Annotated in this window: 92 protein-coding genes and 1 pseudogene (2 of these 93 running past the window's edge); 37 read left to right on the top strand and 56 right to left on the bottom strand. The window is 37.1% G+C overall.

Translation table 11 applies throughout. The features are described from left to right. From LF887_RS16885 to mdlD, 5 genes are all read right to left on the bottom strand, one after another. On the bottom strand, positions 1-449 hold the 5' portion of the coding sequence (locus tag LF887_RS16885) for a T9SS type A sorting domain-containing protein (protein ID WP_236855426.1). Its footprint begins 1,171 nt before the window's first position; only the first 449 of its 1,620 coding nucleotides appear in the window; it begins with the start codon at positions 447-449; its stop codon lies off the left edge, out of view. Between the two features lie 548 nt (positions 450-997). After that, complete coding sequence (locus tag LF887_RS16880) at positions 998-2,041, bottom strand: anhydro-N-acetylmuramic acid kinase (protein ID WP_236855425.1); 1,044 nt, start codon at positions 2,039-2,041, stop codon at positions 998-1,000. 10 nt (positions 2,042-2,051) lie between these two features. Continuing rightward, a complete protein-coding gene (lptC, locus tag LF887_RS16875) occupies positions 2,052-2,642 on the bottom strand; it encodes an LPS export ABC transporter periplasmic protein LptC (protein ID WP_236855424.1) in 591 nt (196 codons plus the stop codon). A gap of 1 nt (position 2,643) precedes the next feature. Continuing rightward, positions 2,644-3,930, bottom strand: a complete 1,287-nt coding sequence (locus tag LF887_RS16870; RefSeq protein WP_236855423.1) for a hypothetical protein — start codon at positions 3,928-3,930, stop codon at positions 2,644-2,646. A gap of 196 nt (positions 3,931-4,126) precedes the next feature. Further along, a complete protein-coding gene (gene mdlD, locus LF887_RS16865; protein WP_236855422.1) occupies positions 4,127-5,446 on the bottom strand; it encodes an NAD(P)-dependent benzaldehyde dehydrogenase MdlD in 1,320 nt (439 codons plus the stop codon). A 253-nt stretch (positions 5,447-5,699) separates the two neighbouring features. On the opposite strand from mdlD, the gene LF887_RS16860 reads away from it, so the two are divergent. Beyond that, entirely contained in the window at positions 5,700-6,818 is a 1,119-nt protein-coding gene (locus LF887_RS16860; RefSeq protein ID WP_236855421.1) for an ATP-binding protein, read from the top strand. A 48-nt stretch (positions 6,819-6,866) separates the two neighbouring features. On the opposite strand, the gene LF887_RS16855 is transcribed toward LF887_RS16860, so the two are convergent. Further along, positions 6,867-7,097, bottom strand: a complete 231-nt coding sequence (locus LF887_RS16855) for a hypothetical protein (protein ID WP_236855420.1) — start codon at positions 7,095-7,097, stop codon at positions 6,867-6,869. 229 nt (positions 7,098-7,326) lie between these two features. On the opposite strand from LF887_RS16855, the gene LF887_RS16850 reads away from it, so the two are divergent. The 5 genes from LF887_RS16850 to LF887_RS16830 all read left to right on the top strand — a co-directional run bounded on the left by LF887_RS16850 (position 7,327) and on the right by LF887_RS16830 (position 13,136). Then, on the top strand, positions 7,327-7,965 hold the full coding sequence (locus tag LF887_RS16850; RefSeq protein WP_236855419.1) for a TetR/AcrR family transcriptional regulator: 639 nt from the start codon (positions 7,327-7,329) through the stop codon (positions 7,963-7,965). Continuing rightward, positions 7,949-9,265: a TolC family protein gene (locus LF887_RS16845; RefSeq protein ID WP_236855418.1), complete on the top strand. Its 1,317-nt coding sequence runs from the start codon at positions 7,949-7,951 to the stop codon at positions 9,263-9,265. The genes LF887_RS16850 and LF887_RS16845 overlap by 17 nt, the downstream gene beginning before the upstream one ends. Positions 9,266-9,285: 20 nt before the next feature. Further along, positions 9,286-10,389 (top strand): HlyD family secretion protein, encoded by a 1,104-nt coding sequence (locus LF887_RS16840; protein ID WP_236855417.1) that lies wholly within the window; start codon positions 9,286-9,288, stop codon positions 10,387-10,389. A gap of 158 nt (positions 10,390-10,547) precedes the next feature. After that, complete coding sequence (locus tag LF887_RS16835; protein WP_236855416.1) at positions 10,548-12,125, top strand: DHA2 family efflux MFS transporter permease subunit; 1,578 nt, start codon at positions 10,548-10,550, stop codon at positions 12,123-12,125. A gap of 414 nt (positions 12,126-12,539) precedes the next feature. After that, complete coding sequence (locus LF887_RS16830) at positions 12,540-13,136, top strand: hypothetical protein (RefSeq protein WP_236855415.1); 597 nt, start codon at positions 12,540-12,542, stop codon at positions 13,134-13,136. 235 nt (positions 13,137-13,371) lie between these two features. Here the strand turns inward: LF887_RS16830 and LF887_RS16825 are convergent, their stop codons facing one another. The 3 genes from LF887_RS16825 to LF887_RS16815 are packed head-to-tail and all read right to left on the bottom strand — an operon-like array spanning position 13,372 to position 15,744. Continuing rightward, a complete protein-coding gene (locus LF887_RS16825) occupies positions 13,372-14,382 on the bottom strand; it encodes a TQO small subunit DoxD (protein ID WP_236855414.1) in 1,011 nt (336 codons plus the stop codon). A 52-nt stretch (positions 14,383-14,434) separates the two neighbouring features. Next, the gene (locus LF887_RS16820; protein WP_236855413.1) at positions 14,435-14,791 is read right to left on the bottom strand and encodes a hypothetical protein; all 357 of its coding nucleotides are present in this window, start codon (positions 14,789-14,791) and stop codon (positions 14,435-14,437) included. Between the two features lie 38 nt (positions 14,792-14,829). After that, positions 14,830-15,744, bottom strand: coding sequence for an alpha/beta hydrolase (locus LF887_RS16815; protein WP_236855412.1), 915 nt, complete (start codon positions 15,742-15,744; stop codon positions 14,830-14,832). Positions 15,745-15,910: 166 nt separating this feature from the next. Between LF887_RS16815 and LF887_RS16810 the strand changes: the two genes are divergently transcribed. Further along, positions 15,911-16,231, top strand: coding sequence for a MazG-like protein (locus LF887_RS16810; protein ID WP_236855411.1), 321 nt, complete (start codon positions 15,911-15,913; stop codon positions 16,229-16,231). Further along, positions 16,228-16,788 carry a DNA-3-methyladenine glycosylase I gene (locus LF887_RS16805; RefSeq protein WP_236855410.1) on the top strand — a complete coding sequence of 187 codons (561 nt, stop codon included), beginning with the start codon at positions 16,228-16,230 and terminating at the stop codon, positions 16,786-16,788. The genes LF887_RS16810 and LF887_RS16805 overlap by 4 nt, the downstream gene beginning before the upstream one ends. 74 nt (positions 16,789-16,862) lie before the next feature. On the opposite strand, the gene LF887_RS16800 is transcribed toward LF887_RS16805, so the two are convergent. After that, the gene (locus LF887_RS16800) at positions 16,863-17,264 is read right to left on the bottom strand and encodes a winged helix-turn-helix transcriptional regulator (RefSeq protein ID WP_236855409.1); all 402 of its coding nucleotides are present in this window, start codon (positions 17,262-17,264) and stop codon (positions 16,863-16,865) included. 91 nt (positions 17,265-17,355) lie between these two features. On the opposite strand from LF887_RS16800, the gene LF887_RS16795 reads away from it, so the two are divergent. Then, positions 17,356-17,886, top strand: a complete 531-nt coding sequence (locus LF887_RS16795; RefSeq protein ID WP_236855408.1) for an NAD(P)H-dependent oxidoreductase — start codon at positions 17,356-17,358, stop codon at positions 17,884-17,886. 74 nt (positions 17,887-17,960) lie between these two features. Here LF887_RS16795 and LF887_RS16790 read toward each other — a convergent pair whose 3' ends face one another. The 4 genes from LF887_RS16790 to LF887_RS16775 form a co-directional block, all read right to left on the bottom strand. Continuing rightward, positions 17,961-18,467, bottom strand: a complete 507-nt coding sequence (locus LF887_RS16790) for a DUF2199 domain-containing protein (RefSeq protein WP_236855407.1) — start codon at positions 18,465-18,467, stop codon at positions 17,961-17,963. 9 nt (positions 18,468-18,476) lie between these two features. Then, positions 18,477-19,946, bottom strand: a complete 1,470-nt coding sequence (locus LF887_RS16785) for an FAD-binding oxidoreductase (protein ID WP_236855406.1) — start codon at positions 19,944-19,946, stop codon at positions 18,477-18,479. A gap of 33 nt (positions 19,947-19,979) precedes the next feature. Further along, on the bottom strand, positions 19,980-21,566 hold the full coding sequence (locus LF887_RS16780; RefSeq protein WP_236855405.1) for a patatin-like phospholipase family protein: 1,587 nt from the start codon (positions 21,564-21,566) through the stop codon (positions 19,980-19,982). Positions 21,567-21,628: 62 nt separating this feature from the next. Beyond that, positions 21,629-22,528, bottom strand: a complete 900-nt coding sequence (locus LF887_RS16775; RefSeq protein ID WP_236855404.1) for a CorA family divalent cation transporter — start codon at positions 22,526-22,528, stop codon at positions 21,629-21,631. Between the two features lie 73 nt (positions 22,529-22,601). On the opposite strand from LF887_RS16775, the gene LF887_RS16770 reads away from it, so the two are divergent. Next, complete coding sequence (locus LF887_RS16770; RefSeq protein WP_236855403.1) at positions 22,602-23,624, top strand: 3-oxoacyl-ACP synthase III family protein; 1,023 nt, start codon at positions 22,602-22,604, stop codon at positions 23,622-23,624. A 129-nt stretch (positions 23,625-23,753) separates the two neighbouring features. On the opposite strand, the gene LF887_RS16765 is transcribed toward LF887_RS16770, so the two are convergent. Continuing rightward, the gene (locus LF887_RS16765; RefSeq protein ID WP_236855402.1) at positions 23,754-24,914 is read right to left on the bottom strand and encodes a thioredoxin family protein; all 1,161 of its coding nucleotides are present in this window, start codon (positions 24,912-24,914) and stop codon (positions 23,754-23,756) included. A 301-nt stretch (positions 24,915-25,215) separates the two neighbouring features. Between LF887_RS16765 and LF887_RS16760 the strand changes: the two genes are divergently transcribed. Continuing rightward, entirely contained in the window at positions 25,216-26,841 is a 1,626-nt protein-coding gene (locus LF887_RS16760; protein ID WP_236855401.1) for an AraC family transcriptional regulator, read from the top strand. A gap of 380 nt (positions 26,842-27,221) precedes the next feature. Here the strand turns inward: LF887_RS16760 and LF887_RS16755 are convergent, their stop codons facing one another. Both LF887_RS16755 and pruA read right to left on the bottom strand, forming a co-directional pair. After that, positions 27,222-27,431: a hypothetical protein gene (locus LF887_RS16755; RefSeq protein WP_236855400.1), complete on the bottom strand. Its 210-nt coding sequence runs from the start codon at positions 27,429-27,431 to the stop codon at positions 27,222-27,224. 259 nt (positions 27,432-27,690) lie between these two features. Continuing rightward, a complete protein-coding gene (pruA, locus tag LF887_RS16750) occupies positions 27,691-29,316 on the bottom strand; it encodes an L-glutamate gamma-semialdehyde dehydrogenase (RefSeq protein ID WP_236855399.1) in 1,626 nt (541 codons plus the stop codon). A 411-nt stretch (positions 29,317-29,727) separates the two neighbouring features. Between pruA and LF887_RS16745 the strand changes: the two genes are divergently transcribed. The 13 genes from LF887_RS16745 to LF887_RS16685 all read left to right on the top strand — a co-directional run bounded on the left by LF887_RS16745 (position 29,728) and on the right by LF887_RS16685 (position 41,564). Then, the gene (locus tag LF887_RS16745; protein ID WP_236855398.1) at positions 29,728-30,093 is read left to right on the top strand and encodes a hypothetical protein; all 366 of its coding nucleotides are present in this window, start codon (positions 29,728-29,730) and stop codon (positions 30,091-30,093) included. Positions 30,094-30,248: 155 nt separating this feature from the next. Next, the gene (gene ureA, locus LF887_RS16740) at positions 30,249-30,551 is read left to right on the top strand and encodes an urease subunit gamma (RefSeq protein WP_089737134.1); all 303 of its coding nucleotides are present in this window, start codon (positions 30,249-30,251) and stop codon (positions 30,549-30,551) included. A 14-nt stretch (positions 30,552-30,565) separates the two neighbouring features. Beyond that, a complete protein-coding gene (gene ureB / locus LF887_RS16735) occupies positions 30,566-30,934 on the top strand; it encodes an urease subunit beta (protein ID WP_236855397.1) in 369 nt (122 codons plus the stop codon). A 1-nt stretch (position 30,935) separates the two neighbouring features. Next, positions 30,936-32,657, top strand: a complete 1,722-nt coding sequence (ureC, locus tag LF887_RS16730; RefSeq protein WP_236855396.1) for an urease subunit alpha — start codon at positions 30,936-30,938, stop codon at positions 32,655-32,657. Positions 32,658-32,775: 118 nt separating this feature from the next. Beyond that, positions 32,776-33,423: a hypothetical protein gene (locus tag LF887_RS16725; protein ID WP_236855395.1), complete on the top strand. Its 648-nt coding sequence runs from the start codon at positions 32,776-32,778 to the stop codon at positions 33,421-33,423. Continuing rightward, entirely contained in the window at positions 33,413-33,922 is a 510-nt protein-coding gene (ureE, locus tag LF887_RS16720; RefSeq protein ID WP_236855394.1) for an urease accessory protein UreE, read from the top strand. The genes LF887_RS16725 and ureE overlap by 11 nt, the downstream gene beginning before the upstream one ends. 1 nt (position 33,923) lies before the next feature. Then, positions 33,924-34,613 carry an urease accessory protein UreF gene (locus LF887_RS16715; protein ID WP_236855393.1) on the top strand — a complete coding sequence of 230 codons (690 nt, stop codon included), beginning with the start codon at positions 33,924-33,926 and terminating at the stop codon, positions 34,611-34,613. Positions 34,614-34,753: 140 nt separating this feature from the next. Further along, on the top strand, positions 34,754-35,392 hold the full coding sequence (ureG, locus tag LF887_RS16710; protein ID WP_236855392.1) for an urease accessory protein UreG: 639 nt from the start codon (positions 34,754-34,756) through the stop codon (positions 35,390-35,392). Then, positions 35,393-36,181: an urease accessory protein UreD gene (locus tag LF887_RS16705; protein WP_236855391.1), complete on the top strand. Its 789-nt coding sequence runs from the start codon at positions 35,393-35,395 to the stop codon at positions 36,179-36,181. It abuts the gene before it with no gap. A 103-nt stretch (positions 36,182-36,284) separates the two neighbouring features. Next, on the top strand, positions 36,285-36,986 hold the full coding sequence (locus LF887_RS16700; protein ID WP_236855390.1) for a hypothetical protein: 702 nt from the start codon (positions 36,285-36,287) through the stop codon (positions 36,984-36,986). Positions 36,987-37,173: 187 nt separating this feature from the next. Continuing rightward, positions 37,174-38,064 (top strand): urea transporter, encoded by an 891-nt coding sequence (locus tag LF887_RS16695; protein WP_236855389.1) that lies wholly within the window; start codon positions 37,174-37,176, stop codon positions 38,062-38,064. Positions 38,065-38,213: 149 nt separating this feature from the next. Continuing rightward, entirely contained in the window at positions 38,214-40,460 is a 2,247-nt protein-coding gene (locus LF887_RS16690) for a TonB-dependent receptor (RefSeq protein ID WP_236855388.1), read from the top strand. Between the two features lie 216 nt (positions 40,461-40,676). Next, positions 40,677-41,564, top strand: coding sequence for a helix-turn-helix domain-containing protein (locus tag LF887_RS16685; RefSeq protein ID WP_236855387.1), 888 nt, complete (start codon positions 40,677-40,679; stop codon positions 41,562-41,564). 148 nt (positions 41,565-41,712) lie between these two features. On the opposite strand, the gene LF887_RS16680 is transcribed toward LF887_RS16685, so the two are convergent. The 3 genes from LF887_RS16680 to LF887_RS16670 are packed head-to-tail and all read right to left on the bottom strand — an operon-like array spanning position 41,713 to position 43,457. Next, positions 41,713-42,819 (bottom strand): DNA topoisomerase IB, encoded by a 1,107-nt coding sequence (locus LF887_RS16680; protein WP_236855386.1) that lies wholly within the window; start codon positions 42,817-42,819, stop codon positions 41,713-41,715. 9 nt (positions 42,820-42,828) lie between these two features. Beyond that, complete coding sequence (locus LF887_RS16675) at positions 42,829-42,996, bottom strand: phosphatidate cytidylyltransferase (RefSeq protein ID WP_236855385.1); 168 nt, start codon at positions 42,994-42,996, stop codon at positions 42,829-42,831. A 23-nt stretch (positions 42,997-43,019) separates the two neighbouring features. Further along, positions 43,020-43,457, bottom strand: coding sequence for a DUF6526 family protein (locus LF887_RS16670; protein WP_236855384.1), 438 nt, complete (start codon positions 43,455-43,457; stop codon positions 43,020-43,022). A 402-nt stretch (positions 43,458-43,859) separates the two neighbouring features. On the opposite strand from LF887_RS16670, the gene LF887_RS16665 reads away from it, so the two are divergent. From LF887_RS16665 to LF887_RS16650, 4 genes are all read left to right on the top strand, one after another. Next, positions 43,860-45,629, top strand: a complete 1,770-nt coding sequence (locus LF887_RS16665) for an aminopeptidase P family protein (protein WP_236855383.1) — start codon at positions 43,860-43,862, stop codon at positions 45,627-45,629. Positions 45,630-45,896: 267 nt separating this feature from the next. Continuing rightward, positions 45,897-46,463 carry a Crp/Fnr family transcriptional regulator gene (locus tag LF887_RS16660; RefSeq protein ID WP_236855382.1) on the top strand — a complete coding sequence of 189 codons (567 nt, stop codon included), beginning with the start codon at positions 45,897-45,899 and terminating at the stop codon, positions 46,461-46,463. A 236-nt stretch (positions 46,464-46,699) separates the two neighbouring features. Next, positions 46,700-47,725, top strand: a complete 1,026-nt coding sequence (locus tag LF887_RS16655) for an NAD-dependent epimerase/dehydratase family protein (protein WP_236855381.1) — start codon at positions 46,700-46,702, stop codon at positions 47,723-47,725. Beyond that, positions 47,722-48,300, top strand: coding sequence for an NAD(P)H-dependent oxidoreductase (locus LF887_RS16650; protein ID WP_236855380.1), 579 nt, complete (start codon positions 47,722-47,724; stop codon positions 48,298-48,300). The genes LF887_RS16655 and LF887_RS16650 overlap by 4 nt, the downstream gene beginning before the upstream one ends. An 80-nt stretch (positions 48,301-48,380) precedes the next feature. On the opposite strand, the gene LF887_RS16645 is transcribed toward LF887_RS16650, so the two are convergent. The 9 genes from LF887_RS16645 to LF887_RS16605 all read right to left on the bottom strand — a co-directional run bounded on the left by LF887_RS16645 (position 48,381) and on the right by LF887_RS16605 (position 57,039). Next, complete coding sequence (locus LF887_RS16645) at positions 48,381-49,403, bottom strand: TerC/Alx family metal homeostasis membrane protein (RefSeq protein WP_236855379.1); 1,023 nt, start codon at positions 49,401-49,403, stop codon at positions 48,381-48,383. 8 nt (positions 49,404-49,411) lie between these two features. Next, entirely contained in the window at positions 49,412-50,923 is a 1,512-nt protein-coding gene (locus LF887_RS16640) for a helix-hairpin-helix domain-containing protein (protein ID WP_236855378.1), read from the bottom strand. A 1-nt stretch (position 50,924) separates the two neighbouring features. Further along, on the bottom strand, positions 50,925-52,403 hold the full coding sequence (locus LF887_RS16635; protein ID WP_236855377.1) for a protein phosphatase 2C domain-containing protein: 1,479 nt from the start codon (positions 52,401-52,403) through the stop codon (positions 50,925-50,927). 94 nt (positions 52,404-52,497) lie between these two features. Continuing rightward, complete coding sequence (locus LF887_RS16630; RefSeq protein ID WP_236855376.1) at positions 52,498-53,136, bottom strand: vWA domain-containing protein; 639 nt, start codon at positions 53,134-53,136, stop codon at positions 52,498-52,500. Position 53,137: 1 nt separating this feature from the next. Next, on the bottom strand, positions 53,138-53,776 hold the full coding sequence (locus LF887_RS16625) for a vWA domain-containing protein (protein WP_236855375.1): 639 nt from the start codon (positions 53,774-53,776) through the stop codon (positions 53,138-53,140). Positions 53,777-53,813: 37 nt separating this feature from the next. Continuing rightward, positions 53,814-54,473 (bottom strand): TerD family protein, encoded by a 660-nt coding sequence (locus tag LF887_RS16620; protein WP_236855374.1) that lies wholly within the window; start codon positions 54,471-54,473, stop codon positions 53,814-53,816. A gap of 8 nt (positions 54,474-54,481) precedes the next feature. Next, complete coding sequence (locus LF887_RS16615) at positions 54,482-55,057, bottom strand: TerD family protein (RefSeq protein WP_236855373.1); 576 nt, start codon at positions 55,055-55,057, stop codon at positions 54,482-54,484. A gap of 305 nt (positions 55,058-55,362) precedes the next feature. Beyond that, on the bottom strand, positions 55,363-56,085 hold the full coding sequence (locus LF887_RS16610) for a siderophore-interacting protein (RefSeq protein ID WP_236855372.1): 723 nt from the start codon (positions 56,083-56,085) through the stop codon (positions 55,363-55,365). An 87-nt stretch (positions 56,086-56,172) separates the two neighbouring features. Beyond that, on the bottom strand, positions 56,173-57,039 hold the full coding sequence (locus LF887_RS16605; protein WP_236855371.1) for a helix-turn-helix domain-containing protein: 867 nt from the start codon (positions 57,037-57,039) through the stop codon (positions 56,173-56,175). Positions 57,040-57,522: 483 nt separating this feature from the next. Here LF887_RS16605 and LF887_RS16600 point away from each other — a divergent pair, with 483 nt between their 5' ends. Beyond that, positions 57,523-58,098: a helix-turn-helix domain-containing protein gene (locus tag LF887_RS16600; protein ID WP_236855370.1), complete on the top strand. Its 576-nt coding sequence runs from the start codon at positions 57,523-57,525 to the stop codon at positions 58,096-58,098. Positions 58,099-58,185: 87 nt separating this feature from the next. Further along, the gene (locus LF887_RS16595; RefSeq protein WP_236855369.1) at positions 58,186-59,673 is read left to right on the top strand and encodes a class A beta-lactamase-related serine hydrolase; all 1,488 of its coding nucleotides are present in this window, start codon (positions 58,186-58,188) and stop codon (positions 59,671-59,673) included. Positions 59,674-59,857: 184 nt separating this feature from the next. Here LF887_RS16595 and LF887_RS16590 read toward each other — a convergent pair whose 3' ends face one another. Continuing rightward, on the bottom strand, positions 59,858-60,403 hold the full coding sequence (locus LF887_RS16590; RefSeq protein ID WP_236855368.1) for a hypothetical protein: 546 nt from the start codon (positions 60,401-60,403) through the stop codon (positions 59,858-59,860). A gap of 110 nt (positions 60,404-60,513) precedes the next feature. Here LF887_RS16590 and LF887_RS16585 point away from each other — a divergent pair, with 110 nt between their 5' ends. Further along, positions 60,514-60,954 (top strand): hypothetical protein, encoded by a 441-nt coding sequence (locus LF887_RS16585; protein WP_236855367.1) that lies wholly within the window; start codon positions 60,514-60,516, stop codon positions 60,952-60,954. A 32-nt stretch (positions 60,955-60,986) separates the two neighbouring features. Here the strand turns inward: LF887_RS16585 and LF887_RS16580 are convergent, their stop codons facing one another. The 7 genes from LF887_RS16580 to LF887_RS16550 form a co-directional block, all read right to left on the bottom strand. Further along, a complete protein-coding gene (locus LF887_RS16580) occupies positions 60,987-62,552 on the bottom strand; it encodes an ABC transporter permease/substrate-binding protein (protein ID WP_236855366.1) in 1,566 nt (521 codons plus the stop codon). Further along, positions 62,549-63,469: an ABC transporter ATP-binding protein gene (locus tag LF887_RS16575; RefSeq protein WP_236855365.1), complete on the bottom strand. Its 921-nt coding sequence runs from the start codon at positions 63,467-63,469 to the stop codon at positions 62,549-62,551. The genes LF887_RS16580 and LF887_RS16575 overlap by 4 nt, the downstream gene beginning before the upstream one ends. 9 nt (positions 63,470-63,478) lie before the next feature. Continuing rightward, on the bottom strand, positions 63,479-64,651 hold the full coding sequence (gene egtB / locus LF887_RS16570) for an ergothioneine biosynthesis protein EgtB (RefSeq protein WP_236855364.1): 1,173 nt from the start codon (positions 64,649-64,651) through the stop codon (positions 63,479-63,481). A 79-nt stretch (positions 64,652-64,730) separates the two neighbouring features. Next, on the bottom strand, positions 64,731-65,714 hold the full coding sequence (gene egtD, locus LF887_RS16565; protein ID WP_236855363.1) for an L-histidine N(alpha)-methyltransferase: 984 nt from the start codon (positions 65,712-65,714) through the stop codon (positions 64,731-64,733). Between the two features lie 316 nt (positions 65,715-66,030). Next, entirely contained in the window at positions 66,031-67,221 is a 1,191-nt protein-coding gene (locus LF887_RS16560; RefSeq protein WP_236855362.1) for an FAD-dependent oxidoreductase, read from the bottom strand. 85 nt (positions 67,222-67,306) lie between these two features. Next, positions 67,307-68,155: an AraC family transcriptional regulator gene (locus LF887_RS16555; protein WP_236855361.1), complete on the bottom strand. Its 849-nt coding sequence runs from the start codon at positions 68,153-68,155 to the stop codon at positions 67,307-67,309. A gap of 92 nt (positions 68,156-68,247) precedes the next feature. Next, positions 68,248-69,381, bottom strand: a complete 1,134-nt coding sequence (locus LF887_RS16550; RefSeq protein WP_236855360.1) for a 1-acyl-sn-glycerol-3-phosphate acyltransferase — start codon at positions 69,379-69,381, stop codon at positions 68,248-68,250. A gap of 346 nt (positions 69,382-69,727) precedes the next feature. On the opposite strand from LF887_RS16550, the gene LF887_RS16545 reads away from it, so the two are divergent. From LF887_RS16545 to LF887_RS16535, 3 genes are all read left to right on the top strand, one after another. Continuing rightward, a complete protein-coding gene (locus LF887_RS16545) occupies positions 69,728-72,199 on the top strand; it encodes a TonB-dependent receptor (RefSeq protein ID WP_236855359.1) in 2,472 nt (823 codons plus the stop codon). Positions 72,200-72,331: 132 nt separating this feature from the next. Next, on the top strand, positions 72,332-73,363 hold the full coding sequence (locus tag LF887_RS16540) for an HNH endonuclease domain-containing protein (protein ID WP_236855358.1): 1,032 nt from the start codon (positions 72,332-72,334) through the stop codon (positions 73,361-73,363). After that, positions 73,363-73,728, top strand: a complete 366-nt coding sequence (locus LF887_RS16535; protein WP_236855357.1) for an HIT family protein — start codon at positions 73,363-73,365, stop codon at positions 73,726-73,728. Before LF887_RS16540 ends, LF887_RS16535 begins: the two co-directional genes overlap by 1 nt. A 171-nt stretch (positions 73,729-73,899) precedes the next feature. Here the strand turns inward: LF887_RS16535 and LF887_RS16530 are convergent, their stop codons facing one another. From LF887_RS16530 to LF887_RS16520, 3 genes are all read right to left on the bottom strand, one after another. Beyond that, entirely contained in the window at positions 73,900-75,366 is a 1,467-nt protein-coding gene (locus LF887_RS16530) for an McrC family protein (RefSeq protein ID WP_236855356.1), read from the bottom strand. Further along, a complete protein-coding gene (locus LF887_RS16525) occupies positions 75,366-78,104 on the bottom strand; it encodes an AAA family ATPase (RefSeq protein ID WP_236855355.1) in 2,739 nt (912 codons plus the stop codon). Before LF887_RS16525 ends, LF887_RS16530 begins: the two co-directional genes overlap by 1 nt. Positions 78,105-78,665: 561 nt before the next feature. Further along, positions 78,666-79,178, bottom strand: a complete 513-nt coding sequence (locus LF887_RS16520; protein WP_236855354.1) for a hypothetical protein — start codon at positions 79,176-79,178, stop codon at positions 78,666-78,668. Between the two features lie 298 nt (positions 79,179-79,476). Between LF887_RS16520 and LF887_RS16515 the strand changes: the two genes are divergently transcribed. Beyond that, the gene (locus LF887_RS16515; protein WP_236855353.1) at positions 79,477-79,887 is read left to right on the top strand and encodes a helix-turn-helix domain-containing protein; all 411 of its coding nucleotides are present in this window, start codon (positions 79,477-79,479) and stop codon (positions 79,885-79,887) included. A gap of 164 nt (positions 79,888-80,051) precedes the next feature. Here the strand turns inward: LF887_RS16515 and LF887_RS16510 are convergent, their stop codons facing one another. The 16 genes and pseudogenes from LF887_RS16510 to LF887_RS16440 all read right to left on the bottom strand — a co-directional run bounded on the left by LF887_RS16510 (position 80,052) and on the right by LF887_RS16440 (position 108,370). Then, entirely contained in the window at positions 80,052-80,735 is a 684-nt protein-coding gene (locus LF887_RS16510) for a hypothetical protein (protein ID WP_236855352.1), read from the bottom strand. Positions 80,736-80,737: 2 nt separating this feature from the next. After that, complete coding sequence (locus tag LF887_RS16505) at positions 80,738-81,850, bottom strand: AAA family ATPase (protein WP_410681171.1); 1,113 nt, start codon at positions 81,848-81,850, stop codon at positions 80,738-80,740. A 123-nt stretch (positions 81,851-81,973) separates the two neighbouring features. Next, positions 81,974-82,252, bottom strand: a pseudogene (locus LF887_RS24455) (AAA family ATPase); the annotation flags it as partial. Between the two features lie 15 nt (positions 82,253-82,267). Beyond that, entirely contained in the window at positions 82,268-82,726 is a 459-nt protein-coding gene (locus LF887_RS16500) for a hypothetical protein (protein ID WP_236855350.1), read from the bottom strand. Beyond that, a complete protein-coding gene (locus LF887_RS16495) occupies positions 82,726-84,114 on the bottom strand; it encodes a restriction endonuclease subunit S (RefSeq protein ID WP_236855349.1) in 1,389 nt (462 codons plus the stop codon). Before LF887_RS16495 ends, LF887_RS16500 begins: the two co-directional genes overlap by 1 nt. Then, positions 84,114-86,453 (bottom strand): N-6 DNA methylase, encoded by a 2,340-nt coding sequence (locus tag LF887_RS16490; RefSeq protein ID WP_236855348.1) that lies wholly within the window; start codon positions 86,451-86,453, stop codon positions 84,114-84,116. Before LF887_RS16490 ends, LF887_RS16495 begins: the two co-directional genes overlap by 1 nt. 312 nt (positions 86,454-86,765) lie before the next feature. Further along, on the bottom strand, positions 86,766-87,302 hold the full coding sequence (locus LF887_RS16485; RefSeq protein WP_236855347.1) for a hypothetical protein: 537 nt from the start codon (positions 87,300-87,302) through the stop codon (positions 86,766-86,768). Further along, the gene (locus tag LF887_RS16480; protein ID WP_236855346.1) at positions 87,299-88,549 is read right to left on the bottom strand and encodes a condensation domain-containing protein; all 1,251 of its coding nucleotides are present in this window, start codon (positions 88,547-88,549) and stop codon (positions 87,299-87,301) included. The genes LF887_RS16485 and LF887_RS16480 overlap by 4 nt, the downstream gene beginning before the upstream one ends. Continuing rightward, positions 88,546-89,817, bottom strand: a complete 1,272-nt coding sequence (locus LF887_RS16475) for a condensation domain-containing protein (RefSeq protein WP_236855345.1) — start codon at positions 89,815-89,817, stop codon at positions 88,546-88,548. Before LF887_RS16475 ends, LF887_RS16480 begins: the two co-directional genes overlap by 4 nt. Before the next feature lie 104 nt (positions 89,818-89,921). After that, complete coding sequence (locus LF887_RS16470) at positions 89,922-92,324, bottom strand: glycosyltransferase (protein WP_236855344.1); 2,403 nt, start codon at positions 92,322-92,324, stop codon at positions 89,922-89,924. Continuing rightward, positions 92,317-93,099 (bottom strand): alpha/beta fold hydrolase, encoded by a 783-nt coding sequence (locus LF887_RS16465; RefSeq protein WP_236855343.1) that lies wholly within the window; start codon positions 93,097-93,099, stop codon positions 92,317-92,319. Before LF887_RS16465 ends, LF887_RS16470 begins: the two co-directional genes overlap by 8 nt. Then, positions 93,090-93,389: an acyl carrier protein gene (locus LF887_RS16460; RefSeq protein WP_002977699.1), complete on the bottom strand. Its 300-nt coding sequence runs from the start codon at positions 93,387-93,389 to the stop codon at positions 93,090-93,092. Before LF887_RS16460 ends, LF887_RS16465 begins: the two co-directional genes overlap by 10 nt. Beyond that, positions 93,377-97,633, bottom strand: coding sequence for a type I polyketide synthase (locus LF887_RS16455; RefSeq protein ID WP_236855342.1), 4,257 nt, complete (start codon positions 97,631-97,633; stop codon positions 93,377-93,379). Before LF887_RS16455 ends, LF887_RS16460 begins: the two co-directional genes overlap by 13 nt. A gap of 19 nt (positions 97,634-97,652) precedes the next feature. Further along, entirely contained in the window at positions 97,653-104,594 is a 6,942-nt protein-coding gene (locus tag LF887_RS16450; RefSeq protein WP_410681169.1) for an SDR family NAD(P)-dependent oxidoreductase, read from the bottom strand. Between the two features lie 1,324 nt (positions 104,595-105,918). Then, positions 105,919-106,932, bottom strand: a complete 1,014-nt coding sequence (gene glsA / locus LF887_RS16445) for a glutaminase A (RefSeq protein ID WP_236855340.1) — start codon at positions 106,930-106,932, stop codon at positions 105,919-105,921. A gap of 223 nt (positions 106,933-107,155) precedes the next feature. Further along, complete coding sequence (locus tag LF887_RS16440; RefSeq protein ID WP_236855339.1) at positions 107,156-108,370, bottom strand: BamA/TamA family outer membrane protein; 1,215 nt, start codon at positions 108,368-108,370, stop codon at positions 107,156-107,158. 619 nt (positions 108,371-108,989) lie between these two features. Here LF887_RS16440 and LF887_RS16435 point away from each other — a divergent pair. Both LF887_RS16435 and LF887_RS16430 read left to right on the top strand, forming a co-directional pair. Beyond that, positions 108,990-113,861 carry a PKD domain-containing protein gene (locus tag LF887_RS16435; protein WP_236855338.1) on the top strand — a complete coding sequence of 1,624 codons (4,872 nt, stop codon included), beginning with the start codon at positions 108,990-108,992 and terminating at the stop codon, positions 113,859-113,861. 71 nt (positions 113,862-113,932) lie between these two features. Continuing rightward, positions 113,933-115,343 carry the 5' portion of a T9SS type A sorting domain-containing protein gene (locus LF887_RS16430; protein WP_236855337.1) on the top strand. It continues 455 nt past the right edge of the window, so the window shows 1,411 of its 1,866 coding nt (coding positions 1-1,411); it begins with the start codon at positions 113,933-113,935; the stop codon falls past the right edge of the window.

Below are 115,343 nucleotides of genomic sequence, written 5' to 3'. Positions count from 1 at the left end.
GTACCTAATGTTTTCTGCCAAATCTCGTCTCCAAATTCATTGATTCTGATTAACCAAATGTCTGAATTTCCTTTAGAATCTTCTTTTTTGTCAAGACCTTTTCCTGAATGCGAAGTCCCTGTGACAACGAATCCTCCTTCCTGCGTAGCGACTGTTGCAGACAGATAATCATGATTGGTTCCGGAGAAATATTTCTCCCACACCCCTTCTCCATTCTGATTTAATTTGACTAATCTAAAATCGTAACCATTATTTTGTTTGCCGCCTGAAGCCTGAAGCTTATTGCTTTGAATAGAACTTCCGCTGATCAGATACTGACCGTCAATGGTAGTAGTCACCTGGCTCAGAAAATCCTGCGTTGAGGATTTTATATTTTTCTGCCATAAAATTTCCTGGGCTGATCCCAGAATACTGCATAAGGTAAATGCACCGAGGTAGATTTTTTTCATTCCCGTGTTATTTTTTGAGTTAGTAATTAGTTAATAAAATTATGCAGATTTAACATTTTTTTAATATATTTTAAGATCATATTAATGGGATTTAATGTGAATTTTATCACCAGACTGGATATTATATTTTCACCAATCGCTGATCTTTGATGTACAAATCTATGACTGTAAAGCGACAAATTACGTCGTTTTATAATGAAATAGGCAGCATCAATTTGTTAATTCTTAAAGACAAAATTACATATCTAATCACTTAATGTAGAATTAAATTGCATTAATTTTATTTAAATGCCCTTTTCGTAAGATTGGAGTAAAATTGGTTGATAAAATAAACCGAAAGAAGAAAATTATAATAATAAAATAATATTTTTCTTCTTGTTAACCATTTGGTAATTAGCTGAATGAGGTGTTTTAGCTATACGGTTGTTGATTTTTGTGAGATCAGTTGTAAAAGGTATAGAAGTATCATACCTTGCTCGGATTTTATAGCTGAAGTACTGGATATTTTTTTATGGAAACTAATAAACGAAATACATTGAAGAGTTCATCTAAGCGATTACACCGGAACAATGATCAGTTATACTTCCTGTTGCTGAAGATAGAACATTGATCTCATTATTCATCTTTAAAACCCCCATGAAAGCAAAAATCAAAGCTTCTTTGTGGTCAATGATCTCTTTTTCGGGAAGGATCACTTCAGCTTTTGTTTTTGTTCTTATTTTTTCAATCAGAAAAGAGTTGTAAGCGCCTCCTCCGGTGATCAGGATGTCTTTTATATTATTTTTATTAATGACATTCGAAATCTGCTGTGCAGCATGTTCTGTAAAAGTAGCGAGCGCATCTGTAGTTTCTGTATCCTTGAGTATTGGATAAATATATTGATGACACCATTCTGCTCCCAAAGATTTTGGGTGAGACTGTTTATAGAAATCTAATGAATCCATTTGGTTAAGCACCTCTTTATCTACTTTTCCCTTTCTTGCCAGCTCTCCATTTTCGTCAAAACTTTTACCCAGCTGTTGTGCGAATTCATTCAGTACAATATTGACAGGAGCTATGTCAAAGGCAATTCTTTTACCATTGGATGACAAAGAAATATTAGAAAATCCTCCCAAATTAAGGCATGCAGAATATTCGGAAAAGAGTAATTCATCACCTATAGGAACCAATGGAGCTCCATTTCCTCTCATAAGGACATCCTGACTTCTGAAATCATAGATAACGGGGAGATTGGTCTCTAGTTTTATGGCCCGTCCATCTCCAACCTGCAGTGTGAATTTTCTTTGAGGCTGATGGAAAACCGTATGGCCATGAGATGCTATTACATCAATATTTTCAAGCTTATATTTTCTGATAAATTCTTTAACCTGCTGGCCAAGATAGAATCCATAGTCTGAATTCAGTTCCAATAAATCATCTGCTGAAAGATCAATAGCAGTACGGAGTCTGTTTTCCCAATCAGGAGAATAGGGAAGGGTTTCTGCTTTTAGAATCTGAAAAGTCCATTGTTTCTGTTTTTCAAATTCAGCCAGGCAGATATCCAAACCGTCCAGACTTGTTCCGGACATCAATCCAATAGCCAGCGATTTCATTATAACAGATTTATTTTTTATTTTCGGAAATTCTTTTTGAACTGAAATCTCCTGAATTATTATAAAAGGTGTATTCAGAAAAATCATCCTTGGCAGTCATACCACTGGCGCCTACCAGCGTAGAGCCATCTTCCATAGTAACATAAACCGTATCCTTGGTATAGATTCTTTTTTTTCTCTGATCCCAATAAATACTCTGCATAGCAAATTTCTGACCCTCATTTGTAGTGATCCTAACATTGCCTTTAGCTTCATAAAATTGCTTATAGTCAAAAAATTTAGCATATTTAGCTTTAATCGTTCCCGGAATTTTGGGCTTTTTCTTATCAAAAAACTCAATGTCAATTCCTTTTCTGGCCACAGTATAAGGACTGTCGATCAACTCATATTTTTCTATAATGGGAGCTTTTGCCTTTAATATCACAAACCCGGAATCACGTTGTACAATATTGGCATTATTGATCACCTGTGATGGAAAGTTTTTACTCTGATTACCTTTGTTTTTCGTAAGGTCTTCTTCACAGGATGTCAATATAAAAAATATAGCACAACTAAAAAGGCATGCTATATTTTTATATGATATTTTTTTTGAAAAATTCATTCTAGTTATAAAGACTCTTTCTGAACCATTTATCAGCAAAATTGAATCCGATTTTCAGGTTGATATAATTCTGGTTGATCAGGTTATCACTAAGCGTTCCTCTTTTACCGATTTCTAATCCTAATTCAAGCCCGCTCATTCTTGTAATACTGCTGTTTTTGAATGGAAGCATTACTCCGGCAGTGATACCGAATTTATTGATACTGTTACCATCTAGTTTAAGATTTCCTCTTTCATAGAAAGCTCCATATCTGTAGATTACTCTTGAGAAGTAGTTTCTGAAGTTATTGTAGTTAGGAAGGTACCATCCACCGGCAGAAACTCTGTAAGTATCCTGAAAATCAAAAGATTTACCGAAATAGGCGATATCTTCTCCTTTTTTATAATCAAGCTGTCCTGATAAGAACCAATGGTTTTCACTTCCATATCCTACCCCTAAAGAAGCTTGAAACGGAATAAGATTTTTAGAACTTACACTTTGTTGATCCAAGATACTTTCATCCATTTTAGTACCGGCTTTTGCATCTGCATACCTGTATGTACTGTTGGTATAATCAGTAGTTGTATTACTAGTATTTCCAAAAGTAGCTGTAGCACCTATGGTCAGTTTTTTATCAGTACGTGTATTTATAGTCTGATAACTTGTACCTAATGTAAAGTTAAAGTTTCTGATTCTGTTTGTCGTTTGATATCCATTCACATATTCACTCCCATATGCAGTAAACTCATTAAGATCACTAAGATCACCAAAATAGAGATTCGCTTTTGCTCCTACCGAGAATTCCTGATTGATCTTATAAGCAACAGCCACCTGTGCAATGTTTACAGTACCGCTTCCTTTAAAGCTGTTTTGAGAAAGAGGACTTCCCTCTGCCGTTGTTTGTTGAGTTACAATATCATAACTTTTAGAACTGTAAGGCTGATAAGAAATTCCCATTTTCACTTTTGAAGAGATAGGAAATGCCAGAGATATATTGGAAAGATACGTAGAATGCTTTGTAGATTTCGTATCGTTGAAATTCGATTTGAAATAATTGTTTTCATTGGTAGCTTCCAGTTTGATACTCGTAAGTTCAAAATTGGCATTGTTTGCCGGGTTGGCAAAATTGAAACTACTGGTAAAATCACTTATAAAAGCAGTTGATATACCTCCCATGGAAGCAGTTTCGATCGTATTATCATATTTTACATCTCCAATTCCATATGCTGCATAAGGAGAGTTGCTTAGACTCTGTGCATTCAGGAAGTATCCAGCTGATATGAATGATACTACAAAGATTTTTTTCATTCTTTATTTTTAAAACAATGCGCAAATATCTTAAATATTAATGAATTGTAAAAATTATATGTGGTTAAAGTTTGTTAAGGGCCGTTCTTTAAACGAAAAATGCAATTTTTCACCCATTAGAATATCAATTTTATTATATAAAAAAAGACTGTCTACGGCATAGAACAGTCTTTTTGATAAAGGCAGACGCCCATTATTATTTTACCTGAAGTACAGAACGGCTGTGGCTGAAACTTTCAAAACTGAATTTTCCATGATATTTCCCCATTCCCGAAGTTCCTACTCCTCCAAAAGGTAGAAAATGTGAACCTACATGAATGATTGTACTATTGATTTCAGCATCTCCGCTTGTAGTATGGTTTAAAACCTGATCAGCAAATTCCTGATTTTCTGTAAAAACATACAGTGCTAATGGTTTTGGACGGTTATTGATCTCTTCCAAAGCTTCATCAATATCATCAAATGTCATAATAGGGAGGATGGGCCCGAAAATTTCCTGCTGCATAACCTGATCATCCCAGGTTACATTATCCATTAAAGTAGCCTCGAAATGTCGGGTCTCAAGATCATATCCCCCTCCATAAACTACTTTTTCAGGGGCTGCTTCCAGATAACCTGCAAGGTGTTTAATCTGGTTCTGACTTACAATTTTTCCGATTTTTCCTAAAGACTGCCCCTCATAAATAGTATTTAAATGAGCTTTAAACTTCTCAATGAAAGCATCTTTTATAGATTCGTGAATGTAAAGATAGTCAGGAGCAACACACGTTTGTCCGCAATTGATCCATTTTCCGTAGGATATTCTTTCCACAGCCTTATCCAGGTCTGCATCTTTATGAACAATTGTCGGGGATTTACCTCCCAGTTCTAAAGTCAGAGGAATCAGTTGCTCAGCAGCAGCTTTCATGACAATCTTTCCAACATTTGGGCTTCCTGTAAAGAAAATATAATCAAAGGGAAGGCTCAGTAATAATGTGTTTTCCTCAATCGCTCCCTGAATGACTGCTACATAAGACTCGTCAAAAGACCCTTTTACAATATTTTCAAGAACTTTGGCCACATGAGGGGTATTTTCGGATGGTTTTATGATGGCTGTATTTCCGGCAATCAAAGCTCCGATAAGGGGACTGAAGGTCAGCTGAACGGGATAGTTGAAGGGACCAATAATATAATTGACTCCATAAGGCTGATAAGTCACCCTGCTCACAACTTCAGCTCCAGATGGATGTGGTTTTGAAGGTACAGGAGTAGGCTTTGCCCATTCATCAATGTTTTCCAGCAAATAATCCAGTTCACTGATGACAATCTGGATTTCCACGTACTCTGCCTCTTTTCTGCTTTTCCCCAAATCAATAGATAAGGCTTCACAAAGATCATCCGTATGAGCTAAAAAAACTTCACGAAACTTTCTTAGGGCTGCCTTACGGAATTCAATATCTTTTGTCTGATTGGTTTTGAAAAAAGCTTTCTGCTGCTGGAATATTCCTTTTATTTTATGCTCTAATTCTTTGTCCATTTGTTTATTGATTTTAAAATTTGAAACTTGATGAAATTCTAACGGTAATTTACGCTTAAATTTTCTATCACAAATTTATTGTTTAAAATTAAATTGTGTAAAATTTAATTTTACATTTTATTCTAATAAGATTATTAATATTTTCTATAATATAAAAGGTATTGCAATGTCTGGGAAAGTGGAATATGCAGTTTTATGCATTTTAACCAGACTTAATTTTATAAATTGAAATAAGATTTTTTATCTTTGAAGCATGAATTGGGAGAATATCGCAGGACAGAATAATCTAAAGAAACTTCTTAGAGAAAGCATTGCTGAAAACAGAGTGAGCCATGCCCAGCTTTTCGTAGGAAAAGAAGGATATGGAACATTACCTATGGTTTTGGCTTATGCAAAGGAGATTTTCAGAAAGGAAAATGAACATGCTGCTGCGAAGGTGGAGCATCTTAATCACTTGGACCTGCATTTCAGCTTTCCCGTTTTTACAGACCATAAAAATTCTTTAAGCAAAAATAAATTTGATGAATTCAGAGACATGATCATGGAGTCTCCTTATGCGAGCTATGATGACTGGGCGGCTTTTCTGGAATCTGAAAATAAGCAGCTCTTTATTTCTGCCGATGAGATTGATGATCAGAACCAGAAGTTTTCATTAAAAAGTTTTGAGGGAGGAACTAAGATTCTCATTGTCTGGAGAGCAGATAAAATGAATATTTCAGCCTCAAATAAGTTTTTGAAATTTCTGGAGGAACCACCTGCAAAGACAGTTATTCTCCTTACAGCTGAAAGTACAAATGATATACTTCCTACCATTCTTTCCAGAACACAGGTAGTGGAAGTTCCGAGAATTGATGACGAAGACCTTGAAAAGTATCTCAAACAAAGTCATTCTGTTGCCGAAGAAAAAGTCAGAGAGATTGTGCATGAAGCTCAGGGAAACCTGAATGATGCACTGAAACTACTGAACTCAGGAGACAAAACCAGTGAGTTTGAGCAGTTATTTGTGCAATGGGTTAGAGATGCATTTATGGTAAAGAAGAAGCCTGCCTACCTTAAAAGTATTATTTTTTGGGCAAGGGAAATAGCAGGATGGAACCGGGAAAAACAGAAAAACTTTTTGAACTATTGTTCTGAGATTTTCAGATTGGCACTCCTTCAAAATTATCAGTCGGAAAACCTGGTATACAAAAAGATTGATGTCAACGGATTCAACTGGAGTGGGTTTTCAAAATTTATCAGTGGGGCCAATATTGAAAGCATTCTGGAAGAAATCAATAGTGCTGATCTGCACTTAACAAGAAATGGAAATCCTAAAATTGTATGGACAGACCTTGGGATAAAATTATCAAGACATATTCATAAAAATACATAAAACAAAACTCCGGTCAGACGATCGGAGTTTTATTTTTTATTTCGGCTGTTAAGCTGTCTTTTTTACTTTTGCCGCTTTTTTATCTTTTTCAGGAGCATTTTCAGCTGTTTTCGACTTCATATTACAGTCTTTATGCTGTGACTGAGCACTTGCCTTTTTATCTTTTACAGCACATTCTTTTTTGTCTTTGCCGGCACAGCAGCCTCCTTCTTTAGGCTTCTCCTGAGCATACCCGAATGCAAATAAACCTACAGCTAAAATTGAGATTATTTTTTTCATAATTTTAATTCTTTAACAGTGACTCAATATAATGCTTTTTGATTTATTAACGAAAATTTAAAAAAACATTAAAATAGCTAATGTTTTTTTTCGTAAATTCATATTTGATTGTACTATCGTTACCAGCTTATAGAAAGCGTCTCTTATTTACCATAAATTAAATCTATATTAAAAAACCAATCAATCGTTTGATTTGAATGAAAACTTGTGTAAATTTGCGCCCTGAAAAATGAGTAATGACATGATTTCAAAAGAAGAAAATATATTATTCGCCGCCGAAAAGCTTTTTGCTGAAAAGGGGTTCGAAGGAACTTCTACCCGGGAAATAGCCAAGGCAGCACATGTAAATATTTCTATGATCTCGTATTATTTCGGTTCTAAAGAAAAACTTTATGAGAAACTAGTGGAGTACAGAATGAATGAAGGACAGTTTTTTTCAAAAGATATTTTAGAAAGAACTGATATGAACGAATGGCAAAAGATGGAAAGGGTAATAGATCAGTTTTCTCACAAGATAAGAACTCAAAAATGTTTTTACAGGATTATGCAGAGAGAACAGCTGCACACTAAAAATCCTCAGATTGTAGAGTTTTTGAAGCAGACCAAAATGGGATTTCTTTCTATGTATTCGCAAATATTGGAAAGTGGTCTCAAAAATGGAGTTTTCACGAAAAATCCTCCCATTTATCTGCTTCATTCAACGGTGAGCGGAACTTTATTTTATGCATTCAACGCTAAAGAGATGTATAAAGAATTCCTTAATGATACTGAAGAAGAGAGCGTTTTTGACGAGACATACTATACAGAACTTAATAAACATATAAAATATTTACTAAAAGACCTTTTAGGTTATGAAGAGAATAAATAACTCAGTGATTGCATTATCACTATTCGTAGGAATAGCAAATGCAAATGCTCAGGAGAAAAAGACACTTTCTCTTGATGAAGCTGTGCAGCTGGGAATCCAGAACAGCAAGAATCTTAAGATCGACGCGGCCAAGATCGAAGAGGCTACGGCTGATCTTCTGGAAGCCAAAAACAAACAGCTTCCGGAATTGAAAGTCTCTGGGAGCTATATGTATCTTCCCATAAAACCAAATGTTGATATCAAACTCGCAGGACTTTCCGGGGGAGCAGGAGGTCCGGATATTCATCAGGTAGCTTATGGTTCGGCGAACCTTAGCGTTCCGATTTATAGTGGTGGAAGAATCAAATATGGTATTCAGTCTGCTAAATATTTAGTGGAAGCTTCAAAATTGAGTACGGAAAACGATAAAGTAGCTATAGCTTATAACGTTGCCCAGGCTTATAATAATCTGTTTAAAGCCAATCAGTCTATCAAAGTTTTTGAAGAAAATCTGTCAGCTTCTCAAAAAAGGGATGAAACATTTCTGAAAATGGAAAATAATGGATTGATCGCAAGAAATGACAGATTAAAGGCCAACCTTCAGACCTCGAATATTGAACTTCAGTTACTGGAAGCTAAAAACAACTATAATATCGCCAATATCAATATGGACTTATTATTAGGGCTGCCTGAAACTACAGAACTGGAAGTTGATCAGAATTATATTGAAGAAGGTTCAGACGTAAAACCTGTAAGCTTTTATGTGAACGAGGCCAGAGAAAATCGTAAGGATTTACAGGCCCTAGTTCAGCAAAGAAAAGCTGCAGAATTGGGAACAAAAGCAGCAAAAGCAGAAAATCTTCCCTCAATAGCTTTTACCGGAGGATATGTAGCAGCAGACATTCCTAAATTTCTTACTGTTTACAACGCTGTGAATTTAGGAGTAGGTATTTCTTACAACTTATCCAATATCTGGAAAGAAAACTCATCATTGAGACAATCACAGGCCAGAGAAAAACAATTGGCAGCTACAGATGAATTGCTGAATGATAACATTAAACTGGATGTCAACAGAGAATATCAGAATACAGATTACTCCAGAAAGAGAATTTCTGTTTTTGAAAAGACAGCGGAGCAGGCTAATGAAAATTTCAGAATTACAAAAAACAAATACGACAATGGTCTTGCTACCATGACAGAATTATTGGATGCAGACGCAGCTCAGATTGCAGCAAATGTTGGTGTGATTAATGCAAAGGCAGATGCTGCATTGGCCTACAGAAAATTATTACAGACAACAGGAACTTTAACATTTAAATAAACTTAAGAACGATACCAACAATGGAAAACAATAATACACAAGCGGCTGAACCTAAAAAGAAAAAAAGTTTAGTCTTTCCAATAATTTTGGCGGTTGTTTTAATCGGTGGAGGAATCTACGGTTATAGAGCTTACTCTTACGGACAATATCACGAAGAGACTGATGATGCTCAAATCGCTTCAAATATGTCACCTGTTATTTCTAAAATTTCAGGATATATAACTCAGGTTAAAGTAAAAGACAATCAGTTTGTGAAGAAAGGAGATACTTTGGTTGTTTTAGATAACAGAGACCAGAAAATGGCACTTGAACAAGCTCAGGCAGCTTTGTCTACAGCTAAAAGTAATATTTCAAATGCAGAGGCTTCTACCACTGCTACTTCAAAAAATATAAGCTCTTCTGAGGCTGCGGTAGTAACTGCCAACGCTCAAATAGAGGCTGCAAAAGTAAATGTCTGGAAAACAACTCAGGATTTAAAAAGATATGCAAACCTTGTGAAAGACCACTCTATTACAGAACAGCAATATGAGCAGGCTTTAGCGGCAAAACAAACAGCTGACAAGCAATTACAGGTTTTAGTTGACCAAAGAAATCAAATTGCTCAGCAAACTACTATTGCATCATCTCAAACAGCTGCAAGCTCTCAGCAAATCAGTGTTGCAGGTTCTGTAGCTAAGCAAAGAGAAGTAGATGTAGAAAATGCTAAATTGAATTTATCATATACTGTAATATTGGCATCTGAAGACGGATTCGTTGGGAAAGTTCCTATCCAGGCCGGACAATATTTACAAGCTGGATCACAGTTGTTTTCTTTAGTTAAGGACGACCAGAAATGGGTAGTTGCTAACTTTAAAGAAACTCAGGTTCATAAAATGGTAGAAGGACAAAAAGTGAAAATTGAAATTGATGCATTCCCTGATAAAGAATTTGAAGGAGTAGTAAGTTCGTTTTCTCCGGCTACAGGTTCTACATTCTCTATTCTTCCTCCGGATAACGCGAGTGGTAACTTTGTAAAAGTAGTTCAGAGACTTCCTGTAAAAATAGATTTTGTAAACCTTGATAAAGATATTGCAAAAAAACTGAGAACAGGAATGAACGTGAAGGCAGAGGTTGCTTTGAAATAGTATTCATGTATTGGCGTAATATGTATTCAAGAATGATTTAAGTAATCTGGTAACTCTTTCAAAGAAATTGGTTTTATCAGAATTTAAATTATTGATACATTTTACATTACATTGTACATTTTACAAAATTTTTACATCAATACATTGTACAAAAAATTATGCAAGATTCATTAGTAGAATATGGAGCCCGAAGAGTGATCATCACGATCACAGCGATTCTTTGTGCTCTGCTGGAAATTGTGGATTCCACGATTGTGAACGTTGCCCTGAACGAGATGAAGGGGAATCTGGGCTCTACACTTTCCGAAGTGGGATGGGTAATTACGGCTTATGCCATTGGTAACGTAATTATAGTACCAATGACGAGCTGGCTTTCCCAGCAGTTTGGGCGTAGAAATTACTTTGCAGCTTCTATTATCATTTTTACTGTATTTTCATTCTTATGTGGTAACGCAGATAATATTTGGGAACTGGTATTTTTCAGATTATGCCAGGGAATTGGAGGGGGAGCCTTATTGGTAACTTCGCAAACAATCATTACAGAATCCTATCCGATTGAAAAAAGAAGTATGGCCCAGGCGATTTATGGTTTGGGAGTAATTATCGGCCCTACTTTAGGTCCGCCTCTTGGAGGGTATATTGTCGATAATTATAGCTGGCCATATATTTTCTATATTAATATTCCAATCGGGATTGCAGCGACTTTGATGACACTACAGTTTATAAAAAGTCCAAAATATGCTGAAAAACGTAAGGTATCAGATGTAGACTGGTTAGGAATTGCTTTATTGGCAATTACGGTGGGATCATTACAGTTTATTCTGGAAAGAGGACATGAAGAAGACTGGTTTGCCAGTGGAATGATTGTGACATTTACAGTAGCAGCAGTATTAGGATTTATATTATTTCTCTGGAGGGAGCTTACATTCAAGTACCCTATTGTAGAGCTGAGGGTTTTAAAGAACGGAAATTTACGGATCGGAACCGCAATGTCCTTTGTATTAGGATTTGGTCTGTATGGGTCTACATTTATAGTTCCTTTATATACCCAGAGTATTTTGGGATGGACAGCTTTGGAATCAGGAGCATTGATGATTCCAGCTGCGTTGACAACCGCCTTTATGATGCCTATTATTGGTAAGCTCCTTTCCAAAGGAGTGAAACAGCAGATTTTGGTTTCTTTAGGACTGTTTACATTCTTTGTTTATAGTTTCTGGGGATATAAAATTCTGACTCCGGATACCAGTAAAGAGGCCTTTTTCTGGATGTTGATGGTAAGAGGAGCCGGATTAGGATTGCTGTTTATTCCAATCACATCCTTATCGCTAAGCACCTTGAAAGGTCAGGAAATTGGCCAGGGAGCCGCATTTACGGGAATGATGAGACAGTTGGGAGGATCTTTTGGGATCGCAGCAATTACAACCTTTATTGCGAATGCCAGCCAGAAATACAGGGTTAACCTGATCTCCCATCTGGACTCCAACGATTTTGATGTCCAGCAGAGATTAAATGCATTGAAAGCAAGTTTTATGGCTAAAGGGATGACTCCCGATGCTGCCATGAATGCCGCCTATAAAATGCTGGATCTTACGGTCACCAAACAGGCAACGGTACTTTCCTATATGGATGTTTTCCTGTATTTAGGAGTTGCATTCTTAATCTGTATACCGTTTATCTTATTTATTAAAGAAAGAAAGAGTAAAGAAAAAATAGATTTAAGTGAAGCCATGCACTAAATTTTTAATTAAAAACCTTCGGAATTTCCGAAGGTTTTTTTATGGGTGGGTATAGTGGATTTCTATAAAGTATTAGAAGCCAAGTTGTTTATTTTAAATTTCAGACCGATTTCTTACAATAAAAATAATATCACTTATTGGAGAGTTTATTATTTTTTATAGCTTTACAGTACCAAATGAAAAAATATGAATAGACTTCCTCTCCCTCAGACGTCCTTTTCAAAAGGCACAGCCAGAATAGATTTTTTGATTCTTGTGTGAACATAGATTTTAGTATACAGCACTTTGTGCTCATTATCCCTTTATTTTATGTGAAGGAAAAATTCTCAGTTTCCGAAGAAAGAGCCATAAGCCTTTATTCATTTATATTACTGATCCTAACCATGACTATGAAAACCTTACAAAATATTAAATATGAATCCAATACAACTACCGGAAACCTATGTGGCATTATCCGATTTCAGAAAACATGATGTATATCTGCCTGAAATGAATCAGAACCAGATTATTTCAGATTTCTTTCCGGGAACTTTTACTGAACTTACCCAGCGTCTTTCAGATATTACAGGAGCTTTTTATGGAGGTATGCTTAAGCAGGCAGGAAAGCTTTATGGAGATGAAGCTATTGAGCAGCTTTCCAGTGCTTTTATGTATGATCTTGGATCAGGAATGGGCATGAGAATACTGAAAGCAAAACCAGATCTGAAGCCCGGAATCCCGGCAGTTGCAAAAATACTGATAGGAGCTATTTTTACATCCAGTCCCGAATATAATTTTGAATTTAAAGAATTAAATGACCACAGAGGCAAACTACTGATCAAAGGATTTGACCGGTATCATAGAATTACACATAGTCTGCAGATTGCAGACCAGTTGAAATGGCCGGTTATAAAACCTTTTATCCATGGAGTTTGCGATACCATGGGACTGGATGTTTTTATTGATGCAAAGGTGCTGAAACTTGATACGGACAGCTCGTGTATTTACGAGATTACCGTTTCGAAAAGTTGAAAATTGAAATTGAAGAGCTGAAAATTTAAAACTTGAAGCGATACACTTTAAATCGCATTATCACCCATCAACAGGAGCGGACTTTAGTCCGCTTTTATTATGAATATCTCATCCAAATGGCTCCATCCGAAATTTAAAATGCAGATGATCTCCAATCAGTCTTTCATTACCTATTATCAACCATTTAATTATCCACTTTCAATTATCCAATGACAACTTTCAACTTTCAATTCTATCAAATTTTCTCTATCCACTCAATACCACTGATATCAATCAGTTTTATCGAGTGAATTTCACTTTTCAGAATAATATCATCAATACTGATTGTCACATCGGCTTTAGCTCCCAGTGGAATTACCAGGCTGTGTTTGCCGGGCTTTACTTTGGCAACGTAGTGATTTCTTATATTTTCTTCAGAGAGTTTTGAAAGGTCCTTTTGAAAAAGTTCCTTTACTATATTTCCATCTTTATCCAGAATTTGAATTCCTATTAAAAAAGAACCATAAACGTCTGCCCCTTCAGTCCTATAAACTTCAAATGTTAAATCCGAATTGTTATGCGAGATATTTGAAATTTCCAGCTTTGGTTTTACAGACTTATTATGAAGGGTTCCCCATACCCCTCCATGGAAATATTGATTGGTATACAGAGTAAGTCCGAATATGATAAATGAACCTGCCAAAACAAGACCTTTAGGATTTGAAACAGGTAAACTTCCTGACCCCATCCATTGAAACCATTTTGTTTGAGTGAAACTCCTGTTTTTTTTCATGAAATAGTAATCAAGAGAATAAGGTCCGCTCCCTGTAAGAAACAAAACAAAACCTCCTGCAATCCCAAGAACACCTATCTGCCATTCATCTACGCAGGTTGTCCCCAGCCAGCCGGAACCTAATAAAATTCCCAAAGCAAGACTGAAAATCCCGATACTCATCAGGCGGGTAAGCAACCCAAGAATAATAAGAAGTCCTACGACTGCTTCAATAATAGTGAACATCATCATCGACTGCTGTAAAGTATCCGGGTGCGTAACCAGATATTCGATGATGGGTTTAATTCCTAATGCATTAGGTAAAAAATGATTGAATTTTTCTCCGATATATCCCTTTTCATCGGGAATAAGTTTGTTTTCAAGTATAAGTCTGCGCCAGAAAGCTGAAAAGTAGGTCCATCCGATAACCATGCGGAGGGATAAAGTATATAATCCGGCCAGGTCAGAAGACTGGCTGTTCATGCTATGTTTCATTGAAATTAATATTGTATTGTAAAAAACTGATTTTAATCTGATTTAAAAAAAATTAAACCAGGCTTACTTTCAGTCTTTTAAACAGAATATATTTCGGAGGACTGTTTCCCGTGGAATGCCCTGAATAATCATTGAATAAAATCTTCTCTTCTCCGGTGTTTTCTGCAGCAGAATTAAATTGTGAGAAATCCCCTTTGTATCTGTGTTGAACTCCAGCTTTTGACACAGAAATGCTGGAGGAAGCAGAAGCCGCATCGCAGCCAAAGGAAAACGCAGAGGTTGCTTTTACTTTATTCAGGCCACTGATGTACTGAATGTCAAAAATATCAAGAACATCCCTTTTCAGAGAACATGGTGATAATGAAAACGCCAATATTAGCATCGTGACGACAGCTTTATAGGTTTTCATATGGAGTCCTGATTTTGACATTATTACAAAACTACACTTTATTTTAATGTAAGCTTTATAAATTTAAAAAATTCATCCTGCTGATCTACAAATAAGTAATGTGAACAGTTATCTATAAGCTTAAAATTACCTTTTCCAACTATATTTTTAAGGTCATTCAATTGTTTTTCGGAGAATATTCCGTCATTTTTGCCATAAATACAGAAGATAGGCACTCCTTTTCTTTTAATCTCCTTTAAAACAGCAGTATTATCAAGATTGTTCAGAGGTTCATTCTGATAAAATTTGGCTGGCGAATCAGGATTTCTGATATTGTTTTTATAAAATTCACCAGCCTCATATTCTTCCCTTAAATTTTCACTTTCGGGAGTAGGAGAGGGCATCTTGAAGAAATTCATTTTACCTGCAATTTCATAACATCTCTTTCTGTAAGCTGCAGTGTTTTTATCCAGCCTTTCTATTTCTGAAATTTCTTTTAGCTGGGCAGGATCATTTTTGAAGTATATTTTTGCTTCTTTTAAAATATGATCATAGGTTTCCTGCTGAGTAAATAAAGCTCCCGCAAGAGTTAATGAGCTTACTTTCTTTGGAAACTGACGGGTAAATAAAGTACCTATGATCCCTCCAAAGCTATGGGCAATAATATGGGCCTTTTTGATTTTATACTTGATATAAAGCTGATTCAGATCTGCAAAACTTTCTTTAAAGGTCATGGTAGCATTCTCATCTTTTGAGCGGCCTTCACCACGACGGTCATAAACGATCACATAGAAACCTTTTTCAGCTAGTTTGGATGCCGTTGTTCCCTCAAATAAAGTAGCATTCCCACTTGGACCGCCATGGATAAAAATCACCGGAGGATTCTGAGAATTCCCATACGCTTTGGAATAAATGGTCTGTGCCTGACAAAAAATGGAGAATATGGAAAATAGAAAAGCTGTAAAAAATTTCATGATCTTAGTTTTGAGTTTTCAAAACTAATGATTATTATAAATAAGAGAACTATCGTCTTACTTAATTAATGTTAAATTTTAAAGATTAAAAACACTGCTGACTAACAGTTGTCAAAACCGTACCTTATCTTTATGCTCTGAAAGTTTTTAAAACAGAAATTACAATATGGACACCAATAATTTTGAAGAGATTATCAAACGATCTTTACAGATAAGAGACGAGTATCATCAACTTGAAATAAAAAGTAACGGAAAAGAGTGGACGCTGGAAGAAGATGCACTTGCTTATCTTACCGATGCCGGATTGGTAGGAAGAAATGTAATGTCACATCAGAAAACATGGCTGAAAAAAGATTCGGCAGAAGAACTTGAACATAAATTAGCAGAAAATATCTGGTGGCTGATTGTCCTGGCAGACCGAACAGGAATTGATATGAAAGAAGCCCTGGAAAAATTCTTAACCAAAACAGAAAACCTATTTCCATGAGTTATTGCTTAGCTATAGAAGGAATGCAGCCTGAAAGCAGAAGAGAACTGCACAAAAATTACCACGACAATTATTATGGATTTCCGATTCATGATGATAATGAATTGTTTGGAAGACTGATTCTTGAAATTAATCAGGCAGGATTAAGCTGGGAAACCATTTTAAAAAAAGAAGAAAGCTTTCGAAAAGCCTATGACAATTTTGATATCCATAAAATAGCAGCGTATACAGAAGAAGACCGCGAAAGGCTTCTGAGCGATAGCGGAATTATCAGAAATAAGCTAAAAGTAAATGCTGCCATAGAAAATGCCAAAACCATCATTGAGCTGCAAAAAGAATTCGGTTCATTCGAAAAATGGCTGGAACGTCATCATCCTAAAACATTACAGGAATGGATGAAGCTTTTTAAAAAAACATTCAAATTTACAGGAGGAGAGATTGTAAATGAATTTCTGATGAGTACCGGATACCTGAAAGGGTGTCATTCCGAAACTTGTCCTATTTACTTTAAGGTATTGGAAAGTAATCCATTATGGAATACTATAGAAAACAAATAGAAAAACTGATCAATATATAATTTTAAATTTCTGCGGAATGATAATCGGACTACCTGACTAATTCGTATATTTTATCATTCCGTAGAAATCTCAATTCTTTGGGGATTCTCTGAAGTCTCTTTTATAAGTTCTTTATGTTCTTTTCCCCATTTTTCAAATTCCAGAATAATAGGACCCAGTTTATAACCGATTTCTGTAAGCTCATATTCTACGCGTGGCGGAACTTCTGCATAGACTGTTCGGGTAATAATTTTATCTTCCTCCAGTCTTCGAAGCTGAAGGGTCAGCATTCGCTCTGTAATGTTATTGAGTTTTTTCTTCAGTTCACCAAACCTCATCTTTCCGTTGATCAGATAACAGCAGATAGCCAGAGCCCATTGCCCTCCGATAATATTGGAAGCATAGATCTCAGGACATTCATCAGCAAGGGCTTTTTTATTGGCAAAATTGGTGGATGTTTGCTTTATTTTAGTCATTACTTACATTTTTTATAGTACCATACAATTGGTAGCTAATGTACGAAATGTAAGTTACATGCAGTAATTTTGCATCAGAAATTTAAACATAATGAAGACGTTAATTATTGTTACACACCCTGGAATTGAAAAATCTGTTATCAATAAAAGATGGATTAAAGAACTGCAAAAAAATCCTGAAAAATACACTGTTCATCAGCTCTATAAAGTCTATCCAGATGGGAAAATCAACGTAGCAGAAGAGCAAAAACTAATGGAATCTTATGACAATATTGTATTCCAGTTTCCTTTTTACTGGTTCAGCAGTCCGCCGCTTTTGAAGCAATGGCTGGATGAGGTTGTGCTGTATGGCTGGGCGTATGGCAGCGGCAGTGGTTTCAAACTGGCAGGAAAGAAAATGTCTCTGGCGGTTACAGCCGGAATTGACGAAGAGGGCTACAGCGCTTCCGGAGAATATAAATACACAATGAAAGAACTGTTCCGGCCTTATGAACTGACCTTCGATTATATAAAAGCAGACTATAAAGAGCCTTTCGTCTACTACGGAATTGAAAGAGATTCTTCTGATGAGTGGATTGAAAAAAGTGTTCCGATGTATCTTGAGTTCCTGGATACTTTGTGATGATATGAAAAAAGAGTTGGAGTATTGAATTTTCGATACTCCAACTCATTTATTCTTTCAGCAGCTATATCTTTTTAATTTTTTTCTGCATTTAAGACCCAATTAATCCTTTTTTCGGCTTCTTCTTTTGTAATCCCATTATAAAAATCGTGTACAAAGGGATGCTCATAATCCTGATGAGGAAAGACAAACGGACGGCCAATAGTATTATTTACCACAACAGTTGTCGGTATACTTTCCGGGAAATCGTAATCCGGAAGATACGTGGAAAGCCATCCGAAATATTCAGCTTCAAATTCTTTATTGTCATAATTTTCTACATATTCGTTGAAGCTTTTCTCACTTAGCGAAACCCAGATACCATAATCAAGATCCCGGCAGTCATCAACAACTTCCTGTATCAGAACGGCTCTCACAAACCGATGAGTATGCTCAGTTTCTTCAACCACACAAAGATCAGAAGTCAGCTCATTGTTTTTCTGTTCCTCTTCTGATAAGCAGGTGTAATAGTAAGGAGAATTGTAGGCCAGCGCCGGCCAGTCTTCTTTTTCTTCCCCGCAGCATTCACAGATGTATTTCATAGCTGTATTTTATTTATAATGTTGATAGAATTTATTATCAAAAAGCTCAGCAGGATCATATTTTCTTTTCAGCTCAAAAAAAGATTCAGCTTGGGGATATACCTTTCTCATTTTATCTTTTCCGATATGAAGACGGTAGGGAAGATAAAAAGTACCTTCATTTTTTATAGCCATATCTACCAGATGATTGGTGAGTAATCTCATGGCATCTTCCTGCTTTACCGTTTTCTTCTGATTGAATAAAAATACAAAACCAAATACATTTTCTCTGGCATAGTTCATATAGCTGTCTTCATCTTTGTTCACCGCACGAATGGTTATGTTAAGCAGGTCCATCCCGGAATTTCTCAGAATGGGTTTAATGTCTTTAATAAACTGATTGAAGTTTCTTTCCGGAATAAAATATTCCTGAAGAAGATCTGTAGAATTGGGATCTTTGTTTTCAATAAGGGATACGTGGTCATTCAGAAGCTCGTTTCTGGAATAGACTGCATTTTTGGTCATCTTATTCATTCCGGTTTCCAGATCCCATCTTAGCCTTTTTCCGTATTCGCTGTTTACAGTACTTCTGAAAACAAGGCGTTTGGTTTCTGCATTTTTAGCATTTTGAAGAGGAAGTGGCAGCGGTTTTTCATTTACTTTTTCAAAATAATTAATGGTAGCTTCCTCAAGAAAATGTTTGTCGGAAATTCTTAACCTTCCAAAAACCAGATTGACATTTGGGTTTTCGGAGATAAATTTTTTATAATAATCCGTATAATGATCGGCACTTAAACGCACATACTTATATTGAAGTGCAGTGTTGTCAACCACTTTTAAACGAATATCGAGAATCACTCCGAAAAGTCCGTATCCGCCAATAACGAGCTTAAAAAGCTCAGGATTTTCTTCCCGGCTGCAATTGATAATCTTTCCACTTTCGTCCATTAAGGTAAAAGATACCACACTTGAAGAAATAGGAGGAAGGTTTTTCTGCCATCCGTGTCCGTTCACACTAATAGAGCCGCCTACCGAGAATGAGCTGAAAGCCTGCATTACAGAAACAGTTTTTCCGTATTTATCAAGATATCTGATGGCATCTTCCCAAAGAGCTCCAGACCCGATTGTAAGAATATTGGTTTTCTCATCCAGTTCCATATGTTTGTAAGGAAGCATATTCAGAAGAATTCCATTCGGGTAAATAGTATGGCCGCCCATACTGTGCTGAGCTCCGGCAATGGAGATTTTCAGGTTCTTTTCTTTTGCATATTTCAGGATCTGGCGAATTTGATTTTCGATTTCCGGTTTGGAAGAAGGTACTTTTATAAGAGTATCTATTTTGGTTAAATTCAGCTGGCTGGCATCATTGGTATAACCTTTGGGAATTTCATTTTTAAAATCAGATTCACTCCATTTTGTCTTAAGGACATGAATAATCGGAATAAAAATGAAAATGACGATTGCTGCAACCGCAAGTATAAAAAAATGTTTCTTTTTCATGGATATATAAAAAGCTAAAATACTTAAAAGTCCTTATCCCACCGTTGGGGTATCCTCTTCCTTAAGTATTTTTTTCTCTTTCATAGAAAGCATCATTCGCTCATACTTATATTTTTCCCAGTCAAATTGATTGAGAAAGTCAAGGGCCGCCTGAAACCCTTTGTTGAAAAGTTCTTCCTTCTCTTCTTTTTTCATAAAGAAATTCAGCCAGCTGCTGGTACCACAGTTGACGGTCTGTATGCTGTACAACCTGTAGAATGTATGCTTGGTAAGGAACGTTTTATCATTGAATCCTTTTAAAGTACTGATGATGTTTCCGGCATAGCTAAAAGGACTTTTTAGGATTTCTTCACTTGTTTTTCCTTTTTCAGAAAGCAGATCAGAATCATTGGTAAGCTGTACCCCGAAAAGAGGTAACCTGGGATAGAAAACTTCATCCGCATGAAAAAGATCAATAGGAAAATTCGAAATGCTTCCGCCATCAATGAAGATTCCCACGGGGTTGATCTCATTTTGTTTTGTATTCATCCAGTATCTCCATGCATATTTTACAGAATCTTCTTCTTTATTGATCACTTTTTGAAAGGGTTCAAAGAAAAAAGGAACAGACATGGAAGCTCTTACAAAATCTGCCGGGCTGATATGTTTCAGCTCCTCTTCAGACCAGTACAGATTGGCCATTGTGGGAAGTTCCACTTTTATTTTAGCATTGATGTCGGTTGTAATAACAATGTACTCAGATCGGAGAAGATAAAATGGATTGTTTTTGTAGTAATCATTATTGACAGCACTTTCGTAGAAAATCCTATATCTCGTCTGGTCAATATGCTCCTGGTTTTTAGTTTTTATCTTTTCTATGCTTTGCAGAGCCATTGTATAATATTCCTGACCGTTTCCATATCGGTAGCTGAGGTTCAGATCCCATTCTTTCCGAATGAATTTTTCGTTAAGGCTGGCAACGGTGTCTATTCCAAAGCCTTCCAGTGCACTTTTCATGGTGTTCTGAAAAGTATTTCCGGGATTGAGCCCGCTGTTCTCTTTTCTGAAATTGTTGTATAGTTTTTGAATGCAGAAAAAGAGCATAATAGCCGGAACCAACGGAATTAAAAACATCAGTTTGGCATTCAGAATAGTTTCTGAATGAGTGACAAAAGGAATACTGATAAGGATAACAAAAAATGCTACAGCTATAATAGCATTGATTTTAAAGAAATTTTTATTATTCAGTATCGCATGAAGAGTAGTTTTTACATAGGTTTTCCCATCCATAAAATCCGAAAAATCCCAATTGAAAAGAATCTCTTTAATTAATTCGCTTTTCGGCTCCTCTTTGGTTTTACAGGCTGCTATAAGCACCGTATTAATAGCTCCGGCACTGGTTCCTGCAATTTTCAAAAAACGGATTCCAAAGGTTTCTAAACCATAAAGATAACCTACCAGTGCACTTCCCCAGACACCTCCTCCTTCCTGTACAAATTCTATATACTGATTACCATTTGCATCCAAAAGATCAGAGAACTCTTTGGAGGAGATGTTGAGATGCAAAGCAGCAAGCTTTTCTTTAGAAGCCTCAGAAAGGGAATCATCTTCCAGAATTTTATTAAGATCCTCAGTTTTCATGGTATTTTGGTTTTATAGTGCTTAAAAGCGAGTGTTAAAAAATAAACACTCATTGCGTAAAGTTACCATTGTCTGCGCCTTACGTAGATAAAAGTACTGATCACAACCGTTGCCATTACTCCTAATGTTATAAAATAGCCATGTTTATGATGAAGCTCGGGCATATTTTCAAAGTTCATACCATAAACCCCTGCAATAAAAGTGATCGGTAAGAAATAAACCGAATAGATGGCAAGAACCTTCATAACCTGGTTGGCCTTTTGATCTGAAAGTGCCAGAAACATTGAAATAAGGTTGGTAATCTGAATATTTAAATGATCAAAATCGGCCACTACGTCTTTATGCTTATCCTTTAAATCGACAATTTCGGAATCCTGAAGGTCCAGAAGTTTGAACTTATCAATAGCATCTGTGGAAATAACCAATACCCTTGAATTCAGCCCGGACTTTCGTTTTAGTTTATAAAGACGTCTGATCTGGCTTGTGTGATTGGTATTTTTAAGGAAAATTTCATTTTCAATATTATCCATAGTTTCCATTAGGCTTAGCGACTCATCATCAAAACTTTTCATAATGAGGATAGCGATCATTAAAGCTACTTTTTGAGGGGTTGCTTCTTCCTTCAGCACAGAGAGTTTCTTTTTCGTTTCAGAAATGCTTCGGGTTTTCATCCTGTGGATGGTGATAATGGTTTTACCCACTAGGAAAATTCCTATTTTGGTGCTGATATCACTGATGGTATTGAGATTTTTTCTTTCCAGCTCGGTACTTTCACGGAGAAGGAAGAATTTCACATTCCCATCTTCTTCATATTTTGGAAGGTGATTGGGGTCTATGGTATCTTCAAGAAGGAGATTGTTGATTTCGTATCTCTCATGAAGAAATTTCAGGTCTTCTGCTGTAGGAGCCTCCACATCTACCCATTCACACTGGGAGCTTCTGTATATTGTATCAATTGGCATAAAGTAAAAATACTAATATTTTGAAATACTATGTTTTAAATAAGTTTTATCTTTGCCAAAATTAAAAAACTATATGATTAAAAGTACCATAAAAGGAGTAGGATTTTATGTTCCAGATAATGTTGTTACCAATGATGACCTGTCCCAGGTAATGACAACCAATGATGAATGGATTACAGAGAGGACAGGTATTAAAGAAAGAAGACATCGTAAAAACAGGAATGATTCTCAGGAAACAACTGCCTATCTTGGATGTAAAGCTTCTGAAAAAGCACTTGAAAAAGCAGGTTTGACTGCTAAAGATATTGATTATATTATTTTTGCAACACTTTCTCCGGATTATTATTTTCCGGGATGTGGAGTATTGCTTCAGGAGATGTTAGGCTGTGATACCATCGGAGCGCTGGATGTGAGAAACCAATGTTCAGGATTTGTCTACTCTATGAGTGTTGCCAATGCATTTATTAAATCCGGTATCTATAAGAACATCCTTGTTGTAGGAGCAGAAGTTCATTCTTTCGGTCTGGATTTTTCTGATGCGGGAAGAGGAGTTTCTGTGATTTTCGGAGATGGGGCAGGAGCAGTGGTACTCTCTGCTGTAGAAGATGAAAATGCAGGAGATATTTTAGCTGTAAATATGCATTCTGAAGGGAAATATGCTGATGAATTGTGTACGCAGTTTCCAGGTTCTAAATATGGATGGAGCGACAGGATGAGAAAAGAGCCGGAGAATGTAACGGATAAGGAAGTATATCCAATCATGAACGGAAATTTTGTATTCAAACATGCGGTAACAAGATTCCCGGAAACAATGATGGAAGCATTAGATAAGGCAGGAAAAACAATTGAAGATCTCGATATGTTTATTCCACATCAGGCAAACCTTAGAATTGCCCAGTTTGTTCAGCAGAAATTCGGGTTACCGGATGATAAAATCTTCAATAATATCCAGAAATATGGAAATACAACAGCTGCTTCTATTCCAATTGCCTTAAGTGAGGCTATTGAACAGGGGAAAATCAAAAGAGGAGATTTGGTTCTTCTTTCAGCTTTTGGAAGTGGATTCACGTGGGGAAGCGTATTGTTTGAATATTAATAATACCAAAACTCAATATTAAGATTCCCATCCTAAAATGAGAAACTTGAAAGGGGGAATCTTAGCAATGAAAAATAAGAAACCGCAGAACTAATCGTTCTGCGGTTTCTTATTTTATGTATTATTTAACTAAAGGCTTTTTAGTAATTTTTCAGTGTCAGACGAATCCTCTCCTGAAGTTTTTGCCAGTTCAACAGACTTTTCAGCCCACATTTTGGCATTTTTCTTATCACCTACCTTATTGTAAAGATTAGCCAAAGTATCTGTATTGGCAAAGTTCTGATCTTTTTTTACAGATTCTTGTGCCCAGGCAATGGCTTTTTCAAGGGAAGCTTTATTATTTACATTTTCAAAGAAATTCCATGCAAGAGAGTTCAGCTCCTGAGAACTTGCCCCAGAGTAGTCCTGGTATAGTTCCAGAATCAGCTTTTCATAAACCGGAATATCTTTGTTTTTCAAAGCTCTGTTGGCCTTCATCCTTTTAAAGATCTTGTCTGCCTCTTCTTTACTTAGAAATTTCTGAGTTTCTGTCATGAAATAAGTTTCATTCCATGTTTTTGTGTCGGCATTATAGGCCTTTTGGGCTACTGTATTCAGCTTGATATTCTTGTTAATACCTTCGTACTTTTCTTCTGGAAGAAATTTTAAAATATCTGCTTTTTTATCCTGAAAAGTCTTGTATAAAGGGCTGTCTGTAGTTTGAGTTCCTGAAAGAAGCATTTGAACATCATCCTGATCTAAAGTTTGTTTTTGTTGAAAATAACGGTTAAGTACCTTTCCTGCAAACTGAGGATCATTATAGATCGTAAGTCCGGCAAGATTTTTTAAAAATTCCTGATCCTTTTCGCCCTTTTCGAATTGCTCTTTTAAAGAGGTCAGTCTTTTATTTGGATCTTCAGCATCTTTGGCAAACTGGATAAAGTCGTTTTCCTCCACATATCCAAGAGTTCTGTGTACTGCTTCGCCTTTACCATTGATAAAAAGGTATGTAGGGAATGCTTTTACGTTGTACTTTTTTGCCAGCTCTATTCCTTCTCCTTTTTCCATGTCGATTTTAGCATTGATAAAGTGAGAATTGTAATAGTCTCCTACTGCTTTAAGAGGGAAAACATTTTTCACCATCAGTTTACATGGTCCACACCACGAAGCGTAAGCATCTACAAAGATCAGTTTGTTTTCTTTTTTTGCTTTCGCAACGATAGCTGCGAAGTTGCTGTCCTCGAATTTTATTCCCTGCGCCCATGCAAAGGCACCTATAAAGAGAGCTGAAATCAGCATTATTTTTTTCATATGAACTTTTTATTCCATGCAAATGTAATAAATATGATAACATTTAGGCAGGTCATATTAAAAATAATTATACAGGAACCGTGTTTTTAATATAGGGATAGGCTCGTATGAAAGATAATCGTTTATTGTTTTTGTCTAATTATTAAAATTAATGTAAAATGATGTTTTAGGTTAAATGATTAAATTTCAATAGAATGTTTTAATTAAAAGTAAAATATTACTAATTTTGTAAAAAACAAAAAGACACCAAGTGAAACTAATGATGAATTATTATAAAATAAGAATAATAATTTGTTTTTCTATGTCTAAACATCTACTGCCCCTTTTGTTTTTGCTCACCGCAGCAATCCCCATATTTTCCCAGAAAAAAAACGACTTTGATCAGATCTGTGACAGAACTTCTTCCATCACTGCCTATAAAGATTTACCTAAAGCCTTTAAAACTGCGGATTCTCTTTATATAGCGGCCCAGGCACCCTCAGAAAAGGTTAAGAGCCTGATGCTTTCTTCAGAGCTTTACCATCACGCAGATGAACTTAAAAAAGCGATATGCTACAGTGAAAACGCCCATTCATTAATCAATCAGTTCAACAATCCGGAATGGATGGCGGATGTGAGTAGGTTATTGGCCAGACAATATAGACAGGTAGGGTTATACGAAAGAGCAAAGAAATATATATTAAAAGGGCTGGAAGCTTCAAAGCAGATCTCCAGTTTTGAAAAAAGAAATGAGGCAGCAGGACTTCTGAATCAGGAAATGGCTTTTTATGAAATGGAACTTGGGAATTATTACAATGCAATACAGTACGTAGAATTTTCCCTCAAATATTTTGAAAAAATAGACAGCCAGATTGAAAGCCGCACGGAGGCCGCTTCGTATCAGGTTTTGGGAGATGTTTATTTTAAACTGAATGAATATCCCGTTTCCGAAAAGTATTATAGAAAAGCAGAGCAGTTACTAAAAAAGGGAAGCTGTACCCTTGGACTGGTTTATAACGGACTGGGTGGAATACGCCTGAAACAGAAAAACTGGAAAGATGCAGAGCTTTACCTTAAAAAAGCAGAAAAAATAGCAGATACTTCCAGAAGTCTTAAGCTTAAAAAAGCAGTTTATTCTAATATTAATGATTATTACGAAGGGATAGGAGATAATTTTAAAGCTTCTTTATATGCCGTGAAATATGTCAGAGCATATGATAGTATTGCAGCCCGTAATCATACATTTATTGGTCAGAGCAAAGAAGGTTCTAATGGTAAAAATAATAAAGGAAGCGGACAAATGAATGTGGCAAAAAATATAGCCATCATTATTCTGTTTGTTTCATTGGTTTCCCTGATTATATTCTTTAAAATAAAACAGAAGAGACAGCGTTCCAAATTAAGAAATATTATAAGAACACAATCCAATCTGATCAGTAAAAACAATTACCATCTGTCATCTTCCGATCCTGCTGAATTTTCCAACATCTCTGTTGAAGAAATTGCCGAGAAAGATTCTGAAGAAGGTAGAAAAAGAAACGAATCTCTGATGACTTCCGAAACAGAGTCAAAACTGCTTGAACTGCTTGAGGAATTTGAAAAAGGAAATCTTTATAATAACAAAGGAATGTCTCTTTCCTTTCTTGCAGGAGAACTGAATACCAATACGAAATACCTTTCATATGTGATTAATCAGCATAAAAATGCTGATTTCAAAACTTATGTCAACCGCTTAAGAATCAACTATATTGTCGATAAACTGATCAATGATGAAAAGTACAGACAATACAAGATCAGTATTCTTGCTGACGAATGTGGGTTTTCTTCACACAGTAAATTTGCAGCTATCTTTAAAGTGGTCACAGATTATTCGCCATCAGCTTATATTAAATATCTGGAGTCTGAAAATCAATCAGATAAAAATGTTCATTTTCAGGAAAATGATTAAAGGGAGATCCTGTTTTTGATTATATCTTGCCATTTTCATGAAAATGGACAACCTATTGTTTTAAAGAATGCCATTACTATCCTATATTTGCGCCAGTTTTATGGGATATGACTTTACAGGCTGTCTCTTTTTCTTTTAAAAAGCTCCTGTTCTTTTTTGAGATGAAATAAGACGGAAACTATCAGGCTATGAAACTTCAGACATTACTACTTATTACACTTCAGGATTCTGAAATAATCAAGACTCCGGTTTTTATCTGCTAAAAAATATACTGATCCGAATCTTCGGACCATAACCTATAATCGGGGTTGATTGCCCGGTTTTTTTTCAGTCAAGTTTTTTTAAGTGCAAATCCACAGATATTCTGTGGATTTGTGATTTTATTTCGTTTTTGCACTGTCGGCTTTGGCTTTTGAAGTATTTGGAGTTGTGGGGGAGGGTTCAGAATTGGCTACTGCAGAATCGCCCATTCTGTTTCTTAAAGAATCCTTATCATGGGCATCTTTATATTCCTCTCTTTTTTCCTTGTTTTGAGCACAGCTTCCCAGAAAAAGAATTCCTAGAATAGTTGCTATCCAGAGTTTTTTCATAATCCTATTTTTATTGTTTGATGTTACCCAAATATAGTGATTTTATTAACAGATTATAAAATTAACAGATTCTTTTGTGAAAACTTAATAGGATAGGCTTTAATCTGTTTTCAAATGCAGATACAATGTATAATCCTTTAGCTGATCTATAAAATCAAAAAAGCAGCAGCATTTTCCGATTTCTTATGCATAAAAAAGCCCCGGAACTAAAATTCCGGGGCCGTATTTAGAGTCAATAATTACTTATGACCTGTTATTATTATCCAAGGAATGGATATTTGTAGTCTTTTGGAGAAACAAAAGTTTCTTTTATACTTCTTACAGAAGTCCATCTTAGAAGATTCATTTTAGAACCCGCTTTATCGTTAGTTCCTGAAGCTCTACCACCACCGAAAGGCTGCTGTCCTACTACAGCACCCGTTGGTTTGTCGTTGATGTAGAAGTTTCCTGATGCATTTTCCAATGCCTTATAAGCCTCATTGATCGCGTAACGGTCTTGAGCGAATACAGAACCTGTCAATGAATAAGGAGAAGAAGAATCAACTATTTTAAGCGTTTCTTTCCAGTCCTGATCTTCATAAACAAATACAGATAAGATAGGCCCGAAGATCTCTTCTACCATACTTTCGTATTGAGGATTTGTAGTTTCAATTACTGTAGGGTGTACAAACCATCCTTTAGAATCATCAACTTTTCCACCGATCGCTACAGTAGCTTCACCAGATGCATTAGCTCTGTCGATATATCCTTTACATTTTTCGAAAGAATTTTTGTCGATTACTGCATTCACAAAGTTAGACGGATCTTCAGGAGAACCAATTTTAATTGTACTCATCTGAGCTTCCATTACTTTTTTCACATCAGCCCAAAGAGACTTAGGAACATAAGCTCTTGAAGCCGCAGAACACTTTTGTCCCTGATATTCGAAAGAACCTCTTACCAAAGCAGTAGCTACAGCTTCTACATTAGCAGATGGATGAGCGATTACAAAATCTTTACCACCGGTTTCCCCTACAATTCTTGGATATGTTCTGTAGTTGTGAATATTGTCACCGATCATTTTCCACATTCCCTGGAATACTTTTGTAGAACCAGTGAAGTGAAGACCTGCAAAATCTTTATGTGCCAATACTTTTTCAGCAGTTTCTTTTCCATCGGTAAAGATCATATTGATAACACCGGCAGGAAGACCAGCTTCTACCAATACATCCATAATTACTTTTGCAGAATAAACCTGCTTGTCAGAAGGCTTCCAAACGACTACGTTTCCTAGCATTGCCATACACGTAGGAAGGTTTCCTGAAATGGCCGTAAAGTTGAACGGAGTTACTGCAAAACAGAATCCTTCTAATGGTCTGTACTCTACGCGGTTCCAGATTCCATCGTCAGAAACAGGCTGCTCAGAATACATTTCAGTCATGAATTCTACGTTGAATCTTAGGAAGTCAATGAACTCACAAGCTGCGTCAATTTCTGCCTGGTGTACATTTTTAGACTGTCCAATCATTGTTGCTGCATTGATGACGTCTCTGTAAGGGCCAGCTAAAAGATCAGCTGCTTTCAGGAAAATTGCTGCACGCTGTTCCCAGCCTAGTTCATTCCACTCTTTTTTAGCTGCCAATGCCGCGTTGATAGCGTCATCCACATGCTGCATACCCCCTTGGTAATAAAATCCGAAGTCGTGAGCATGATCCTGAGGAGACTGAAGCTGTACTTTATTGTCAGTTTTTACTTCTTTACCATTGATGATCATTGGAATTTCTACCTTTTCAGACCACATTTTTTTATAGGTACTGATAAGGCTTTTAACTTCGGGAGATCCAGGTACATATGAACTTACCGGCTCGTTTACTGCTAATGGCACTTGCGAAATTGCTTTTGACATATTACGTTTTTATTATTTTTATTAAATTTTACTAAGTATGTTGTATACAAATTTACGATAATTATAAGAAAAGAAAAAATACCGCCTTTTTTTATGGAATAAACTTTTTAGCCTGATAATTTTTATCATTAAAGGTGTTTTTAATGCTTTATACTAAGAATGTTTAATGAATTTATTCAATTTTTTAGATTTATGGAAAATAAAGATCGATGGAGTATAATTGCGGGAATAGGGACAATAAAATATTTGTCATAGTTCAAATCTTACACTTTTATACTGTAAATAAAGGATTTATGGCTAAATGTTAAAAATATATAAAATTACGTTTGTTGCGATTTTGAACATTTTAAATAAATTTTTTGATAGCCAGAGTTTTAAGATTGTCCTACTTTTACATCATTATTAACAGGTATGAAAAAAAGAGTCCTATTTTTCTCTTTTGTATTATTTTTCTCAGCATTGTGTGCAGGTCTTTTTGCACATAAAGGGAAAACTGAATCATACTCTGATATCCTTTCAAAAATTCATCTTCTTCAGCAAAAATCGGATCAGCAGACCCAGCCTGAAATTTATAGTTTTACAGATGCTCAGGATGCTCAGGATTCCAACGATTGGGAGAAGGTAAAATTTGACTATTCAATACTTGCACAGCAGTGGCTTCACTATTTTTTTGCAGATTATTCTCATAATATACCGGTTGCGGCCGTTAAAAACCGTGTCTATATTACAGCACCAAGGTACATTCTGTATCATTCCCTGCAAATAGCAGGCTGCTAATCCTATTTTAAATTTTTCAATGACCCTTTATGGTTTGTATTGTGTAAATACAGATCAGTAGGCATCATTCCTCACTTTACATTTTTAAACATTCCTATTTGTCTTTATAGAAAGACGAACCGGATACTGTTTGTCCAATTTTAAATAAAAATACTATGCACTTAACACCGAGAGAAACGGAGAAGCTTATGCTATTTCTGGCAGGAGAGCTGGCTCTAAAAAGAAAGGCCAGAGGCCTTAAATTAAACTATCCAGAATCAATAGCATTGATTAGCCATTTTTTGCTTGAAGGAGCAAGAGACGGAAAGAGAGTCGCTGAACTGATGCAGGAAGGCGCTAATCTTCTTACCAAAGATGATGTGATGCCCGGCGTGGCAGATATGATCCACGATGTTCAGATTGAAGCAACATTCCCTGATGGAACGAAGCTGGTAACCGTACACAACCCAATCCGTTAATACCTATTTCTATTATGATACCAGGAGAAATTTTCGTAAAAGAAGGCATTATTATCTGCAATGAAGGCAGAGAAACTGTCAAAATAAAAGTAACAAATACCGGAGACCGTCCTATTCAGGTAGGTTCACATTTTCACTTTTTCGAAGTAAATAAGGCAATGAGCTTTGACCGCGAAAAAGCCTTTGGAAAGAGACTGAACATTGTAGCAAGTACTGCAGTACGTTTCGAACCGGGAGAAGAAAAAGATGTGGAACTGGTAGAAATAGGAGGTACTAAAAAAGCAATGGGCTTTAATAACCTTGTTGACGGACAGGTAGATTCTGAAGAACAGAAAAAAGTAAGCCTTGCAAAAATTGAAGAGTTAAACTTTAAAAATCACTAAGATGAGCTTAAACGTAGATAGAAAGCAATACGCCAATATATTAGGTCCTACAGCCGGAGATAAAATCAGACTGGGAGATACTGAAATTATAATTGAAATTGAAAAAGATTTCACCCATTACGGAGACGAGGCTGTTTTCGGAGGTGGAAAAACCGTACGTGACGGAATGGGGCAGAACGTTACTGCAAAAAGAGACGAAGGGGTTTTGGACCTTTGCATCACAGGAGCAGTAATCATTGACCACTGGGGAATTGTAAAAGGTGATATCGGAATAAAAGACGGTAAGATCGTGGGAATAGGAAAAGCCGGAAACCCTGATACGATGGATGGTGTATCTCCTAATATGATCATTGGTGCTTCTACTGAAGTTCATGGTGGAAAAGGATATATCGTAACAGCGGGAGGAATAGATACCCACATTCACTACATCTGCCCACAGCAGATCGAGACCTCTTTATACAGTGGAATTACCACGATGATTGGTGGTGGTACAGGACCGAATGACGGGACAAATGCTACAACCGTTACTCCAGGGAAATTCAATATGCAGAAAATGCTTGAAGCAGCAGAAGAATATCCTATGAATCTTGGGTTCTTTGGAAAAGGAAACTGTTCTGCTGAGGAGCCTATCGAAGAGCAGGTAGAAGCAGGTGCTTTAGGAGTGAAAATTCACGAAGACTGGGGAGCAACTCCTGCAACAATAGATGCCGCCCTAAAAGTAGCGGATAAATACGACGTTCAGGTTGCCATCCACACAGATACATTGAATGAAGGAGGTTTCCTGGAAGATACAATGAGAGCGATCAACGGAAGAGTAATCCATACTTTCCATACGGAAGGAGCTGGTGGAGGGCACGCACCGGACATCATTAAAGCAGCAATGTACCCCAACGTATTACCTGCTTCCACAAACCCAACACGTCCTTATACAATCAATACGATTGATGAGCACCTAGATATGTTGATGGTGTGCCACCATTTGAGCAAAAATATTCCTGAAGATGTGGCATTCGCAGATTCACGTATCCGTCCTGAAACGATTGCAGCAGAAGATATTCTGCATGATATGGGAGTATTCAGTATCATGAGTTCCGACTCTCAGGCAATGGGAAGACCAGGCGAAGTAATCACCAGAACATGGCAGACGGCTAGCAAAATGAAGGAGCAGAGAGGTGCTTTGGAAGAAGATCAGAATACAGACAATGATAACTACCGCGCCAAAAGATATGTAGCGAAGTATACCATCAACCCGGCTATTGCTCATGGTATTTCAGAATATGTGGGATCTCTTGAAGAAGGGAAATTAGCTGACCTGGTGATCTGGAAACCTGCATTATTTGGGGTAAAACCTGAAATGATTGTAAAAGGAGGATTTGTAATTGCTGCTAAAATGGGAGATCCTAATGCATCTATTCCTACACCTCAGCCTGTTATTTACAGAAATATGTTTGGGGCTCACGGAAAAGCTAAATACGGTATCTGTGCCAACTTCGTTTCTCAGATCTCTATTGATAACGGAACCATCGCTTCTTATAAATTGGAGAAAATGATCCTTCCTGTGAAAAACTGTAGAAATATTTCTAAAGCAGATCTTATCCATAACGACAAGACTCCTTTAATAGAAGTAAATCCTGAAAACTATAAAGTTACGGTAGATGGTGAGTACATCACTTGCGAGCCGGCAGAAACACTTCCTTTAACACAGTTATACTACTTGTTCTAAAAATAAATCTGAAAAGTGCAAATCAAACCTTATAGGTTTCCAAAACCTATAAGGTTTAAATAAGATTTCAAAAGATTTATCCAAAGAAAATTTAACTCACTATAGAACTAAGTTTAGAATGAAATATTTAAATAAAACAGTTTTTTCTCTTGCGATAGCCGGGATATCCTTGATTTCCGGGGATTTAAGTGCTCAGTTCCTGGGGGGACACAGACTTAAAAGTGATGAAGAGGGGCCAAAAGGCCAGTTTATGGTTTACGGATCATTAGATTATTCCAAGATCACTACACCATCCAGCAGCAGCAGTACCGTTTCCAGCGCACCCCTTGGAGTGGGATACTTTATCAATAATAATGACCTTGTCGGAGTCAACTATGCTTACTCACAAAATACGGTAGATCATAAAGTTTTGTATAAGCAGAATGAAGCAGGAATCTGGTATAGCCCGTCATTGATGCTTGGAAAATATTTTGTACTGATTGGCCAGGTTGATGCTCATTATGTTTGGGGTCAGCAGCAGTCAGGAGCTGTGGATGCAATGCAGAATTTTAACGGATTCCGTCTTCGTGCTTATCCACTGATCGGAATTTTGTTAGGAGGAGGCTGGGCTTTGAAATTCAAATTTGCAGAACTTTCAATGCTTCAGACCAAGACAAAAGAGGAAGGCTGGACAAAAACCTATGTAGCAGGAATCAGTGGTTCAACGTTCGGAGTAGGAATTTCCAAAAACTTAGACTTCAGAAAAAAATCCCAAAATGATAATTAATCAAATCATAGGCAATCTCTCTGAAAATCCTACAGCAAAAACCATAGATTATCTTGATCTTGAATGGTTTGAAACAACAAAAAGAATCCAGCGCAAAAAAACCAGACAGGGAACCGATGTTGCCATCAAGTTTCTCAGAGAGGGGCAGCGCCTGCATGAAGGAGATATTCTTTTTGAGGATGCAGAAAAAATAGTTGCCATTAATGTTTTGGAGACGGATGCTATTGTAATGGCTCCGGGTTCATTACTGGAAATGGGAACAGTATGTTATGAAATCGGAAACAAACATATTCCGCTTTTTATTCAGGAGGATAAAGTTTTACTGCCTTTCGAAATGCCCATGTTCAGATGGCTGGAGGCAAGCGGGTTCAAACCGGAAAAGAAATCTGTAAAGCTGCTTAATCTTCTTAAATCAAACGTTGAGCCTCACGGGCATGGAAGTCTGGGTTCAACAATATTTACAAAAATCTTAAAAATGGCTGCCCCAAAAGATGAATAATATGAATATAAATTTTCTGTCAGGACTGCTTCATCTCGCAGATCCTACACTTCCTATTGGTGGCTATACCCATTCCAACGGACTTGAAACCTATGTACAGGAAAGAATTGTACATAATTTACAGACCGCGAAAGAGTTTGTGCAGAATATGCTTCAGTATAATCTTAAGTTCAATGACGGAGCTTTTGTAAAACTGGCTTATAAAGCAGCGGAAAAAGGGGACTTAGAAGCTCTCTTACTTCTTGATAATGAATGTAATTCTATCAAATGTCCGAAAGAAATCCGTCAGGCCAGTCAGAAGCTTGGTCTGAGATTGATCAAGATATTCAAGAGAAGAGAAAGTTTCCCTTTTATGGAGGCTTTTGAAAAAGCAGTTCAGAATAAAGAAGCCAATTCTCATTATTGTATCGTTTTTGGAGTATATGCTTATTTAATGAAAATACCATTATACGAAGCCCTGCTGGGATTCTATTATACCTCGGTTGCAGGGATGATCACCAATGCTGTAAAATTGGTTCCTCTGGGACAGCTTGACGGTCAGGATATTCTCTTTTCTCTGTATCCCGTAATGGAAAAGACCGTTTGGGAGACCATGGAACTGGACAGAGATATGGTAGGACTTTGTAATACGGCTTTTGATATAAGATGTATGCAGCATGAAAGACTTTACTCAAGACTTTATATGTCATAGAAAGCAGAACAAAAAAAAATAAAAGGAAACAGGGATGAACGAAGTGGAAATACTTTACTGAGTGAAATGCCTTTATCACCCTTAAAAAATATCAATAAAAAAATCAGTGCTCTTTGCACTAAAAAATAAAATTTAGAAAAATGGAAAATAGAAAATATATAAAAGTAGGAGTGGCAGGACCTGTAGGGTCAGGAAAAACTGCATTACTGGAACGTTTAAGCAGAAAATTATTCGGGATCTATGATCTTGGAGTAATTACTAATGATATTTATACCAAAGAAGATGCTGAGTTTATGGCTAAAAACAGTCTTCTTCCTCATGACAGAATTATCGGAGTAGAAACAGGAGGCTGCCCTCACACAGCAATCCGTGAAGATGCAAGTATGAACCTTGAAGCAGTGGATGAACTGGCAGCACGTTTCCCGGATATTGAATTGGTTCTTATTGAAAGTGGAGGTGATAACCTTTCAGCAACTTTCAGTCCGGATCTTGCAGACGTTACCATCTTTATTATTGATGTTGCAGAAGGAGAAAAAATTCCTAGAAAAGGAGGCCCAGGTATTACAAGATCAGACTTATTGATCATCAATAAAATTGACCTTGCCCCGCATGTAGGAGCGAGTCTTGAAGTAATGGAAAATGATGCAAGAAGGATGAGAAAAGGAAATCCGTTTGTATTCACGAACCTTAAAACGGATGAAGGTCTGGATAAAGTGATCGGCTGGATTAAAAAATATGCTCTTTTAGAGGAAATTGAAGAACCGAACTTAGTAAGATAGATGGATAGCCGCTTAAATATTATAGCAGGATTCAAGGGAGGAGAATCGTACGTGAAAGATCTTTATGTCTCACTTCCTTTCAGAGTTGTTTCTGTAGGACAGAGAAAAAGTGACAAAAAGCTTTATCAGATGGTGATGAGCTCCTCCCCGGGAATTCTGGATGGAGACCATTATCATCTGGATGTTGCTCTTGAAAAAGGATCCTCATTGCAGTTGCAGTCACAGTCTTATCAGAGATTGTTCAATATGAAGGATAAAGCTTTGCAGGAACTGAATGTAAAAATGGAAGATGAAACCTCCTTTGCCTATGTTCCGCATCCTATAGTGCCGCATGAAGATTCCAACTTTAAAAGTAAAGCCAATATTCATATCGGAAGAGACAGCCAGATTATCATCAGTGAGATCATTACCTGCGGAAGAAAGCATTATGGAGAAGTTTTCAAATTGAAACGTTTTCAGAATCTGATGGAAATCTACCATAACAATAAACTGGTAGTAAAAGACAATGTGGTGATTCAGCCGGATCTGATCCCCATCAGCAGCATCGGAAATCTGGAGCAGTATACCCATCAGGGAACTTTAATCTTTTACAGTACGAAGGAGAATGTAGATAAGAATGCACTGATTGATGAGGTTGTTGAAGCAGCAGCACAGCATCATGAAGAAATGGAAGTAGGTGTTTCTGCAATGGAAGATAATGGTTTTGTAGTGAGAGCTTTAGGGCATGGTGGAGAGCTGATGTATAATTTCTTCCTTTATATTCAGGAAATCCTTTGGTCACTGGAATAAAAATTAAAATGATTCTTATCAAAGTTAACGTACTTCATTTTTTCAGTAGAAACGGGCTTTAGCCAAAAACTTAATAAGAATCAGAAATAACAGAATTAATAAAATGGATAGTACAGTTTGGGCGCTTCTTTTGAGTGCCGTTTCAATAAGTTTTATACATACCGCTTCAGGGCCGGATCATTATCTGCCGTTTATTGTAATTTCGAAATCCAAGAAATGGAGTGGGATGAAAACAGCAATATTAACTGTTGTCTGCGGGCTGGGGCACGTATTGAGTTCACTTATTTTAGGATTTATCGGAGTTTTCCTTGGCTGGCAGCTGAATAAAATTTCCTGGTTTCAGGATGTAAGAGGAAACTTCTCAGGATGGGCACTGCTGATCTTTGGAGGAATTTATCTGGTGTATGGCCTGGTTCAGGCAATCAGAAATAAGCCCCACAAACATTTTGATGTAATGGGAGATGATGTATATGTCTATGAACACAATCACAATGAAGTGGTAATGCCTCAAAAAAGAATAAAAGTGACCCCACTCGTACTTTTCATGATCTTTGTAATGGGACCAAGCGAACCTTTAATCCCTTTATTATTCTACTCAGGAGTAAAACATTCAATGTCTGAAATCGCAGTATTGGTTACTTCATTCACCGTGACCACCGTATTGACAATGCTTGGGATGGTTCTTTTAGGACGTTACGGGTACTCAACTTTATTCAATACTGATAAACTGGAAAGATATATGGGCGTGGTAAGTGGTGCCGTTGTGACAGTTTGTGGAATTGGAATGGTCTTTCTGGGATGGTAAAGAATCATGATTTGGAGAGTTTAAAGGTATAAAATCAGAGAATTTTAATGAGAAACACAACATTCGTAATCATTAATAATTTTCAACTTTCAATTTTCCACTTTGAATTTTGGATTCTTCATTTTCAATTTCCCCATTCCCCTCATTAATACATTATACACTCTACATTAATACAATTAAAAAAACTATGGACGAATTTTTCAAAAAACTACCTTTTATCGATAATATTTTAAAAGGAATCGGGCAGATTATGCTTCAGGAAAACAGATGGACCGGGCTTCTGTTTTTGATAGGAATATTTATGGGAAGCTGGCAATGCGGAGTTGCCGTTTTGCTATCAACAGCAGCCGGAACTTTTACCGCCATGAAGCTTAAATATAACCAATCTGAAATCAATGCCGGTTTATACGGATTCAGTGCGGCACTTGTAGGAGTGGCATTGTCATTTTTATTTGAAACAACCGTATTAATATGGGTTCTTATTATACTAGGAGGGGCATTGGCAGCTATTATTCAGCATTTCTTTATCCAAAAGAAAATCCCGGTATTTACTTTTCCTTTCATCATTATTTCATGGGTATTGGTATTTGCACTGCATCATTTTACCCACATTCCGCCATCTGCAATGCTGAGCAGTGAAGTGGTACCTACAAAATATGATGATTTCCTTACTTGTACCAACGGCTTTGGGGAAGTGATATTTCAGGGTGGAGTACTTTCAGGAATGATTTTCTTTATTGCCGTTTTCATCAGTTCACCGGTTGCTGCTTTATATGGACTTGCAGCCTCTATTCTGGGAGCCGGACTATCACAGTTGAACGGAGAACCTGTGAAAGAAATTCATATGGGGCTATTCGGTTTTAATGCAGTGCTTTCAGCCATTGTATTCTCAGGAGTTAAAAAAACAGATGGATTATGGGTGCTCATTGCAGTGTTCTTAACGATTGCCATTGATGATTTCTTAGTTGATAATAATTTGCTGAGTGCCGTAGGTGGGGTGTTTACTTTCCCGTTTGTAGCAGGAACCTGGATTACACTTTTGATTCAGAAAGGGATTCGTAAAGCGAAAATGAATTAGAGTTGAAAATTGAAAATTAAAAGATGAAAATGGAGAATGAGAATGTAGACTGGAAGCTGCAAATCAATTTTTCTGACCGGAATTTAACCTATAATCATTCATTAACACATTTTACAAACAACATAATACATTTTACAAAAAAATAAAAAATGAAAATAACGAAAATAGCAGCTGTATTTCTGGTAATGGCCTTCAGTGGAAAAATGAGGGCGCAGGAAGCTGAAAAACAACTGTTAATTAAAGATGCAGACGATAAATTTCCCATTGCGGATGTGTTGATAAAATATAATCATGGTGAAAGCCATACTCATACAGGAACAGACGGTACGTTTGCCATTCCAGTGAAGTCACTTCCCGATACGTTGGTAATCAATCGTCCGGGATACGATGAGGTAAAATGGGTGGTAACCAATGATGAAGATAAAAGTAAAGTTATTTTTTTACAGCATAAACCTTTTCAGATATCAGAAGTAGCCATCAATCACAGCTCATTCTTATCAGCAATTACCAAAGTTGATCTGAATAAATTTCCCGTAAACTCTGCGCAGGATTTACTTAGGAAAGTTCCGGGATTGTTTATTGCCCAGCATGCAGGAGGAGGAAAGGCCGAACAGCTTTTTTTAAGAGGATTTGATGCAGACCATGGTACTGATGTAAGCGTGAATGTAGACGGAATGCCGGTAAATATTGTATCTCATGCCCATGGACAGGGATATTCTGATCTCCATTTTGTAATTCCTGAAACAGTAAACAATATAGACTTTGGAAAAGGGGCGTATTATATGGATCGTGGAGATTTCAATACAGCCGGATATGTAGATTTTCAGACTTATAACGGATTGAAGAATAGTATGATCAAACTGGAAGGAGGCTCATTCAATTCAAAAAGAGTCTTGGGAATGTTCAATATTCTGCATGATGATGAAGGTCGGAAAAATGCATATATAGCAGCAGAATACAATTATACAGATGGTCCTTTTGATGTAAAGCAGAACTTTAACAGAGTTAATATCTTTGGAAAATATAACCAGTGGTTTACTGACAAAGACTATTTCAATATCCAGTTTTCAACCTTCAGTTCTTCATGGAATGCTTCAGGGCAGATTCCTGAACGTGCCGTAGACGAAGGAATCATCGGAAGATGGGGCAGTATAGATCCTACTGAGGGCGGAAAAACTTCCAGAACAAACATTCAGATGAACTTTAAGCATATCATTTCTCCTTCTGAGCAGATTGATGCAATGGCTTTTTATTCAAGATACAATTTCAATCTGTATTCTGACTTTACTTTTTACTTAAAAGATAAAGATCACGGAGATGAAATCCAGCAGACAGATGGAAGAAATATTTATGGAACAGAAATAAAATATACCAAAAGCTTTTCTCTGCCAAGCAGCTCTCTAAACTGGATATCGGGAGTAGGTTTAAGAAACGATGATATCAATACATTACAGCTTAATCACGTTTATCACAGAGATCTGCTGTTGGATAGATTATCAGATGTAACGGGAACGGAAACCAATCTCCATGCTTATTCAGGGTTAATCTGGAAAACAGGAAAATGGACCATCAATCCAGCTTTAAGAGTTGATCATTTTATTTTTAATATGCATAATCTTCTGGATGTTGAGCAATTACCCTCCGGCCAGTCAAAAGAAGCAACAAGATTAAGTCCGAAACTTAATTTCTCCTATGCTCAAAATGATAATGTGATGTGGTTTTTGAAAACAGGAATGGGGTTCCATTCCAATGACCTGAGAGTAGTGGTGCCTAATAAAAATGAAAATACACTTCCATATTCTATCGGAGCAGATTTCGGAGTCAGGCTGCATCCTTTCAAATCCTTGATCATTACCCCAACGCTTTGGTATATGGATCTCCAGCAGGAATTTGTATATGTAGGAGATGATGCTGTAGTAGAACCTTCAGGAAAATCAAGACGTTTCGGAGCTGATTTGGGCGTGCGTTTCCAGCCATTGGAGAACTTTTACCTGAATGCAGATATCAATTATTCTCACGCAAGATTTATTGAAGAGGAAAAAGGACAGGACTATGTTCCACTCGCACCGGTAGTAACCAGTACAGGATCTGTAAACTGGGATTTTCTTAAAGGATTTTCTCTGGGATTACAGTACAGATATCTGGGGGCAAGACCTGCGGTGGAAGATAACAGCATCAGAACCAAACCTTACTTTGTTAATGATCTTATGCTTTCATATAACCGTCAGACTTGGGGTGCCAATATCCAGGTCAATAATCTTTTCAATGTAAAATGGAATGAAGCACAGTTTGCAACAGAAACTCAATTGAAAGGAGAGGCAGAACCTATTACAGATCTTACCTATACTCCGGGAAGTCCTTTTGGGGTGAGAGTAGGAGTGTATTATAAGTTCTAGAGTATAATGTATAATGTATAATGTATAATGTTGCGCTGATGATTGATTATTTTAAAATGATAAAGAACAATACATCAGATAATAATCCTTCTATTTCAAAGCAGTTATACATTATACCTTTTACAACCGACATTATACATTATACAACTGATATTATACAAACAAAAATATCCAAATATTCAATTTCAGCATTAAATTTGTAACAATCAAATCATTATGGAAGTATTATCCAATTTTCAATATAAAAAGCTTTTCCTACCGAACATTACGGATAAAATATTAGCCAATAATGCAGACATACAGCTTTATCGGATAGAGAATTACCTTAAAGGAATCCTTATGCCGGTGATTCCGTATCGTACTACTTTTAATTTTATTATTTTCGTCACCAACGGACACATCAAGCAGTATCTTGAAAATAAAGAATATCATTCTGAAAAAGGTGGTGTCATCTTTATCAAACAGGGAACCATCACGGCTACTGTAGAATTGTCAGATGATATTGAAGGTTTTTTTCTGGCTTATGAAAATAATATCCTGTCTGAACAGGAACTACCGAAACATAAGAGCAGTATTTTCTTTATGACTCCTTTCCTGAACCTTGACAGCCTGACTTACGGAACCATTACCCAGCTTCTTCCCATTATGGAGCAGGAATTGTGGCTGAATAGCCTGAATATTAATGATGTAGTAGTAACGATGCTTCATCTTATTCTGATCAAAATGCTGAGTACAGATTCTGATACCCATCACAAGTCAGCAACCCGCCCTATGGAGCTTTCTCTTCAGTTCAGAGATCTTTTGTTTAAATATCATGTAGTAGAAAAAAGAGTAGCTTTCTACGCAGATAAGCTATCCGTTACAGAAAGTTATTTAAATAAATGTGTAAAAGGGGTAACCCAGAAATCTCCAAAACAGTGGATCAATGAGATTGATATCAACTATAGTAAAGCTTTACTGCATTCAAGTAAAGATATTGCGGAAATTGCATACGAACTGAATTTTCATACAGCATCACATTTTACCCAGCTTTTCAAAAAAATTGCCGGAATTACACCGAAAGAATACAGAATACAGTTTTCAAATAAAAGAATACCTGTTTAATTAGAGAGCGTAGTTTGATAATGTCAATGGTTAACTTTGCTTCGCAAGTGAATAGAATGATTGATAATGCAGGAACGGATTTTAAGATGCAGAAGTACAAATTCGCGGCGAAGCAAATTCATTATTTACCATTGACACATTTTGTTCTCTACATTCTTTCATTTTCCAGTATTTTCAGCACAAGCTTTTCCTCTCGTGTCAGATCAGCTTTTCCGTCATTCTCTTCAATTACTTCCAGTTCATCAAGATATTTTTTGATAGAATTGTTTTCATAAAGATTGATAACAAGAGGATGCACATAGTACTTTCTGCAGACAGCAGAGGTGTTTCCCAAATGTTCAGCAACAATATCCAGTGCTTCTTTTACTTTACTTTTATAGGCTGTATTATTTTCTGCATAGCCGATTTCTTTAAAGGCAATCAGGGCACTCACCGTTCCGGACCATGTTCTGAAATCCTTAGCCGTAAAATCCTCACCGCTTATTTCTTTAATATATTCATTCACCATTCCTGAATCTACAGAATGGAGATTTCCTTCGTCATCAAAATATTGAAAAAGTTCCTTACCGGGAATATCCTTACATTTTTGAACAAGCCTTGCCAGTCTTTTGCTTTTAAGATCTATATGATGCATAATGCTTTTTTTCCCCTTAAAAGAAAAGGTTATTTTCTGTCCTTTTACCTGCACATGTTTGTCCTTTAATGTAGTGAGCCCAAAAGACCCATACAGCTTTTCATATATATTATTACCAATACGGATATTTGTTCTTTGCATCAGGCTTACAATTAAAGCGAGAATCTTTCGCTTCTCAAAATTTCTTAAAGCCAGATCCTGTTCCACCTGAAGCCGTATATCCGGCAGTGCATATCCGAACTGAAGCATTCTGTAAAATTTGGTGTGGTTTCTTAAGGCACTCCATAAAGAATGATAACGATACTGTTTTCTTTTTTTCACATCGAAGCCTGTTGCCTGAAGGTGTCCGTTTTCCAGTGCACAGATCCACACATTTTCCCAGGCGGGTGGAATGACAAGTTTATTGATTCTTGTAATCTCATCCTTGTCTTTTATTTTTTCTCCATCTTTATAATAAGAATACTTTTTTCCGTTTTTTTTACGAGTAATACCGGGCGTTTCCGCATCGGAGGTATATACAAGATGTACCGCCTTTGCAGAAGCCTCGGGATTTTTCATGATTTTAACAATCTTTGCCGGTTTTAAATGAGAAATAATCTCTACCTCTGTGTTCTTCTCCATAAAACATGGTTAAGAGCTTTTACCCTTCGAGAAAATCACTAAAAGAATCACTACAATTACACAGACTAAGAAGATTCCCCACCACATTCCGGCTTTAAAAATTGTTCCTACTGCCTCGCAGCTTGTAAGTGTCAGTAAAGTTAATATTGCAATACTGTATAATGTCCATTTTTTCATAGCTTACTATTTTGATTGGTTAATTAAATTCTGAGTCGGTCTGCTCTCCAGTTTCTGGTCGATTTTTTGATCTCGTCACCAGAAAGTTTTTCGTGAAGCGCTTTGTACAAAAGTTCTTTGAATTCATCATCATGTGCAAATCTCAATGCTGCAATCTGGTCGAATTTTAATTTTTCAACAGTTTCATCAGATCTTTTATTGAAAATTTCAAAATACCGTTGCTTAAACTCAAGGATAACCATACGGTTTTGAAGCCCCAGTGCGTAATGCTGTCTGGTCATAAATGCCAGATAAAATAATAGAAAAATAACAATCGAAAAAAGTATCCAGCTTAGTTTGTGTTCAGGATCATCCCATATTTTATAGATTCCCAAAATCTCCAATATGATTAATATAGGAAGGTAAATAAAGTGATGTGGCGGATAAAATTTCCTGTGATTATTGTAATTCTGTTGTTTCATATTGTAAAAACACAGCAATAATCTTTCCAAAATTTATTACTTTAATAATAAATGTGTATTTGTGGTGTGTTTTGATGACTTATTAGAGTGTTTTTTTGAATATATTTTGTGCTGTAAATTTATATTGTTTTCATTTTAATAGTGTGATATGCATTTGGTGGACAATACACGATCATATGAAACAGATCATCCCAAATCAATTGGAAAGAAAATAAAGATTTTCAAAAACTTAAGAATTTTTATGATGGAATAAACGATCTTTTAGAAATAATTAGGTTTTTAAGAGGCTTTGTAACTTGTAGGTTTAGCAGATTTTAATAATTTTTTTGTCGAAAATAGGCTCTACATTTCATCTTTTGACTTCAAATTTTTCGTAACTTTCGGTGTTTAAAAAAGAAAAGAATGACTTCAAAGGAAAAAGTTGCTGCGCTTCGTGAAGAAATGCAGAAAAATAATATTGACGCATTTATCGTATATTCTGCAGACCCGCATATGAGTGAGTACCTTCCTGAAGAATGGCAGGAGAGAGCCTGGTTGTCAGGGTTCCTAGGTTCCGCAGGTTTTGTGGTTGTTACCAAAGACAAAGCGGGACTTTGGACAGATGGAAGATACTTCACACAAGCCGCTCTCGAACTGGATGGTTCAGGAATTGACCTTTTCAAAGACGGAATGGAAGGAACACCCAATTATATCGACTGGATTATTTCTGAAATCCCCGCAGGAGGTAAAGTATCTGTAAATGCTTTAGCAGCTTCTAATGCTAACTGGGAACTACTTTCTCAAAAATTTAATTCAAAAAATATTACCCTGATAGATTTTCCGCTTTTAAAAGAAGTCTGGAAAGAAAGAGGGACACCATCAGCCAATTCTATCTATGTACATCCTGTAGAAAGAGCAGGTAAATCTGTGGCTGATAAACTTTCTGCCATCCGCCAGAAAATGGAAGATCAGGAAGCTACCGTACACATTATATCAAGTCTGGATGATGTTGCATGGACATTGAACCTTAGAGGAAGTGATGTAGAAAGCAACCCTGTATTTTTAGGATATATTGTTATTACTAAAAATGATGCAGTTCTGTTTACAGGACTGGAAAAAATGGAAGTTGGTGCAAGAAAGCAGATGGACGATGCTTTTGTGAAAATGATGCCTTACGAAGAGTTTTATAACTATCTGAAAGGATTTAAAAATGAAAAAGTTTTAGTTTCTCCCAACAGCAACCAGCAGATTTTTGAAACTTTAAAAGCAGATAATCAGTTTATCAAAGCTCCGGTTCCGGGTAATCTTATGAAAGCTCAGAAAAATGAAGCTGAACTGGAGGGTTTCAGAAAGGTAATGGTGAGGGATGGCGTTGCTATGGTGAAATTCCTTTACTGGCTGACTCACAATGCAGGAAAAGAAGCGATGAATGAGTATTCTATCGGGAAAAAACTAAAAGGATTCCGTGCAGAAGGAGAAAACTTCGTAGGAGAAAGTTTCGGATCTATCGTAGGATATAAAGAGAATGGGGCTATCATGCACTATTCTGCAAAAAAAGAAGGAAGCAAAGAAGTTACCAATGAGGCAACAATTCTGGTAGATTCAGGAGGTCAGTATCTTGAAGGAACTACCGATATTACAAGAACATTTGCATTAGGAATACCTTCTGAAGAATTTAAAAGAAACTCCACATTGGTATTGCAGGGATTGATCCGTTTGTCAATGGTAAAGTTCCCGAAAGGAACAAAAGGAGTACACCTTGATGCTATTGCAAGACTTCCGTTATGGATGGAAGGTAAAGACTTCAACCACGGAACAGGACATGGAGTGGGAAGCTTTATGAACGTTCATGAAGGACCTCAGAATATCAGAAAAGATATGAATCCTCAGGATCTTCTTCCGGGAATGGTTTGTTCCAATGAGCCTGGATATTATCTTGAAGGACACTACGGAATTCGTCATGAAAACCTGATTGCAGTAAAAGAAGCAGAAAAAACAATTCACGGAACTTTCTACGAGTTTGAAACATTGACGTTCTGCCCGTTCTTTAAAGATACGGTGGTAAAAGAAATTTTATCTGAAACCGAAATTGCATGGTTAAACAGCTATCATAAAACATGTGAAGAAAAATTAGCCCCTTACTTAGAAGGGCAGGTTAAAGAATGGTTCTTACAATTGGTAAGCCCGCTTTAATCATTAATATTTGACTTTAAACAAAGTAATTGTTAGATAATCTAAAGTCCTGTAAGTTTCTTGCAGGGCTTTTTCCTTTTATACAACCGTATTTTTACGGATATATTTTTAGGGATTCCCCTGAGGCGTATCATACGGACTCTGTCTATATTTGCAACAACACAAATCATTCATATCTTCATATATAACTTAGTAAATTCAAAGCGGTAATCATCTCGTCCTGAGATGATTTTTTTTATTTATTTTCGCATGATGTAATTTGATCTTATGGAACATGACTATTTTCGAAGCTTTAACTTATTTTCAGAAGGTGAGATTGAGACGTTTCTAAAACTTTTCGAATTCAGAAAAATCAATAAAAATGATTATTTCATACAGGAAGGGGAGCGGTGTAAAGAGGTTGCATTTATAAAATCTGGTCTTTTTCGTTCTTTTTATATCTCAGACGAAGGGAAAGACATGACCTATTGCTTTAGATTTCCTAACCAAATGATAGCTGCTTATTCTTCATTCATCTCAGGAGCTCCAAGTAAAGAAAATATGCAGGCCATTGCTGATGCCGAGCTGATGATCCTTAGAAAAGAAGCTGTAGATGAACTGGTACAGAATAATCTTAACTGGACACGGTTTTTAAAGCTGATTGCCGAGCAGGAATATCTTGAGCTGGAAACAAGGTTTTTTCAGCTTCAAAGAGACACTGCTGCTCAGAGATATATGGCTCTTCTTGAGAATTACCCTGATTATATCAGAAATATCCCCTTGCAGTACCTGGCTTCATATCTGGGAATTACACAAAGACATTTAAGCAGAATCAGAAAGGAAATAACCTTTTAGAATCTACATATATTCTCAAGCAAAGTATCTCTTAAAAGAAGTAATTCAATAGGAACAGACTTTAGCCCGTGAGTTTTAAAAATAAACAGAATATCAGTGGCTTTAACCAAAAATTAAAAATGATTACTTTTTTTCGCATTGATGTACCAATAAAAGGATTCTTGCATCATTGATCATTTTTGGACATTTGTCCTGTCATCAGGAGTTGTGGCTCTATACTTTTGTGAAAAAAAAATATGGAACACAATATTCTGATTATCGGCGGAAACGGTTTAGTAGGTAGGACTATCTCCCGAATTCTGCAGGCAAGAAATCCTCAGGTGTCGGTTTATACCGGAGGAAGAAAGGGAGGTAAAACAAGCAAAGACCTGAAAATAGACGTCACAGATCCCGAAACTTTCAAAGCAATTACAGACCTTAAAATTGATCTTATCATTCTTTCGGTGAACGATAAAGAGGATCATATACTCCGTTTTGCTATTGAAAATAGAATAGACTATCTGGATATTACAAAACCTACTCCGGCTTTGATGAAAGCTTATGCTATTGCCGGAAAAAAAGAGGTGAAGAGCAGAATTGTATTCAGTTCCGGATGGATGGGAGGGATTGTACCGGGATTGGTGAATGCTGTTTCAGATCAGGGCTCGAATATTAAAGAGACCAGTCTTTTTGTATACTATTCAGTGAAAGATCTGGCAGGGGAGAGTTCAGCTCATTTTATGGCAGAAAATGTAGCGGTTCCTTTCCATCGTTATCAAAATGACAGGCCCGTTTCCATCAGGCATTTCTTAAACACAGAAACTTTTGATTTTTCTTTTGGAATAGGAAAGAGGCAGGCTTATAACTTTGATGTTCCGGATCTGTATATCCTGAACCATGTTGAGAGAGTTCCCAATGTAAGTGTGAAGATGACTTATAATTCAAAATTTATTACCTGGCTGCTGGGTAGTTTTCAGTACCTTAGGATTTTCAATATCTTATCTTTAAAGGAGAGAAAAATGATTTTCGGTTCCAGTGGAAATGGCGACCTGTCAGTTTTCGAAATTGTGGTAAAAGATCAGACGGGATCTAAAAAAATCAGTCTTCAAAGCACTAAAGGGCAGGCTGAACTGACGGCTTTATCAGCCGTTATACATACAGAAGAGTTAATGAGAAATCCTCATGAGAATAAGGTATACTTCAGTCATCAGCTGCATGAGCCTTTAGCATTAATGGCGCAGCTTAATGCTTACGAAACGGTCAATATCAATGTAACACCATGAAAAAAATAGTAGTCATTAACGGGCATCCCAATAAAGCCTCTTTCAACTTTGGGATTGCAAAGGCTTATCGGAAAGGAGCTTTGGATTCAGGAGCTGAGGTACAGGAAATTGTTATTGCAGAGCTTCAGTTCAATCCTAACCTTCAGTTTGGCTATCAGAAAAAAATGGAACTTGAGCCTGACTTGATCAAAGCTTGGGAGATTATTCAGTGGGCGGATCATCTGGTTTGGGTACATCCCATCTGGTGGGGAGGTCTTCCGGCGGTTACCAAAGGATTTATAGACCGGCTTTTTTTACCAGGATTTGCCTTTAAATACAAAAAAGATTCATTGTGGTGGGATAAACTTTTAAAAGGAAAAACCGCACACATCATCACTACTATAGACCAGCCCGGCTGGTATTACCGCCTGATGTACGGAAGACCGAGTGTCAATCAGCTGAAAAAATCAACATTGGAATTTTGCGGAATCAAACCCGTGAAGGTAACTTACATCGGTATTATCAAAACTTCTGATGAAAAACAGAGACAGAAGTGGCTGGAGAAAGTAAAGAAGCTGGCACGAAATTTAAAGTAAACTTTCTGTTCTGAAAGTTAAAAAACATCACAATGCTTTTTCAAATCTTGAAACGGCATTGTGATATAATGAGTATGAATTTATTCTGTTTTGACGGATTCTTTTTCAGGGAAAATAAGGGATATGGCGACCGAGATGATTAATATTCCGGCTACAATTCCTAAGGAAACAGGAGAGGGAATATGAATCCACGGAGATATCAGCATTTTTATTCCGATAAAACTTAAAATAATAGCAAGACCATAAGGGAGTTTGCTAAACATATGAATGAAATTAGCCAATAGAAAATACAGTGAACGTAAGCCCAGAATAGCAAAAATATTAGACGTATAAAGAATAAAAGGATCTTTGGAAATAGCAAAGATGGCAGGTATAGAATCTACAGCAAACAAGACATCAGTAAATTCAATAACAGCAACGACAATGAGAAGGGGAGTTGCCATCTTAACACCGTTTTGAATGGTAAAAAACTTGTCTCCTGCATAATTATCGGAAACTTTCCAGCTTTTTTTTACCAGTTTTGCACCAGCAGTATCATTAAAGTCTTTTTCATCATCGTCATCACCATCTCCCCAGGACTTAATCCCTGCATAGATCAGAAACAAACCAAAGAGAGTCATTACAATATTGATCCTGATGGCTTTACCCAATATCTCTATTTCAGGTAAATAGGTTAAATTAATAATCCCGATGCCTGCAAATATAAATACAGCCCTGAAAATCAAGGCCCCTAAAATTCCCCAGAATAATACTTTGTGATGCAGATATTTTGGAACTTTAAAAAAGCTGAAGACGAGGATAAAAACAAACAGGTTGTCAACCGAAAGTGCTTTCTCTATCCAGTAAGCTGCCTGAAACTGAGAAAATTTTTCAATTGCTAATGCATGCCCGCCTGTATCACGGCTGAATATCAGATAGATGACCCCTGAGAAAACCATAGACAATGAAATCCAGATTATTGACCAGATGGTAGCTTCTTTTGTGGAAACTTCATGGGCTTTTTTATTGAAAATTCCCAGGTCGAGCAGCAGCATAATGATAACTACTGATGCAAATCCCACAATCAGTCCCGGATGCAGGTCGATCATATTTTGTTGATTCATATTTTGAATTATTTATTAATTAAAGTAATGTACATAAGTCTTCCACCTTCCTCATCAGAAAGGATGATTTTCTTTCCGTCCTTTATTTCTACCATAGAATTGATAGGGATCTCTTTATTTTCAGACAAATCTTTCATGGAAGATAATCCCTGGTTGACAAGCATCCATTTATTCTGATAAAATGTAAAATATCCTACAGGCTTCTTATCCTCTTTTGTAAGACTTTCATTTCGGATTACTTTTTTAGAAACATGCCATTTGAAAAGATATTGGTTATGATATACCATCAGCCTGTGATTCTCCGGCTTCCATACATTGTCTTTAAACTTATAATACAGATCAATAATAGGCAGGCTGCCTTTGTGGGCCGTCCCGCAAAAAGGACATTTGGGAACTGATGTATTATCAAATACATACCATTTTTCATCACAATCAGGGTTGCTGCAGGGCTGTATAAGGTCTACCGTTTTTAAAAGAGCGGTCTCCCATTCATTGGCAATGGGTCTTAGCAGGGGATTGTGAAGCCCGTCAATAAAAGCCTTTTTAAAGAGATCAGTCAGATAAGGACCAGTAATGGTGAAGGGGGATTTTTCAGGATCTCCCCAAAATGTATTCCATTTCTTCAGATGGTTAGATTTTACCCTGTTAACGGTATTGTCAGGATGCTCAATGAAAACAGCCTTTTCTCCCATGGCAAGCATTTCATCTTTTTCAGCATCAAGATCCCATATTTTTCCTCCTCTGAAGGGATGTCTTCGGAGCAGATACATATAAATAAGAACGGGAAGGGCGTGAAGATCTGTTTTTTGATTGGGAAGTATACGGTTAGAATCTTCAATGTGAAGATGTTTTGTTTTTAAAACCTCGGGAGCGATAAAATCAGCGGTTCCTATTACCTTTGCAGGGATAAGTCCCGGTACTACAAGGCCGTCAATATCTATAATGCAGGCAGATTTTGTCACCGGATCTACAAGTACATTGTTATAAGAGAGATCTGAATGAGCCAATCCCATTTGATGCATTTTTTTGACTCCTCTGGAGATATTAATGGCAATTTGGAAGTAGCTCAGCCAGTCTCCCAGCTCAGACTTGTCCAGAGACAATGGATATTGTTTATTCCTGAAAGAAGGAGTGGTAAACCATTTTCCGATTTTTTCACCGTTTTTTATGGTTTCATTAGATGAATATCCTTTTTCAAAGAAAAATTTTTTATTATAAAAAGGTACAATCACTCCCCATTTCCCGCTTTTTTCTACAGCGTCATAAGGCCATCTGTAGATTTCATCTAAAAAATAATCAGAAGAGCTTCCATTTTTTATATTGTTATGGTAGAGAGTTACAATTTTTTTAAGACTCTCTTTGTGGTTAAAATCAATAGGATCACGAAAGAAAGCTACGGCATATTTCTTATCAGGTGAAAAATAGACATCTTTTACTCCACCTACTTTAGGATTTCCGTCATCAACGTATTCATAACTTCTGGTTGGGTCGATAACAGAGTGTATCTTTATAATATTCATATCAGTAGATTATAGCTATTGTTCTGTCATCATGATTTCCTTTGCTCCAAAAGTCCATCCAGTGAAGCAATTGTGCTTCGATATCGGTGTCTTCTTCGAAATCTACTTTTACCACTTCTTCATTTTCACCATTGAGATCCTTTAAAAACTCCTTCCAGTTTTCAATATTCTCCAGCTTGCTTTCAACAAGAAATTTTGGATCATATATTCCATCTGTCATCAGAAATAGTTTTGAAAAATCTTCAAAGCAGTTGATTCCGAAGCGTGATCCCATATCAGGATTTGAAAATATTTCATTCATCGTGATAAAACGGGTTGCTCCGCCAACATCTCCTACATCCATTACATTAAGAAGCTGGACCTTTTCATCATTATCCGTAAGTATATTAATAGGGCAGTCACCTACACCAAAAGTGAGTACCACATAACCAAATTCAAATTTTTTGGCAAGAGAAAAGATGATCGTTGTATTCAGATCCTTAATGCTTAAAGCCTCTTTATCTGCGAAGTTTTTAAGTTCATGATACAGATTTCTTACACTTTTATAAAGAATATTGATGATCGCCGATTTTTTTTGAAGCTTGTTGTTATTTGTTTGTTTTTCAGTAGTTTCATGATCAGGTGCTGTATCTTTATTTTCGTTTGCAATAGAAGGATTATGATCACTCTCCACAGTATCTGGCATTTCAGGCTTTATTGTCTCGCAGAAAAAATCAGTGACATGATTTGAAAGTAAGGTGAGCAGATCAGAATCATCAAAACTTTTCGAAATAAATTCTGTTGCGATTTGTGAACCCATACGTGCATATTGAGCAGATCCTGCACCATCTGCAATGGCTGCAATCGCCCAGTCATCCGGTAAATCCTGTACATAGAAATCATCATCTCTAAAAGTTCCTGCATGTGCGTGTGAACGTCCCCGTTTGGAGGCTATTACAATTTTTTTATCAAGAAACGTTGCAGAGAGGCTAGCCGTATCGGATTTAGCAAATCGACTCCCTTTATCACTGGGTTTATCTATCCAGAGATCTTTTGGATCTGCATTGACGACAAATGGAACGACCTTAATATCATCTGTTTCGTTTTTATCATTTTTGTTGTAAAAGACAATTTGAATATCAATATTATTGGCCACTGTAGGGGTTCCTGTGATGCAACAGTTCTCAGCATCAAAACGAAGCCCCACAATATCAAGATTTTTGATGTCTCGAATAATAATATTGGGATTTTCACTTGGATCAAATGAAAACTGATATTCCTTTTTGGCATTGGCGTTCGGAAGGCTGATATTCTTTTCTCTAAATTCCTCTTTATCTCTGTACATATTAAATAGGTCTAAAACCTGTTTCTTTATTGAGGTCATCGATTTTTCGAGATCGCTTACTTTAGCATTTTGTATCAGTTTTGAAATAGTAGTCTCCACTACTTTATTTTCTTCGATCTCAAAATCTTTTAAAATTCCTTTTAAAAATGTTTCCATACTCTCCTAATATTCTGTTTAAGTCAACTCTTTCTTATGAAATACCCTTAAAGCCCTGTAGTATAGCGTTAAGGGTATTCTTCTCATAATTATTTTATATGATGATGTTTAATTCTCTTGGCGGTGGCGGTAAGATCATCGTTTCGCCGGTCCCCTGAGATCTTCCCCCCATTTCAATAGAGGTGCTTACCCATTTAAAAAAGGTAGTCAGGGTATTGGCGTCCGTAGATTCCAGCTTTACAACATGATTTGTAAGTTCCTGCAGAAAGCTTACTTCTGCATCCGGTCCTGCAGCACAACCTACAATCACTCCAAAATCCAGCGATTTTATTTGAGGGATCATTTCTCTGTATTTCTGAATATCAGAAGGTTTCCCATCAGTAAAGACAAAAAGTAAAGGCTTCCAGTCTCCTTTACGGTCCGGAGAGCCTTTGATAATTTCTTTATTAACAAGATTACAGGTCATTTCAAGTGCATCTCCTGTGTGAGTGGGGCCACTGTCGGGGCATACTATTTCTATAGGCTGAAAGCTTGCGAGATCAATGAGAGGGATGATATTATGAACTTCACGGTTATAGGTGATAACACTTATATAAAGAGAATCCATTGCCTGCGGATCTGCCCGCAGCATACTTATGAGCCCGTTGAAGCCATTGTTTAAAGCCTGAATAGGTTCCCCACGCATTGAACCGGAAGTATCTAAAAGAAAATAGGTTAATAATCTTCTGTTCATACTAAGCTACAATTACCAGTTCGGATGGAGGAGGAGGCAGCTGATCTATTCCTGCCAGTTCCACACCGGTTGTTTCAACTTTGGTAGAAGTAGTGGAAATAGAAGCGGTAACCCATTGAAAGAACTTTGAGATACTTTCAGAGTCTGCATTATCCAATTTTACAACTGCTTCAGTAATCTGCCTCAGCACAGTATCATCAGCTCCCTGCCCGGCAGCACATCCTACGATCAATCCTTTATTTACTGATTTTAATTTTTGATATCCTGCCTGCCAGTTATCAGTAGGGACACCATCTGTCATAATAAAAGACAGAGGTTTCCAGTCCCCTTTTTGTTCAGGTGTTGTTTTGATAATTTCAGATTGCATTTTGTCTGCTAAAAGGCCTAATGCTGCCCCTAAAGAAGTAGTTCCGGAAGCTTTCAGGTCCAGCATCTGAAAAGAGGCTAAATCTGTTAAGGGAACAAGCTGTTTCGCTTCACTGTCAAAAGTAATAATGCTTACAAAAGCTGTTTCTATGGCCTGAGGATCCTTCCTTAGTGAATGAAGCATCATCTGTACTCCATTTTTCACGGATTCAATAGGTTCTCCGGACATTGATCCTGATATATCAAGTAGTAAATAGACGGGTAATCTTCTCATAGTGGTAGTTTTTAATTGTTATTATTTATTTTTATAATTATTTAGATCCTGGTGCCCATTTCATTCCCCAATGATACATTTTATCACAATCGGCATGAGAATTATGGAAGGTGACCAGTTTTTTTACCTGCATAGAATTGGGAAAGAAGAGGATTTCTGCAATAGCGCAGAATTTTCTGGAGTCATTCTGTTTGCCCATTTCAACTTCTATATCAGGATTTCCCGAAGCTTTGATATTGATTATGCCATTTGTTTCATTCCATCTTGCAACTCCGTCATAGATGAAGCAATAGATCACTATTCTTTTCAGACTGTTGATTCCATTGGGATTTACAAGGATATTTTCACCGGAACCGGCATTTGAGCCACGGTCATCTCCCGTATGCCAGATAAACGGAGTATCATTATACCTTCCCTGTCTGGTCAGTTTTTCTCTGCTTCCGCCATTGCCATTGGCAAACTGAAGACCGTCTATACAGTCTTTCTTGCCATTCTGTAATTCATAAAAGCATCCCAGATCCAGATCTATACTATTGTTTCCGCCTAATAAGCTTGAGAAAAAGCCCTTTTTTTGCTGAGGTTGTGACCAGTTGAGATTGATGACGATTTCCTTTTGAGAAATCCCGGTTTTGGTAAGATCAATGGAGTGAGTGTCACCCTTTTTTTCAAGGGTGATTTTCTGTAGGTTGATAGACATAGTTTTATTTATTTAATAATATTTCCTTTGTAATATTTTGAAAGAAAAAATGCCAGGTCTTCTCTGTATCCGATCCCGGAAGCTTCAAATTTCCACTGTTCATTTTTTTTATAAAGCCGGCCGAATTCTACTGCTGTTTCAATAGAAAAATCTTCACCCAGTTCATATTTAGCGATTTCCTGCCCGTTACTGTTATCTACAATTCTAATGTATGAATTGCGGACTTGCCCGTAATTCTGTTTCCGTATGCCGGCATCGTGGATGGTCACAACAAACAGTATTTCTGTAATACGGGGATCTATTTTAGAGAGATCTACAATAATGGATTCATCGTCGTCTCCATCACTTGATTTACCGTCAGGATCATCTCCTGTATGCACTAAGGCTCCATCCGGAGATTGTGTATTTCCGTAAAAAATAAAAAAAGGGTCTGAAGGAATTAGCCGGCTCTCATCGATCATGAAAGCAGAAGCGTCCAGATCAAAATCAAAACTAGTTCCCTCGCTGGGATCCCATCCCAAACCAATGGTCATACTATGTAATCCAATATTAATTTTTTGACCTTTTTGTAAATTAATTGCCATAAAATCTATTTAAGTTGTTGTATCTTATACCAATTCCGATCTTCATGGAATGCCGAATCTTGGTTTTTATATTGTGGTAAAAATAGATACAACACCTTTATCATCATTACGGGAATCCGTAATGATGATACCAATTAAAAATTTGTTTTTTAGTAGGTTATATTTATTGCATAAAAAAGCATAATAGGAGATCTATTATGCTGGATGGGAGTTAAATGGCAGTTCTTAATAAATGTGAAAATTTGAATTCTGATTTCGAAATAAAGGTGAAAGATTATATTAATCTTTGTGGATGTTATTTTATACTATAGCCCTCTTTTCCCCTCTATCCAATACGCCTGTGATTTTATACATTTTGGAGAAACACCTCTTGCCTTGAGAAATTTTCTGAAGAGAGACATCCGTTCACCGTTCCCTGTAAGATAAAAAACAGCTTCACCATTATGGATGGCTTCATTTTCTTCATTCAGGAAATCATTTAAGGCTTCTATCATTCTCATCGTACTATTTTTAGGGCTGTGGTAGCCATATAGATGCAAAGTTTCCAGAGCAATAATTTCTTCCAGTTCATGCAAACATATAAATGTACCTTTACCCTGATCTACAGCTTCTTTGATGGAAAGAGAACTTCCAAGTGAAGTTTCATCCCCTATAGAAAAATGAATTTTAGCAAGGGGCTCATAGAAACGTTTTCCTCTGGGTACTAAAATTTTTACAGAATCCCCAATGGAAAGCTGGGTCACAAAATTACTTCCCACAGCAGCTGTATCATGTATATGAAAAATAACATCAAAAGTACCGGATTCCTTATTGAAATTAAAAGGCGAATAATTACGGAAATCTCTGTCGTTCACTCTTATTCCTATCGCGTAAGCCGGTTCAAACTGAACATCCTGCAAATCCGTTTCAAAACGAATCCTGCGAAGATGCTGAGTAATAGTTTCTATATAGGTGACAGTACAGTCTTTAAATTTTGAGGACCAGACATTTTCTACAGTATCGTTGATCCACTTTGGTAAACTTGGCATAAATAATTTTATTGCAAAGGAAGCTTCAAAATTAGAATATAGCCATAGCCGTTTCAGGGAATTAATTGGACATTTCGTGGGTAGTGTTTATTTCCTGTTTAGGTTTCGGAATTCTGATGGTGACTGGTCTTCCAGTTTTGAAAATAAACGGGTGAAGTACGTATGGTCACTGTACCCCAGTTCATAGGCAATTTCTTTTATCGTAAGATGGGTAAATGCCAATAATCTTTTTGCCTCAATTAAAATTTCCTGATGAATCCAATGCTGTGCCGGTTTACCGGTCACTTCGCGGGTTACTTCTGTAAGGTATCCTCTCGAGATAGCAAGCATTTCAGCATATTCTGATGGACTTTTCATGGTTTTATAGTTCTGCCTCGCCATAATCCTGAATGCCCTGGCAAGCTGCAAAGAACGGCTTTCACCCACTGTCTGGGAACTGCTTTCTTTTGAATAAATAAAAGCAAACATACCCAGCACAGCATGAAGTAAAGACTGGATCACTAAAGAACCTTCTTTGGAAGAAAGCATTTCATCTGTATAGGAAGCATGAAGCATAGAAGCTGCATTGCTGATCTTTTCCACCCAGTTTTTATCTATTGTTAAAGGTTTTATTTCTTCCAAAGACTCTTCAAAAACAGAACGTACAGCATCCGGAACCATATCAGATTTTATAGCAATAAACCATCCGTTCACATCTTTCATCAGAAGTCCCTGATGTACCTGACCTGGTAAAAGACAGAAAACGGTTGAATCCTGCACTTCCATGACATTGAAATCTACCATCATTTTGACATGGCCACTTTCCATACAGGTAAAGATATAATGGCTGTCTCGGTGGATCCCTTTATCCATTAGAACTTCTTCTTTATGTTCTGTATGCTGATCCATTTTCTTCACATGAAAACGATGGGTGGAAATTTCACTCAAATCATAAGTGGGAATGGTGTGCTTCATTTTTAAGCATTTTTTGCAAATCTATACTATATTTTTAAGAGAATGGCTTTAATATAATAAGATCATTATTCAAAAATTTCGATGTTGTAAACGCTTAATCAGGCTTCAATAAATATCAAAGGATCGTTGCTAAAGATAGAGTATTTAATGTTTTTTTATATTTATTTCATTGATTTTTAGTTGCTTATGTTTTCATTGATCATGCATGCCCTATCCTGTAATTACGTATTTTTACGGTAAGGTATTCAAAATATAAATCTGAAATTTGCGCCGTAATGATAAGCTAACCAGTGGGTCCAAATTTTTATATGACTTTACACCGACATCCGGAACAGAATAAACTGTTCCGGATTTCAATTATATTGATTCCAAAAATATGTCATCTATAATCAGATGATCTCAGATAAAAAAATATTACTCCTTAAAAAACTGTAAATTAGCCGCTGAAAATTAATTGAGAATACATTTCACGTAATCTTTACTATGTCCAAGCTAAAAGCCATAAGAGAACAAAAGAATCTGACCCAGGAAGAATTATCAGAAAAATCGAAAATTTCTGTAAGAACCATTCAGCGGATAGAATCCGGTACAGAACCTAAAGGACATACCCTTAGAGCGCTGGCACAAGCATTGGAAATACAGGAAAATGTACTACAGGATACCGTTGTAATTTCTGAAATAAGTGAGGTAAAGACAGAATCGAAAGAAGAGGACAAAGCACTGGAAAATATCAACTATTCTTTCATTAAAATAATCAATCTTTCATCACTCCTGTTTGTGATATTACCTCCTCTGAATATTCTTGTTCCGCTTCTGCTGATGTTCAAAATGAAGCAGAGAAATAGTCTGGCGAGACAAATTATTTCCGTACAGATAGTATGGACGGTTATGGCACCCATTGTATTTATGCTGTGGATCTTTTTGAAGATGGGACCAGAGTCTACTTTGATCATTATGATCCTGATTGTACTCTCAAATATCTTCATCATTCTTCGAAATGCCTCAGAAATAGACCGTCATAAAAAACTGTATTTCAGGTTGAATTTCAGTATGATATAAGACTGTCAGGGCTTTGTCGGGTTTTTGTCGGGTTTGTTTTTGCAGAAATAGCAGATGAAAATCTAACCTTTGTCAAAAATATTAGCAATGACAAAGTATACTCATTTTATACCCACTTTTTTTATTGTTTTCTTCAGCAGCCTTAATGCTCAAATAGAAAAAAAAGACCCTTTGTACAAAACAATTATGTCCAGAGACAGTCTGCTGTTTTCTGTAGGTTTCAATACCTGTAATGCGGCACAAATGGAAAATATACTCAGCGGCCAGCTTGAATTTTATCACGATAAAGATGGCTTTTCTGATAAGAAGAAATTTATGATTGACTTCAAAAACGGTTTGTGCAGACCTTCAAAAACTTATAAAGCCAGAAGAGCTTTGGTGGAAAAAAGTACGGAGATCTACCCCATGTACAAAGAAGGTCAGGTATATGCTGTTATCCAAAATGGGAATCATCTGTTTTATGAAAAAGAAACTGATCAGCCAGAGAAACTAACAGGTTCTGCTAAATTTACGCATGTATGGATTAAGGAGAATGGCGAATGGAAACTGAAAAGATCATTCAGTTTTGACCATCAGGAGAAAAAGACTGTTGATGATGACAATGTTTTTGAAGATGACCAGGCGATTGAAAACTGGCTGAAAGAAAATAAAATTCCAACATTAGGATTAGGAATTATTGAAGGAGGAGAGCTGAAGCAGGTAAAAGTTTTCGGGGACATAAAAAAAGGAGTTTCTGCCCCTTATAATACCTATTTTAATGTAGCTTCTATTACTAAACCTATCACCACCATGGTTACAATGCATCTGGTAAGTTTAGGGAAATGGAAACTGGATGAACCTCTTGATCAGTACTGGATAGATCCGGATCTTGCTAATGATCCGAGGCATAAAAAACTAACGACAAGAATGATTCTTACCCATAAGACAGGCTTTCCAAACTGGAGATGGATGAATGCTGACAAAAAGCTGCATTTTCAGTTTGATCCCGGAACGAAATACCAATATTCAGGAGAAGGATTCGAATACCTTAGGAAGGCTTTAGAAAAGAAATTTGGGAAATCGCTGGATCAGCTGGCCCAAGAATTGATTTTTAAACCACTCAAAATGAATGATACCAATTATATCTGGGATCAAAATACAGATGAATCAAGATTTGCAATCGGATATGATAAAGAAGGTAAACCTTATCCGATAGAAAAAAACAAAATGGCAAATGCTGCTGATGATTTACACACTACGATAGAAGATTTAGGAAATTTTATGGTCAACATTATGAAAGGCGGAAGCCTGAAACCTGAGGTATTTAAAGAAATGATCAGAAAGCAGGTGAAAATAAGAGATAATAAATATTTTGGATTAGGTTTTGAGGTGTATGATCTGGGAAATGATGAGTATGTCTTATCCCATGGAGGAGCCGACCAGGGTACGCGCTGTATTACTCTTGTGCTGCCAAAATCAGGAAAAGGAATTGTGATCTTTACCAATACCGATGACGGCTCTAAAATCTATGAAAAGCTCGTCCTTCATTATCTGGGTGAAGAAGGAAAGAAGATCGTTGAAATAGAAAACAAATAATAAAGAATTCAATAAGGATGAGTTTTAGCCCATCCCTCCATATTATTTCCTTTCTAATGGCTTTAGCCCAAATCTGCTCGTCACAATAATTATAATTCATTGTACAAACAAAAAAGAATTCATGAATTCATAGCAAAAAAGAAATAAAAAAGCCTGTATTTTAAGTACAGGCTTTCAATAATTTTTATCTTACTTTTTCCAGAAGGTACAGTTTGGCACCGGAAAAGGCCAGTTTAGGCATCAGGTTGCCTTCCAGAATCATCGTTTTGCTGTTAACGTCAATCACGGAAATATAATTGCTGGATTTGTATTCTATATAATTTTCCTTTTCCTTAGTTACAGGATTTTTCCCGAACTCTAATGAATATTTCACCCAGTCTTCCTTATCCGAACTGCAGTGTACCGGCTTGAATTTAGACTTTTTAGCCTTAAAGATAATTTGGTCAAAACCTTCCGTACAATCTGAGGTAAATGAACCGTCAGGATTCTGATCTTTAGAAAAATCTTCAAAAGAACCTTTGTATACTCCAACCACTTTCCAGGTTCCATCCAGGCGGTCTTCATCAATCTTTCCTTTAGCTTTGCTCACTGCCCAGCTGATGCCGTTTACCGTTCCTTTTACAGCTTTGTAACTTAAACTTACCGCTCCCGAAACTACTTTTGTAGCTGTTCTTACCACACATGAATTAAGAATAAATACAGCTGAAACCAGCAATAGTGTTTTTTTCATATTTTTGAATTTTGTACGAAGATAATGTTTATTTTAAACAGATAATGGATCTCCCATAAACGGATTGGAACTATTTAAAATATAAAATTAATTTTGCTAAAAGAATAAAAATGCCTTTTGACCGATCCATATTAACAGAAAAATTAAAGGAAAGAGCTTCTGATTTTTTTATTTCTAAGCGTGAAATTACAGAAGTTATTTTCAATAGAGATGAAATTGTTTTTACCCTTATTAAGGTACAGAAAATGGATATCCCGGATTTTACATCATTTATCATTGCTGCTATGGGTGCTTCCGGTTCCGATGAATGGGAAATGCAAAATTCAGAAATCCTGATGACAGATCAGGAAAAGATGCTTCAGCAGATTACAGATTTTCAGCATTCCTGGAAACTTAATTTAGCAATAGAAACCTATATTGAAGGAGAAATTCAATATGTTTATGAAATGATGATTGATCCTGAGAAACCTCGGCATGATAGTGAGATCAGTTTTGTTGTTGAAACCGATCGTTCTTTTATTTATTTTTTCACCCATCATTTTTATTATTAAAGAAGTTCCTCAATAATGGGAAATGCTTTATTTTACTTTCCGTCAAAATATTTCCTGAGATCAGAAATACTTTTGATATGGAGATCTTCAGCCTGCTTTCTACGCATCATCAGGGCATAGGCATTATTGAACCCTAGAGGTTGCAGCCATTGAATCCCATATTGTTTTCTAAATTCTGAATTTACATACTGATAGGTTTTATCGGCACTTTGGCTCACGCTTTTGATAGTCTGTTCTGTTGGTTTTAAAAGGACAAGCAGTCCGGTTCCGGTATATTCCGGATAAAAATCAATAGCATCATTCATTAAAGCATCAAAACAGATTTTGGTTCCTCCCAAACCTGTTTTCGTTTCCACCTTATAGTGCGTATAGCCTTCAATAAGCATCGTATACATTTCTGCGAGGATATATTGTTCCCCGAATATTTTTGAGCCAATACGCACTGTTCCTGAATTTCCTTTCAGCGGACTTTTGTAGAGATTATTCTTGATTAAAAAATCTTTTGCAATCTTCTCAGGGGTCTGATTAAGATGATCTGACCTGTAATTAAGATCCGTCATAATAGAATCATTGAATTTCCCGGCCAGCATATTAAGCGTTTTTTCAAGCTCCGGAAATTTTTCCAGGGTTTTGGTCTTAATAATAGGGGCAGCGAAGTAGGGCGGAAATATTTTTTTATCATCATCCAGTACATAGAGGTCAAAAGCTTTGATCCTTCCGTCTGTGGAATATCCGCTGATCAGATCAAGTTCCTTTTCATACGCAGCTTTATACATAATGGCATCACTTACTACAAGTGGATTTACATTAAGGCCATACACAGAGCGAAGACCGATATCCCCGTCCTGCCTTCCCATAAATTCAGGAGTAAAACCGGCCTTAACGGTATGTTGTGAAGAATTGGTAACCATATAACCTGCTCCCAATATAATAAGTAGAACAGGAACTGCAAATTTCAGCTTTTGAAACAATCGATATCCTGATTTTTGGAGTATGGAGATGGTCTGGTCCAGCAGAACGGCGAGTAATGCAGCGGGAATGGCTCCTGCCAGAATCATATTGGTATTATTAAGTGAAATACCCCCAAAGATAAATTCTCCCAAGCCACCTGCGGCAACAAAGGAAGCCAAAGTAGCTACTCCCACATTGATAACTGCTGCTGTCCTTATTCCGGCAATGATTACAGGCATGGCCAAAGGAAGTTTTACTTTCAAAAGGAGCTGTCTTCTGTTCATCCCCATTGCTTTTGCAGCTTCTATCACGGCCGGATCTACTCCTGTAATTCCGGTATAGGTATTCCGGATAACAGGTAAAAGAGCATAGATCAGCAGTGCTGCAATAGCCGGTTTCGGACCGATGCCAAAAGCGGGGATCATAAACCCCAGCAGGGCAATACTGGGAATGGTCTGCAAAATTCCGGCAATACCCAGTACAGGACTTGAAAGCTTCCTTTTTCTGGCAATCAGAATTCCTAACGGAACCCCAACGATGATCGCTAAAAAGAGAGATAAAAACGTAAGTCCCAGATGCTGTATGATCTGGGTGATTAACTTTTCGTGCTGTTCAGCAATAAACTGCCAGAGACTCTGCTTCATCATACAATCTGTAATTTTCTATAATCATTAAATGCCCTGATCACTCTTTCATAGATTTCTGTATTCTTATGATCCGAGCTTAATTTCTGTAAAGCATTCCAGACACTTGTATCGTCTGAATTCTCCAGCGTATAATGTGAATTCTCAGAAGTGAAAAACGGACCAATATCCTGTAAGGTGGCCACTTTGTATTCCAGTAAAAGCCGGTTTTCAGCAAAGAAATCACGGACAAAATTATTGGTGGGCTGGTAAAGCATTTCTTTTGGAGTTCCTGTCTGAACAATCTTCCCCTGATCCATCAGGCATATCCGATGCCCAAGTTCAAAAGCTTCCTGTACATCATGAGTAACCAATATAATTGTTTTGTTTTTAAGCTCTTCAAGAGATTGAAATTCGGAATGAATATCCGCTTTGGTAATATTGTCAAGCGCTCCGAAGGGTTCATCCATCAGTAAAACCGGAGTATCTGCAATCAGGGCTCTTGCAATACCTACACGCTGCTGCTGGCCCCCGCTCAGCTCATTGGGAAACCGTGAAAGTACTTCTTCAGAAAGATGAAGTTTCTCCAAAAGTTCATGCGTTCTTGCTGATGTTTTCTTTTTATCCCATTTCAGCAGTTCAGGAACTACAGCAATATTTTGCTGAATCGTATAATGAGGAAATAAACCGGAATGCTGCATTACAAAACCAATTCCCATTCGCAGTTCCTCTGCTTTCTGATCACGGATATTTTTACCGTTGATCAGAATGTTTCCGGAATCAGCTTCTATGAGGCGGTTGATCATTTTAAGAGTCGTTGTTTTCCCACAGCCGCTGGTTCCTAAAAGCACCAGGATTTCCTGATCATTTGCCTGAAAAGAAATGTGATCTACGGCAGTTTTACCGTTAAAATTCTTTGATACTGATTCAACTGTAATCATTGGCAAAAATTATTGTGCAAGTCTGATTCCTGTAAACTGCCATTTTAAATTGGTTTGAAAAAAATTACGGTAAGTATTTCTGCTGTGTCCCGGAGGAGTCGCTTCAGAGGCACCGCGCAATACCATTTGATTGACCATGAATTTTCCATTGTATTCACCTACCGCACCGGCTTCTTTCTTAAAATGAGGATAGGGCAGGTAAGCAGAATTGGTCCATTCCCAGCGGCTTCCCCAGTCAAAATGATCAGATGCCACTTCCCATTCTGCCTCACTTGGCAGGCGCATCCCTTTCCAGGAAGCAAAAGCAGAAGCTTCATAAAAATTGATATGACATACGGGTGCATCAGGTTCTATTTCCTGTAATCCGTTTAAGGTATAATTCATCCATCTGCCCTCCACATAATGCCAGTACAGCGGAGATTTTGCCTGATTTTGTTTTACCCAGTCCCAGCCTTCGGCATGCCAGTGTTTGAAGTCAGTATATCCGCCGGCTTCCATAAATTCAAGGTACTCACGATTGGTCACCAGCTGGCTGGCAATTTCAAAGTCGTTAAGATATACCTTATGTCTGCCTAGTTCATTGTCAAAACAAAACCCTTCGCCTTTAAAGCCAATTTCATAGACTCCTTCAGAAAATCGGAGCATCTGCACATCTGCAGAACCGGATTGGATACATTGTTTTTCTTTAGTATAAGCGGGGAAGAGGGGATTATGCCCCAGAATGTATTTAATGTCTGTCACTAGCAGCTCCTGATGCTGCTGTTCATGATTGAGGCCCAGCTCCAGAAGGGGTTCAATAGCTTCTTTCATGAACCTGCTTTGAAGGAAAGCTTTCATCTGTTCATCCACATATTTTCTGTAGCGATAAATATCTGAAACAGAAGGCCGGCTGAGGTTTCCGCGGTCAGTACGGATTACCCTTGTTCCAATGGTTTCATAGTAGCTGTTAAAGACAAAATTATACTGTGGATCAAAAACTTCGTATTCAGGGAAATTAGGGATCAGAATGAACGTTTCAAAAAACCATGTGGTATGCCCCAGGTGCCATTTCGGCGGACTTACATCCACAATCGGCTGTACTACATAATCCTCAATTTCCAATGGAGCACAGATTTCTTCAGAACGGCTGCGGACATCCGTATATTTTTTTGATAGATCTACTGTTGTAATCTCTGGTGTCATGATTTTGATTTTTTAGTGGTTTATTTTAAATGAAGGATCATGATAAATATTTTTCATGCCGGCAGAAACTGAAGATTTCTTATTTTACCTGCCAGATCGTATCTACAAACCATTCTTTTGAATCTTTGATTTCTCCGGCGGTTGTAAAACCGGATTTTTCACCTAGTTCAGCAATGTGTTCAGCAGAGAACTTCTGAGAAATTTCCATATCAATAAGTTCATTTTCTTCAAATGAAATTCTGTCACGGCCAATGATTACCTCCTGTTTTTTAAGGCTTACCAGAAAACTTCTGCAAGCTCCGCTTACAGGGTCGTAGGTTTGATAATGCTGAAATTGTTCGCGGTCAAAATTTCCTCCCAACTCATTATTGATACGGGTCAGAAGATTAAGATTGAAGGCAGCTGTGATCCCTTCCTTATCATTATAAGCGTTTAAAATGACATGGGGATTTTTCTTCAGGTCAAAACCTATCAGGACACGATCTCCGGAAGATAGATTTTGATTTAAACTAAGGCAGAAACTCTGAGCTTCTTCAGGATTCATATTTCCGATATTACTTCCCAAAAACAGAATAACCTTTCTCCGGTCAGATAATGATGCCGCCTTTTGAAGCATATCAAAATAATCACCCTCCAGGCAGGTTATAGGCATATCCGGGAATTGTGTACTTAATTTTTCATTGAGTATAGAGAGAATATTTCCAGAAATATCAATCGGCATATAGGTGAATTCGAGACCTCTTTCTACAAGATGCTTCAGTAAGAATGTAGATTTCATAGCATCTCCTGCTCCCAGCTCGATCAGGTCAAAAGGTTCATTTTCAGGTATGATGAGGTCTGTAAGTTCCTGTGTCTTATTTTTGAATATGTCAAGCTCGCACCGGGTAAGATAATATTCAGGCATTGCCATGATCTGCTGGAAAAGGTGGTCGCCGATTTTATCGTAGAAATATTTTGAAGATAGCCTTTTCGGACTATTTTTTAAGCCTTCTAAAACATCCGGACGGAAATGATCAATGGGATGATTTTCAGTCTTAGCATGCGGATCTAACTGTACATTCATAGGTCTGATTTTGTGTGGTTTTTTAGATAAATGCAACTATCCTGCCTTTTTACAACATCGGGTTTCTCTGCCACTTTATCTGACTAAATATAAGTAATTTTATTTTTTTGAGAGTTTTTTTATCATGTTTTTCAGAATATCCGGCTTTTGCCGTGAAAAATGCCAGATAGAAAGTTTGCGGACATACGGGATTAAGATAAATTTTAATGAGTAGTTATAAACAGCAACTTTTGAATTTTAATGATGGAATCATTCTAATGGAATGTAAACTCCTCTTACACAATATTTAAGAGGAGTTTGGAAGGTGCCGCTAGCTTTATTTATTGGTTCCGTGCAGGATTTCTCCACCCTGTAAAGACATGGTAACCGCCAGATTGCTGTATATTCTCATTTGTTTTTCATAATCTGAAACAGCTGTTGAAAGTGCGGTATTGTTCAGTAGAGCCTTCCTGATATTTTCAGCCAGCAGAGCAGCATCTATAAAAGCGGTATTAGCACCCACACCTCCTGCCGGGCTCATGGTATGAACCGCATCTCCTAAAGCCGTAATAGCTCCGGACTTCCAGGGTTCTTTAGGCAGAGAGGAGCGGATTGGTGTGACAGATAATGATTTTTGATCAGCATATTCGAATAAAGCTTTAAGTTTGGGATGCCATAACCTGGTAACCTTCTCTATACAAGCAGAGATTTTCTCTGCAGGATCGTTGTAAAAGTCTGCCGGAGCAAGTCCGAAAGCTTCTGGATTTCCAATAAATGCCCAATAGAAATAATCGGATATCGGGCTCAGCAGCTCCCATGAAGTATTCTTTTTCGAACTGTCAAATTTCATAGAATCTACGATGAGTGAAAACTGGTTATTGAGTATTACAGAAGTTCCTTTCTGAAGATCGGCAGAAACTGCTTTTTGAGTTTCCGGAGAATAGAAGGTTCTGCCGTATATCGTAATATTTCCGGTATTCACCTTCTGATCTTTGCAATATTCTGACCCTATTCTGGAATGTACTCCGTCAGCAGCTATGACAAGATCTGCAGTATAAGCTGTTCCATCCGCAAATGAGAGTTTTACTTCATTATTTTCCAGTTCTTCCCATTCTGTTAATTCTTTTCCGAAGCCTATTTTTTCCTGTAATCCCTGTAGCAAGATTTCACGTATTGTCAGCCGGTTGGGCTTGAGGTCAGGCATTTCTTTTACTCCGTCGCTCCAGGATTCTACCAGTTTATTTTTTGAAGGTTCAAGACTGGTTGTGAATACGTTCATGCCGGAATAGCTGGCGGCACAGGTATCAGTAAAAAGATGGTACAAATTTTCCGGAAGACACTCCTGTAGTGCCTTTCTGCCCGGTTCATTTACTCTGATCCTGTATCCCTGCGTGCGGGTATTGATGGCGGGATCTTTTTCAAAAATCTGACATTCGAGACCGTTTTTTTTCAATCCCTGGGCAAGGCACAGACCTCCTAATCCTGCACCGATGATTGCAATACGCTTGTTTGGTTTTTTCTGTATCATAATTATTGCTTATCAATCCTGTTATTTATTTCTTATGATTGATAGAGCAAAATTAGAGTGGAGAAGTTGGGATTCCGACAGATCTTTAATGGTGATGATGGGACAAATCATGGTTTTCTGATCTGAACTGTAAGGCCGTTATTCCTGTTTCCTTTTTGAAGAATCTTGAAAAATAGACATGATCATCATAGCCCAGTTCAAAGGCAATCTGCTTCACATCCATGGTAGTGTACACCAGTAGACGGCGGGCTTCCCATACTATTTTCTGTTGTATCCAGGTGCTGGCCGGATATCCCGTGACGTCTTTCACTGCTTCATTCAGGTAAAGAGGGGTAATGTGGAGAAGCTTTGCATATTGCTGTACCTGTTTGGTATTTCTGAAATGATCTGCAATAAGTTTCTTGAACTGTCTTGTAATCGAATACTTCTGTCCGCTGTGCTGAAAAACGGATAGTGACGTCTCAGAAATTCTTGAAATGATGATTCCAACAGCAGCGTCTGCCAATGACCGCTCTATGGATAGATGATGTAGCGTTGCATCTTTTTCTGTCTTTTCAATCAGAACAGGAAGGTCGAAAATCAGGTCACTCTCATCAATAGAAACAGACTGGTGAAACCATTGATGCATATCCATAAATTCCCGGTAAGATTCGGAAACAGCAGCAGCTTCTACAAATAGAAACCAGCCGTCATTATCTTTCTGATCAATATACTGATGAATCTGTCCCGGTGCCACAAAGCATACAGAAGGGCCTTTCAGCCTTATGGTTTTAAAATCTACCTCCAGCACAAAGTCTCCTTTCTTCTGAAGAATAAACATATAATGATCATCCCGGTGAATCTCTGTCTGCTTTTCATGAAGAACAGACAAAGCCATCAGTCTGACTGCCGAATTTTCCAGCTGATTATGATGGGAAGGAATTGTTTTTTTCATCTTTACAGATCTTATATCGCTGTTACGAAGATACTCTTTCTGCAAAAAAGCTGATCCTGATCCATCAGAAAATGAGCGGTATATCCGGGGAATCAGTTTTCTTCAGCCTTTATTTTATTGATCAGAGGATTGGCGTACATCGCCAGGAAATATTCTTTAGAAACAGGATCAGACGGATCAATACGCATGTCGAGTCTTCTAATAAACAACTGTTTTTCCTGTTCGGTATATTGTGAAGCGTAGGTATGGGTATTGTGAAGCAGATCGTAGGCGATAAACTTTGTGGGCCACAATTTATAATTTCTGATAATAGAATCATCAATGACCTTTGCAATGGCCTGTAGCTGCTTGTTTTTATTATCAATGTTGGCCGCTATATCATCCAGTTCTGCATCAATAACGTCACCAGCATGCAGATGAATTCTTTTCTTTTGTCCTAAAATTCCGCTGAGTATCGTGGTAAAGTCTTCATTTTTTCCTTTAATATATGCCTCATCCCTGTGTTGTGCCAGCAATTGAGGCATTTTTAGAGAATCTGTAGGGTCATACTCATAGGAAATAGAGATAGGAACAATTTTTAAAGTTTTAAAATAATCAATCAGAGATTGGTCTCCAGCTGCCATCGCAAGCATCTTTAAAACCCCCTGCTGAGTAGAATCATTCCCGTCTTTAGCACGGCCTTCACGCTGGGCAATCCATACAGAGCGGTTTTCTTCATGTAATAGCATATCAATATACTCAGACATAGTCTGTGAACTTTTAAGCTGATCACGAATAGAAAGCCCTCTCTGAACTAAAAAGTTACGGTTTAGTTTAGCGAGTACATTCAGGAAGTTTCTTTTCACAAGATTGTCCCCAATGGCTGAAGCGGTCATAATGAGACCACTTTCCAACAAAACAAGGTTAAGCAGGGAAGTATCCAATACAATATCTCTGTGATTCGAAATATAGAGGTAGGAGGTATTCTTATCAAGCTTATCAAAGCCCGAAGTTGTTAACCCTTCAGAACTCTTTGCAAGAATCTGACGAACAGCATAGGCTACAAACTGATGCTGAAAATCACTTATAGAATGAACCTCTTTAAACTGTTCCAGCCAAACCTGCTCATCCACATCGGGAAAAGTAAAGTTCATCAGTGCTTTCATCATCGGATCATGGGCTACGCTCTGTAATCTTTCATTCACTTCCTGATCATGAAAATACCGGATTTCATCAAACTTTGACATGTTATAGTAAAAATTAAAACTTTTTGCAAAAGAACGAAAATTTATCTGGGGATGGGGTATAAAGGTTGTTAAAGTATTATGAAGGGCGTAGGAATTAGAGAATTTATCTGTTGAACTTGATGAATCATCTTTTTTAAACCATTAAGGATTATTAAGTTATTAAGGGAGGTTAAGGTGAAAATCAAGGATTTCTTTAGCCTGTATTCTTAAATCGAAGCTCTTCTTACTCTTCTTATCTCCTTAATTTTTTCTTAATGGTTTAAAATAAAATACCTCATAGCATTATAATTCAGAATTTCTACCAAATTGATTCTCACCTTTGCCCTGTATTAATTCTAATATCACTGTGAAACAAGTAACAATTTTAGTGGCTATGTTGTGTTCAGCGTTAATGATCAACGCACAACAGGGAGCAGGTCAGGGGAAAATAAGTGGGAGAGTTGTAGATTCCAACACAGGAAAATCAATAGATCATGCCAGTATTGGACTCTTAGATCAGGATAATAAAGAGATCAACGGGACGACTTCCAATGAGAAAGGGGAGTTTTCTATGGATCATATTGCCTCCGGAACCTATAAAGTGGCTGTTTTTTATGCAGGATATAAAAATAAAACAACCTCAGATTTCCAGGTGATTGATAATAATGTAGCGGTTACAGTTGGTGATATTCAATTAACAAACGGAGAAACAGCAATAGAAGGCGTAACCATCGTTGGTAAAAAAGCGGTGATTGAAAATAAGGTGGATAAAATTGTTTTCAATGCGGCTAATGATGTGACTTCTCAAAACGGAGCGGCTATTGATGTCCTTCGGAAAGTCCCTCAGGTGACGGTGGATGCAGATGGAAATGTAGAACTTCAGGGAAATGCTAATATCAGGTTTTTGATTAATGGAAAGCCATCCAGTATATTTGGAAACAGCCTGGCTGATGCATTGGCATCTATTCCTGCAAGTCAGATCAAAAGTATTGAGGTGGTTTCCAGTCCGGGAGCGAAATATGATGCGCAGGGGACCGGAGGAATTATCAATATTGTTCTGAAAGATAATAAAGTAAGGGGAATCAATGGAAGTATCAATGCTACGGGCGGAACTTTATTTGAAACAGGATCTCTGAATCTGAATTATAAGAATAATAACTTCAGCATGAATGCTTTCTTTAGCGGGAATGCTCAGTTAAAAGCCAAGACTCCTTTTTCACAGGACAGAACTTCTAGAGATGCTTCTTCCAATACCAGCACGCATTTATTACAGGATGGCTATACCGATTTTGAAAGACATGGCTACCGTACAGGTTTAGGCTTCGACTGGAGTCTTACGAAAACCAGCTCATTAAGCGGTTCCGTTTCTTTCAACAGTTTCTCCAATAAAAGTACCGGATTAATCAACCAGCAACAGTATATCACAGACTATAATACCTCTGCTGTTTCTTCAATCATCGGATCCAGAACTTCGGATAACCAATCTTCCGTTCGTTCTATAGACGGAAGTCTTAGTTTTAGGAAAACCTTTGCCAAAGAAGGGCAGGAGCTTACCGCAGATTATGTCTTCAGCTATGGTTCTCCAAAGAGCAGTTATTTTCAGACTCAAAGTTTATCAGGAGCAGCTTCTCCATACAACGGTATTTCAGGAAGTAATCCCGGAACAGATAACAGTCACAATATTTCAGTAGATTATGTGCATCCTCTGAATGATAATGTTACTTTCGAAATGGGGCTGAAAACGGTGCAGCAACATATTACCAATGCTACGGATGTTCATGTTCTGAATACTTCATCCGGCCAGTATGATGCAGATCCTTTGCAGTCGTATCATTTAAATTATGACATGGGAGTGTATGCTGCTTATTTTTCCTCCAAGCTTAAGGTTTGGAACTGGCTGGATGTAAGAGCAGGTTTGAGATATGAATACACCACTCTTAAAATAGATTTCCCGAACACGAATATTCCATCGTACGGTTTATTGGTTCCATCCTTTATTTTGTCCCACAAATTTGATAGTGGCGAAACAGTGAAGCTATCCTATACAAGAAGATTGGAACGTCCGGAATATACAGAACTGAATCCTTTCCTTAATTTCAGTGATCCACACAATATTACCACAGGAAATCCGGCTCTGAAGCCAGAAATTGGAGATAATATGGAATTAGGATACACGAAAAACTTTACGAATGGCGGGAATATCTCCTTATCCCTTGTGGAGCGAATCAACAGTCAGGATTTAAAACAGATTACGACCTTTTATCCAACATTTACAGCCAATGGAACGGAGTACACCAATGTATCGGTTACCGCAAGAGATAATATCGGCAAAGAATACAACTCCGGCGGAATTGTCTCTCTTTCCCTTCCGTTTTTCCAGAACAAAATGAATCTGAGAAGTAATATCATGGTATTTCACCGATATATTGTAAGTCATATCTACGTAGGCAACTTAGATATGGGAATGCGTTACCGGGCGAATCTGAACGTTAATTATCAGTTTCCCAAGAATTTTGTCCTGGAAGTTTTCGGAAACTACAACTCCGCTGCTAAAAATATCCAGGGAAAAAATCCACAATCCATTACCTATACCATTGCCGGAAGAAAGGAATTCTGGAACAAAAAGGCAAATCTGGGATTCACCATTACCAATCCGTTTAATAAGTACATCAAGCAGGTAACCACCGTAAGCACCGGGGATTACGACTCTTATTCTGTAAGAGAATTACCGTACCGTTCTTTCGGGATTAGTTTTAGCTATAAGTTCGGTAAGATGGACTTTAAAAAGGAGAAGGATATGAGTAATGAGTATTTGAATGGGCCGGGAACGGGGAGTTAAAATGTAATCATTTTGTTTAATTATTTTTCGAAATATGTTTCATTTTGATAGTTTTGTAATATAATAATAGTTATTTGGTTTATATTTTTACATAATTTTGTGTTTTGATAAAATACTTAATTATAGTAATAGATGCCCGCCCTTAATTTTCAGGATAATGATGCGAGTCTGGAATCTCAATGGAGAGCAATTATCCTTTTTGGGAAAAACTCAGCAACCTATAAATTTGCCTTTGCAAAATCTTTATTAGAATTAATTTCATTAGAAAAAACAACAGTATCGCTTCAGGATGTTGCACCTTCGTATGTTCAAGGTATCCTGGAACACATTAAACAGAATGATAAGCAGGGAAATTCAAAATCAAGTCTATTCTTAGAAGCTTGTAGAAATTTTAATGATCAGAAGATAGATTACGAGCATCTATTAGATATCACCGTAAAACATGGTTTTAATAACGTTGTAGATGCTTTTCATGCGGTTAATGGAAGCATTGTTAATGATGTCTTTTACCATAAAGATTATAATGGAAGCCATAAGAATTTGGTGATTACAGACAGTCTTTTGTCTCTAAAGGAAAGCCAGCAGTTTATCAATTTTGATCAGGAAGTAGATGCCCGTTGGAATCTGGTTGAGACCGCATGGAACTTAGAAATGAATCCAAACCTTTTGGAGGTAAGGCTTGATGAGGAACTTAATCTTCTGTTTTTTGAAAACCGGATCATGAAACGAAAGAATATCTCTTCGGCCAGAGACTCATTGAATGGCTATCAGAAAGGAAAGTGTTTTTATTCTTTTCAGGATATATCCATCAAGAGTGGGGATGAAAACCTATGTGCTATAGACCATTTTTTTCCTCATGTTCATAAAATACAATTGAATGATAACGGAGCCAATGTAAACGGAATCTGGAATCTGGTTTTAGCAGATAAGAATATCAATAATGATAAAAGAGCAAAAGTTCCCGAAATAAAATACCTGGAAAGATTATATAAAAGAAACGAATTTTATATTGCCAGTAAACATCCTCTTCGTGAGACTATTATTAATCAAAGTGGGAAAACACAGGCGGAAAGGAAAAGGTTTTTGCAAAAGCAATATGATTTATCTGTAAATTTAGCCATTCAGAAATGGACACCCAATATTGAACTTCAACCTTTATTTTAATGAAAGATTTTACTGAGATTGCAGAGGAGAAAATAATTTACAGAGGAGAATATTTCTTTATCATTGAAGATGGTTTTCCTGTAGCTCCCGGACATTTAATGATTATTTCCAATGTGGTGAAAACTGATTTCTTTGCGTTGAGTACGGAAGAAAAAAGTGATCTTCCTGCTATGATTGAAAAAGCTAAAGACATTATTTTATCCCAATATCAACCGGATGCATTTAATATTGGAATGAACTGTGGTGCAGATGCGGGACAAACCGTATTTCACTTTCACTGTCACGTGATCCCAAGATACAAAGGGGATATGGATAACCCTCGGGGAGGGGTAAGACATGTAATTCCCGGAAAAGGAAGTTACTAATATTTAAAAAATATTTATTGTATTAATTATTAGTACTAGTACTTTCAGTTACCCATTCTAAAATTTTTCTTCCTATCTGATCATTTAATATTTTGACTAGTCCTGAAAATCTGATACAGATTATAGGACAAAAATAAAAAAGGTTCAGCGTTTTAGCTGAACCTTTTTTATTTAAAGTATGGGTAAATTAATTCCCAGTTTAAATACTTGTTGATAAGCCGTGATTTGATTTTCAATATTATCAAACTGGTTTTTAATATTTTCAATTGAAAAATTATCTAATAATGAAGATGGATGATTAGAATGATCTTCATCGGGTTGGTGAAGATGAGGATAAATAATTAAGCAGTCTAATATCTTATCTTCTTTCCAATCTTTATTCTTGCTCTTTATTTCATTAATAACCTTCTTTAGACGGGAGTATCCTGAAACTTGGCGAATATCCTGATGGATATGACTTTTGGTATATTTCAACTTATATTTTGTATCAATTACCATCTCATAACCAGGCTTACTTATTAAAATATCTAATGAATTTCCGTAAGTACTGAATTGATAATGAATGTGATGAGCGTCTTCTGGATTGGCTTTGAGCAATTGGTAGTAAAAATAAAGCTCAAACAGTCTAGGCATATCGATCCAGAAAGGAGGCGTTTCTATTTTTTTCTGAGTTGTTTTCGTAATGGTATATGAAAACCGTTTCAGAATAAATTGCCCTATTCGTAAAGCCTCACCATATTCATTGAAAAAAGGATTTTTTTTAATGTGTTTCAATTGGTGTTCATCAACATCAGCACTGATATGTTCAAAAGCTGGTCTGCAATAACTTAAAATATGTTTAATAGATTTTATATTGGAAGAAAATAATAAAGGATTATTTTCAATGTAGCTGGTTGCAAACTCCAATACTTTCTTTAGAAATCTGTTTTCCAAATGATCTTCACCAAATACCTGAAACTCACAGAAAGTAGAGGTGAGTCTATTTTTAAAAACATTTTTCTTAATATGCTGACCTATTAATACCTTACCTTTAATTTTACTGTTAAGGTTTTCTTGAGTTTTATAATATGCCTTTTTCAGACCCTTTCTTACAATTGTTTTCAAATGCTGTAAAAACTGTATGATAAGAAAGGGAGTTAAACGATCATTTTTTTGATCTATTTCAATATACTTTGCATTCCAATCTATTTGAATGACATCTTTTGAATAGTTAGCAGTCTGTGGGAGTGCCATAACCTCCAAAAGGATACTTAAGTAGTTTACTTCATAAGTGTTAACGGCTTCTTTAGTCTCAAATCGTTCAGGGATTTCGGCGGAATCTTCATCACTATTTAAACAGTTATTGAAATATTCAGATAAACCTGAATTCAATTTAGGTTCTACATAAATTGTTCTCCCTGTATTTCCAAGCCAGTCGACTCCAACATAATAATCTGCTTTAATCTCACATTGATTTTTCTCTTTCAGTACTGAAAAAGAAAACGATTGATGATTAAACTTTTTACTCTGTAGTGTTGTAAAAAGTTGAAAAGAATCATCCTGAAGATGAAGAAGTTTATCTTTTATATCAGTAAAAGATTCTCCAGCATTTATTCTTTTGATTAGGAAACTTTTATGCTCTGAAATTAATATTCCCATTAATTGCTCAGTTTCAGGGTGTTGATGTAATCTTTAATATTTTGATTTTCATGAGTCCCAACAAGAACTCCGTCTTTTACATATTCTAATAAAATAGGCACTACTTCGTAATTCATTTTCATTCTAAAGATTTCATCTCTCTTCTGATGATTTTCCGGATCTTCTTTTGGAGCAATGAAATAACTATGACCTAGTTGAACGTCGTTAATTTCAAATTCACTGCTTACATTTTTTGTTGTGAATAATTGAGATACTTTTTCAAAATCGGGACTATTAAAATGGATGCTATGGTCTCCGTTCAAATCTTTAGGCAGGATATTGACGAAAGCAAAACGTCTTCTTATAGCATAATCAATATGTCCCACACTTCGGTCTGCGGTATTCATGGTGCCAATGATATATAGATTGGGAGGGAGAATTAAATCTCTTTTACCATCTACCTCATAAACACTTTCCACCGCCTTACCTCTATATTCAAGGGCATAGATGAGTTCTCCAAGAACAGAAGATAGGTTAGCACGGTTTATTTCGTCAATTACTAATACATAATTTTCTGTTGAATCAGATGATGGCTCATTATTAGCTGGAGTAGGGGCAGGTTTATCCTTTAAAAATGCTCTTAATTTTTCTACGATCGGAAAATAATATGCTGTCCTATGATATACTGACTTAGCAAGATCATCATGTTGTTTAGTTTGATCTCTACTTGTAATCTGATAATTATAAAGCTTCTTTATTTCACTAAATTTTAAACGATCACCCTTCCATCCATCACTTGAGATGTGGAAAGAACTTTCACCCACATGGGTTAGATAGAGCTTATTGGTAAGTTTTATTTTATAATCATTGGCAATCAATTCTTCTTCAATAGAATTTTTAAAATCTTCAAACATTTCTTCCATCCATATTGAATTGGAAACTATCCCTGTTTGCTGAGTATGATCACATGCTTTTTTGATAAAGTCTCCTAGTACTTTATTCTCAGCCTCATAGATAATACCATTTCCTTCCTCATCTGGTTTGGCTACAATTCCTCTTACAAAATCCTCATACGTATAGCTGGGATGAAATTGAATGAGTTTAAACTGCGGATGGTCTTTCAATTCCTTAACATTCTTAAGTTTTAATAACTGAGTGGCTAATTCTTTTGCCTGTCTGGTTTTTCCAGTTCCGGGAGGACCTTGTAGAATGATTTGCTTTTTGTATTCTAAAAGATTTAGGTGTTGGCTTTCTTCTTTTTTTATTTGTAGAGATTGATGAAACTTTACATACTCTCCAATGGCAGCAGAATAATAACCATTTAATCCATAGGATGGGGCTTCTGGATGATAGTATTTACCTTCTGGTTTTTTTTGCTCTGCTATTGTATCCTTGTACAAGGACAATAAATCTTCTATATTATTGTTTTCAAAAATTTCTTGATTCGTTTTTTGAGATAAAATGTCTATGGCTTTTATATAGGATACTGCTTTTCCTGTTTCTTTCTCATTGCCTTTTTCAAGCCAAGATTTATATTGATCTTTGTAATTAATTATCATATTGGTGCTCATTTTATTTAATAATGATTGGTAGTTGTTTTCACTGATTTGGGTTAATGTTTTCAGAGCTAGCCATTCATCAATAGTCCATTCTCCTCTTCCTTTCCATTCTATTGTACGACAATGTTTATAATCATCTTTTTCATCATCAAAGGAATATTCGCTTTTTACCTCTCCATAGCCAAGCAATACACTGCGTCCTCTTTTTACAACAATGATATCTCCTATATTAATGGTGTTTTTAAAATCAAAATTGGCAGCGGAATCATGTGGCTTATTAGCGTTACCACCATATACTTCTACCAGTTTATCATTAATCTCTTTTTTGGTTTGATATTGATTCAAATCTCCAAGATCATCCCACCCTAAGGCCATTATTCCATTTTTATAAAATTCGTCCCATTTGTATGCATTCTCTCCTGGCGCATATAGCCAGTACTTGATGGGACTATTAGAATTAATGATATGGTCTGCCTCATCTAGCATTTCAAGGTGACCTTCTAGGTTTATTACATTTTTCCGGAGATAGCTTGAGACCTCTTTGGCATTTATCTGGGTATTACTTGTAAGATCCAATATCATGATTTTGGCTAGAGTTCCAAAATAGCTGGTGGCTAGCATGCTTCTATCTTCAAGAGGAAAACTCTGGTAGAATGAGCAGATAGAAGTATAATCATTTTTTATATTGAGTACCTCTTGGCAAATATTTCTCCAAAATTTGTAATAAATAGGGAATTGATCAGGCGCTTGGCAATGCTTTATAATCGAAAAAAGATGAGGTATAAAAGATCTTAAATTTTGATTCAATTCTAGAGTAAGGTCTTCTAAAGTATCGCAATTTTTAATGGCATTGAACAATTTAAATAATTGTAAAGTTTTGTTCTCGGAAAGTACAGTTCCTTCTTTAAAATTATTAATACGATCTGCAACTTTTACAATTGAATTAATCTTAGCAATATAAAGTGACAAGTTCTCTGTATCATTAGCATCAAATAAATCATCAGATTGTATTTTTCGGATGACCTCTATGATAATATTTTCAACGGATGGATTTTGTAGTAGGTGTAATTTTTCTTCAAGAGGAGAGAACCAACTAACTCTTTTTTCAGTTTCTACAGTTTCATTGAAAGCGTCTTCGTATTGGGCTTTTATTTCTTCAAAACTTTTATTAAAAGAATTTAAATATTCTTTGGTTGTCATAATGTGGAGTTTATTGTACTGTTTTTTATCTCAGATTTCATATGGAATTCTGGAAATAAAGAATACTATTATTATTAAAAGATAGGGGGGATTCTGAATTTTAGATTTTGATCTATTCTATGGAAGAAGTATATTATGTTTTGGATAATGTAGTTTTCATGGATTTGTAGTCTTATTAGCTACAATAATAAGGAAAATCTTTATTTTCTACTTACGGGAAAACGTAAATTTTGTAGAATAATTACTATATACTTAATAAGAAATGTTCCTACTGTATTCCAAAGTGCCTCCACCCCCTTCAATAACCCTCTATAGCTACTTCTGAACGGTCTCCACCCCCCTTGATGAAGGGGCTGTACCCCCTTACCCAAGGGGGTAAACCCGGTTAGATAAGGGGCTAAAGGGACTTGCGAAGAGGCTCTACCCCCTTATGTAAGTAGCCCGAGCCCCTTGTCATAGTCTCTCGAGGGACTTCGGAACGGTCTACAGGCTGTTCTGGGGCTGTTTTCATAAAAAAAGCACGTCTTCACGTGCTCTGGTTACCATTATTATACTCAATATTTATTGGGGTTGGCTGCCACTGTTGTCTGCGGGACGCTGTGGAGCTTCGGGGGTGGTGGGGGATGAGGTTATGAAGAACTGTTTCATGTCTTCATAGATCACATTGGTACCCGGTACGTTTTCTCCGGAAAGGAATCTAATATTTCTGTAAAAACTGATGGCATTGTGGTAGTTGTCATGATCCAGCAGGGTTTTGGTATCTGTAAACTGCTCGTTCAATGAGTTTAAAAGCTGCAACCGCTGTTCTATTTGCTCTCTGGCAGCATAATCCTTGTCAAACTCTGCTTTGTCAATAAATGCAGGAACCAGATTAGGGTATTGCTCCATGTAGTTTTTGGCTTTGTTCACAAAAAGCTTGTTCTGCTCAGCAATCCTCCCATACTGCTGCCGCTCTTCCGGGGTAAGGTTGATCATCTTGCCTGAAAGGGTGGTTTGTATAGACTTAATTGCGTCGTCAATAGCCTTTAATTCATCATTTGAAAAACTTAAACTGATTAAATTGTCTAGTGCCATAAAATGTAATTTTGGGGGTTGATACTTCCAAATATAGTGAGTATTGTGTCTGAAAAATGAGCGCAATAGCAATTTTTCAATAGGCATTAAGCAGATTGTGGAAATTGGGTGATGAGGTTTAGATTTTTTGTATTTCCAGTGAAAAAAAGATTATATAAAAAGAAAAATAATGAAGATCACTCTAAAGCTCGTTGTAAGGCAAGCAGCAAAAAGGATATAAATCTTAATTATGCTTGTTTTTAGAGACTGTTTTTACAAATATTTTTCTATATTTAAACCTCATAAATGTTGATTTATCATGGAACAAAAAATACATCAGGGACGCAATGTAAAACGATTCAGGGAAATGCTGGGCATTAAGCAGGAAGCATTGGCCCTTGACCTTGGGGACGACTGGAACCAGAAGAAAGTTTCTCTGCTGGAACAGAAAGAAATCATTGAAGACCCTTTACTGAAAAGGATTTCTGAAGTATTGAAAATTCCGGTGGAAGCGTTTCAGAATTTTGATGAGGAGCAGGCGGTGAATATTATTTCTAATACTTTTACTGATTTCAAAGAAGGAGCTTCAGCAATTAATATACATCCTGTTTTTAATCCAGTAGAAGCTATACTTAAAATGCATGAAGAAAAGATGGAACTTTATGAAAGGATGCTGAAGGAGAAGGATGAGATTATGGGGAGATTGGAGAGGTTGATTGGGAAAGGATAGCTTAATATATAAAAAAGGTTCAGCAAGTGCTGAACCTTTTTTATGTTTAGGAGAATGAATTAGTGTAATTTCTTCATTACTCATTTTGTTTTTTGATGGCTAGATTAAATGAAATAAATACATAAATTTTAAGATGTTTTTTAATTTAAAGAATTATAACAATTTTAATGATTATACTTAGGGAGTTTAAGTAGCACATTAAATCTGAAAATTATATAATTACAAAAACTCTTATATTTCCCATTATGTTTATCCATGTAAATTTGTCTTTCAGTTTCTATAATTTTTTTAGTCCAAGTACCTTTAGGGTGTTTATTTATTAATTTTCTTTTTGCATCGTCCCATAGTGCTATTCTTAAATCTTTTAGAGAGGGACAATTTAATTTTAGTACTTCAATATCATATTCAATATCACGACTTTTACTACATTTTTTTTCAATTACTTTACCTTCTAAAGTATAATTTATTAAATTTTCACAAATCTTATTATGAGGATTTAAAATTTTAAATGGGGTATTACCTCTACTTTTATCACAATGTTCTCCATTATTTATACAAACACCAATCATGTTGTTGTAAATTAAGGACATTCTCTTATGTTTTATTTTAGAAAAAGGAGAGTCATCATGTTTTTTTTGTGATATATAATGTTCTACAGAAATATCATTATCATCACGTAATTTTTTCATACAATAGCCACACAAATAACCTTGTTCAATAAGTAACGCTATTTTTAGCTTGTTATCAGTATCTCCAAAGCCATCGTAAGATTTAGGATCAGGGGTATTATTTCTATAATCTAGCAAAGTATTAGGCTCTAAGGAAATCTTTTTCTGAATATATTTCATACCTAATTATAATCATCAAAATTATCTAATGCTCTTTGAGTTTCTATGTCATCAAGCCCCCTATCATTTATTATTTCATCTAGTTTCTGTTTCGCTTTATCCAGTTGATTAGTTTCTAAAAAATTATAGAAAGAAGATAAAATATCTTTACCAGTGTCTGAACTTTTTTCTGTATCAAAGGCTTCAAATAATATAGAGTTGTAATCACGACCTTTTACGTATAAGTCTTTTTGTGCGACTTTGCCTTTTATTAATCTTCTTAGGAAAGAATTGTGCTCAATCCCTCCAATAATTTCAGGAGAATGAGTTGTTATAATATCAAAATCATTGAATGAAACTTTATTTCCGTGTGTATTATAGTATAAGTTGTTAAAGAATTCTTTCTTCCATTTTGGGTGTAAAAATGTGTCAGGTTCGTCAAACAAGAATAAACTTTCATCATTTGTAGAAATAATTTGTTTTAATCCATAAATAGATAAAAGCTGTTTTTCCCCCTCACTTAAATCTTGACTAGATATTTCAATGTTCTTTTCTGAAGTGATTTCTTTAACTAATGTAATTTGAATCCTATCCAATAACCCCATTATATCTAATGCTAACAGAGTTTGAAAAATATCTTTTTCTGATGTGAATGAGTCATCTGTATCATATCCAGAAAGTTTAAATAGAACCTCTGGAATGAAATAAGAAAGAGATATGCTTCTTTTTAGGAACTCAGATTCTTGAGATGCTTTACTAAATTTATCAAGTGCATTTTTAATAATTCCTTCTGCTCCCCAAAATTCATTTACTGTACCTTTGGCCCAACTAGGACTTTTTAGAAAAATAGTAATATCGGTAAAGCCTACTATACCAAATTTTTCTCTTATAAATTTATATACGTCTCCACTTTCTTTACAAAAGATACTAAAAAGCAATAAATTAAACTGATTAGGATTAAAATGAAAGATAGGAGCATTGATATTTAATCCAATACTTTGTTTATCACTATCCTCACTAACAAATGTAAGCCAGTCTTTAAAAAAATCGTAAGTGAATTTTTGTGTTAAACCACTCAATCTGCCATCAAAACCTGCATAATAAAGCACTACATTTTTAGGAAGTAAATCTTTTATAAGATACTGTGTTTTAAATAAAAAGTTATTTACATCATCATTGTTAAAAACGGAATCAGTATACTCAAGTGTTATCCAATTTCTATCAATATTACTAAACTGTAGTTTTACATAGTCAACTCTAGAATCTTGAGAAACTAAGGTTTCTTCTAATACTCTTTCAGCTCTGATAAAGTATGATAAAGTAAATTTAAAATCAAGTGACTTGATTTTTTTCTCAATATCTTGTAAGGTATTTGCTTCGTATAGGCTTCCAAATATCCTTAATATTCCTTCTAATAAAGTTGTCTTGCCAGCACCATTCTCTCCAATAATGACATTAAAAGTATCTTCATTTTGATATTTTTCTGTAAAGTTAATTTCAAAATCTGAAAGCAACTTATAGTCTTTTATATATAAATTAAGTAGTTGCATAGTCTAAATTTTACCTGTTATAATCTGATCAACTAAATTTAAAAGATGCTGAGCTGATAGTTGATTAAGCTCATCTTGTATAAAAGGAGGTTCGTCACCTCTATAATTAGTGACTTTTAGTAATCTATAATTATGAATATTAGCTAAATGTGCTATATGTTTTGATACATCATTATAAACTCTACTAGCGTAAATAATGATGTCACAATTATGTTGAAGTATATAATCATTTAGTCTATTGTGTAAGTTCCAAAGATGTAAATAATCCCCCATACTTTCTACACCTATTTTAAATCCGTTACACATTAATACATCTGAAATCTCACCTGATGGTAATGGTAATGAATATGTATGTGAAGAATTTATATAGAATCTGATCAATTCTTCTTTAAGAATCTTAATTGTTCCTGATTTTCCTCCATCTTGGGCACCCCAAACTTGTATGATCGTTTTTTGCTTCATCAGTTTTTAAATATTTTTTTTTCAAAATCCCAGAGAGCATCTTTTCTTAAACTAGATTCTAAACTGCGATATGATTTAATATCTTCTTTGAGTTTGATGATAGTTTTTACTATAGTTTCTTGTATATTACTTGGAGGTATTGGAATTTCTAAATTTTCCAAATAAGACTTTGGCACTCTCTGCTGCCCTGCTGAACCTGTAAAGTGTAATTTTGCATCTTGTAGAACTAGATTTAATCTTAAGAGAAAATGTATATATTCTAAAAAAGTTTCATCATTACTTCTAATGATGTGATACTCTGTTGAACCATAACCTATATTATTTGGCATATTATTTACAATTGCCGATTTACCATTTTCCATGCAAGGAGTGATTCTTGCCCAAAGCAAATCTCCATCAATAAATTTTGTATATCCTTTTGATTTTCCAACATAACCTTTATTATATTTAATTACTTTTCCTTCTATATCGGAAATATTAACCATGGGTATAAATGCAGTCTCTGTTTCTGTATCAAATTTTAAAAAACTAGTTGTTGGGTTTATTTCAACAACATCTTTTAATTTTTTATTTGGATAAATAGAGGAGTTGAGCAATGCTTTTTTGGATATGTCATTCACACTCCATTTTGTGAGATTTTTGAACCTAATAAAACTTAGACCATAATTACTATCCCGATGATTTATTTCATTTATACCAAGTTCTTCAAACAAATATTCTTCAATCTTCTTTTCTGTGTCTTGTGCATTTATTTTTGCTATCTCTGCTTCTTCTATTTTTTTAAAATAAGAATCTACTAATTTTTTCTGAGTTATCTCATTAGAAATGCTTTTTATCTTAGCATCTTCATCATTTAACGGAGGGAGCGGAATTTTTATATCTTCAAAAATTTGACTTGGTCTAATATATTTTCTATTGGTAGTTCCGGTAACAAAACTATCCATGTACTCATTAAACTTCTTGCTCTTAAAGAAAATTTGAAGAAAATCAGGGTTAATAACACTTAAATCTAACTCAGCTAGGGTCATATTGGAAGAAGCTACACCATCTGATATTTCTTCTGTTATTATTCCAAATGCACCATTTTTTGTATCTACTTTACACCAATAAAGATGATTAGATTTTACCTGTTGATAAACCTTCATTTTTAAGGATTTACCTTTTACTTTTCTGTTTACATACGCTCCGAAACCATAAGATCTAACACCTAAAATTTTATAGTCCTCATCATCTTGAATGTGGATACGATTTAAACTTGCGGGTCGTGCAAATTGTTTAAAAGGAACTATTTTTAAATTATCTGTATAAATAGAAGAGCTTTCGACAAACTGTTTTACATCCCAATTATAAAGAGTTGAAAATTTAACAAACCTAATATTATTGCTCATTACCATTCCATTAAAATTGGTTCAAGATTATTTTTTTTCCTCTCTGTTCTACCTGTTTTGGTATCCCATTTATATTTGAATATAGGTTTTAATTCTTTCCATAATTCGTTTTGTTTACGATATGGTACATATTGAGGTAAAATAACATCTTCTAATTCATTGTCTATGGATGTCCCAGTGCTGCTTATTCCTGCTTTTTCAACGGTAGCAATAGGAATTTCATAATCGAATTTTTCCTTTACAATCTGTCTAACTTCTATTTCGATATCCTCTGTGATTTTTTTCTTTCTTGCTCTCAGTTCTTTTTTTACAATCGTTGAGGCTGCATTCTTTCCTCTTAAAGTTAATTGGTGTTCTATATCTTTTAATTCTTCTTCATATTTTGCAGATACTACCGTTATAGCTTCATCCTCATATTGTTTCCATAGATCGGTTTCATTTTGTGTAAATTTTTTCATAAATAGAAGACTTGACTTTACAGTAGCCCCACTTTTCATAAATACATCCTGTGGAATGGAAACAATAAGAATCAATTTGGCAACACTTTCAAAATACTGTCTAACTTTTGCTAAATTCTGTGTATTCAATACACCTTCAGGTAAAACAATACCCAATCGGCCTCCTGGTTTAAGTAGATTTATACATCTTTCAATGAACAAAACTTCTGTTAGCCCACTTAACCCTTCTTTTCCAATATATAAGGTGTCTAATACAGGCTTTCCTTTGGTGGTTTCTTCATCAAAAAGGAGTTGTTCCATTGCCTTGTCATAAACCTTTGCTCCATACATCTTTTTATATTTAGCTATTCGATTTTCATCAGTTATCTGGTCGGCTTTAGTTATCAACAATGATTTTTCTACTCTTGCACCAAAAGGAGGATTAGTTAATATTACATCAAATCTATTTTCAAAAATACCATTAATGTTTAAAAGTCCATCTCTATGATGAACTCCTCCATGTCCATCACCGTGCATAATCATATTCATTTTGGCTGTTCTGGCCATTCTTGGATTGGCATCTGTACCAAAAACACAAGAAGCCGAAAGCTTTTCAAGTCTGGAAATAAACTTGCTTTTTTCCTTAGCTATTTCTTGTTCACTACTTTTTCTAATTTGAGTCTCATAACCTAGTTTTTGAATTATGGTATTGGAAACTTCTTTTAATTTTTCAAGTTCAATTTCCGACTTCCCTATAGACGATTCATCAAAAGCAAGGTTAACTTTATCTTTTTCAGCTTTAATATCTTGCTCTATTTTATCTCTAACATATTCAAAAGCTTTAATTAAGAATCCACCAGAACCACAACAAGGATCACACATAACTTCGTCCTCCTGAGGATCTAATACATCTACCATAAAGTCTACAATAGTTCTAGGTGTAAAAAATTGCCCTAATTCTCCTCTAAATGTACCTCCTAAGAACTCTTCAAATGCAATACCTTTTACGTCATCGTTGGTTGTGGATAGATTATATTTTTGAAGTTTCCGCACTATATCTTTAAAAGAAGCCTCTTTTATTTTTATTTTTTCATTTCTATCAAATAATTCATCTTCTTCAAATTCATCCTTTGTTAATTCAAACCAATAATCCATATATGGAATATCATCTTTAGGTCCGTTTCTTTTAATATTAACTGGTCGAATATTTTTCTCGTAATTAGCTTCTTGCTTTTCAAATTGTTTTAAGGTGAAAATATTTTCCTCATCAGGATTTCTTTCGTACCTTATCTTCATAAAGAGAATTTTACTAATCTCATCAAAGGCAGCTTCAGGTGATAATTTATCATTATTACGGATTACATTATGACATTGGAATAAAAGTTTAGAGAATTCATCACGTTCAAATGCCTTAGTTTGCGCCAATAATTTTTTTATTTTATCATCATTATTTGCTTCTTTAGCATTAGGTATATCTAAAATTTCATCACTTAAAGTTTTGGGAGTTACATCCAAATTGACTTTGAAAACTTTTGTCTCCTTCTCATTAGTTGTCACAAAGAATGGTGAATTTGCAAAACGAGCATAGTTTTGCCCTTGATAGTAATCCTCACTCTTAATATCTATATATTCTGCCTTACATTCTATGACAATTATTGGGTTCTTTCCTTTTTTCTTGTCCTCTTTACTGCGCCATACAACTATATCAGCACTAGCTCTACCAGTACCTCTTTTTGAACTTGTTAGTTTAACTTCTTGATCCATCTGATCTAGCGAATATCCGTAAGAATTGACAAGTTTTATAATATATTTTTGTCTAATTTCTTCTTCTGGAGTTTTAATAAGCTCTTTGTTTTTTAAAGGAGCAAAAATTTTATTACCGTTTATTTGGAGTTGTAACATAATATTTTTTGAAATTAACATATTATTTCTCATCACAATCTAAAGCTAGTTATTTTAGAAATATAAAGAGCTTGATTACTATAATATCTGAAAATTTTATTTGTTAATGTATTGATTTTCATCTAATAGCCTATTTGTATGTGAAGTGTCTTTAAATTTTTATTGAATTATGATGTGTAGAAATATATTTTGTGTAAAGATAAAAAGACTTGTAATTATACAAGTCTTTTTTAATTATAATTATTTTACTAATTAGAAATACAACTCTAAGTTATTAAGATAATTTTGAATTTATAGGAAATACAAGTCTTATTATAAGTTTTTTATCTTGATTTTACACATCCACCTCCTCAACCTCCACACCGGCAAATACACAAATACCACAGATAAAATACCTGCCAGAATTCCTACCACCACTGCCATGGCCGTAGCATTCAGTTTATAATCCTTAGAAAAATTATACTGTCCTAAAAAAAGCATGGACAGCACCAGAGAACAGGTTATGATCCCATGCAGAATACTCAGCTTGGTCATTAACTTTTTTATGTTCAACGCTTCATCTACGGTAAACTCAATGGCGCCTTGTCCGGCGGCATCCGTTACTCTTTTGAGGATGTCTATGGTGAGGACAACGGGGAGAAACAGGGCCATGGGTAAGGTAAGGCGGGCTAGATTCTGTTCACCGGAGAAAAAATGGGTGTAGCCTAATTCTTTGAAGCTGGCATAGGCAATGATGAAATTGAAAAATACATTGGGAAGGACATAGTAAATCGTACGCTTGATAAGAAAGCGTTTAAGGGTAGTTTTTTTGAGCTTTTTAGGCGGCTTCGGCTTAAATTTCAATTTCATGAGGTGGTCATGAGCGCTATGGCTTTCTCTTTTATTTTAGCGGCTTCTGCTTTTGGCAGGAAGTCTTCATTGGACAAAAATATAAAATCCATCTGACGGTTGTAGGTACTCGTCACCAAAGTGTTTGAGTTCAACCAGGGAAATGCTACGGTTGGACTGAAGATGGTTTCAATGCTGAAGTTTTTATACTCACTCGGGATGTTGATTCTTCCCATATTGGATAGGGTTACATCATGGCCGCCATTGCTGGATTTAAGCATGGAGATCATACGGTCTACAATCGGGTGCATCTGTTCACCCATCCACAGGAGTTCACGGGCTTCCATCTTACCAATTTTCTGGACAAGGTCTTCTTTGATATGTCGGGCATTGTTCAAGAGATCAGAACTTCCTTTTTTAAGAGCAAGATCTACCGTTGGAGCAAAGGCAAATAAATGATCTTCTTTGATCTCCGGAATAAAATGACGCACATCTACGGGACTGATCACCTTACCTTTGGCTTCTTTCCCTTTTACTTCCTGAAAGGCCTGCATGAACGCAGAACAAAGCAAAGCATGTACGGAAATACCGTTGGCTTTGCATCGCTCCGTAATTTGAGAAGTGGTTTCCGCATCCAGTTTTTGGTGAAGAACATAATTGTTTCCCAGATTTTTCTTTTTACTTTTTGGTTGCAAAAGGAAGAAGAATTTAGCAAACATCAGATAAAGATTTGCCTTGAATTTCTTCGTTTTTACATTAAAGTTGGAAGGGAGAAATTCATCTACGGAGGTGAACGCTTCGTAAGGTTCTAACTCCAGATCTGGATTATCCAAAAGCTGAAGCAGCTCCTGCATTAAGGTAACTCCGGTAGTTCCGTCTGAAATACAATGTGGAATGGCCCAAAAGACTTCAGAAAAATCCTGTCCTCTTACCCACACTACACGGGCTAGTGGTGTTTTTTCTTCCTCAAATAAGATTTTCCATTCTTTTTGAGACTCTGTCAGCCAATCCTGGTCTGTTTTTCTTTCTACGATGCGGAGTGGGATAGGAGCGATCTCTTTTTCTTCTATAAAAAAGGGATATTTCTCACTTTTAGAGTCGATAACCACTCTTAGCAACGCGTGTTTTTGCTGGATTTTTTCCAGAGCAGTTTTAAAATTCTGCTCCGGAAGTTCTCCTTTTATTTTGGCTGCAAATATACAGTTTACGGGGGTTTCGGGATCTACATACATGATCCTTTCCACCATCATTAGTTTTCTTTTGATCATGATACAGCGATGTATTCCAGTTGGGTTTTAATAATCTGCATAAACTCGTCACGGATGGCGATGGCATCAATATAAGGTAAATAGCCTTCGCTTCCCACAAAGGAAAAATCCATTTTCCCGCGGTAGGTAGACACTACCAATGTCGTTGTATTTCCCAATGGGCCAATCACAGACGGACTGAAAATAGTATCTACCGAAAATTCTTTATACTCATGAGGAATCTGAATGCGTCCCAGATTGGAAAACATACAGTCATTAGAGGATTTTCCGTTCTTTAAAAGCTTGGTGAAATTATTCAAAGCATCATGCCCGGATTCCATCACCATCATGGTAATATAAGGATCAAGCTTAGAGGTTTTACGTTCTACAGAAGCCTGCATCGCACGTAAATTTTCTATAAAGCTCAGCTTTTCATTGGCAGAAACTACGATCATCAGCCCAAAAGCAAAAATATGATCGTTCTTCACCTGGGTAGCAAAACGTCTGATGTCTACAGGGCAGGACACTTTATTGAAAGCTCCGGTTCCTTTTATTTTTTTGAAAGCCTGAAGCAAAGCGGCACTTAAGAAGGTGTTCACCGTCACGCCATTGGATTTGCAATAGGAAACCAGTTGTTGGCTTATCGTTTCATTTACTTTCCAGTGAAGCAGATAATCATCCTTTCTATCAATGGATTTTTTACCGGTAGGAATAACCTTAATGGCTGTAGCGGCTAATCTTCCGATGAATTTAGCTTTTAATTTTTGCTTACGGTTGTTTAAAATATGGGCCGGAACTACATCCTGAATGCCTAAAATAGGATTTTCTATCCCGATATCCGCTTTTGGATTATCCAATACTTTTAAAAATTCATACAGGAAGGCCATTGCAGAACCACCATCACATAAACAATGGTGAAACGAAAACAGCATGTCAGAAACGTTTTCCCCCTTAAGCCAGACAAACCGGATCAGGGGTAATTTTTTAGGGTCAAATAAGGTATTCCATTCTCTTCTGGATTCTTCCTGCCAGTGATCGTCGCCTTTTCGGACTACAATGCGTACCGGAATGGAGATCGGGTTTTCAGGAACATCAAACCAGGGAATGTTTTTCTCGTCATGAGCGATCAACGCTTTTAACCACGGATGTTTTTTCTGGATCTTAGCCAAAGCCTGCTGGATATCCTTTAATGCAAAGGTACCTCTGAGTCTGAAAGGGATCACCGCATTGAAGGGTTCTGTTCCGTCTCCCAGTAACATTCGTTCGCCAAATAACAATCTTCTTTTCATATGTAGATGTCTATCTTTTTTATAAGGTCATATGCAATCGTGTCGTTTTCATCAATGTTGAATCTTTAAATCATGGCGATTTCATAGATAGATTTATAAATTTGTTATACTGAAGCTAATGTGGAATGTTCCTCTACAAAGTTTTCCAGTAATTCTACGGCTTTATCATTACCTCCGGCAAGATTAAAGGTATTTTGAACATCTTGGGCTGCAGCTCTGTATTTAGGGTTTTCCAGTAATTCAAAAACAGTTTCACGAAGAGCCTCTACACGAAGTCTTTTGTATCGGATACTGATTCCGCAACCTGCCTGCTCGATCAGTTTCGCAATATGAAAATGGTCGTAAGCGATAGGCGTGATCAACATTGGTAAACCATTACGGAAGGTATCATTCACAGTATTGAAACCACCGTGGCAGATCACCATATCCATTTGCTGCATGACTGCGGATTGCGGTACGAAGCTGTTCACGATAAAGTTTTCCGGCCATTCTTCAAAAATTTCAGGTGGAGTAGCGGCAATCACCGTTACCGGCTGATCTTTAAATGCTGCGATAATCTTTTCAAAGAAAGCTTTTCTGATGTCTACCAACAGCGTTCCCAATGATACAAAGATCTTTGGAGTGGTAGAAGCATTTAATTTATCCCAGTCAAATGGAGCATCGTTCGGACGGCCTTTTACCGGGCCTACAAATTTCATGTGAGATGGTACAGTGTCAAAACCGGCAAAGGCTTGTGACGTAAATACCATATTCAGTTTATGTGAATGGATGTAAATTCCTTCCTCGTGAATGCCTACTTCTTTTTGTAAGTCTTTGATCAGATTTTGCTGCCATTCCCAGATTTTAGGGGCACTTTTTTCAGTATCTCCCATCACATCCGGTGGAACAGGTGTTGTGGTTACACAAGGAATATGATGTTTATGAGCGAAAAGCGCGCCTCCGAAAGTGATACAGTCGTTTACAATTACATCAGGCATCCAGCTTTCTGTTAATCTCGTTAATCCCGGCATCATCATTTTAGCGAAAGGAACATAGGTTTCTTCCAATGCCAGTTTCATGACTTCAGGACCGGAACAAGCCGGACCGTCATCTTGTCTTTTTAAAATACGGGCAATTTCTTCCTGATACGGAATTAAATCTTCTTCCGGATAGAAATAAGAACCTCCTTCAGGGATATGCTTGTTGTCTAAAGGCGTAATACCGAACCATTTTACTTCGTGGCCACGGGCAATCAGACTGGCTCCCACACTTAAAGTAGGGCTCACATGTCCGAAAAATGGTGGAACAACGAATAAAAATTTAGATGGTTTTTCGTGTTTTGAGGCTTTAGTAATCGCCGTTTCCAATAAATTAGCTGCTGTAGATGCTCCCCCTGCTTCCATAAAAGATTGTCCTACTTTTTGAGCGGCCTCACGGTAGCTCGGGTTGTTTAAAATTTGTTGTACCGCTTCTCTCAGGTGATGGGCTTTAAATCTGTTAAAGTTCAGTCGTTCACCCGCTTCTGTACGCACCACACGTCCTGCAACGTGCGACTGGTCATACGCAATCGGAATGACTACCAAAGGAATTCCGTTGGATAAGGTTTCGGAAACGGTATTGTGACCGCCATGGCAAACTACGCCATCAAGATGAGGTAACAGATCCAATTGCGGAACCTGCTGATACACCATAAAGTTGTCCGGCCACTGCTCGAAAAGCTGCGGATCAGAAACCACGACAACCGTTAAATCTTCGTCTTTGAAAGCATCCACTACTTTTTGGAAGAATGCTTTTTTATGATCGTGATCGAAAGTAGTTCCGATGCTTACTAAAATCTTTTTATTAGTAGCACTTTTTAATCGGTCCCAATCAAATTCACATGAGATACGACGTTCGGTAAGAACCGGCCCTGTAAATTGATATTGAGAAGGAAGATCATCCATATCCCCAAAGAAATAGGTTGAAGTTAAAACAAGCGTCAACAGATCTGAAGTGGCCAGAGAACGTTCTTCACTGAAGCCAAGCTCCTTTTGTAAGTCGATGATTTGATTCACTTCCCATTCGTGTACTTTTGGCAGCTCATTCATGATTTTAATGGCAGCCGGAGCGGTAACGGAAGTCGCACAAGGAATCCCTAATGCTTTTGCTGCTATCGGAGCGGCAAATAATTGATGGTCACCAATAATCAAATCAGGTTGATATATCTTTAATAAAGCAACAATTCCATTATAGCAATGTCTGTTCAGTGGAATAAGAACTTCTTCGTAAAGGAACTTCACACTGTCGATTCCATACACTACTTTTTTGGAAATAATATCGAGATACTGTTCGCTTTCTTTCTTTTCTTCGTCGGTCTGATCGTATTGGATCAGTAATAATTTTCCGCCCTCGGGAAGTTTCGCCTCTAAAGTCGGGTCAAGGCTGATCCATGCTACTTCATGCCCTCTTTCCAACAGCGTAGCACCGATGCTTAGGGTAGGGTTGACATGTCCTGTCAAGGGTGGAACTATAAATGCAAATTTAGCCATGGTTCTTCGTTAAGATATTAGATAAAAACTGAGCGATCGTCTCTGCAATGAGCTGAGGTTCCTGGATGGGAATATTGTGATCGCCGGAAATTAATTCAAGTTCGGATTCGCCGATTTGAGACTGCAGCCATTCTCCTGTAGGTCTGCAGTTGGAATCCGCACCGTAAAGCAGTAAAGTAGAAGCTTTCAGTTGGTTGAAATCAGCTTCCCCAAGGAAATGTTTTTCCCTGATCATATCTGCTTTGATGCTGGTTTGATTAAACAGAAACTCATACATACGATGGTTCTTTTCCATTTGTCTTTTGCCCATCTGGACTTTGGTAGTATCTGTAAAATTGGCTACATAATGCTCAAGGAATTCCTTGCTGTATTCATCAATGATATTCCTTGCTTTTTCATCCTGCGGATCCGGAGCTTCCATCACCACCAGTTGATTGACACGTTCGGGATATTTCAATGCTGTTTTTAAAGCAATAAGACCGCCGAAGCTATAGCCTGTAAGATGTACTTTTTCCAGTTGAAGGTGATCCATTAAACCTATCAGATCGGATGACATAGTATCAAGGTCGTACCCATCCAAAAAACGTTCACTCATCCCGTGACTTTTCAGATCGTACATCACCACATGGAAATGTTTTGCCAGAATGGGGGCAATATTAAAATAATAAATGGACAGGTTACTGAACATACCGTGGATGAGTACCACGGTTTGTTCGGCTCCTTTATTGAGTTCCTGTATATGAACTTGTCTGTTATTGACAGTGATTATTGGCATTCGTAGATATAATTGATGATCATACTAAGGTCAAGATTAATAAGCTGGTCAAGATCCATAGAAGATAACCAACCTGTAAAGTCGATCTGATCGCCAAAATGCGCCTTGATCTTTTCAGAGAACGAGACAATCTCGATGCTGTCCATTTCAAGATCTTTGGTGAATGAACTTTCCGGAGTAATATCCATCTCCTCTACAAATTCAGCACCTATCACTTCAGTAATAAAACCTTTTAATAAAGTAAAAAGTTCTTCGTGGTTCATTTTTAATGTTGCGTTTACAGTGTCCATCCGATAATATAATTTTTATGTTTAATAGTTTTGATTTCAATGTTGCTGATCCACAAGTGATCATCTTTTATCAGTTCGACTTCGAAGGCTTTTGGATTCCCTTTCAGTCCGGTTCCTAAGAATTTTCCGTAGGCTTCTTTGGCTACCCAGAAGCGGGTGGTCCATTCTGCCTGATCTCTGCCTTTTAATAAAGCTAATTCACTGTCTGTGAATACCAGATCATAGAATCCTTCGCTGCGTTCTTCCATGAGTTCCATATCGATTCCTACAGATTTGCCATATCTCGCAATACCCACGGCTTCTTTTCCTTTGTGAGCTAATGAAATATGAATGTTTTCTGTAAAATCACTGATGAGGTAAGGTTTCCCCACTTCATCGGAACGTATTTCAAAGGTGATCGGGAAGCACGCATGATTTTTTTCCTGACGAAGAAGGTTTCTAACGGCATCTTTTACGGCAACACGGCTTACCATCCAGTTTTTCTTTTTGTTGGGTAATAATTGCAGATGATGCTGTTTTTCCGTTTGGTTGAAATACCTTTTCAGGATAAAATCCCATGAAGCGACTCTGGTGTAGGCCTGGTGGAAGAAAAATACTTCAGGAGCAATCTCTTCAGAAAGACGGTTATGCAATGGCGACATGGAAACATTCCATAAAGCGGCATCAATTTCCAGTCTTCTGTTCTGCCAGCCTGTGATGGCACACCATACTTTTCCGTCTCTTTTTAGAATAATATCTGCAATGGCAAATTCATCATTAAGCTCAGTCAGCATACAGGTGCATTCAAAAATACCATCCTGATCGTGCATATCACCAAAGAATTCAATATCTCTGATCTTCACCGGGAAGGCAATGCGGTCTTTTACCAACGTAAGCTGTAACCAAAGCCCAAATAACTGTCCGGCATTGTCTAACAGAGATCCTTTTCCGCCATTTCCTTTGATTTTTCCTACAATTCCTTTGTTTCCAACGGCTGATACTTCAGTAATTCCCTGGTATTTGTCACCATGGAACATGTGGGCATCATAGATTTCTTCAGGTGTTCTTTCAATCGGTAAAAGATCACCAACAGAAAGGTTGAAGGTTGGAGTAGGGACAGGTGAGGATTTTAAGATCACTTCCGCATTGGCGAAGTTTTCAATATCCAGATACGCATGGTTTTCGCCACGCCATTGTCCTTTTACTGTTTTCTCAAAAGGCTGGGCAACATTCATCCATTGGAATACACTTACATTCATTATTTTATGAACCTGTGTTCCCGGGATTTCTGCTTCTGCAATTTCTGCAAGCTGTTCAAAGATCATGGTCATCGGAATGACCGGTTCCATATCGGCTACATGAGCCCATCCTTTTGGCTGTCTCAATAAGCTGTGGTCGATCAGGTATGGATGACTTTCAAGCGTCACATACAGATCTTTTGAGAAGGTTGCACTTCTTGGTGCTTTGGGAGCTGCTTGTTGTGCTACAGGAGCTGGACGTGGAATGGTGATTTCCGGACGGTTTTGGAATAAAGTCAGGACTTCTTCCTGCATACGGATCATATCCGTAACATTGTCCTGGAATGCCTGTACCAGCGGATGACCACTTTTGGCAGTCATGGCTGAAGCTGAAGCAGTGTATTGTTTTGGTGTTTCAAAGGATTGAGCTAATGCTTTTACTTCTTTAAAATTTCTGATAATAGGGGAACCTAATTCCAGCTTTATTCCTTTTCCTGATGATTTTTTTGAATGCTGCTGAAGCTCTAAAAAGTCAAGAGCAACCGTTTTACCTTCTACAAACAGGGATGCAACCACACGCTGTAACTGCGCTAATGCAGAACGGGCTGGAACACTGGAAGCAATCGTGCTGAATGCCTTTCCTTTCAAAGTATCATCAATAAATCCAATCAGTCCGCCGGTACCCACCTGAATGAATACTCTTACGCCTTCTTCGTATAATTTATCCGTCAGTTCACGAAAACGAACAGGTTCTACCAAGTGCTCAGCACTCAGTTTTCTGATCGCTGCCTGATCTGCAGGATAAGGTTCTAATGTAGTAGCTGACCATAATGGGATCTTCGTTTTCTGGAACTGTGCTTTTTCCATTCCGGCAAGGATCACATCCAGTTTATCAGCGATAAAAGGAGAGTGGAATCCGGATTGGAACGGTAATACCTGATGGAAGATCTGTTTTGATTTTAATTGTGGAACCAATTCATCCAATGCGGCATTGCTACCACAAAGAATTACTTGGTTAGGGCAATTGTCATTAGAAACATACAGGTCTGAAATTTCAGCAATAAAAGGCTGTACGACATCAATTCCTGCTCCGATGGCAATGAACTTGGAGTCTTTTAATTCAAAAGTTTCCGGATTCAATACATCGATTAAGGCTTTAACAGAATTGGCCTCTGCTAACTCAGATGAATATCCTGCCAGCCATTCTCCTAAACTGTGTCCTGCATTCATGTCCGGGATGATTCCCAGTTTTTTCAATGAATTGTCAAGGATGCTACAGTTATTGAAGATGTTTAAAGCATCGGTTAAAAGACCTTCACCTTCGGTTTCTATAGGCGCTGTTAATCCGAAATAACGGCTTACACTGTCTACTTCACCTTTTGCCAGTCCATCCAATCCAGGAAATACAAAAGCTACTTTTCCGCCATCTTTTAATAATGGGGTAGAAGTGTACCAGATGTCCTGTTTGTTTTTCCAGATCAGGTTTTTAGAAACAATTTTAAGCGCTTTTTCTATTCTTGCAGGGGTAGGATCGAATATCGCTACTCTGAAATCTCCTTCTCCTGTAGTGGTCTCGTTATTTTTTAAGGCAGAAACTAATGCTGCGTGGGTAGGTCTTGCCAATAGCAATACGGTGTCTTTTTTCGGCATATCATAGCCTTCAAGAACAACGTGTGCATTGATTCCTCCAAATCCGAAAGCATTGACTGCCGCTACTTTTGGCAGCCCGGTTTTTGACCAGTTTTTAGCTTCCTGTACGGGTTCGAATCTTGTGTTCTGCATTTCTGCCGTTGGATTCTCACAGTACAATGTTGGCGGTAATGTGTCGTGGTGCAAAGCAAGACAGGTTTTAATCAGTCCAGCGATTCCTGCAGCCGGCATAGCATGTCCGATATTGGACTTTACCGATCCGATTCCTGCTGCCGGAGCAGCTTCTTCTTTTCCAAAGAACTGGGCTAAGGTCTGAAGCTCTGTTTTATCTCCCAGGGGAGTTCCGGTTCCATGGGCTTCCAGATAACCTACTTTATTTTTATCCAGATCAGCATTGATCCAGGCTTGTTCTAACGCTTTCAGCTGACCTTTTACGGATGGACTCATCACGCTGGTTCCGTTACCATCACTGCTGACCCCCACTCCTTTGATCACCGCATAGATTTTGTCCTGATCGCGAACGGCATCTTCCAATCGTTTTAAAACAACGAAACCACAGCCTTCACCAATCAGCAATCCATCAGCGTCCATACTGAAGGGCTTGATCTGCTGTTGACGGGACATCGCTCCCAATTGAGCAAAAATACTCCAGAACGCAGCATTTTGTCCGGTGTGAACACCTCCGGCGATCATCATATCAGAACGACCTCTCTGAAGTTCCTGTACAGCGTGGTCTACAGCGATTAAAGCACTGGCACAAGCGGCATCCACAGTAAAAGCAACGCCTCCAAGATCAAAACGGTTGGCCACTAATGAAGCTACCAGATTGGGAATCAATCCCATGGCAGTATCAGCAGCGAAACGTCCCTTTCTTTCCTGGAAAGCATGTTTTACTTTTTCAATATCAGCTGAAGATACCTGAGGCAGCAATTCCTGCAATAAGGAGGAAATCTGTTCTCCGGTTCTTACAATTTCAATGGCACGGGTAGCTCCCGGCCCGGTATAGTTTCCTTTCCCAATGATAATTCCTGCTTTTTCAAGGGAAGTATTCTTTTGAAATACTCCGGCATCTTCCAAAGCTCTCTGAACTAAATCTAGGGTCAGTAAATGATCGGGTTCTGTTCCTTCCACAGCAAGGGGTAAAATTCCAAAGCTGGTAGGATCAAACTCATAATCAGGAATAAACCCGCCTCGTTGGCAATAGAAACGATCGACAGGGTTCGTGGCATCACTAAAGTGTACCGGATCTATCCGATCAGCCGGAGCCGATTGGGTAGAGTCTACTTTGTTGACAATATTCTGCCAAAAAGTATGGGCATCCTGCGCCCCGGGAAAGACGCAGGATAGTCCAACTACAGCAACATCTGTTTTTTTCATGTTTAGTGTTTACAGAGGATTACCAATTATTTCCTGACATGATAAGCACCTGGCTTTCAGTTCCGTATTTTATTTCGTTAAGGAAGATTTCTTTTCCTTCATCCAATGGGATCATAGAAATTCCTCTACGTTCGTATTCAGATTCAAGGGTGGAAGAAACCATTCCTGCTCCTTTCCAAGGTCCCCAGTTGATGGAGATTACTTTTCCTTTTAATCTTTTATTCAGTGCATTAGCGTAATCATCCAGTACACTGTTGGCAGCAGCATAATCTGTCTGGCCTTTATTACCATATACCGATGCGATGCTTGAGAATAATACCACAAACTGGCAGTCTGTACGAAGTTGTTCCGCCAATACACGAAGGGGTTTTACTTTGGTATCAAATACGCGTCCGAAAGAGGATGTTGTTTTTTGTTTGAATAATTTATCTTCTAAAAGACCTGCTCCATGAATCACTCCGTCTAAACGGTTGTATTTTTCATAAATACCGCTAATCAGGCTGCTTAAGCCTTCTTCGTCACAAAGGTCTAATGATTGATAAATAATGGTGTTTCCAAGCGCTTCCATATCACGGATCGTGCGCAGGATCTGATTATTTTTGAAAACTTTTGTGGTTTCTTTTTCGATTTCAGCAGGAGAAGTGAATTTTCCGGACTTGATCAGGAATGCTCTGATTTCCTCTTTCGTTTTCATTCCTTCGAATTCTTTAGCAGAAGCTTCATTTCTTGGATCTGCTGATCTTCCTACCAAAATATAAGTACATGGATAAGCCTGAGACATGTGTTTCACCAATTCTGCAGTGATTCCCTGTGCACCTCCCAATACCAGTACCACAGATTTCTGATCTAGCTGAATGTGAGCTTCACTTAAACTCGTTGACAATGGGGAAGGGATAATATCTACCTTATGTCTTTTTTCGTTCTTGTAAATAACTTCAGCTGGTTTATCGTTGGTTAATATTTCCTTTAAAGTAATATCAGCAATCTGATCTACTTCCTGAGGAGTGCTTAAACTGATGAATCTACAAGTTGTATGATCGAATTCTCTTGCTAAACTTTTGAAAAGTCCCGGATATCCCTGATGATGACGTAAAACGCTAACATCAGTTAGTTCCTGAATATGGGCTGCAATATCAGAGATTAAATAAACCCACTTGGCTTTGTCAAAATCCAGTTTTTTAATCAAATCAACGTGATCGATAATGCTTGGTTTGTCAGAAGAAGAGAAGAGGTCCAGCATAATAAGTCCGTCAAATTTTGAAAGATCTTTGTCTGCGTTTACCAGTTCTACGATAGCGCCATGCTTTTCTAAAGCTTCTTTAATAGCTGATGTCTGCTTACTGTCATCCTGAGTGATTGCAAAATATTTTCCCTGAAGGACATCTGTATTTTGTGCTAAGAAATCATCTGTAGGCGTAATGTCAAAACGAAGACGTGATAGTACATTATTCGTAGCTTCAGGAGTGTTAACTTCCTTTGCTTCCTCTCTGACTTCGTTGTTTTCACCGCTCATTTCACTGATCCAGCTAGCCAATCCACGAAGAGTTTTAATAGCCGCTAGTTTTTCCATTACATCATCAGCCTGTTCAAGGTTTTCACCAAAACCGATTTTGTTTTTAAGATCAGCAATGATTTCCATACGCTTGATAGAATCGATACTAAGGTCTGCTTCTAAATCTAAGTCTAGACCTAGCATTTCTTTTGGATATCCTGTTTTTTCACTTACGATATTCAGGATCGCATTTTGAAGGTCTTCTAATGATAAAGTCGCTTTTGCTTGTGGCGTTGAAGTGGCTTCAGCTGAAGTTCCGTTTTTTTCAGGTGTTGCCGGTGCTGCATCTGCTCCTGAGAATTCAGTAAGCCATGAAACTAATCCGCTCAGGGTTTTGATTCCTGCCAATTGTTCCATCACCATATCTTCATTGGTGTTGCCTTTTGCTAATGTTCCTAGCTCATTACGAAGCGTTCCGATGATTTCCACTCTTTTAATAGAGTCAATACTTAGGTCTGCTTCAAGGTCCATTTCCATGCCCAGCATTTCCTGAGGATATCCTGTTTTATCACTTACAACCTGTAGTAATAAAGCTTTGATATCTCTTGTAGGTGCTGCTTTTACAGCAACGGCAGTAGCCGCTACAGCAACAGTTGCTGTTTGTTGAACCTGTTGTACAGGAATCGTACGTTCAGGAGCTGATGCCGGCATTGGTGTATTATAAACAGGCATTGGATTCACCTGAGGATTCTGTCCCATAAAGGAAAGCATCACATCACGTTGTGCCTGTATCATTAATTTCATGCTGTTTAAATATTCCTGCAACATACGTTCGGCTGTAGATAAGCTTTCCGGTGCAGGAGCTTGCGTATTATGAGTAGTAAAATTGTTCATAGGAATAGGATTTATGATAGGGAGTGCACCATTAGCAGGCAATGAACCTGTTGTCGGATGTGCAGCTTGTCCGTTAACACGCCAGATGGCAGGGCTTTTCTTATACAGCTCAGGCTGGTTGATGTCAACAAGCTGAACGAAACGGCCATCGAAAAGTTTTTCAATATTGAAGCTGCGTCCCGTACCTAAATACTGAGCTAACATACACAGTAAATGAGTGAATTTGTTACGGCTGCTGTCTTCAACATATAAGGTCAACTGGTCTTTTTCAAGACATGATTTTGCCAATCCTGTAAGGACTTTTCCTGGTCCTACCTCGATGAAGATTCTTGCTCCATCGTTATACATCGCTTGCATCTGCTCCACGAATCTTACCGGCTGTACCAGGTGATCAGTCAATCTTTCTTTGATGTCTGAAGGTTTCGACGGATATACTTGTGCTGTCGTATTAGACCATACAGGGATCTGCATTTCCTGGAAAGGGACGTCTTTTAATACCTCAGCATATAAATCTTTTGATTTTGCCAATAATGGACTGTGGAATGCACAGGCAACTTCTAATTTTTTAGCAGAAATACCTTCCTGTTTAAGGATTTCCAATAATGTATTGATGGCCGGAGTGCTTCCTGCAATGACACATTGAGTAGGAGCGTTGAAGTTAACCGGGTAACATCCCTCCACTTTAGCAATGATCGGCTGTAATCGTTCATGAGTAGCACTTGCTGCCAACATTGAACCCGGATCTCCACCTTCTACTGAATCTAAAATAGACTGAGCTCTACGGATACTTAAATCAACTAACTTCTCTTCTGCAAATACTCCAGAGAAACATAAAGCCGGTATTTCACCATAGCTGTGACCAGCCAGCATATCAGGAATAATTCCTAATGATTCTAAGAATTTTGCCAATGCAAGATCAACAATTCCTAAAAGTGGTTGTGCGAGACGGGTATCTTTAATGGTTTCTTTCTGTTGCTTTAAATCCGCTTCATTGAATGTTGCAGAAGGGAAAACCACTTTTTCCAACTCAGGATAGTTATCAATAATCTTACGCATAGCCGGGAAGACTACGAACAGATCACGAGCCATATTGATTCTCTGACTTCCTTGTCCAGGGAATGTGAAGGCTACTTTACCTTCTTTTTTATTAACGGTGAAAGTATCTTTTGTCTCAATCCCTAGCAATACTAGCTCGAGCTTCATCATCAGGTCTTCTGCGGTGTCTGCAACAATACTGAACTGAATAGGCTTTTCTGAACTAATGCTTAAACTGTAGGCAATATCTTTTAATGGAATTCCATCATTGATTTCCAGTAAAGTCTTAATCTGGCCCGATTGTTGTTTAGCTTCATCATAGGAATCTCCACGGAAGACAAATAATTCTGAAGGCCAGGACTGCATGGTAATAGAATCATCTTGTTTTGGATGGTTTGCTATTACAGTATGGAAGTTTGTACCTCCAAATCCAAAAGCACTGATTCCTGCATACCTGTTTTTTTCTGTCCACAATCCACTTTCTGCATGGAAAGAGAATGGGCTCGTTTTTGCATTATAATAAGCATTTGGATGCTGCAAGTGAAGGGTAGGAGGTTTTACTCCGTGATATACGGCCAGAGAAGCCTTGATCAAACCTGCTAAACCTGCAGCACATTTGGTATGTCCTATCTGAGTTTTCACAGAACCTAAATAAGTCTGTCCCGGTAAAGCTCCTGAACGGCTGAATAAATTAGTCAATGCACTCAGTTCGGTTTTATCTCCCACCACAGTACCTGTACCGTGAGCCTCTACCAATCCTACAGCTGCCGCACTGATTCCCGCCTGAGTATAAGCACGCTCAAGAGCTCTTACCTGACCTACTTTCCTAGGTGCCGTTAATCCAAGGGCTTTACCATCACTGGATCCGCCCACTCCTTTGATTACAGAGTAGATACGGTCTCCGTCGTTGATAGCATCTTCATATCTTTTCAACACAAGGATCGCAATTCCTTCTCCAAGGGCGATTCCGTCTGCATCACTGTCGAATGTAGCACATCTTCCTTTTCTGGAAAGGGCGTGGGTACTGGAGAACATCAGGTAATCGTTGATTCCGTTGTGTAAGTCTGCACCTCCGGCAAGAACCATGTCTGATTTACCTAATACAAGTTCCTGACAAGCTAAATCGATAGCTGCTAGTGAAGAAGCACATGCCGCATCTACGGTGAAGTTTCTCCCTCCAAGATCCAGGCGGTTCGTAATCCTACCTGCGATCACATTGGCCAAAATACCCGGGAAAGAATCCTCTGTGGTATGTGGAAAGGCTTCTTTTACTTCTTCGTGAAGTTCTCCGAAGACCTGTTTATAATATCCTCTGAAGCTATAGCTGTTGGCAAGATCATTACCTCCTTCAGCACCAATAATTACTGAGATATTTTCTCTGTTAATATACTTTTCACCATATCCTGCATCCTCCATTGCGCGTTTGGCTACCAATAAAGTGAGCAATTGTGTTGGCTCAATAGCGGCAAGAGATTGTGGCGGGATACCGAATGCCAATGGATCAAAATCAATTTTCGGAATGAAACCACCCCATTTTGAATGCGATACATCTGCTTCGTCTGAATCCGGTTTATAATAAAGTTCTTTATTCCATCTTTCATCCGGAACTTCAGTTACACTGTCTTTTCCCAGAATAATATTTCTCCAGTATTCTTCAAGATTTTTAGCCCCGGGGAATATACATTCCATACCTACGATAGCGATATCCAATGGTTTTTCGCTTGATGCTGGCTGTTCTGACAATGGTGCGTTTTGGATGTATTCGTAATTGCCGATACTAACATTATGGTGAAGTTCTTCAAGCGTAAGCACCTTGTTTTGCATGGTGGCAATCTGCCCGATCATGTACATTCCGAGATCCAGCTGATCATCTTTAGGAATGTTTACCAATTGATCTCCCTGACGTTCGATTCCTTTGGCTGCGATTCTTAAACGGCCTACATTGAGTTTCTCCAATTGCTCCCACACTACTTTTTTATCAGTTCCGGCAGCCAGAAGTTTAGCTTTTTCCGTTTTGAAGTGGTTGGCAAATGCTGTATTGAGACAACGGGTTTCATGGCCGGGAGCTGTTTCTAATAAAACAGTATCCTTAGCCTGCATCGCCTGTAACTGGAATTCTTCCTGAATAGCTCCGGTTTCTACAGCTTCCTGAGTGTACAGGTAAGCTGTTCCCATCAATACACCCACTTTTACCCCTCTGGCAGCTAATGGAGCAGCCATGATGGAGACGAATGCCGTTGAGAAATCATTATGGATTCCACCTGCGAAAAATACACTGATATTTTCCGGATGGTCTTCTTTTAATATGCGTTCAATTTGTTTTTCCCAAAGAACTGTACTGGACAATGGTCCCACGTGGCCACCACATTCACGGCCTTCGAAAATGAAATTTTTTGCACCTTCTTTAAGGAAAATATCCAACAAGGCAGGAGATGGAACGTGCAGGAATGTCTTTATTCCCGCTTTTTCAAATACCTTGGCTTGTGCTGGTCTTCCACCTGCGATCAATACTACAGGAGGTTGGGCTTCAAGGATATAAGAGGTTTGTTCATCTCTTAATTCCTGCGGTGCAAATCCTAGAATACCTACACCCCACGTTTTGTTACCTGCCAGTTCTTTTGTTTCCATCACCAACGACTTTGCAGAGCTTCCTTTCAGTAATGATAAGGCAACAAATGGTAAAGCTCCGGCTTCTGCAACAGCATTGGCAAATCCGGGAACATCACTTACACGGGTCATTGGCCCTTGTGCAATGGGATATTTTAATCCCAATTCCTGAGCTAATGGATTGTTCTGATCGATAACCTGAAGGGCTTTTGCCTGTTTCAGATGTCCATACATGGCTTCTCTGAATCCAAAAATCAGTTTTTTAAGAGTTCTGAAGTCTTCATAAAGATCTGTTGCTAAAGAGATATCTTGTCCCATAGGGATGTAGCATGTGCCAAGATCAAGTCCTGTAAAATACTGTTTAAGATCTCTGGCGGTAGGGTTTTCCGGTAATGCCGGTGAATTAGGTCTTACCAGCACACGGTGATCCGCAATAACTTTGGTTTCTGTACCATTTAGTTTTGAGCATACCTCTTTTAAATCCTTAGGAACAGAGCTTTCCGGAAACAGCGCTAGCTGGCTGTCCAGTACAATCCCTGTTGCTCCTAAAGCTTTTGCTGCCGCTGCGGTATGGAGACCTATCCCTCCCTGTACCCACACCGGAATGGTCTGAATTTCTTTGATGATACGCTGAAATAAAACAAATGTAGATTCGTAGCCTACCAGCCCGGCAGCTTCATTTCCTTTAATAATGATACCTTTTGCTCCTGACTGTTCAGCTTGTTTTGCTTCTTCCAAACTGCTTACCTGGTAAACAATGGATACATCCGGAGCATTGGCTGACATACCAAACGGCAGGATGGCAAATTTTACTTTTTCAGGAATCTGAAGTGATGTAAAACTGTCGTTAGAAAAGCAAATACCATAGGATGGTATATCTATTTGTTCAAGTTGTTTTAACGCATTTTCAGCAGCTGTTAAATCATGCCCCAGGTTGAGAACGGGAAATGCACCCGCCTGATGTAGTTTGGGCATTAGATTAACATCCGGTTTTTCGAAAGGCGTTAGTCCAATAATGGTTAAGTTTTTCATGGCGTGATAATTATTGAAATGATAGCAAGAGATTCCATAACAAAACGCTAAACTTTCGGGTAAAGCGACTATGTATTGTTATGATATAATAAAATTGGTTTTTGTTATATTGTTAACCATAAATGTTATTTTGTAACAAATATTCAATAATCCACTGAATGTCAGCAGATTGGTTAAAATGAGATTGACTTCCGTCTTTTTAAAGGATTCTTGCCCTAAAATGATCAAGTTTTTCATAGCATTTATGGTATTGAAATGTTATTATGAAATTTCACAACAAATCACATAACCATAGGTATTACCAGTGATTTGTTATGATGAGGGAATAAAAGTAATAAATTTATATTATATCTTTAATCATAAATGCAATTTAGTAATAATTTTTTAACAATTAGATGTTAATTATTTAAACGCTATTAAAGTGTATAATTTATTTTTTTATTCTTAGAAACAAGCGGATACAATCTTACTAATTATAATTATAAATGATTATAATTATAGTAATGTCAAGCAAAGATAGCAATAAAAAATAAAATATTTCAAAATTAAGAGATTTGTTTTTTTTATATTAATAAAAGATAATATGAATGGTAATCGGGGGAAAAGAGGGGTCATTAAAATTCGGAAAATGATAAAATTTCCATTTTGAAACTAAAAATAATGCTTTTTTTTAGCATAAAAAAAGAGGTGATTAGCTGGTAAACTGGATGTTATGGTTAAAAAAAATGCAATTGAATTTTTTTTTATGACTTTTTTGAACATTTGCCCGTAAATTTTCATAATTCATTTTAAGTATTTGTTTCACAGGGTGTTGAGTTTTATTAATAGTGGTAGAATAATTTTGCAATATTAATCTCTATAAGGTGATTTTAAAGACTTGTTTGTGAGTGGTTTACGTTGATATTAAAAAAATATTAAAATTATCTTGGTTGTCTGAAGGTTAAATAATTTCATTTTAAGCCAATGTGATGTTCTGCTTATCTGATGGGATTTGATATTGTATGATTATACTTATTATACCGGATTGGCTTTTATAAGAATATTGCCGTTGTGATCGCTTCTGATTTTACGATTAAAAATGACAATTAATTGCTTCAAAAAGGGTTGATGAGATGAGGGTGATTGTATAAAAACAGAAAATAAACGATGTCATATTAAAGTAAAAACTCCAAAAAGCAGTCCGCTTTTTGGAGTTTTGAAAATCTTTTAATATTGAACCTGGTCTTTAAAACAGGCTTAGATTATATTGTTTCACAAGATCTAAAATTATATGGTATCCAACCAATGAATTTCCATGCTGATCCAGAGATGGACTGAAAACGCCTATTCCCATTTTTCCGGGAACGCTTACTGTAATTCCTCCTCCAACACCGGATTTACTTGGCAAGCCTACCATACGTGAATATTCTCCGCTGAATTCATACATTCCGGCAGTTAACATTTGAGATTCTATTAATTGGGCAACTTCTGCATTTTTATATTTGGAATCTCCGTCAAATCTTACACACTGATTGGCAAAGAAATATCCTATTTTGGCAAGATCTTCCGCCGTAAGTTCGATGGAGCATTGTTTGAAATAGTTATCCAGCTGATCTTCGTTACCGGTAATCAACCCATTGTTTTTCATCAGGTAAAACATTCCACGGTTACGGTGTCCTGTAGATTTTTCAGATTCGTAAACAGATTTATTGTATTCGATGGATTGATTTTTGGTAATATACCGTACCATATCCAAAACTTTAAGAAACGGTTTTTCGCCTTCTCCTGAAATTAAAGAAGTGGTAAGAATGGCTCCTGCGTTCATCATTGGATTCAGCGGTTTGCCTGTTGTTTCAAGGTTTGAGAAATGATTGAAAGGTTTATCAGATCCAAAATATCCTATTTTATCAAAAACATTGGCTTCACCTCTTTCGTTGACAGCGATCATCAATGCAATAATTTTGGAGATGCTCTGCATTGTGAATTTTTTTTGTATATCTCCGGTACTGAATATTTTCCCATTTTTGTCCACTACTGAAAAAGCAATGGCTTTAGCATCCATTTTCCCCAGTTCAGGAATATAGTCAGCAACTTTCCCCTGTGTATAATATGCTCTGTTTTTCTCCATGATACCGTTTAATATTTTTTCAGAAATGGTAGAGATATCTGCGGTTTTCTGAGCATAAACTAAAGTGTTGAAGGAAAGGAAAGCAGTAATGGCAAAGCCTTTTGCGGAAAATAAAATGCTGTTTTTTTTCATATAAAAAAGTATTCGGATACAATGTTTTTTGATTAACCTTAAAAAAACAAAGATAAAGTATTTCATGTTCGTTGGCAATTGTCCCGTGATATTCATTTCAGAATAGCTTTTTGAAAGATTTACTTACAGGTCCGACCGTACTGTAACGATTGTCATAAAGCAGAAGTAGAGCATGAACTGATTTCCTAATATAGCTAATAAGTGAAGTTGTATATAAAATGGACTAAAATACTTCTCCAATATTTGCGAAAAAGCCATGAGAGTTATTTTGACCGAAGCCGTAGTCTATAGCTAAGTTGGTGCTGCTGTGCTTGTTCAGTTTAATTCGTAATCCGACTCCGTACCCGAAAAGAAGTTTTTTGTATTCATCAGAAAGATCTGCAGAGAAGGATTGTACATTCGCAAAAACTACGCCTCCTAATAATCCGTTTCTGGTAATTCCAAAGCGGTATTCATTTTCATAATAATACATATTTTTGCCCCGAAATCTGCTTTGTATATAGCCCCGCCCCATATTGTTCTGATCGTCCCATCCTGTGCTGGGAAGCATAAGGTAAGGAGGAATTGTTTTACTGGTAGTGAGCCATGCAAATCCCCAAAATGCGAGAGTATTTTCCGAGTTTGCGGGGAAACGGACGTATTTTCTGGCGTCTATCTGAAGTGAGGACCAGTTGGACTGGCTGCCGAGAAATGTAAAATTGGGACGGTAAGTAATGCTTAAATACTCACCGTTCTGAGGATTGATCTGATTGAGTCTGTTATCATATAATGCTTTTACAGCCAGCCCTGAAGCTCTTTCAGAAGTTTTTAAATCCCGTGAGAGAATATGATTGATTCTTTTCCCTAATGAATCCGTAATTTTAATGCTCCAGAACTGGTCATAGTAAATACCACCCCCCACATAAAAATCTTTTAGCGCTTTAAACATAATAGACTGATGCAGCTTTATATATTTAAAGTTGACGGTGTACGCTGTATTGGAGTTGGCTTCTATTGAAATTCTTTTACCTCCTAAGCCGTATACTTCTGAGGGATAGTTGAGGTACTTGAAATCACTGATGAAATTGATTTTGTTTTCCCTTGTCCAGATATTGGCATATAGGGGGAAAATAGTCTGTTTATATTGTGAATAGGTATAGCTTGTGGTGATGTTGGAGATTTTCTGACCTTTGGAATTTTGCTGGTAAAATCCAATATTACCACTTACAACACCGGCAAATCCAGTCTGTAAAGTATAACCTGCGGCCGGAATCAGGGACCAGTTAAATTTTTTTCCTGCCCGGATTGTATCTCCATTGTTTTTTTTATGCAGTATTCTGTGAAGAATATCTACCACATCTTTTTGTTGTACTCCCTCTTGGGGAAAGTGTCTGATAGGGAAAGGGTTGGCTGGCTTTGGGCCATGCAGAGAAAAGGAAAGATGATAATAAGAAAACAAATGAAGTTTTTTTTCATTGTTATGGGTTTATTATAACAATATTACATATAAATTCTTAGGTGTACGTAAATAATTTAATGGCTTCTTTTTTTTATTCTGTCTTTTTCAGTGACTAATCTTGTGAGGTGTTCTGTAATTTTAGTTTAAAAAATTTAATTCAGCTGCTTTTATGGTAAGATTACAAATTACAAGGCGAAACGGCAGTGTTCAGCTTCTCTTGTGGCTTCTTTTTTCTTAATCTCAATTTCCTATAAAATCCTACTTTACAAGTTTAAAAAACGGTTAGTTTTATATCCTGAATCTGGTATTTTGGTTATGGATTATATTCTTGTTTATATCAATAATGATTAAAATAATAAACATTGATAGGTTTATTTGTTTATTTTTTACTTCAATTTTTCCTAAAAATGGCTTAAAATTCACTTTTTATTGTTAAAAATGAATGTGAAGCTGAATTTTATAGATAACTATAATGTGGGTGAAATAACACATAATGATGGATTTTGTTATATTGTTGATATTTAGCTATTAATTCATTGATTATTTTCACTATTAAATGATTTTTGTGTTATTTTTTTTACTAATTTGGAAAAAAATTAATAACACTTTTTTAATAACTATGAAAAACAACACCTACTTTAGTAGGCAGCACATCTTCAGATGGCTCCTGCTATGTTGGCTTTTAGTGCCGTGGGCATTACAAGCACAAACTCGAATTACATGGAACTCCCAAGTCGGATGTCAGGAATTTAGGGGCGAAAAAGAAGGCCCCGATGGTAATGGAATAGCCAGTTCCTACATCGATTCTTCTCAATGCCTCCGGGTCTGTGAACAGAGTATTGTGACCTATACAGTAAACGGTCAGAATATTTCCAATGTACAATGGACTGTTTCTGGAGGAAGTGTCTCACCAACAGGTCCAGGAAATACCCAGGCAATAGTCAATTGGGGTTCTGCAGGTAATGGCTCTATACAGGCTACTATTACTTACAGCGACGGAACTGTTGAAAATCAGACGATGTGTATCGAAAAGATCAATAGTCCGGTAGCAAAATTTGAACTGTTAAATCTGGATTCTTCCGTATGTAAAAATACACCGGTTTACTTTGATAACCTGTCTTACCAAAACGGAGGGACAGATATTGTCAATTATTTCTGGGAATTTGGGGACGGAACAACTTCCACGGCTTTTGAACCATCTCATGCTTATACAGACTCAGGCGTTTATACGATAAAATTAACCGTGACAAACAAATGTGGATGTTCAAGTTCTGTGAAGAAGGAGATTAACGTAAATAAAGCACCTCCTGTGCAGATCAACTGTGCTTCTGTAGTATGTGAAGGAAGCCTTGAAAAATACAGTGTACAGGATGGATGTAAACAAGGTCAATGGAAAGTAATTGGCGGAACTATTGTAAGTAACAATGGTAACGAAATCGAAGTAAAATGGGATCAGGTAGATCCTGCTGACGGCTTTGGTTATGTGATGTTCTTATCAGAATGTGCTTGCCCTGAATGGACAACTGTTAAAATTCCGGTGATTTTATCTAAGGTAATAATCAAAGGAGAACCTGTAGTATGTGCCAACAAGCAATATACTTATGCAGTTCCTCAGTGGCCGACTACTGATGTGAAATGGAGCTTGTCAGGTCCTGCAGGGGGGCAGCTAAATTACAATCAGCAGAGAAATGAAGTTCTTTTCAGTGCAACTCAGGCGGGAACTTACAGTCTTAAAGCTAATTATTTCAACACGTGGATGTCATGTGAAGGAATGGGTGTCATTGATATCGTTGTAGAAGAGCCTGTGACTGTAGTAAATACAGGATCAGAAGAGATCTGTGCAGGAGAAAGCCAGTCATTTACAACGACTCCGAATGTACCTGTTATCTGGAAAGTAACAACAGGAAGTTCTGTATATACATCACCTCCAACAACAGGGGTGTTCACGTATACTTTTGCTACTGCAGGTACTTATACGGTTACAGCCACCAAACAAAACGGAGGCTGCGAAAGTAAGGGAGTACAAATAAAAGTATCTCCGATTCCTGCTGCTCCTACAGGATCAATAACAGGTGAGAGCAGAGTATGTCCTGGAGTTCCTTATGTTTACACACTTAGCTCAGTGGATCCAGGAATGATCCCGGTATGGGAAGTTTCTAACGGAACTATTCAGGGAAGTAATACAGGAGCTTCAGTAACTGTTATCTTTAATTCCGGATTTGTTGCACTTACTGTGCGTAACAGAACAACCGATGGTGCGGGATGTCTTTCAAACCCAAGACTTATTAAGCTGAAAGAATTAACGCTTACGGGAATTACCATGAACGCTAACCCGGGACCTTTCTGCCCAAGCAGTATGCAGTCTTTCAGCGTAAATCTAGGTGGAATTACTCCTGATTCAATAGAATGGAGTCTTGGAAATCCTGGCTTTGGTAGTGTTGTATCCGGTCAGGGAACTGCAAATATCAATGTTAATTTTAACGAAATTTCAGGATCTAACAATACAACAACTCTGAATGTGAAAATAGTGAAATGCGGAATGACAAAAAATATAAGTATTCCGATTTCATTACTGACTCTCCCAGTTGTTAATTTTACTAATGTTGGAAGTATTTGTTTAGGGTCAGATTTGCATTTTACCATTAATCAGGGGACAATTACTTCAGCGCCTGGGGGGGTTAAGTTTACCTTTACCAATGGTTCAACTTATCCTGCGAATTTTGACGCAACAGGAAATTATACGATTCCAAATAATGGATATATCCAGAATAATACAGGAGGTAATATTTCTCAAACCGTAACAGTAACTTATTATGGAACAAACGGGTGTAATTACGCACCTACAGCAAGTGCCAATTTTGTGATATTCCCTGAGACGATTATTACGGTTTCTCCGGTATATAATATCGCTGTATGTGATCCTGCTTCTATGGCTCCATATACTCTTACAGCTAACAGTTCTACAGGACTTACAAATACAACCGGCTGGCAGTGGTATAAAAATGGAGTACAAATACCGTTAGCTACTACCAATAGCTATACTATTGCAGGAGCTAATGCGTTAGGTATTTATAAAGTAAGAGCAACAGATCAGAATGGTTGTGTTGTTTATTCACAAGAGATCAAAGTAGTACAGTCTTGCCCAAGCAATAGCAGCTGTACAGCAGATCCTCAGATCAACTTCAGTCCGAAATGGACAGGTTGTAATACGATTAGTGTTACCAATTTAAGTTATATCGGAACTCCGGATGAAATTCAATGGGTTTCTGATAGTGTACTTACTTTAGCGTCTGCTCAGGGGGCTCCTACTGCTACGTATTCAACTACGCTTGCGGGTGCACATATTGTTTTTGTACGTCTTAGATATGGTACGTGCTGGTATTCAAGAGGAATAGAAGTAAGAAAGAACTACGAGCCTAAATTTAATGTAGGTATAGTTTGTAATGGAAATAACTATAATGTTACTCTTTATAATACTTCTACTGTATTTGAAGCTACGGGACCTATCACGTATACGTTTAACGGAGGAGGACAGCCTCAGTCAGGACAGACTGCTACTTACAACAATTTGGCACCGGGTACTTATACCTTCACATTGATCATGACTTCACCAGGCTTGCCAACATGTACTGTTTCGAAGACTGTTACATTGGCTCCGCCTCCAAGTCTGAATTTTGTAATTCCGGCAGTAGCATGTTCAGGAGAAGTAATCAATCTGGTTGCTCCGGGGTATAATCCGGCTAATACTTATACATGGTACTTTGGTAATAGTTCTATCATTGCTTCAGGAGCTAGTACACCGGTAGCAATTGTAGGAGCTGGAAATACTACTATAAAATTGAGAATTAAGACTGCCCAAGGGTGTTTTTATGACTCTGCATTTGCCCCAATTGTTATAAAAGGTACAAACTTTAGCGGAAGCATTATTCCTCCAGCTGCTGTTGCATGTATTGGGAATAATCCGGTAGTTACTTTTGTTCCGACAGGGGTCGCTCCTTCTGGTTATATCTGGATGAACGGAGCCCAGCCTGTAGCAGGAGCACCAAGTTCTGCCAGCTTCACTCCGACTCAGTCTGGTAGTTACTGGCCGGTATTGGTGTCAGCAGACGGATGTAAGACTGAATTTATGAGTGAGCAGCCAGTTTCTGTGACACTTAAGAGCCTTCCATATGTTAATATTTCAGGAAAAGCAAATATCTGCTCAGGATCCTCAACGATTCTTACAGGTATTGTAACTGATAATACATTACAGTATCAATGGAAGAAGAATGGGGTATTAGCATCACCGGCATGGAGTGCTGGTCCTTATCCTATTGCCTTTAATACAGGAACTTTAACTACAGGTACATATGTCTTTACTCTTGAGGTCAGAACACCTGGAGCATCAGGTTGTGTTAGTTCTAAAAACTTTACTGTTACAGTAAGTAATCCGCCATCAGCAGTTACAATTTCGTATGCTATGCAGAGCTGCCAGCCTTATGAAGTTAAATTAACGGCATCAGGACCAGCATCAGGAGATTATAACTGGAGTAACGGAATGACAGGCCAGTCTATTGTAGTAAATGAAGGCGGTGCTTATCAGGTTATTTACACGGCACCAAGCGGTTGTAAAGTAAGCCATACAGTAGAAGTGCCATTGAGTCTTGAAAGTCTTATGTGGGTATTCCCTACAGGATGTTATGATAACTGCTATAGAAAAGGATATGTATTGGGACCAAAAGGATTGTTTGATCACTACGAATGGCAACTGTTCAGCAACAGTATTCAAAGTGGAAACAATAGCTTCATCAATCCGCTTTATCCTGGAACACCTGGAACTTATCAGTTACAGATCAATCAATTTGGATGTCAGTATATCTCAGGTGCAATGAACTACTTCCCTGGTAAAGAATGTGGAGTAGAAACAGATTGTAAATTGAAAGCTGACTTTAAACCTATGAAATGGGATGGTGATCATTATAATATATATGGTGCTATTCATAATGGCGGATCTCAGGCTATAACTCTTACAATTTCCAGTGTAAATGGATACGGAAGCTATATTCCATCCATGATCACTATTCCTGCAGGAGGTACATATGACCTGAGTTCAAATCCATTAGCATTCTACCCGAATCCTAACTTCCAGGGCGTTGATGAAATTTTATTATTCAATGAAACTTGTAAGTTTAGTACCAAAGTAGTAGATCCTTATTGGATGAGTAGTAAGCAAGCGAATAGAGGAGTGACTACAACTTCAGTTTCTTCGCTGAAAATGATACCAAATCCTGCGAAGGAAAAAGTGAAAATCTCGTATAATACGGGCGATGAAAATTTACAGGCAAAACAGGTTACGGTTTTTGATGCCATAGGCAATGTCAAATTCCGCAAAGAACTGAAAGCGGCTTCCGGAGAGGTAGACGTGGAAGTTTCAAACTGGCTGCAAGGTGTTTACATTGTCATTGTACAAACGGGAGACACATCATTACAAGGAAAACTAATTAAGAATTAGTAACTTATAAGACAGTGTTCTCTTCGGAGAGCACTGTTTTTTTATAATATGTGATAACTAAATGAATTTTTATGATACAATTTAAAAACAAACTGTATGGATTGCTTCTGATGTTGCCGGTATTATCTTTTAGCCAGACCTACCAGTGGCAATGGGGAAAACAAGCAGGTGGAGCAACAGGTTCTGCAGACCCTGGATTTAATTATAAATCTGATGAATCAATCCGGGATATTGTTGTGGATAGCAATAATAACACTTATTATCTGACTACAGTATGGGCACAGGATCAAAATCTGAACGGAACCTCAGTTCAGAACTACGGACTTCGTGATCTTCTTCTTTTTTCTACTGACTGCCAGGGAAATATAAGATGGTCAAGAACTATAGGAGGGACCGGGACTGGAGAAAATGCCTGGCATATTGAGGTAGATAATAACGGAGGGTTGTATATAATGGCTACGCTTTATAATGCAGCAGATGCCAATAATCCTAATGCAATTCCTATACGCCTGGATGATAATAATTCCATCCCGGCATATAACTATGTAGATGCAGTTACTCCAGATCCTGGATTTAAGTCTGCTTATTTACTAAAATATAAGACGTCTGATGGTACATTGGCATGGAGTAAATCTTTGCAGGGAGATGTTACATATCTTGGACGAATTTGTGATGTTCAAATGATGTATATGGACTCTTCCAAAAATATCCATTCTATTATGGGCTTTAGAGCCGGAAGTCATTTAAATGGAATGATCACAGTACCTTCCACCTATACTTCAGACTATAAGTATTATATGGTGAAATTCAATTATGATAATGGTAATATGACCCCTTCTACAGTACTGCCTCTTCCTATCACAGGAGGTCTAAGTACGGGCATTGATAACGGAAAAGTAAATTTGTTATATGATGAAACTCTGAACCGTTATTATCTTGCGGGAAGAAGGATGTACGGAGATTTTGGTAGTAATTATGAAGATCTCTCCTATAATAATGTCCCTTTTACGAAAGATGGGTATTTATTGGCTTTTGATGGAAGCACTGGAGCAGAAGTGTGGCGGAAAGAACTGGATGGTAACTGGCAGGGGGTTATAGATAACGAAATTCATTCTGTTATCAAAGAACCTGGCTCCTCAGATATTTATATTTCAGGCCGTTATTATACAGGAACTGTGGCAGGTACTTTTGGCAATTATACCTTCCCTTTACCGCCTTACGAGGGCCAGGTGCCTTTTGTGATGAGACTTGGTGCTGATGGTGCTGTAAAATGGGCTAAGATTGCTGATGGAATAACCACTTATGGGGGATATCGTTTTGTAAAAGGTCAAATTGCCATTAACGGAAACGAGGTGGCCTTTGCCAAAGGAAGCTGGAATGATATTTGGGGTAATTATTCTATGGTACGCCCGAATGGAGACAGAGCAGATCCTCTGCTGGTACGTCTTAATAAAACTACTGGAGCTGTAATAGCAGCAGAAG

Source organism: Chryseobacterium sp. MEBOG06, assembly GCF_021869765.1.
In the GTDB taxonomy this organism is placed as follows: Bacteria; Bacteroidota; Bacteroidia; order Flavobacteriales; family Weeksellaceae; genus Chryseobacterium.
This window is presented reverse-complemented; position numbering and strand designations above follow the sequence as displayed.

Bases quoted from the DNA above. Each gene is read 5' to 3' on its own strand.
- LF887_RS16540 (WP_236855358.1), top strand. From the start codon at position 72,332: ATGCCCGCCCTTAATTTTCAGGATAATGATGCGAGTCTGGAATCTCAA.
- LF887_RS16595 (WP_236855369.1), top strand. From the start codon at position 58,186: ATGACAAAGTATACTCATTTTATACCCACTTTTTTTATTGTTTTCTTC.
- LF887_RS16520 (WP_236855354.1), bottom strand. From the start codon at position 79,178: ATGGCACTAGACAATTTAATCAGTTTAAGTTTTTCAAATGATGAATTA.
- LF887_RS16640 (WP_236855378.1), bottom strand. From the start codon at position 50,923: ATGAATATTATAAAGATACACTCTGTTATCGACCCAACCAGAAGTTAT.
- LF887_RS16880 (WP_236855425.1), bottom strand. From the start codon at position 2,041: ATGAAATCGCTGGCTATTGGATTGATGTCCGGAACAAGTCTGGACGGT.
- LF887_RS16795 (WP_236855408.1), top strand. From the start codon at position 17,356: ATGAAGACGTTAATTATTGTTACACACCCTGGAATTGAAAAATCTGTT.
- egtB (WP_236855364.1), bottom strand. From the start codon at position 64,651: ATGACACCAGAGATTACAACAGTAGATCTATCAAAAAAATATACGGAT.
- LF887_RS16470 (WP_236855344.1), bottom strand. From the start codon at position 92,324: ATGGCTAAATTTGCATTTATAGTTCCACCCTTGACAGGACATGTCAAC.
- LF887_RS16830 (WP_236855415.1), top strand. From the start codon at position 12,540: ATGAATCCAATACAACTACCGGAAACCTATGTGGCATTATCCGATTTC.
- LF887_RS16630 (WP_236855376.1), bottom strand. From the start codon at position 53,136: ATGAACAGAAGATTATTAACCTATTTTCTTTTAGATACTTCCGGTTCA.
- LF887_RS16500 (WP_236855350.1), bottom strand. From the start codon at position 82,726: ATGAAGCAAAAAACGATCATACAAGTTTGGGGTGCCCAAGATGGAGGA.
- LF887_RS16585 (WP_236855367.1), top strand. From the start codon at position 60,514: ATGCCTTTTGACCGATCCATATTAACAGAAAAATTAAAGGAAAGAGCT.
- ureE (WP_236855394.1), top strand. From the start codon at position 33,413: ATGATAATTAATCAAATCATAGGCAATCTCTCTGAAAATCCTACAGCA.
- LF887_RS16835 (WP_236855416.1), top strand. From the start codon at position 10,548: ATGCAAGATTCATTAGTAGAATATGGAGCCCGAAGAGTGATCATCACG.
- LF887_RS16510 (WP_236855352.1), bottom strand. From the start codon at position 80,735: ATGAAATATATTCAGAAAAAGATTTCCTTAGAGCCTAATACTTTGCTA.
- LF887_RS16845 (WP_236855418.1), top strand. From the start codon at position 7,949: ATGAAGAGAATAAATAACTCAGTGATTGCATTATCACTATTCGTAGGA.
- LF887_RS16685 (WP_236855387.1), top strand. From the start codon at position 40,677: ATGGAAGTATTATCCAATTTTCAATATAAAAAGCTTTTCCTACCGAAC.
- LF887_RS16800 (WP_236855409.1), bottom strand. From the start codon at position 17,264: ATGACTAAAATAAAGCAAACATCCACCAATTTTGCCAATAAAAAAGCC.
- LF887_RS16475 (WP_236855345.1), bottom strand. From the start codon at position 89,817: ATGAAAAGAAGATTGTTATTTGGCGAACGAATGTTACTGGGAGACGGA.
- LF887_RS16770 (WP_236855403.1), top strand. From the start codon at position 22,602: ATGATTAAAAGTACCATAAAAGGAGTAGGATTTTATGTTCCAGATAAT.
- LF887_RS16460 (WP_002977699.1), bottom strand. From the start codon at position 93,389: ATGGACACTGTAAACGCAACATTAAAAATGAACCACGAAGAACTTTTT.
- LF887_RS16480 (WP_236855346.1), bottom strand. From the start codon at position 88,549: ATGATCAAAAGAAAACTAATGATGGTGGAAAGGATCATGTATGTAGAT.
- ureB (WP_236855397.1), top strand. From the start codon at position 30,566: ATGATACCAGGAGAAATTTTCGTAAAAGAAGGCATTATTATCTGCAAT.
- LF887_RS16550 (WP_236855360.1), bottom strand. From the start codon at position 69,381: ATGTCAAAGTTTGATGAAATCCGGTATTTTCATGATCAGGAAGTGAAT.
- ureA (WP_089737134.1), top strand. From the start codon at position 30,249: ATGCACTTAACACCGAGAGAAACGGAGAAGCTTATGCTATTTCTGGCA.
- LF887_RS16820 (WP_236855413.1), bottom strand. From the start codon at position 14,791: ATGAAAACCTATAAAGCTGTCGTCACGATGCTAATATTGGCGTTTTCA.
- LF887_RS16725 (WP_236855395.1), top strand. From the start codon at position 32,776: ATGAAATATTTAAATAAAACAGTTTTTTCTCTTGCGATAGCCGGGATA.
- LF887_RS16605 (WP_236855371.1), bottom strand. From the start codon at position 57,039: ATGAAGCACACCATTCCCACTTATGATTTGAGTGAAATTTCCACCCAT.
- LF887_RS16650 (WP_236855380.1), top strand. From the start codon at position 47,722: ATGAAAAAAATAGTAGTCATTAACGGGCATCCCAATAAAGCCTCTTTC.
- LF887_RS16695 (WP_236855389.1), top strand. From the start codon at position 37,174: ATGGACGAATTTTTCAAAAAACTACCTTTTATCGATAATATTTTAAAA.
- LF887_RS16515 (WP_236855353.1), top strand. From the start codon at position 79,477: ATGGAACAAAAAATACATCAGGGACGCAATGTAAAACGATTCAGGGAA.
- LF887_RS16840 (WP_236855417.1), top strand. From the start codon at position 9,286: ATGGAAAACAATAATACACAAGCGGCTGAACCTAAAAAGAAAAAAAGT.
- LF887_RS16580 (WP_236855366.1), bottom strand. From the start codon at position 62,552: ATGATGAAGCAGAGTCTCTGGCAGTTTATTGCTGAACAGCACGAAAAG.
- LF887_RS16575 (WP_236855365.1), bottom strand. From the start codon at position 63,469: ATGATTACAGTTGAATCAGTATCAAAGAATTTTAACGGTAAAACTGCC.
- LF887_RS16535 (WP_236855357.1), top strand. From the start codon at position 73,363: ATGAAAGATTTTACTGAGATTGCAGAGGAGAAAATAATTTACAGAGGA.
- LF887_RS16855 (WP_236855420.1), bottom strand. From the start codon at position 7,097: ATGAAAAAAATAATCTCAATTTTAGCTGTAGGTTTATTTGCATTCGGG.
- LF887_RS16645 (WP_236855379.1), bottom strand. From the start codon at position 49,403: ATGAATCAACAAAATATGATCGACCTGCATCCGGGACTGATTGTGGGA.
- LF887_RS16700 (WP_236855390.1), top strand. From the start codon at position 36,285: ATGGATAGTACAGTTTGGGCGCTTCTTTTGAGTGCCGTTTCAATAAGT.
- LF887_RS16455 (WP_236855342.1), bottom strand. From the start codon at position 97,633: ATGAAAAAAACAGATGTTGCTGTAGTTGGACTATCCTGCGTCTTTCCC.
- LF887_RS16745 (WP_236855398.1), top strand. From the start codon at position 29,728: ATGAAAAAAAGAGTCCTATTTTTCTCTTTTGTATTATTTTTCTCAGCA.
- mdlD (WP_236855422.1), bottom strand. From the start codon at position 5,446: ATGGACAAAGAATTAGAGCATAAAATAAAAGGAATATTCCAGCAGCAG.
- LF887_RS16715 (WP_236855393.1), top strand. From the start codon at position 33,924: ATGAATATAAATTTTCTGTCAGGACTGCTTCATCTCGCAGATCCTACA.
- LF887_RS16755 (WP_236855400.1), bottom strand. From the start codon at position 27,431: ATGAAAAAACTCTGGATAGCAACTATTCTAGGAATTCTTTTTCTGGGA.
- LF887_RS16870 (WP_236855423.1), bottom strand. From the start codon at position 3,930: ATGAAAAAAATCTTTGTAGTATCATTCATATCAGCTGGATACTTCCTG.
- LF887_RS16635 (WP_236855377.1), bottom strand. From the start codon at position 52,403: ATGGAAACATTTTTAAAAGGAATTTTAAAAGATTTTGAGATCGAAGAA.
- ureG (WP_236855392.1), top strand. From the start codon at position 34,754: ATGGAAAATAGAAAATATATAAAAGTAGGAGTGGCAGGACCTGTAGGG.
- LF887_RS16850 (WP_236855419.1), top strand. From the start codon at position 7,327: ATGAGTAATGACATGATTTCAAAAGAAGAAAATATATTATTCGCCGCC.
- LF887_RS16675 (WP_236855385.1), bottom strand. From the start codon at position 42,996: ATGAAAAAATGGACATTATACAGTATTGCAATATTAACTTTACTGACA.
- LF887_RS16810 (WP_236855411.1), top strand. From the start codon at position 15,911: ATGGACACCAATAATTTTGAAGAGATTATCAAACGATCTTTACAGATA.
- LF887_RS16690 (WP_236855388.1), top strand. From the start codon at position 38,214: ATGAAAATAACGAAAATAGCAGCTGTATTTCTGGTAATGGCCTTCAGT.
- LF887_RS16790 (WP_236855407.1), bottom strand. From the start codon at position 18,467: ATGAAATACATCTGTGAATGCTGCGGGGAAGAAAAAGAAGACTGGCCG.
- LF887_RS16530 (WP_236855356.1), bottom strand. From the start codon at position 75,366: ATGGGAATATTAATTTCAGAGCATAAAAGTTTCCTAATCAAAAGAATA.
- pruA (WP_236855399.1), bottom strand. From the start codon at position 29,316: ATGTCAAAAGCAATTTCGCAAGTGCCATTAGCAGTAAACGAGCCGGTA.
- LF887_RS16555 (WP_236855361.1), bottom strand. From the start codon at position 68,155: ATGAAAAAAACAATTCCTTCCCATCATAATCAGCTGGAAAATTCGGCA.
- LF887_RS16625 (WP_236855375.1), bottom strand. From the start codon at position 53,776: ATGAGAAGATTACCCGTCTATTTACTACTTGATATATCAGGATCAATG.
- ureC (WP_236855396.1), top strand. From the start codon at position 30,936: ATGAGCTTAAACGTAGATAGAAAGCAATACGCCAATATATTAGGTCCT.
- LF887_RS16465 (WP_236855343.1), bottom strand. From the start codon at position 93,099: ATGCCAATAATCACTGTCAATAACAGACAAGTTCATATACAGGAACTC.
- LF887_RS16560 (WP_236855362.1), bottom strand. From the start codon at position 67,221: ATGATACAGAAAAAACCAAACAAGCGTATTGCAATCATCGGTGCAGGA.
- egtD (WP_236855363.1), bottom strand. From the start codon at position 65,714: ATGAATGTACAGTTAGATCCGCATGCTAAGACTGAAAATCATCCCATT.
- LF887_RS16490 (WP_236855348.1), bottom strand. From the start codon at position 86,453: ATGTTACAACTCCAAATAAACGGTAATAAAATTTTTGCTCCTTTAAAA.
- LF887_RS16655 (WP_236855381.1), top strand. From the start codon at position 46,700: ATGGAACACAATATTCTGATTATCGGCGGAAACGGTTTAGTAGGTAGG.
- LF887_RS16805 (WP_236855410.1), top strand. From the start codon at position 16,228: ATGAGTTATTGCTTAGCTATAGAAGGAATGCAGCCTGAAAGCAGAAGA.
- LF887_RS16485 (WP_236855347.1), bottom strand. From the start codon at position 87,302: ATGAAATTGAAATTTAAGCCGAAGCCGCCTAAAAAGCTCAAAAAAACT.
- LF887_RS16765 (WP_236855402.1), bottom strand. From the start codon at position 24,914: ATGAAAAAAATAATGCTGATTTCAGCTCTCTTTATAGGTGCCTTTGCA.
- LF887_RS16680 (WP_236855386.1), bottom strand. From the start codon at position 42,819: ATGGAGAAGAACACAGAGGTAGAGATTATTTCTCATTTAAAACCGGCA.
- LF887_RS16435 (WP_236855338.1), top strand. From the start codon at position 108,990: ATGAAAAACAACACCTACTTTAGTAGGCAGCACATCTTCAGATGGCTC.
- LF887_RS16610 (WP_236855372.1), bottom strand. From the start codon at position 56,085: ATGCCAAGTTTACCAAAGTGGATCAACGATACTGTAGAAAATGTCTGG.
- LF887_RS16825 (WP_236855414.1), bottom strand. From the start codon at position 14,382: ATGAAACATAGCATGAACAGCCAGTCTTCTGACCTGGCCGGATTATAT.
- LF887_RS16760 (WP_236855401.1), top strand. From the start codon at position 25,216: ATGTCTAAACATCTACTGCCCCTTTTGTTTTTGCTCACCGCAGCAATC.
- LF887_RS16860 (WP_236855421.1), top strand. From the start codon at position 5,700: ATGAATTGGGAGAATATCGCAGGACAGAATAATCTAAAGAAACTTCTT.
- LF887_RS16705 (WP_236855391.1), top strand. From the start codon at position 35,393: ATGGATAGCCGCTTAAATATTATAGCAGGATTCAAGGGAGGAGAATCG.
- LF887_RS16670 (WP_236855384.1), bottom strand. From the start codon at position 43,457: ATGAAACAACAGAATTACAATAATCACAGGAAATTTTATCCGCCACAT.
- LF887_RS16660 (WP_236855382.1), top strand. From the start codon at position 45,897: ATGGAACATGACTATTTTCGAAGCTTTAACTTATTTTCAGAAGGTGAG.
- LF887_RS16525 (WP_236855355.1), bottom strand. From the start codon at position 78,104: ATGACAACCAAAGAATATTTAAATTCTTTTAATAAAAGTTTTGAAGAA.
- LF887_RS16600 (WP_236855370.1), top strand. From the start codon at position 57,523: ATGTCCAAGCTAAAAGCCATAAGAGAACAAAAGAATCTGACCCAGGAA.
- LF887_RS16590 (WP_236855368.1), bottom strand. From the start codon at position 60,403: ATGAAAAAAACACTATTGCTGGTTTCAGCTGTATTTATTCTTAATTCA.
- LF887_RS16815 (WP_236855412.1), bottom strand. From the start codon at position 15,744: ATGAAATTTTTTACAGCTTTTCTATTTTCCATATTCTCCATTTTTTGT.
- LF887_RS16785 (WP_236855406.1), bottom strand. From the start codon at position 19,946: ATGAAAAAGAAACATTTTTTTATACTTGCGGTTGCAGCAATCGTCATT.
- LF887_RS16665 (WP_236855383.1), top strand. From the start codon at position 43,860: ATGACTTCAAAGGAAAAAGTTGCTGCGCTTCGTGAAGAAATGCAGAAA.
- LF887_RS16775 (WP_236855404.1), bottom strand. From the start codon at position 22,528: ATGCCAATTGATACAATATACAGAAGCTCCCAGTGTGAATGGGTAGAT.
- glsA (WP_236855340.1), bottom strand. From the start codon at position 106,932: ATGAAAAAAAACAGCATTTTATTTTCCGCAAAAGGCTTTGCCATTACT.
- lptC (WP_236855424.1), bottom strand. From the start codon at position 2,642: ATGAATTTTTCAAAAAAAATATCATATAAAAATATAGCATGCCTTTTT.
- LF887_RS16620 (WP_236855374.1), bottom strand. From the start codon at position 54,473: ATGTCTATCAACCTACAGAAAATCACCCTTGAAAAAAAGGGTGACACT.
- LF887_RS16615 (WP_236855373.1), bottom strand. From the start codon at position 55,057: ATGGCAATTAATTTACAAAAAGGTCAAAAAATTAATATTGGATTACAT.
- LF887_RS16495 (WP_236855349.1), bottom strand. From the start codon at position 84,114: ATGAGCAATAATATTAGGTTTGTTAAATTTTCAACTCTTTATAATTGG.
- LF887_RS16780 (WP_236855405.1), bottom strand. From the start codon at position 21,566: ATGAAAACTGAGGATCTTAATAAAATTCTGGAAGATGATTCCCTTTCT.